Origin of the sequence: Nocardioides asiaticus (assembly GCF_040049175.1) — a bacterium.
GTDB classification, from domain to species: Bacteria; Actinomycetota; Actinomycetes; order Propionibacteriales; family Nocardioidaceae; genus Nocardioides; species Nocardioides cheoyonin.
The window spans coordinates 507,572-618,649 of sequence record NZ_JBDZDM010000003.1; the positions used below are offsets into that span (position 1 = coordinate 507,572).

General features: G+C 69.6%; 109 protein-coding genes (2 of these 109 only partly in view). 30 read left to right on the forward strand and 79 right to left on the reverse strand.

The annotated features are described in order from the left end of the window. Both ABLE53_RS13005 and ABLE53_RS13010 read left to right on the forward strand, forming a co-directional pair. On the forward strand, window positions 1-1,385 hold the 3' portion of the coding sequence (locus ABLE53_RS13005) for a hydantoinase B/oxoprolinase family protein (protein ID WP_348859372.1). It extends 814 nt beyond the left edge of the window; the window shows 1,385 of its 2,199 coding nt (coding positions 815-2,199); its start codon lies off the left edge, out of view; its stop codon occupies window positions 1,383-1,385. 148 nt (window positions 1,386-1,533) lie between these two features. Next, window positions 1,534-3,177: an MFS transporter gene (locus tag ABLE53_RS13010; protein WP_348859373.1), complete on the forward strand. Its 1,644-nt coding sequence runs from the start codon at window positions 1,534-1,536 to the stop codon at window positions 3,175-3,177. Between the two features lie 63 nt (window positions 3,178-3,240). On the opposite strand, the gene ABLE53_RS13015 is transcribed toward ABLE53_RS13010, so the two are convergent. The 6 genes from ABLE53_RS13015 to ABLE53_RS13040 all read right to left on the reverse strand — a co-directional run bounded on the left by ABLE53_RS13015 (window position 3,241) and on the right by ABLE53_RS13040 (window position 10,134). After that, window positions 3,241-3,840: a peroxidase-related enzyme gene (locus ABLE53_RS13015; protein ID WP_348859374.1), complete on the reverse strand. Its 600-nt coding sequence runs from the start codon at window positions 3,838-3,840 to the stop codon at window positions 3,241-3,243. Between the two features lie 24 nt (window positions 3,841-3,864). Continuing rightward, window positions 3,865-5,478, reverse strand: coding sequence for a DHA2 family efflux MFS transporter permease subunit (locus ABLE53_RS13020; protein ID WP_348859375.1), 1,614 nt, complete (start codon window positions 5,476-5,478; stop codon window positions 3,865-3,867). A gap of 107 nt (window positions 5,479-5,585) precedes the next feature. Beyond that, the gene (locus ABLE53_RS13025; protein ID WP_348859376.1) at window positions 5,586-7,016 is read right to left on the reverse strand and encodes an MFS transporter; all 1,431 of its coding nucleotides are present in this window, start codon (window positions 7,014-7,016) and stop codon (window positions 5,586-5,588) included. Between the two features lie 62 nt (window positions 7,017-7,078). After that, window positions 7,079-8,440, reverse strand: a complete 1,362-nt coding sequence (locus ABLE53_RS13030; RefSeq protein WP_348859377.1) for an MFS transporter — start codon at window positions 8,438-8,440, stop codon at window positions 7,079-7,081. A gap of 77 nt (window positions 8,441-8,517) precedes the next feature. Continuing rightward, complete coding sequence (locus tag ABLE53_RS13035; protein WP_348859378.1) at window positions 8,518-9,384, reverse strand: shikimate dehydrogenase; 867 nt, start codon at window positions 9,382-9,384, stop codon at window positions 8,518-8,520. A 108-nt stretch (window positions 9,385-9,492) separates the two neighbouring features. Beyond that, entirely contained in the window at window positions 9,493-10,134 is a 642-nt protein-coding gene (locus tag ABLE53_RS13040; protein WP_348859379.1) for a TetR/AcrR family transcriptional regulator, read from the reverse strand. 105 nt (window positions 10,135-10,239) lie between these two features. Here ABLE53_RS13040 and ABLE53_RS13045 point away from each other — a divergent pair, with 105 nt between their 5' ends. Then, window positions 10,240-12,036 (forward strand): bifunctional sugar phosphate isomerase/epimerase/4-hydroxyphenylpyruvate dioxygenase family protein, encoded by a 1,797-nt coding sequence (locus ABLE53_RS13045; protein ID WP_348859380.1) that lies wholly within the window; start codon window positions 10,240-10,242, stop codon window positions 12,034-12,036. 17 nt (window positions 12,037-12,053) lie between these two features. On the opposite strand, the gene ABLE53_RS13050 is transcribed toward ABLE53_RS13045, so the two are convergent. From ABLE53_RS13050 to ABLE53_RS13070, 5 genes are all read right to left on the reverse strand, one after another. Further along, window positions 12,054-12,815 (reverse strand): SDR family NAD(P)-dependent oxidoreductase, encoded by a 762-nt coding sequence (locus tag ABLE53_RS13050; protein ID WP_348859381.1) that lies wholly within the window; start codon window positions 12,813-12,815, stop codon window positions 12,054-12,056. Window positions 12,816-12,885: 70 nt separating this feature from the next. After that, window positions 12,886-13,536 carry an FMN-dependent NADH-azoreductase gene (locus ABLE53_RS13055; RefSeq protein WP_348859382.1) on the reverse strand — a complete coding sequence of 217 codons (651 nt, stop codon included), beginning with the start codon at window positions 13,534-13,536 and terminating at the stop codon, window positions 12,886-12,888. Next, window positions 13,536-14,354 carry an FAD binding domain-containing protein gene (locus ABLE53_RS13060; RefSeq protein WP_348859383.1) on the reverse strand — a complete coding sequence of 273 codons (819 nt, stop codon included), beginning with the start codon at window positions 14,352-14,354 and terminating at the stop codon, window positions 13,536-13,538. The genes ABLE53_RS13055 and ABLE53_RS13060 overlap by 1 nt, the downstream gene beginning before the upstream one ends. After that, window positions 14,351-14,854 carry a (2Fe-2S)-binding protein gene (locus tag ABLE53_RS13065; RefSeq protein WP_348859384.1) on the reverse strand — a complete coding sequence of 168 codons (504 nt, stop codon included), beginning with the start codon at window positions 14,852-14,854 and terminating at the stop codon, window positions 14,351-14,353. Before ABLE53_RS13065 ends, ABLE53_RS13060 begins: the two co-directional genes overlap by 4 nt. Next, complete coding sequence (locus tag ABLE53_RS13070; RefSeq protein ID WP_348859385.1) at window positions 14,854-17,157, reverse strand: xanthine dehydrogenase family protein molybdopterin-binding subunit; 2,304 nt, start codon at window positions 17,155-17,157, stop codon at window positions 14,854-14,856. Before ABLE53_RS13070 ends, ABLE53_RS13065 begins: the two co-directional genes overlap by 1 nt. Before the next feature lie 256 nt (window positions 17,158-17,413). Between ABLE53_RS13070 and ABLE53_RS13075 the strand changes: the two genes are divergently transcribed. Further along, window positions 17,414-17,884, forward strand: coding sequence for an HNH endonuclease (locus ABLE53_RS13075; RefSeq protein ID WP_348859386.1), 471 nt, complete (start codon window positions 17,414-17,416; stop codon window positions 17,882-17,884). Between the two features lie 11 nt (window positions 17,885-17,895). Here ABLE53_RS13075 and ABLE53_RS13080 read toward each other — a convergent pair whose 3' ends face one another. After that, complete coding sequence (locus ABLE53_RS13080) at window positions 17,896-18,582, reverse strand: VC0807 family protein (RefSeq protein WP_348859387.1); 687 nt, start codon at window positions 18,580-18,582, stop codon at window positions 17,896-17,898. A 187-nt stretch (window positions 18,583-18,769) separates the two neighbouring features. On the opposite strand from ABLE53_RS13080, the gene ABLE53_RS13085 reads away from it, so the two are divergent. Next, a complete protein-coding gene (locus ABLE53_RS13085; RefSeq protein WP_348859388.1) occupies window positions 18,770-20,110 on the forward strand; it encodes a M20/M25/M40 family metallo-hydrolase in 1,341 nt (446 codons plus the stop codon). A 7-nt stretch (window positions 20,111-20,117) separates the two neighbouring features. Here the strand turns inward: ABLE53_RS13085 and ABLE53_RS13090 are convergent, their stop codons facing one another. Together ABLE53_RS13090 and ABLE53_RS13095 are read right to left on the reverse strand one after the other, a co-directional pair. Next, window positions 20,118-20,336 carry a DUF5703 family protein gene (locus ABLE53_RS13090; RefSeq protein ID WP_348859389.1) on the reverse strand — a complete coding sequence of 73 codons (219 nt, stop codon included), beginning with the start codon at window positions 20,334-20,336 and terminating at the stop codon, window positions 20,118-20,120. Between the two features lie 54 nt (window positions 20,337-20,390). Beyond that, complete coding sequence (locus ABLE53_RS13095; RefSeq protein WP_348859390.1) at window positions 20,391-21,338, reverse strand: aldo/keto reductase; 948 nt, start codon at window positions 21,336-21,338, stop codon at window positions 20,391-20,393. 138 nt (window positions 21,339-21,476) lie between these two features. On the opposite strand from ABLE53_RS13095, the gene ABLE53_RS13100 reads away from it, so the two are divergent. Beyond that, a complete protein-coding gene (locus ABLE53_RS13100) occupies window positions 21,477-22,298 on the forward strand; it encodes an undecaprenyl-diphosphate phosphatase (protein WP_348859391.1) in 822 nt (273 codons plus the stop codon). A gap of 59 nt (window positions 22,299-22,357) precedes the next feature. Here the strand turns inward: ABLE53_RS13100 and ABLE53_RS13105 are convergent, their stop codons facing one another. Together ABLE53_RS13105 and corA are read right to left on the reverse strand one after the other, a co-directional pair. Further along, window positions 22,358-23,275, reverse strand: a complete 918-nt coding sequence (locus ABLE53_RS13105) for a type IV toxin-antitoxin system AbiEi family antitoxin domain-containing protein (protein WP_348859392.1) — start codon at window positions 23,273-23,275, stop codon at window positions 22,358-22,360. A gap of 105 nt (window positions 23,276-23,380) precedes the next feature. Then, a complete protein-coding gene (gene corA, locus ABLE53_RS13110; protein ID WP_348859393.1) occupies window positions 23,381-24,373 on the reverse strand; it encodes a magnesium/cobalt transporter CorA in 993 nt (330 codons plus the stop codon). A gap of 28 nt (window positions 24,374-24,401) precedes the next feature. Here corA and ABLE53_RS13115 point away from each other — a divergent pair, with 28 nt between their 5' ends. The 4 genes from ABLE53_RS13115 to mshC are packed head-to-tail and all read left to right on the forward strand — an operon-like array spanning window position 24,402 to window position 27,771. Then, a complete protein-coding gene (locus tag ABLE53_RS13115; protein WP_348859394.1) occupies window positions 24,402-25,109 on the forward strand; it encodes a histidine phosphatase family protein in 708 nt (235 codons plus the stop codon). Between the two features lie 20 nt (window positions 25,110-25,129). Further along, on the forward strand, window positions 25,130-25,720 hold the full coding sequence (locus tag ABLE53_RS13120) for a DUF3090 domain-containing protein (RefSeq protein WP_348859395.1): 591 nt from the start codon (window positions 25,130-25,132) through the stop codon (window positions 25,718-25,720). Between the two features lie 21 nt (window positions 25,721-25,741). Beyond that, window positions 25,742-26,512 (forward strand): SCO1664 family protein, encoded by a 771-nt coding sequence (locus ABLE53_RS13125; protein ID WP_348859396.1) that lies wholly within the window; start codon window positions 25,742-25,744, stop codon window positions 26,510-26,512. A 23-nt stretch (window positions 26,513-26,535) separates the two neighbouring features. After that, complete coding sequence (gene mshC / locus ABLE53_RS13130) at window positions 26,536-27,771, forward strand: cysteine--1-D-myo-inosityl 2-amino-2-deoxy-alpha-D-glucopyranoside ligase (RefSeq protein WP_348859397.1); 1,236 nt, start codon at window positions 26,536-26,538, stop codon at window positions 27,769-27,771. A gap of 15 nt (window positions 27,772-27,786) precedes the next feature. On the opposite strand, the gene ABLE53_RS13135 is transcribed toward mshC, so the two are convergent. Then, window positions 27,787-28,635 (reverse strand): PAC2 family protein, encoded by an 849-nt coding sequence (locus ABLE53_RS13135; protein WP_348859398.1) that lies wholly within the window; start codon window positions 28,633-28,635, stop codon window positions 27,787-27,789. Window positions 28,636-28,830: 195 nt separating this feature from the next. Between ABLE53_RS13135 and metH the strand changes: the two genes are divergently transcribed. Next, entirely contained in the window at window positions 28,831-32,583 is a 3,753-nt protein-coding gene (gene metH, locus ABLE53_RS13140) for a methionine synthase (protein WP_348859399.1), read from the forward strand. 171 nt (window positions 32,584-32,754) lie between these two features. On the opposite strand, the gene ABLE53_RS13145 is transcribed toward metH, so the two are convergent. Then, the gene (locus tag ABLE53_RS13145; protein WP_348859400.1) at window positions 32,755-33,453 is read right to left on the reverse strand and encodes a hypothetical protein; all 699 of its coding nucleotides are present in this window, start codon (window positions 33,451-33,453) and stop codon (window positions 32,755-32,757) included. Between the two features lie 158 nt (window positions 33,454-33,611). Between ABLE53_RS13145 and ABLE53_RS13150 the strand changes: the two genes are divergently transcribed. Together ABLE53_RS13150 and ABLE53_RS13155 are read left to right on the forward strand one after the other, a co-directional pair. Then, on the forward strand, window positions 33,612-34,808 hold the full coding sequence (locus tag ABLE53_RS13150) for a sensor histidine kinase (RefSeq protein ID WP_348859401.1): 1,197 nt from the start codon (window positions 33,612-33,614) through the stop codon (window positions 34,806-34,808). After that, on the forward strand, window positions 34,805-35,476 hold the full coding sequence (locus tag ABLE53_RS13155; RefSeq protein ID WP_348859402.1) for a response regulator: 672 nt from the start codon (window positions 34,805-34,807) through the stop codon (window positions 35,474-35,476). The genes ABLE53_RS13150 and ABLE53_RS13155 overlap by 4 nt, the downstream gene beginning before the upstream one ends. 12 nt (window positions 35,477-35,488) lie before the next feature. On the opposite strand, the gene ABLE53_RS13160 is transcribed toward ABLE53_RS13155, so the two are convergent. Genes ABLE53_RS13160 through ABLE53_RS13185 form a run of 6 tightly spaced genes read right to left on the reverse strand, consistent with a single transcriptional unit; the run spans window position 35,489 to window position 42,252 of the window. Continuing rightward, entirely contained in the window at window positions 35,489-36,460 is a 972-nt protein-coding gene (locus tag ABLE53_RS13160) for an acetylxylan esterase (RefSeq protein ID WP_348859403.1), read from the reverse strand. After that, on the reverse strand, window positions 36,445-38,073 hold the full coding sequence (locus tag ABLE53_RS13165; protein ID WP_348859404.1) for an FAD-dependent oxidoreductase: 1,629 nt from the start codon (window positions 38,071-38,073) through the stop codon (window positions 36,445-36,447). The genes ABLE53_RS13160 and ABLE53_RS13165 overlap by 16 nt, the downstream gene beginning before the upstream one ends. Further along, a complete protein-coding gene (locus tag ABLE53_RS13170) occupies window positions 38,070-38,906 on the reverse strand; it encodes a carbohydrate ABC transporter permease (RefSeq protein WP_348859405.1) in 837 nt (278 codons plus the stop codon). Before ABLE53_RS13170 ends, ABLE53_RS13165 begins: the two co-directional genes overlap by 4 nt. After that, window positions 38,896-39,837 (reverse strand): carbohydrate ABC transporter permease, encoded by a 942-nt coding sequence (locus tag ABLE53_RS13175; protein WP_348859406.1) that lies wholly within the window; start codon window positions 39,835-39,837, stop codon window positions 38,896-38,898. Before ABLE53_RS13175 ends, ABLE53_RS13170 begins: the two co-directional genes overlap by 11 nt. A gap of 4 nt (window positions 39,838-39,841) precedes the next feature. Beyond that, window positions 39,842-41,146 (reverse strand): ABC transporter substrate-binding protein, encoded by a 1,305-nt coding sequence (locus ABLE53_RS13180; RefSeq protein ID WP_348859407.1) that lies wholly within the window; start codon window positions 41,144-41,146, stop codon window positions 39,842-39,844. Then, a complete protein-coding gene (locus ABLE53_RS13185) occupies window positions 41,146-42,252 on the reverse strand; it encodes a LacI family DNA-binding transcriptional regulator (RefSeq protein ID WP_348859408.1) in 1,107 nt (368 codons plus the stop codon). Before ABLE53_RS13185 ends, ABLE53_RS13180 begins: the two co-directional genes overlap by 1 nt. 147 nt (window positions 42,253-42,399) lie before the next feature. Here ABLE53_RS13185 and ABLE53_RS13190 point away from each other — a divergent pair, with 147 nt between their 5' ends. Further along, window positions 42,400-44,019: an FAD-dependent oxidoreductase gene (locus ABLE53_RS13190; RefSeq protein WP_348859409.1), complete on the forward strand. Its 1,620-nt coding sequence runs from the start codon at window positions 42,400-42,402 to the stop codon at window positions 44,017-44,019. Further along, a complete protein-coding gene (locus tag ABLE53_RS13195) occupies window positions 44,016-46,004 on the forward strand; it encodes a hypothetical protein (RefSeq protein ID WP_348859410.1) in 1,989 nt (662 codons plus the stop codon). Before ABLE53_RS13190 ends, ABLE53_RS13195 begins: the two co-directional genes overlap by 4 nt. A gap of 226 nt (window positions 46,005-46,230) precedes the next feature. Here the strand turns inward: ABLE53_RS13195 and ABLE53_RS13200 are convergent, their stop codons facing one another. From ABLE53_RS13200 to ABLE53_RS13225, 6 genes are all read right to left on the reverse strand, one after another. After that, window positions 46,231-46,590, reverse strand: coding sequence for a type II toxin-antitoxin system RelE/ParE family toxin (locus ABLE53_RS13200; protein WP_348859411.1), 360 nt, complete (start codon window positions 46,588-46,590; stop codon window positions 46,231-46,233). Next, window positions 46,587-46,883 carry a ribbon-helix-helix domain-containing protein gene (locus ABLE53_RS13205; protein WP_348859412.1) on the reverse strand — a complete coding sequence of 99 codons (297 nt, stop codon included), beginning with the start codon at window positions 46,881-46,883 and terminating at the stop codon, window positions 46,587-46,589. The genes ABLE53_RS13200 and ABLE53_RS13205 overlap by 4 nt, the downstream gene beginning before the upstream one ends. 156 nt (window positions 46,884-47,039) lie before the next feature. Beyond that, window positions 47,040-48,335 carry a hypothetical protein gene (locus tag ABLE53_RS13210; protein WP_348859413.1) on the reverse strand — a complete coding sequence of 432 codons (1,296 nt, stop codon included), beginning with the start codon at window positions 48,333-48,335 and terminating at the stop codon, window positions 47,040-47,042. A 23-nt stretch (window positions 48,336-48,358) separates the two neighbouring features. Further along, window positions 48,359-48,658: a hypothetical protein gene (locus ABLE53_RS13215; RefSeq protein WP_348859414.1), complete on the reverse strand. Its 300-nt coding sequence runs from the start codon at window positions 48,656-48,658 to the stop codon at window positions 48,359-48,361. A 119-nt stretch (window positions 48,659-48,777) separates the two neighbouring features. Then, entirely contained in the window at window positions 48,778-49,305 is a 528-nt protein-coding gene (locus ABLE53_RS13220) for a hypothetical protein (protein ID WP_348859415.1), read from the reverse strand. Window positions 49,306-49,317: 12 nt separating this feature from the next. Next, complete coding sequence (locus tag ABLE53_RS13225) at window positions 49,318-49,737, reverse strand: single-stranded DNA-binding protein (RefSeq protein WP_348859416.1); 420 nt, start codon at window positions 49,735-49,737, stop codon at window positions 49,318-49,320. A 355-nt stretch (window positions 49,738-50,092) separates the two neighbouring features. Here ABLE53_RS13225 and ABLE53_RS13230 point away from each other — a divergent pair, with 355 nt between their 5' ends. Beyond that, entirely contained in the window at window positions 50,093-50,923 is an 831-nt protein-coding gene (locus ABLE53_RS13230; protein ID WP_348859417.1) for a hypothetical protein, read from the forward strand. Window positions 50,924-50,966: 43 nt separating this feature from the next. Here ABLE53_RS13230 and ABLE53_RS13235 read toward each other — a convergent pair whose 3' ends face one another. The 9 genes from ABLE53_RS13235 to ABLE53_RS13275 form a co-directional block, all read right to left on the reverse strand. Beyond that, a complete protein-coding gene (locus ABLE53_RS13235) occupies window positions 50,967-52,676 on the reverse strand; it encodes a type IV secretory system conjugative DNA transfer family protein (protein ID WP_348859418.1) in 1,710 nt (569 codons plus the stop codon). Further along, on the reverse strand, window positions 52,673-53,134 hold the full coding sequence (locus ABLE53_RS13240; RefSeq protein WP_348859419.1) for a hypothetical protein: 462 nt from the start codon (window positions 53,132-53,134) through the stop codon (window positions 52,673-52,675). Before ABLE53_RS13240 ends, ABLE53_RS13235 begins: the two co-directional genes overlap by 4 nt. Further along, window positions 53,131-54,210: an ArdC-like ssDNA-binding domain-containing protein gene (locus ABLE53_RS13245; RefSeq protein WP_348859420.1), complete on the reverse strand. Its 1,080-nt coding sequence runs from the start codon at window positions 54,208-54,210 to the stop codon at window positions 53,131-53,133. Before ABLE53_RS13245 ends, ABLE53_RS13240 begins: the two co-directional genes overlap by 4 nt. Further along, window positions 54,207-55,706 carry an ATP-binding protein gene (locus tag ABLE53_RS13250; protein WP_348859421.1) on the reverse strand — a complete coding sequence of 500 codons (1,500 nt, stop codon included), beginning with the start codon at window positions 55,704-55,706 and terminating at the stop codon, window positions 54,207-54,209. The genes ABLE53_RS13245 and ABLE53_RS13250 overlap by 4 nt, the downstream gene beginning before the upstream one ends. After that, the gene (locus ABLE53_RS13255; RefSeq protein ID WP_348859422.1) at window positions 55,703-56,113 is read right to left on the reverse strand and encodes a hypothetical protein; all 411 of its coding nucleotides are present in this window, start codon (window positions 56,111-56,113) and stop codon (window positions 55,703-55,705) included. Before ABLE53_RS13255 ends, ABLE53_RS13250 begins: the two co-directional genes overlap by 4 nt. 103 nt (window positions 56,114-56,216) lie before the next feature. Continuing rightward, window positions 56,217-57,533, reverse strand: coding sequence for a permease (locus ABLE53_RS13260; protein WP_348859423.1), 1,317 nt, complete (start codon window positions 57,531-57,533; stop codon window positions 56,217-56,219). Between the two features lie 15 nt (window positions 57,534-57,548). Further along, a complete protein-coding gene (locus ABLE53_RS13265; protein ID WP_348859424.1) occupies window positions 57,549-58,292 on the reverse strand; it encodes a hypothetical protein in 744 nt (247 codons plus the stop codon). 4 nt (window positions 58,293-58,296) lie between these two features. Next, window positions 58,297-59,019 carry a DUF4396 domain-containing protein gene (locus ABLE53_RS13270; RefSeq protein ID WP_348859425.1) on the reverse strand — a complete coding sequence of 241 codons (723 nt, stop codon included), beginning with the start codon at window positions 59,017-59,019 and terminating at the stop codon, window positions 58,297-58,299. Between the two features lie 53 nt (window positions 59,020-59,072). Beyond that, window positions 59,073-59,486 carry an ArsR/SmtB family transcription factor gene (locus ABLE53_RS13275; RefSeq protein WP_348859426.1) on the reverse strand — a complete coding sequence of 138 codons (414 nt, stop codon included), beginning with the start codon at window positions 59,484-59,486 and terminating at the stop codon, window positions 59,073-59,075. A gap of 152 nt (window positions 59,487-59,638) precedes the next feature. On the opposite strand from ABLE53_RS13275, the gene ABLE53_RS13280 reads away from it, so the two are divergent. Further along, window positions 59,639-60,043: a four-helix bundle copper-binding protein gene (locus ABLE53_RS13280; RefSeq protein WP_348859427.1), complete on the forward strand. Its 405-nt coding sequence runs from the start codon at window positions 59,639-59,641 to the stop codon at window positions 60,041-60,043. A gap of 95 nt (window positions 60,044-60,138) precedes the next feature. On the opposite strand, the gene ABLE53_RS13285 is transcribed toward ABLE53_RS13280, so the two are convergent. From ABLE53_RS13285 to ABLE53_RS13320, 8 genes are all read right to left on the reverse strand, one after another. Further along, window positions 60,139-60,837, reverse strand: coding sequence for a DUF305 domain-containing protein (locus tag ABLE53_RS13285; protein ID WP_348859428.1), 699 nt, complete (start codon window positions 60,835-60,837; stop codon window positions 60,139-60,141). 144 nt (window positions 60,838-60,981) lie between these two features. Further along, entirely contained in the window at window positions 60,982-61,458 is a 477-nt protein-coding gene (locus ABLE53_RS13290; RefSeq protein ID WP_348859429.1) for a hypothetical protein, read from the reverse strand. Between the two features lie 41 nt (window positions 61,459-61,499). Next, entirely contained in the window at window positions 61,500-63,767 is a 2,268-nt protein-coding gene (locus ABLE53_RS13295; protein ID WP_348859430.1) for a heavy metal translocating P-type ATPase, read from the reverse strand. Between the two features lie 93 nt (window positions 63,768-63,860). Further along, window positions 63,861-64,079 (reverse strand): heavy-metal-associated domain-containing protein, encoded by a 219-nt coding sequence (locus ABLE53_RS13300; protein ID WP_348859431.1) that lies wholly within the window; start codon window positions 64,077-64,079, stop codon window positions 63,861-63,863. 43 nt (window positions 64,080-64,122) lie between these two features. Beyond that, window positions 64,123-64,464 carry a metal-sensitive transcriptional regulator gene (locus ABLE53_RS13305; protein ID WP_348859432.1) on the reverse strand — a complete coding sequence of 114 codons (342 nt, stop codon included), beginning with the start codon at window positions 64,462-64,464 and terminating at the stop codon, window positions 64,123-64,125. A gap of 171 nt (window positions 64,465-64,635) precedes the next feature. After that, window positions 64,636-65,463, reverse strand: a complete 828-nt coding sequence (locus ABLE53_RS13310) for an undecaprenyl-diphosphate phosphatase (RefSeq protein ID WP_348859433.1) — start codon at window positions 65,461-65,463, stop codon at window positions 64,636-64,638. Between the two features lie 125 nt (window positions 65,464-65,588). Beyond that, window positions 65,589-66,296 (reverse strand): cation efflux transmembrane domain-containing protein, encoded by a 708-nt coding sequence (locus ABLE53_RS13315; RefSeq protein ID WP_348859434.1) that lies wholly within the window; start codon window positions 66,294-66,296, stop codon window positions 65,589-65,591. Continuing rightward, window positions 66,293-66,640 (reverse strand): ArsR/SmtB family transcription factor, encoded by a 348-nt coding sequence (locus tag ABLE53_RS13320; RefSeq protein WP_348859793.1) that lies wholly within the window; start codon window positions 66,638-66,640, stop codon window positions 66,293-66,295. Before ABLE53_RS13320 ends, ABLE53_RS13315 begins: the two co-directional genes overlap by 4 nt. Before the next feature lie 172 nt (window positions 66,641-66,812). On the opposite strand from ABLE53_RS13320, the gene ABLE53_RS13325 reads away from it, so the two are divergent. Next, window positions 66,813-67,763 carry a cation diffusion facilitator family transporter gene (locus ABLE53_RS13325; protein WP_348859435.1) on the forward strand — a complete coding sequence of 317 codons (951 nt, stop codon included), beginning with the start codon at window positions 66,813-66,815 and terminating at the stop codon, window positions 67,761-67,763. An 80-nt stretch (window positions 67,764-67,843) separates the two neighbouring features. Here ABLE53_RS13325 and ABLE53_RS13330 read toward each other — a convergent pair whose 3' ends face one another. Genes ABLE53_RS13330 through ABLE53_RS13345 form a run of 4 tightly spaced genes read right to left on the reverse strand, consistent with a single transcriptional unit; the run spans window position 67,844 to window position 70,789 of the window. Next, on the reverse strand, window positions 67,844-68,056 hold the full coding sequence (locus tag ABLE53_RS13330; protein WP_348859436.1) for a YgaP family membrane protein: 213 nt from the start codon (window positions 68,054-68,056) through the stop codon (window positions 67,844-67,846). Beyond that, complete coding sequence (locus ABLE53_RS13335; RefSeq protein ID WP_348859437.1) at window positions 68,053-68,232, reverse strand: hypothetical protein; 180 nt, start codon at window positions 68,230-68,232, stop codon at window positions 68,053-68,055. Before ABLE53_RS13335 ends, ABLE53_RS13330 begins: the two co-directional genes overlap by 4 nt. Window positions 68,233-68,262: 30 nt before the next feature. Then, window positions 68,263-68,637: a carboxymuconolactone decarboxylase family protein gene (locus ABLE53_RS13340; protein ID WP_348859438.1), complete on the reverse strand. Its 375-nt coding sequence runs from the start codon at window positions 68,635-68,637 to the stop codon at window positions 68,263-68,265. Between the two features lie 19 nt (window positions 68,638-68,656). Further along, window positions 68,657-70,789 carry an MMPL family transporter gene (locus tag ABLE53_RS13345; RefSeq protein ID WP_348859439.1) on the reverse strand — a complete coding sequence of 711 codons (2,133 nt, stop codon included), beginning with the start codon at window positions 70,787-70,789 and terminating at the stop codon, window positions 68,657-68,659. A gap of 96 nt (window positions 70,790-70,885) precedes the next feature. On the opposite strand from ABLE53_RS13345, the gene ABLE53_RS13350 reads away from it, so the two are divergent. Together ABLE53_RS13350 and ABLE53_RS13355 are read left to right on the forward strand one after the other, a co-directional pair. After that, window positions 70,886-71,311: a DUF302 domain-containing protein gene (locus ABLE53_RS13350; protein ID WP_348859440.1), complete on the forward strand. Its 426-nt coding sequence runs from the start codon at window positions 70,886-70,888 to the stop codon at window positions 71,309-71,311. Then, window positions 71,295-71,555 carry a metal-sensitive transcriptional regulator gene (locus ABLE53_RS13355; RefSeq protein ID WP_348859441.1) on the forward strand — a complete coding sequence of 87 codons (261 nt, stop codon included), beginning with the start codon at window positions 71,295-71,297 and terminating at the stop codon, window positions 71,553-71,555. The genes ABLE53_RS13350 and ABLE53_RS13355 overlap by 17 nt, the downstream gene beginning before the upstream one ends. A 27-nt stretch (window positions 71,556-71,582) precedes the next feature. On the opposite strand, the gene ABLE53_RS13360 is transcribed toward ABLE53_RS13355, so the two are convergent. Genes ABLE53_RS13360 through ABLE53_RS13370 form a run of 3 tightly spaced genes read right to left on the reverse strand, consistent with a single transcriptional unit; the run spans window position 71,583 to window position 74,131 of the window. Then, entirely contained in the window at window positions 71,583-71,981 is a 399-nt protein-coding gene (locus ABLE53_RS13360; RefSeq protein ID WP_348859442.1) for an arsenate-mycothiol transferase ArsC, read from the reverse strand. Further along, entirely contained in the window at window positions 71,981-73,387 is a 1,407-nt protein-coding gene (locus ABLE53_RS13365; RefSeq protein WP_348859443.1) for an FAD-dependent oxidoreductase, read from the reverse strand. The genes ABLE53_RS13360 and ABLE53_RS13365 overlap by 1 nt, the downstream gene beginning before the upstream one ends. Window positions 73,388-73,414: 27 nt before the next feature. Continuing rightward, window positions 73,415-74,131, reverse strand: coding sequence for an aquaporin (locus tag ABLE53_RS13370; RefSeq protein ID WP_348859444.1), 717 nt, complete (start codon window positions 74,129-74,131; stop codon window positions 73,415-73,417). Window positions 74,132-74,177: 46 nt separating this feature from the next. Between ABLE53_RS13370 and ABLE53_RS13375 the strand changes: the two genes are divergently transcribed. Continuing rightward, a complete protein-coding gene (locus ABLE53_RS13375) occupies window positions 74,178-74,855 on the forward strand; it encodes an arsenate reductase/protein-tyrosine-phosphatase family protein (RefSeq protein ID WP_348859445.1) in 678 nt (225 codons plus the stop codon). Between the two features lie 49 nt (window positions 74,856-74,904). Beyond that, on the forward strand, window positions 74,905-75,570 hold the full coding sequence (locus ABLE53_RS13380; protein WP_348859446.1) for an arsenate reductase ArsC: 666 nt from the start codon (window positions 74,905-74,907) through the stop codon (window positions 75,568-75,570). A gap of 72 nt (window positions 75,571-75,642) precedes the next feature. On the opposite strand, the gene ABLE53_RS13385 is transcribed toward ABLE53_RS13380, so the two are convergent. Next, entirely contained in the window at window positions 75,643-76,974 is a 1,332-nt protein-coding gene (locus ABLE53_RS13385; RefSeq protein ID WP_348859447.1) for an NAD(P)-binding domain-containing protein, read from the reverse strand. A gap of 86 nt (window positions 76,975-77,060) precedes the next feature. Here ABLE53_RS13385 and ABLE53_RS13390 point away from each other — a divergent pair, with 86 nt between their 5' ends. The 3 genes from ABLE53_RS13390 to ABLE53_RS13400 are packed head-to-tail and all read left to right on the forward strand — an operon-like array spanning window position 77,061 to window position 79,011. Beyond that, a complete protein-coding gene (locus ABLE53_RS13390) occupies window positions 77,061-77,417 on the forward strand; it encodes an ArsR/SmtB family transcription factor (RefSeq protein WP_348859448.1) in 357 nt (118 codons plus the stop codon). Further along, window positions 77,414-77,911: a GNAT family N-acetyltransferase gene (locus ABLE53_RS13395; protein WP_348859449.1), complete on the forward strand. Its 498-nt coding sequence runs from the start codon at window positions 77,414-77,416 to the stop codon at window positions 77,909-77,911. Before ABLE53_RS13390 ends, ABLE53_RS13395 begins: the two co-directional genes overlap by 4 nt. Continuing rightward, entirely contained in the window at window positions 77,908-79,011 is a 1,104-nt protein-coding gene (locus ABLE53_RS13400) for an ArsO family NAD(P)H-dependent flavin-containing monooxygenase (RefSeq protein WP_348859450.1), read from the forward strand. Before ABLE53_RS13395 ends, ABLE53_RS13400 begins: the two co-directional genes overlap by 4 nt. Before the next feature lie 69 nt (window positions 79,012-79,080). Here the strand turns inward: ABLE53_RS13400 and ABLE53_RS13405 are convergent, their stop codons facing one another. The 4 genes from ABLE53_RS13405 to ABLE53_RS13420 form a co-directional block, all read right to left on the reverse strand. After that, window positions 79,081-80,535 carry an SCO6880 family protein gene (locus tag ABLE53_RS13405; RefSeq protein WP_348859451.1) on the reverse strand — a complete coding sequence of 485 codons (1,455 nt, stop codon included), beginning with the start codon at window positions 80,533-80,535 and terminating at the stop codon, window positions 79,081-79,083. Beyond that, complete coding sequence (locus tag ABLE53_RS13410; RefSeq protein ID WP_348859452.1) at window positions 80,532-81,647, reverse strand: TrbL/VirB6 family protein; 1,116 nt, start codon at window positions 81,645-81,647, stop codon at window positions 80,532-80,534. Before ABLE53_RS13410 ends, ABLE53_RS13405 begins: the two co-directional genes overlap by 4 nt. 186 nt (window positions 81,648-81,833) lie before the next feature. Beyond that, entirely contained in the window at window positions 81,834-82,142 is a 309-nt protein-coding gene (locus tag ABLE53_RS13415) for a DUF6112 family protein (RefSeq protein ID WP_348859453.1), read from the reverse strand. Between the two features lie 31 nt (window positions 82,143-82,173). Then, entirely contained in the window at window positions 82,174-82,458 is a 285-nt protein-coding gene (locus ABLE53_RS13420; RefSeq protein WP_348859454.1) for a DUF6112 family protein, read from the reverse strand. 142 nt (window positions 82,459-82,600) lie between these two features. On the opposite strand from ABLE53_RS13420, the gene ABLE53_RS13425 reads away from it, so the two are divergent. Then, on the forward strand, window positions 82,601-83,851 hold the full coding sequence (locus ABLE53_RS13425; RefSeq protein WP_348859455.1) for a hypothetical protein: 1,251 nt from the start codon (window positions 82,601-82,603) through the stop codon (window positions 83,849-83,851). Between the two features lie 8 nt (window positions 83,852-83,859). Here ABLE53_RS13425 and ABLE53_RS13430 read toward each other — a convergent pair whose 3' ends face one another. The 7 genes from ABLE53_RS13430 to ABLE53_RS13460 all read right to left on the reverse strand — a co-directional run bounded on the left by ABLE53_RS13430 (window position 83,860) and on the right by ABLE53_RS13460 (window position 89,094). After that, window positions 83,860-84,978, reverse strand: coding sequence for a C40 family peptidase (locus tag ABLE53_RS13430; RefSeq protein ID WP_348859457.1), 1,119 nt, complete (start codon window positions 84,976-84,978; stop codon window positions 83,860-83,862). A 6-nt stretch (window positions 84,979-84,984) separates the two neighbouring features. Next, a complete protein-coding gene (locus ABLE53_RS13435; RefSeq protein WP_348859459.1) occupies window positions 84,985-85,653 on the reverse strand; it encodes a hypothetical protein in 669 nt (222 codons plus the stop codon). Window positions 85,654-85,700: 47 nt separating this feature from the next. Then, window positions 85,701-86,687 carry a ParB N-terminal domain-containing protein gene (locus tag ABLE53_RS13440; protein WP_348859460.1) on the reverse strand — a complete coding sequence of 329 codons (987 nt, stop codon included), beginning with the start codon at window positions 86,685-86,687 and terminating at the stop codon, window positions 85,701-85,703. Continuing rightward, entirely contained in the window at window positions 86,680-87,507 is an 828-nt protein-coding gene (locus tag ABLE53_RS13445; protein ID WP_348859461.1) for a serine/arginine repetitive matrix protein 2, read from the reverse strand. The genes ABLE53_RS13440 and ABLE53_RS13445 overlap by 8 nt, the downstream gene beginning before the upstream one ends. Further along, entirely contained in the window at window positions 87,504-87,860 is a 357-nt protein-coding gene (locus tag ABLE53_RS13450; RefSeq protein ID WP_348859462.1) for a hypothetical protein, read from the reverse strand. The genes ABLE53_RS13445 and ABLE53_RS13450 overlap by 4 nt, the downstream gene beginning before the upstream one ends. Continuing rightward, complete coding sequence (locus ABLE53_RS13455) at window positions 87,857-88,762, reverse strand: bifunctional DNA primase/polymerase (protein WP_348859464.1); 906 nt, start codon at window positions 88,760-88,762, stop codon at window positions 87,857-87,859. The genes ABLE53_RS13450 and ABLE53_RS13455 overlap by 4 nt, the downstream gene beginning before the upstream one ends. A 119-nt stretch (window positions 88,763-88,881) precedes the next feature. Continuing rightward, window positions 88,882-89,094, reverse strand: a complete 213-nt coding sequence (locus tag ABLE53_RS13460) for a hypothetical protein (protein WP_348859465.1) — start codon at window positions 89,092-89,094, stop codon at window positions 88,882-88,884. Window positions 89,095-89,353: 259 nt separating this feature from the next. Here ABLE53_RS13460 and ABLE53_RS13465 point away from each other — a divergent pair, with 259 nt between their 5' ends. Continuing rightward, entirely contained in the window at window positions 89,354-89,815 is a 462-nt protein-coding gene (locus ABLE53_RS13465; RefSeq protein WP_348859466.1) for a GNAT family N-acetyltransferase, read from the forward strand. 128 nt (window positions 89,816-89,943) lie between these two features. Here ABLE53_RS13465 and ABLE53_RS13470 read toward each other — a convergent pair whose 3' ends face one another. The 12 genes from ABLE53_RS13470 to ABLE53_RS13525 all read right to left on the reverse strand — a co-directional run bounded on the left by ABLE53_RS13470 (window position 89,944) and on the right by ABLE53_RS13525 (window position 100,759). Then, window positions 89,944-93,006, reverse strand: a complete 3,063-nt coding sequence (locus ABLE53_RS13470) for a LysM peptidoglycan-binding domain-containing protein (protein WP_348859467.1) — start codon at window positions 93,004-93,006, stop codon at window positions 89,944-89,946. Next, the gene (locus tag ABLE53_RS13475; protein ID WP_348859468.1) at window positions 93,003-93,437 is read right to left on the reverse strand and encodes a TadE/TadG family type IV pilus assembly protein; all 435 of its coding nucleotides are present in this window, start codon (window positions 93,435-93,437) and stop codon (window positions 93,003-93,005) included. Before ABLE53_RS13475 ends, ABLE53_RS13470 begins: the two co-directional genes overlap by 4 nt. Continuing rightward, window positions 93,434-93,856, reverse strand: coding sequence for a TadE/TadG family type IV pilus assembly protein (locus ABLE53_RS13480; RefSeq protein ID WP_348859469.1), 423 nt, complete (start codon window positions 93,854-93,856; stop codon window positions 93,434-93,436). The genes ABLE53_RS13475 and ABLE53_RS13480 overlap by 4 nt, the downstream gene beginning before the upstream one ends. Continuing rightward, window positions 93,853-94,293 carry a TadE family protein gene (locus ABLE53_RS13485; protein WP_348859470.1) on the reverse strand — a complete coding sequence of 147 codons (441 nt, stop codon included), beginning with the start codon at window positions 94,291-94,293 and terminating at the stop codon, window positions 93,853-93,855. Before ABLE53_RS13485 ends, ABLE53_RS13480 begins: the two co-directional genes overlap by 4 nt. Further along, window positions 94,262-94,468, reverse strand: coding sequence for a hypothetical protein (locus ABLE53_RS13490; protein ID WP_348859471.1), 207 nt, complete (start codon window positions 94,466-94,468; stop codon window positions 94,262-94,264). The genes ABLE53_RS13485 and ABLE53_RS13490 overlap by 32 nt, the downstream gene beginning before the upstream one ends. A gap of 32 nt (window positions 94,469-94,500) precedes the next feature. Then, on the reverse strand, window positions 94,501-95,403 hold the full coding sequence (locus tag ABLE53_RS13495; RefSeq protein WP_348859472.1) for a type II secretion system F family protein: 903 nt from the start codon (window positions 95,401-95,403) through the stop codon (window positions 94,501-94,503). Continuing rightward, window positions 95,400-96,113 carry a type II secretion system F family protein gene (locus ABLE53_RS13500; RefSeq protein ID WP_348859473.1) on the reverse strand — a complete coding sequence of 238 codons (714 nt, stop codon included), beginning with the start codon at window positions 96,111-96,113 and terminating at the stop codon, window positions 95,400-95,402. The genes ABLE53_RS13495 and ABLE53_RS13500 overlap by 4 nt, the downstream gene beginning before the upstream one ends. Before the next feature lie 134 nt (window positions 96,114-96,247). Continuing rightward, on the reverse strand, window positions 96,248-97,720 hold the full coding sequence (locus ABLE53_RS13505) for a TadA family conjugal transfer-associated ATPase (RefSeq protein ID WP_348859474.1): 1,473 nt from the start codon (window positions 97,718-97,720) through the stop codon (window positions 96,248-96,250). Beyond that, window positions 97,717-98,481: a MinD/ParA family ATP-binding protein gene (locus ABLE53_RS13510; RefSeq protein ID WP_348859475.1), complete on the reverse strand. Its 765-nt coding sequence runs from the start codon at window positions 98,479-98,481 to the stop codon at window positions 97,717-97,719. Before ABLE53_RS13510 ends, ABLE53_RS13505 begins: the two co-directional genes overlap by 4 nt. Further along, window positions 98,481-99,158 carry an SAF domain-containing protein gene (locus tag ABLE53_RS13515; RefSeq protein ID WP_348859476.1) on the reverse strand — a complete coding sequence of 226 codons (678 nt, stop codon included), beginning with the start codon at window positions 99,156-99,158 and terminating at the stop codon, window positions 98,481-98,483. Before ABLE53_RS13515 ends, ABLE53_RS13510 begins: the two co-directional genes overlap by 1 nt. Window positions 99,159-99,182: 24 nt before the next feature. Next, on the reverse strand, window positions 99,183-100,148 hold the full coding sequence (locus tag ABLE53_RS13520) for a hypothetical protein (protein ID WP_348859477.1): 966 nt from the start codon (window positions 100,146-100,148) through the stop codon (window positions 99,183-99,185). Next, window positions 100,133-100,759, reverse strand: a complete 627-nt coding sequence (locus tag ABLE53_RS13525) for a hypothetical protein (RefSeq protein WP_348859478.1) — start codon at window positions 100,757-100,759, stop codon at window positions 100,133-100,135. The genes ABLE53_RS13520 and ABLE53_RS13525 overlap by 16 nt, the downstream gene beginning before the upstream one ends. A 355-nt stretch (window positions 100,760-101,114) precedes the next feature. On the opposite strand from ABLE53_RS13525, the gene mobF reads away from it, so the two are divergent. Together mobF and ABLE53_RS13535 are read left to right on the forward strand one after the other, a co-directional pair. Further along, entirely contained in the window at window positions 101,115-104,624 is a 3,510-nt protein-coding gene (gene mobF, locus ABLE53_RS13530; RefSeq protein ID WP_425474873.1) for a MobF family relaxase, read from the forward strand. 457 nt (window positions 104,625-105,081) lie between these two features. Further along, window positions 105,082-105,399, forward strand: a complete 318-nt coding sequence (locus ABLE53_RS13535) for a hypothetical protein (RefSeq protein ID WP_348859479.1) — start codon at window positions 105,082-105,084, stop codon at window positions 105,397-105,399. 8 nt (window positions 105,400-105,407) lie between these two features. Here the strand turns inward: ABLE53_RS13535 and ABLE53_RS13540 are convergent, their stop codons facing one another. Then, window positions 105,408-108,113, reverse strand: a complete 2,706-nt coding sequence (locus ABLE53_RS13540; protein ID WP_348859480.1) for a DEAD/DEAH box helicase — start codon at window positions 108,111-108,113, stop codon at window positions 105,408-105,410. Between the two features lie 38 nt (window positions 108,114-108,151). Between ABLE53_RS13540 and ABLE53_RS13545 the strand changes: the two genes are divergently transcribed. Then, window positions 108,152-111,078: the 5' portion of a helicase-related protein gene (locus ABLE53_RS13545; protein ID WP_348859481.1), read on the forward strand. It continues 484 nt past the right edge of the window; 2,927 of the gene's 3,411 nt are visible here — the first part of the coding sequence; its start codon is at window positions 108,152-108,154; the stop codon falls past the right edge of the window.

A 111,078-nucleotide genomic window follows, 5' to 3' on the forward strand; every position in this document is an offset into this window, starting at 1 on the left:
AGGTCGAGCTGACCAAGCGCGGCGACCGGCTGACCTTCGACTACAGCCGCTCGAGCGAGCAGGTCGACGGCATCTACAACTGCACCGAGTCCGGGCTCAATGGCGGTGTCTTCGCCTCCGTCCTCCCCGTGCTCGCGCCCGACATCCCGTGGAACTCCGGTGTCATGCGAGCCATCGAGGTCACCGCGCCCGAGGGGCTCGTCGTCAACGCGAGGCGCCCGGCGCCCTGCGGTGCCGCCACCGTCGGCGGGTCCTACATGGTGAAGAACACCGCCCACGCCGCGGTCTCCACCCTCGCCGGCGTCGGCGCGTCTACCCGTGCCGAGGCGATGGCCGAGTCGTGCGGCGCCATCCAGGTGATGCACCTGGGCGGCCTCAACCAGTACGGCGAGGGCTTCGGCGGCGCCGTGACCGAGGCGCTGGCCGGAGGCGGCGGCGCGACACCGGACGCCGACGGCGTCGACCACGTCGGACCGCACGAGATCCTCTCCTACCAGGTGACCAACGTCGAGGGCGACGAGTCGACCTTCCCGCTGCTCTGGCTGCGGCGCGAGGTCAACGCCGACAGCGGCGGCGCCGGACGGCACCACGGCGGCGCCTCGCTCAGTGCCGCCTTCACCGTCCACGACGCGCACTTCGTCCACTCGGTGCTCATGACCCACAGCCTGTCGATGCCGTCATCGATCGGACTGCACGGCGGCCTGCCCGGCTCGACCCACCGCGCCGCGGTCGGCCGCGGCACCGACGTCCAGGAAGCGCTGGCGACCGGTCGCGGCCCCCGTGCCCTCGGCGACCTGAACGGTGAGGTGACCGACTACGACGCCAACCCGGGCGAGGTGATGCTCTTCCCCGGCGACGTGGTCGACTGGTCCTTCCACGGCGGTGGCGGCTGGGGCGACGCCCTCGACGCCGACCCCGCCGGCATCGCGGCCGATGTGGCCGCGGGTCGGATCACGGCGGACGGTGCCCGCGACACGTACGGCGTCGTGCTCGTCGACGGAGTCCCCGACGAGGCGGCGACCGAGACCGTGCGTGCCGAGCGGCGCGACGTACGCCGGTCGTGGCCGCGGGCGATCCAGGACGAGTACGCGCCCGCCGCGGATCCCGGGCAGGTGATCGGGGATCGCCTCACGCTCCTCGCCGACGCCGACGGCCGTTCGTGGTTCGGCTGCGTCTGCGGACGCGTTCTGTGCCCCGCTGGGGCTGACTGGCACGACCACGCCGGCCACGCGGTCCTCGGAGCCCGCGACCTCGGCAAGCAGGTCCGGCTCCATCCCGAGCTCGTCGCCGACGCCTACGCCTGCCCCGGTTGCGGCGGGCTCCTCGACCTCGAGATCCGCTGGTCGGCCGACCAGCCAATCCAGGGGATCGCTCTGGACTCATAGACCTCGTCCCGTGCCGACCCGGTGAGGTCGGCACGGGACGACGACCCGGCTCGGGCCCGGTCAAGGCGCACCACATCCACCACGTGACGCTGTAGCCGGGGCGCTGGCCCACGCGTGCAGGCGGCACGTTCCGTACCTAGGAGAACAGATGAGCAGTACCGCGGCCGCGCCAACGTCACCGCGCTACACGACCACCCTGATCGCGGGCTCGCTCGCGGTCATGGCCGCCCAGATCGCCTACTCGCTCTCGGGCGTCCTCAACGGCACCTACCAAACCGAGTTCAACACCTCCGGCGCACAGCTCGTCTGGATCAGCGCCGCCTTCGCCACCGCGATGGTCGTCTTCGAGCTCACGTTCGGCGTCATCGGCGACCTCTTCGGACGCAAGCGGTTCGTCCTCGGCGGCCTCGCAGTCCTGGCGGTGGGCGAGGTGGTGTCGTACTTCGCCCACAGCGTCCACGTCATGTGGCTCGGGCAGGGCATCGCCGGCTTCGGAGCCGGCGCTCTCTACCCGCTGTCGCTGACCATGATCGCCGCAGCCGCTCCGGACCACCACGCCCGGACCCGGGGCATCGCCATCTGGGCGGGCTTCCTCTCGATCGGCGCAGCCGTCTCGCCGGTCATGGCCGGCGCGCTCGCCTCCGGCGGGCACTGGCGGATCTCCTACCTGATCATCATCGGGGTGGCGCTGGTCGTCCTGGGAACCACCCTGAGGGCCCAGGACTCCTCGTCGCCGGAGGGCCGGAAGCTCGACCTCCCGGGCCAGATCACGCTGATCCTCGGCCTCGTCGCCCTGATCTGGGCCGTCACCCAGGGATCCGAGCTCGGGTTCGGCAAGAGCGAGATCGTCGCCGGCTTCGTCATCGGTTCCGCGCTGATCGTGGCCTTCGTCGTGATCGAGTCCAGGTCCGCCTCCCCGCTGCTCCACCTCAGCCTGTTCAAGAACAGGGCATTCGCCCTGACCAGCGTGGTCGCCGTGCTGGGGATGTTCGCCTTCCTCGGTACGGCGTACTCCACCAGCATCTGGCTCGGCGCCATCCAGCACACCGACGCGATGAAGATCGGCATCGTCTACCTGTTCATCCAGGGCCCGGCGTTCGTGCTCGTTCCCCTCGTGGCCAGGCTCATCCACGGCGTCAGTCCGCGCTGGTCGCTCACGGCAGGCTTCGTGCTCATCGCCGTCGGCGGGTTCATCCCCTCGACCTTCGACGTGCACGACGTGACGTGGACGAGCTTCATCCTGCCGCTCACGATCCTCGGGATCGGCTTCGCCCTCACCGTCGCCTCGATCTCGGCCGTGGCGATCAACGCGGTGCCTCTGCAGCTGGCGGGCATGGCCTCGGCCACCAACAACCTGCTCCGGGACCTCGGCTTCGCCCTCGGCCCGATCGTCATCAGCGCCATCGCCACCCCGATCGCCAACTCCAGGCTGCTCGACGGCATCGGCGGCGCGATTGGGCAGTCCGGACTGCAGGACCCGGCCCAGATCGGCACCATCCAGGGGATCAGTCACGAGGCCGGTGCGCTCGCCGTCAACTCCCTGCCGGTCATCCCGGGACAGGACGGCGCGCCGCCGCTCGGCCCCATGCCGTCGTCGGTCAGCGATCTCGCCTTCAGCTCGCTGGGGCACGCCTACAACGTCGGCTACCTGGTGGCGGCCGTCTCGGCCCTCGCCTGCGCTGGCATCGTCCTCGTCGGCCTTCGCGGCACCAAGGGCTCCAAGTACGCCGCCGACCTGGGCACCGACGTCGTCCACGAGGTCGCGTCGGTCGCCGAGGACCTGCCCGCCTGAGCGGCCCAGGTCGTGCCCCGGAGCCTGCGGCGCTCCGGGGCACGACGCGGCGCCGCTGCGTCGCTAGCCGTCCTTGGGGACCCGGCCCATCAGGTGGAACTCGGGGTTGGGCATGAGGCCGCCCCAGTGGACCAGGCGATTGCTCATCGCGAAGAACGCGGTGATCGCGCCGACGTCGTACACGTCGTCCTCGGTCAGCCCCTGCGCACGCAGCTCATCGAGGTCCGCGTCGACGATCTCCCACGGCCGCGTCGCCAGCTTCACCGCCACGGAGACGATGGCGTACTGCCGGTCGTTCAGGTCGGCCTTCCTCCAGTCGGTCGCGAGCTGGTCGGAGATGTAGGGGTTCTTGGCGCGGATCCGAGCGATCGCCCCGTGTGCCACGACGCAGTACAAGCACGCGTTCTCGGCGCTGGTCGCCACCACGATCATCTCGCGGTCCGCCTTCGACAGAGCCGGCGTCTCCCGGTCCATGAGGGAGTCGTGGAAGTCGAAGAACGCCCGCATCTCCTCCGGTCGCTGGGCGATGCCGCGGAACACGTTCGGGATGAACCCGGACTTCTCACCGACCGCTATCACGCGCTCGCGCAGATCCGGAGGGAGGTCTTCCACGTCGACGACGGGGAAGCGCCTCAGCACCGAGGGGTCCATCCGGTCAGCCATGCGGTTCTCCTCTTCGTGGTGGGGTCAGTGCGTCGTGACGGGTGGCTGGTCCGCGGTATCGGGCGAGGGTGTCTCCTCGTGCCTGCGCGGCAGAAGGAGCGCGGGTACGAGGGCGACCAGGATGACCGCCCAGGCCACCCAGTAGGTCTCGGCGAAGGCGGATGCCGCGCGCGTCATGCCCGCCGCGACGGCAGCCGGGTCGAGGTGGAGGCGGGCGAAGATCTCGGGCTGGGTGTTCTTGAGGATCGCGGCGGTGGTCTCGTTGAGGCCGCCGGGGAAGCCGGGCAGCCGGGTGGTCCCCGGTATCACCGGTGAGTCCTTGAGGTGGTTGGTCAGGAGTACCGACATCGTCGCGACCCCCACCGAGCTCGCGATCTGCTGGTTGATGTTGAGCAGGGTGGATCCGCGGGCGACCTCGTGGGCTCTCAGGGTCCGCAGGGCGGTCGTCATGATCGGCATCATGGTGCCGCCCATGCCCCAGCCCATGACCAGGAGCATGGCGATGATCGCCGGGTACGCCGTGGTGTCGCTGATCTGGGTGAGGCCGAACATTCCGATGAGGATCAGCAAGATCCCGACGGGGACGATCCGACCGATGGGCACCCGGTCCGAGAGCCGGCCGGCGATCGGCATGGTCATCATCGCTCCGAGCCCCTGCGGTGCGACCAGCAGCCCGGCGTGGAGGGTGGACTCGCCGCGCACCTGCTGGAAGTACGTCGGCACGAGCAGCAGCCCCCCGAAGAAGGCGCCGGCGAAGAGGAACATCGTGCCCAGGGAGATCGCGAGGTTGCGGTTGGCGAGGAGGCGCAGGTCCAGCAGCGGGTGCCTGGGCCGGAAGGACCACCAGACGAAGGACCCCATCAGGAGCAGGCCGGCTGCCCCGGGGAGCCACACGTGCGGGTTGCCGACGTCCCCACCATGACCGGGCAGCGACGACACGCCGTACAGGAACAGCGCCAGACCGGGCGACATCAGGACCATCCCGACGACGTCGAAGGACTCGGAGGGCTCGGGTGCGTCCTTGTCCAGGGCGAGCCAGGCGTAGGTGATCGCGACGACGCCCAAGGGCACGTTGATCAGGAAGATCCAGTGCCAGCTCGCGATCTGGATCAGCCACCCTCCCAGGATCGGTCCCATGATCGGGCCGAGCAGCATGGGTACCCCCAGGATCGCCATCAGCCGGCCCATCCGCGCGGGACCCGCCGCCCGGGTCAGGATCGTCATGCCGAGGGGCATGAGCATTCCGCCGCCGAGGCCTTGCAGCACACGGAACCCGATCAGCGCGTTGATGTCCCAGGCGGTCGCGCAGAGTCCGGAGCCGACGGTGAAGAGGAAGATCGCGGTGATGTAGAGCCGCTTCGTGCCGAAGCGGTCGGCCGCCCACCCGGTCAGCGGGATCACCGTCGCCAGGGCGAGTGTGTAGGCGGTCACCGTCCATGCCACCCGGGAGTACTCCAGCTCGTGGCCGCCCTCGCCGAACACGCGCTGGAAGGTGGGCAGGGCGACGTTGACGACGGTGATGTCGAGGATCGACATGATCGCGCCGAGCACGACGACGCCGGCGATCTTGAGGACGGCCGCATCGATGTGGTCGGGATACTCGACCGGTGCCGCCGACTGTGACGCTGAGGAGCCCATGCGGAGGTCCTTCCTAGTGGATCGTCGTGGTGCAACCGGAGCCGAGCGGATGCCGGCGGGTGTGCATCACCTGCGAGCCTAGAGCGCGCCGTCCGGGGTGCGGGACGCTATCGCCGCGTCGCGAGGTGAGCGACACCGGCGGCGAGCAGGCCGACGGCGGCCAGCAGACCGGCGGTGAGGCTCAGTCCCCGCGTGACGTCGGCGGCCGGGGCGGTGAGCGCGAAGTAGATGCTGCCGAACGCCGCGACGCCGAGGGCTCCGCCGATCTGCAGCGTCGTGGTGGACACCCCGCTGATGTCGGGAGCCCGTGAGGCATCGACGGCGTTGGTGAGATGGCTGAGGAGGGTCGTGAAGCCGATCCCGAGGCCGAGACCACCCAGCCCGAGCGCGACCATCAGGGCGACGCTGAGGCCACCGATGCCCTCGGTGACGGCGGCGATCGCCGCGTAGGCGGCGGCCAGCAGGAGGTAGCCGCCCGCGGGCAACCTGGTCTGCCAGCGGTCCGGGAGTCGGCGGGTGAGCGGACCGGCGGCTCCGAACGCGGCCACCCACGGGATCAGGACCAGGCCGGAGGCGAGGGCGCTACGGTGTAGGCCCTGCTGGACGTACTGCGCGAAGACGAACAGCAGCGCGTAGTAGGTGGCGGTGGCCAGCAGCAGGGCGAGCAGGCCGAGCGACACCGGCCGGCGCCGGATGACGGCGACGTCCACCACAGGTGGGAGCCCGAGCTCGACGCGCCGGTTCTGGGTGTGCACGAAGTACCAGCAGGCGGGGACGCCCAGAGCCAGGCACACCCAGGTCCACACCGGCCAGCCCAGATCCGGGCCGACGACCAGCGGCACCACGATCGTCAACACAGCCAGCGACAGTGCCGCGACCCCCAACAGGTCGACCTGCCGCGGCGCCCTCGCCCCGTCGTCCCCGGCTCGAGGGGCGGGGTGACGGGCGTGTCGATCACTCGGCAGGTAGCGGCGGGCTGCCACGAGTACGACCAGGCAGACCGGCACGTTGACCAGGAAGATCGGCCGCCAGCCCGCCCCGGCGATGTCGGCGGACACCAGGATGCCGCCCAGGAGCTGTCCGACGACCGCGCCCGCGGCCAGCGCCATCGCGAACAGCCCCACCGCGCGGGTGCGAGCCCGACCACTGAAGTTGATCTGGATCCCGGTCAGCGTCTGCGGATACATCATGGCCGCGCTGCCGCCCTGGAGTACGCGAGCCGCGACGAGGACGAGAGCGGACGGTGCCAGCCCGCCGGCGAGCGAGGCGGTGCCGAAGACCGCGACGCCGAGCATGAAGAGCCGCTTGTAGCCGTGGGTCTGCCCCAGCCTGGCGCCGGTGATCAGCAGGACTGCATAGGCGATCAGGTAGCCGCCGATCACCATCTGTGCGGATGCCCCGGAGGCGTGCAGATGCTCACGGATCGAGGGGATCGCGACGTTCGCGATCGTCGCGTCGGCCTGGGCGAGGAAGGGCGCGACCAGCAGGACGGCGAGCATGACGGCCGGCCCCGCGCGGGCTCGGTCTGGCGGCTCCATGCCGCCCAGTGAACGCAGCCGCGGCTCTCCGGGCTGGCGGCTATCGGTCGCGGCTTCCTTGGCTAGCTGGTGACGGCGGGGTCGACTGGGGCGGGGGAGTGGCCGCGCTGCTTCCTCCCGCGCCGGCTCCCGAGGTCGGAGGTCGGGACGTCCTTGGTCTCCCGCGCGGTCGCCGCCGCCAGCGCGGCGACCAGGGCGATCACCGCAGTGAAGCCCGCAGTGACGGTCCAGCCGCCCTGCTCGACGCCCCCGAGACCGGTGACGATGGTGGGCGCGAAGCCGGCCATGAGGAAGCCGATCTGGGTGCCGATCGCCATCCCGGAGAACCGCACGCGGGTGCTGAACATCTCGCCGTAGAACGACGGCCAGACGGCGTTCGCGGCGGCGTAGCCGCAGGAGAAGGTCAGCACGGCGAGGGCGAAGACGAGGAGCTCGCTGTCCTGCCCCATCGACAGGAGGTAGAACGGCATGAACACCGCGCTGGAGAGCGCGCCGTACACGAAGACGGGCTTGCGGCCGATGCGGTCGGCCAGGCGGCCGAAGAGCGGCTGGGTGCCCAGCGCGACGGCATTGGCGACGACGACGAGCCACAAGGTGATCGACTCGTCGAGGCCGACCTCGGAGCCGTACGCGATCGCCAGGTTCCCGAAGACGGTCGACACCGCGGCGATCGTGGCGCACAGGATGACCCGGAGAACATCGGCCCAGTGGTTGCGCAGCAGGTCGGCGATCGGGAGGCGGGCGATCTCGCGGCGCGCCTTGGCCTCCTCGAACTCCGGCGTCTCGTGGAGGCCGCGCCGGATGAAGAAGGCGACGACCACGACCACCGCGCTGCACCAGAACGGGATCCGCCAGCCGACGGCGTACTTCACGTGGTCGGGGAGGTTGACGACCGGGATGAACACCAGTGCCGCCAGGATCTGGCCGCCCTGGGTTCCGGTGAGCGTCCAGGAGGTGAAGAACGACCGGTCGCCGTCCGGCGCGTGCTCGAGGGTGAGCGAGCTTGCTCCGGCCTGCTCGCCAGCTGCCGAGAGACCCTGCAGCAGCCGGCACAGGACGAGCAGCACCGGCGCGGCCCAGCCGACGGCGTCGTACGACGGCAGGCAGCCGATCAGGAACGTCGAACCGCCCATCAGGGCCAGGGTGAAGAGGAGCACCCGCTGCCGGCCGAGACGGTCGCCGAAGTGGCCGACGAAGACGGCGCCGACCGGCCGGGCGACATAGGCGAAGGCGAAGGTCGCGAACGACATGACCAGGGCGGACGCGTCGTCGTCGGGGAAGAAGACGTGCGGGAAGATCAGGGCCGCGGCAGAGCCGAAGACGAAGAAGTCGTAGTACTCCACCGCGCTGCCCATGAAGCTGGCGAGCGCGGCGCGCACGGGCGTGCGGCGCGGGGTGCTGTCGGTCGTGCTGGGTCCCGCCATCGGGTCCTCCTGTGTGAATCCTGCCGCGGGCGTGCGCCAGCGGTCGAGCGGCCTGGTGCCGCCCGTTTGTCGGGAGATCAGTTGTCGCTTGCGACCAGCTCGCGGAGATGGGCGAGCATCCGGCGGGCGTCGGGGTCGACGCCGGTGATCAGACGGAAGGCGTCGACTGCCTGGTAGACCGCCATGTGGCCGCCGTGCAGGGTGCGGCAGCCGCGCGATCGCGCGGCGGCGAGGAGGGGGGTCTCGAGGGGGCGGTAGACGATGTCTGCCACCCAGTGGCGCGGATGGAGTAGATCGGCGTCTATGGGCAGCCCGGGGTGGTCCGCCATTCCGACAGGGGTGCAGTTGACGAGGCCGGTGGCCTCGGCGAGCAGAACCGGCAGCTTGTCGGGATGGGCCGCCTCGACACTCGCGCGGGTGTGGCGGACGCCGAGGTCGCGTGCGAGCTCCTGGGCGCGCGGTTCGTCGAGGTCCACGACGACGAGCCTCTCAGCGCCGAGCCCGAGGAGCGCGTCGGCCACGGCCGTGCCGGCGCCACCGGCGCCGAGCTGCACGACCTCGCCGAGGTCGGCCGCCGGCAGGCCCGCCCGCATCGCCGAGGCGAAGCCGGTGGTGTCGGTGTTGTGGCCGACCGCGACCTCGCCGTCGAAGACCACGGTGTTCACGGCTCCGAGGCGGGCCGCGGTCCGGTCGAGCCGAGAGAGGTGTCCGATGACCAGCTGCTTGCACGGATGGGTGATGTTGAGGGCGTCGTACCCCAGCGTCCGGGCCACGTCGACGAGCTCGCCGACCCGGATCGGGTCGATGCGAAGCGTCGTGAGGTCGATCGTGCGGTACACGTACGGGATGCCGTGCGCGCCGGCCTCGCGCATGTGCAGCGCGGGGGTGAGCGACGGGGTGACTCCCGCGCCGATCAGGCCCACGAGGTAGGGCCGCTGGTCCATGGACACTCCTAATGAACTATCTAGTACGTTCGTTGTGAACGACATCACAGAGCGTCGCATGACGTCAAGAGGGTGGCCGGATTTTGCCCCGAGGTCGGGCGGCTGCGGTCAGCCTTGGGTGAGCCAGGCGACGACGACGTCGCCGAGGATTCGCCGGTGCCGCTCGCGTACGGCGGGGGCGAGCATGTCGCGTCCGAAGAGGAAGCCGAACGTGGCGGCGTTGGCGACCTGGAAGACGCAGTAGGCGCTGATGAGCATGTGGACGTCCACGGCGTCGACGTCGTCGCGGAAGACGCCGGCGCCCCGGCCGCGTCCGAGCACCTCGTCGAGCAGGGATGCGGCCGGCGCACCCAGGTCGCGGAGCGACTCGACGCGCCGCAGATGCTCCGCCTGGTGGATGTTCTCGACCGAGACCAGGCGGATGAACTCCGGATGCGCGTGGTGGTGGTCGAAGGTCAGCTCAGCGATCCGGCGTACGGCGTCGGCCGGGGGGAGGTCGCCGGCATGGATGCCCTGCTCGGCCGCCCGGATGTCGCGGTAGGCCCCCTCGAGGACCGCCTGGTAGAGCTGCTCCTTGCCGCCGAAGTAGTAGTAGATCATCCGCTTCGTGGTGCGGGTGCGCTCCGCGATCTCGTCGACCCGGGCGCCCGCGTAGCCCTGCTCGGCGAACACCTCGGTGGCCACGGCCAGGAGTTCGGCTCGGGTCCGCGCGGCGTCGCGGATCCGCTCGGACGGATCGAGGCGGGCCATGCCTCGAGCGTAGGGCAAGGGTCGCCGTCAGTGGGCCACGACACTTCCCAGAGTCATTCAATGTATGTACCGTTTAGTTCATTAACGACCGCGAGGAGCCCGGATATGCGTACGTCGATCGCCACCGTCTGCCTGAGCGGAGGGCTCGTCGAGAAGCTGCACGCCTGCGCCGACGCGGGCTTCGACGGAGTCGAGGTCTTCGAGCCCGACCTCGTCGCCGCGCCGCAGAGCCCGGAGGAGATCCGCGCCCTCGCCGACCGGCTCGGGATCACGCTCGACCTCTACCAGCCGTTCCGCGACGCGGAGGGGGTGAGCGAGGCCGAGTTCGCCGACGTCCTGCGCCGGGCGGAGGCGAAGTTCGCGCTGATGCGCCGGCTCGGCATGGACACCATGCTGGTGTGCAGCAACGTCGCGACGGCCACGGTCGACGACGACCGGGTCTCGGCGTCCCAGCTGCGCCGGCTCGGGGACCTCGCGGCGGCGTACGACGTCAGGCTGGCGTACGAGGCCCTCGCATGGGGCCGTTTCGTCGACGACTATCGCCGGGCCTGGCGGATCGTCGAGCTCGCCGACCACCCCAACGTCGGGGTCTGCCTCGACAGCTTCCACATCCTGTCCCGCGGCCACGACCCGAAGGGGATCGAGGAGATCCCGGGCGAGCGGATCTTCTTCCTCCAGCTCGCTGACGCCCCCGCACTCACGATGGACGTGCTGTCGTGGAGCCGGCACCACCGGCTCTTCCCGGGCGAGGGCAGCTTCGACCTCTCGACGTTCATCGGCCACGTGCTGCGCGCCGGGTACGGCGGCCCCCTATCGCTGGAGGTCTTCAACGACACCTTCAGGCAGACCGATCCCGGCCGCACCGCGCGCCAGGCGCTGCGCTCGCTGCGGTGGCTGGAGGATCGGGCCGCGGAGCGGCTCGGCGCCGAGGTGCCGGCGGGCCTCGCACGGCTCCCGGCCGTCCGGCCGCCCGCCGGCATCGACTTCGTCGAGGTCAGGGGACAGGACACGACGCCGGTCGAGGTCGTGCTCGAGCAGCTTGGGTTCGACTTCCGCGGCCGACACCGCAGCAAGCAGGTCCGGCTGTGGTCCCAGGGCGCCGCCCGCATCGTGTGCAACGAGCAGCAGGCGATCGGACAGGCCCCCGCGGTCTCGGCCGTCGGGTTCGACGTCGCTGATCCCGGCACCGCGGCCAGGCGGGCCGGGCTGCTGCTCGCGCCGCCCGTGCCCCGTCGTACCTACGCGGGGGAAGAGGAGCTGCGCGCCGTCGCCGCCCCGGACGGGACTGAGATCTTCCTTGAGCGTGGTGGCGTCTGGGTCGACGAGTTCGAGGGCGGCGCCGCGCAGTCGTACGACCCGATCGTATCGCGGGTCGACCACGTCAACCTGGTGCAGTCGTGGGAGTCGTTCGACGAGGCCGTGCTCTTCTACGGCAGTGTGCTGTCGCTCGAGCCGCGGCCCGTGGCGGAGGTCGCCGGCCCCGCCGGCCTCGTGCGCAGCCAGGTGATGCAGTCGGCGGACGACGGGGTCAGGCTCCCGCTCAACCTGCTGCCCGCCGGCCAGCGCGGGCACGCCCAGCACGTCGCCCTGGCGTGCCGCGACATCGTCGGGCTCGCCGCCGATGCCCGCGCCCGCGGGCTCCGTCCGCTGCCGGTCCCGGGCAACTACTACGACGACCTGGTCGCGCGGTTCGACCTCGACGACGGCATCGTGGCCACCCTGCGTGAGTACGACCTGCTCTACGACAGAGACACCGCGGGGGAGTATCTCCACTTCTACACGCCGACCGTCGGTGGGGTGTTCTTCGAGATCGTCGAGCGCCGCGGCGGCTACGACGGCTATGGCGCGGGCAACGCGCCCGTACGGCTGGCCTCCCAGTTGGCGGCGGACAGGCCCCGGTGACCGCCGGGAGGGCCTCCTCAACTCAACATGCCGCCGTCGATGCGGTGCTGGGAGCCGGTGATGAAGGAGGACTGCTCCGAGGCGAGGAAGAGGACGAGGTTCGCGACGTCCGCCGGCTCGGCGTACCGGCCGAGCGGGATGGAGTGCGCGATGTCCTCCTGCGCCGCGCCGGAGCCCTCCTCGAGCGACCGCATCATCCGGGTGTTCGCCGGCGAGGGGTGGATGGAGTTGACGCGCACCTGGTACGGGGCGGACTCGACCGCCGCGATCCGGGTCAGCCCGGTGATCGCGAACTTCGAGGTGACGTACGGCGAGACGGGGAGCGGCCCGGCCGCCAGGCCGCCGATCGACGAGGTGTTGATGACGCTCCCCGACCGCTGGGCATACATGACCGGGAGCACGTAGTGGAGGCCGAGCCAGGTGCCGCGGATGTTGATCGAGATGAGGCGGTCGAAGTCCGCGACGGCCTGGTCCACCAGCGGTGCGACCTTGCCCTCGATGCCCGCGTTGTTGAAGAAGACGTCGATGCGATCCCACGCCGCGACGGTGGCGTCGACGTAGCGCTTGACGTCCTCGTCCTTGCTGATGTCGGCGGCGACGGTGAGCAGGTGGTCGGCGTCGGCGCCGAGCTCGGTGGCGGTGGCGTCGAGGGCGTCCTGCGAGATGTCGACGATCGCCACCTTGGCCCCCTCGGCGAGGAACGCCTTCGCCGCGGCCGCACCGAGGCCGCCCGCGCCGCCGGTGATGAGGACGACCTTGCCTTCGAGGTCTGCGTACATCGCTGCTCCTTCGGTCGGTGTCTCGGAGCCTAGTGGGACCTGGGGGGCACACGCCCGCAAGCAAGCGGCCTCAGCCGGTCGTGCCGAGCCGGCGTGCGGCCTCGCGCGCGGCGCCGTGGGCGGCATCCAGCTCCTGCCGGGCGCGGTCGCGCTGGTCGGCCAGGGCCGGCACGGTCTCGGCGAGGGTGAGGCTGGTGGTGATGACCTCGACGGCCATGCCGAGCGCCTGCCCGAGGACGAGGTCGAGGACAGGTACGCCGTGGTCCCACCCCTCGGTGGGGCTCCCGGCGTCGTACGACGCCCCTCGGCTGCTCACGACGACGGCCGGCCGCCCGGCCATCGGCTGGGCCGGCTGGTCGAACGGTGCCGTGAGGCCGGGCACGTGCACATGGTCGAGCCAGGCCTTGAGGGTGGAGGGCACCGTGTAGTTGTAGAGCGGCGCGCCGACGAGGAGGACGTCAGCACCGAGCAGCTCCTCGATCAGCTGCCGCTGGAGCGCCTCCGCGTCCGCCGGAGGCGCCGCCTCGGGCGGACGGAGCCGCGGCGGCCAGTGCAGGGCCGCGTCGGCGAGGTGGGGGAGCGGGTCACGATGCAGGTCCCGGCGTACGACGGCGTGGTCGGTGCCGCAGGCCAGCCACTCCTCCGCGAACGCCGCGGTCACGGCCCGCGAGCGCGAGGTCGCGAGGTCCGCGGAGGAGTCCAGGTGCAGGAGCGTCGGCACTACGAGCGGCCCGCCGCCGCCTCCAGCGCGCGCCGGGTGAGTACCCGGGCGAGGTGGCGGCGGTAGTCGGCGTTGGCGTGCATGTCCTCCACCGGCGAGGTGCCCTCGGCGGCGAGCGCGGCGGCGTCGGCGATCGAGGCCCCCGATGCGAGCGCCTCCTCGGTGGCCGTCGCGCGGACCGGCTTGCTGGCCATGTTGGTGAGGGCGACCCGGCCCGCGACCGTGGCGACGCCGACGATGGCCCAGTCGTTGGCGCGGCGTACGAACTTCTCGTAGCCCCAGGCCCCGGTGCCGGTCCGCGGCAGCCGCAGCTCCACGATCAGTTCGTCCGGGCTGAGGACCGACTCGAAGTAGCCGAGGAAGAACTCCGTCGCCGGCACCTCGCGCCGTCCGCCCGGGCCCTGGAGGACCAGGGTGGCGTCGGAGGCGAGGATCGCGGTCGGCAGGTCGGCGGCCGGGTCCGCGTGCGCGACGGAGCCCCCGATGGTGCCGCGGTGCCGCACCTGCGGGTCGCCGACGTGCGAGGCCACCGCCGCGATGAGCGGCGCCTCCGCTGCGAGCACGTCGGAGGAGACCAGATCGGCGTGCCGGGTCAGTGCCCCGATCGCGACCTCGTCGCCCTCGACCCGGACGTACGACGCGTCAGCCACCCGGCGGATGTCGATCAGCACGGTGGGGAAGGCGAGCCGCAGCTTCATCATCGGCAGCAGCGAGTGGCCCCCGGCGATGAGCTTGGCGTCCTCGCCGTGCTCGGCGAGCAGGCTGACCGCCTCGTCGAGCGAGCCGGCCCGGACGTAGTCGAACTCCGCCGGGATCATGCCGACACCGCCTCTCCGGCCGACGCCGACGACGCGGAGTCGGGCAGCTCGCCCGCCGCGGCGAGCACGGCCCGGACGATGTTGTGGTAGCCGGTGCAGCGGCAGATGTTGCCCTCCAGCCCCTCGCGGACCTCCGCCTCGGTGGGCTTGGGGTTCTCCTCCAGCAGCGAGGCCGCGGCCATGACCATGCCCGGGGTGCAGAAGCCGCACTGGAGGCCGTGCTCGGAGCGGAACGCGGCCTGGACCGGGTGCAGCGTGTCGCCGTCGGCGAGCCCCTCGAGGGTGGTGACGGAGCTGCCGTCGGTCTGCGCGGCGAGCACGGTGCAGGACTTCACCGACTCGCCGTCGATGTGGACGGTGCACGCCCCGCAGGAGGTCGTGTCGCAGCCGATGTTGGTCGCCTTCAGCCCGCACACGTCGCGCAGGTAGTGGGCGAGCAGCAGCCGCGGCTGCACCTCGTCGGTGCGCGTCTCCCCGTTGACCGTGATCGTGACCTGCATCAGTCCGCCTTCCCTGAAGCCTCGTTGATGGCCGCCCAGATCCTCATCGGGGTGGTCGGCATGTCGATGTGGCGTACGCCGAGGTGGGCGACCGCGTCGACGACGGCGTTCTGCACCGCCGGGGTGGCGCCGATCGTGCCCGCCTCGCCGATGCCCTTGGCCCCGAGCGCGTTGTAGGTCGTCGGCGTCTCGGTCGTGACGAGCTCGAAGCTCGGCAGCTCGGTGGCCGTCACGATCGGGTAGTCGGCGAACGTCGTCGTGGTGGGGTTGCCGTCGGCGTCGTACAGGACCTCCTCGAGCAGCGCCTGCGCGGCGCCCTGGGCGAGCCCGCCGTGGCGCTGCCCCTCGGCGATGAGGGGGTTCATGATCACGCCCGCGTCGTCGAGCGCGATCAGCCGCTGGAGGGTCGCCTTGCCGGTCTCGACGTCGACCTCGACGACCGCGACGTGCGCGCCGAAGGGGTACGTCGCGCCCGGCGCCGTGAAGACCGTGTGGACGCGCAGCGGCTCCTGATCGGCCAGCTCCGCGAACGAGATCCCGGTCTCCGGCACGCCCTTGACCGCGAGGCCGGCGATCGCCCGGTCGACGACGAGGTCCTCGGGGGCCACCTCGAGCCGGTCGGCCGCACGGCCGCGGGCCACGTCGATCAGCTCGACGGCGGCCTGCTTCACCGCGGCGCCGCCCTGCTGGAGGCTGCGCGAGCCGCCGGTCCCGCCGCCGGTCGGGACCAGGTCCGTGTCACCCCACTTGACGGTGATCTTGTCGATCGGGATGCCGAGCTCCTCGCTCGCGAGCATCGCCCAGACCGTGGAGTGGCCCTGGCCGTGGGGCGAGGTGCCGGTGAGGATCGTGGCCGTACCGTCCGGGTGGATCTCGACGGTGGCGTTCTCCTTCGGCTGGCCGGCCTCCATGCCGGCGCCGGTGATCTCGACGTAGGTCGACAGCCCGATGCCGAGCAGCTTGGTGTCACCGCGCTCGCGGCGGGCCGCCTGCTCGGCCCGCAGGGCTGGGTAGTCGGCGGCCTCGAGGACCTTCTCCAGCGCCATCGGGTAGTCGCCGGAGTCGTAGAGCGCACCGCCCTTGCTCTGGTACGGCTCGGTGAACTTCGGCAGCAGGTTGCGGCGACGTACGTCCGCGGGGTCCAGGCCGACCTCGGCGGCGAAGAGGTCCATCGCCCGCTCGATCACCGCGGTGGCCTCCGGCCGGCCGGCACCGCGGTAGGCGCCGACCGGGGTGGTGTTGGTGACCACGCTGGCGAAGGAGGTCTCGATCCGGTCGAAGTCGTAGACGGCCGGTGCCATCAGCAGCGTGAGCGTCGGGAGGACGGCGCCGATCTTCGGGTAGGCGCCGACGTCCTGGAGCACGTCGAGGCGGTACGCCTTGACCTTGCCGTCGCGGTCCCCGCCGATCGCGATCGTCTGGACCTGCGCGCGACCGTGGGTCATCCCGACCATGTTCTCCGAGCGGGTCTCGACCCAGGTGGCCGGCCGGCCGAGCTTCCGGGCCACCCAGCCGACCATGATGTGCTCGGTGTCGGCGCCGAACTTCGCGCCGAACGCGCCGCCGACGGCCGGCGTGATGACGCGGACCTTCTCGGTCGGCAGGCCCAGCGCGCCGGAGACGGCGGCCTGGGTGCCCTGGGCGCCCTGGTTCGGGATCCAGGTGGTGAGCCGGTCACCGTCCCAGACGGCGGCCGCGGCGCGCACCTCGAGCGGCGCGACGGCGACCCGCTGGTTGATGATCTCGTGGGTGACGACGACCTCGCAGTCGGCGAAGAAGTCGTCGGCGTGCTCCGGCGGCTGCGCGAACGCGACGTTGCTGCCGGCCTCGGGGAAGAGCAGCGTCTCGCCCGTGACCGAGGCGCGCGGGTCGACGACGGCGTCGAGCGGGTCGTAGTCGACCTCGACGAGCTCGGCGAGGTCCTCGCCGGCGTACCTGTCGTCGTGGACGACCACGGCGACCGGCTCACCGACGTACCTGACGACGCCGGAGGCGAGCAGCGTCTGCCCCATCTGCGGGGGGAACATCGGCATCGCGGCTCGCGCCTCGGGGACGTCGGTCAGGTCGGCGGCGGTGTAGACCGCGACGCAGCCCGGGGCGCTCTCGGCGGCGGAGGTGTCGATCGAGGCGATCCTGGCGTGCGGGATCGGCGCGCGGACATAGGTGATGCGGACGGCGCCGGTGAGGCGCTCGTCGGTGAGGTCCTCGGTGTAGACGGCGCCGGTGGTGAGGAACTCGGGGTCCTCGACCCGCTGGACGCGCGTTCCGAGGATGCTTCCGCGGGGAAGGTCGACCGCCGTCATGCGATGCCTCGCTCGGTCATAGGGACTCCTCTCGGGGCTGGCCACGGCGGGGGCCGGGCAGGGGCATGGGGGAGCGGGCCGCTTGTGATCCGATGCACGACCTCGGCCTTACCTTAGAAGCGCGCGGGTTGGAATTTCGATGGTGACTTCCGTGCTGCGGCAGCCCGCGCGTGTCGCAGTCCACGCGGGTGGTGCTGCCCACATCGGCCGTTATAGGCGAACATAGAGTCGACTCCAGGCGAGAGGAGGTGGCGCGGTGACCACGACCATCGGTGCCGTCACGCTCTACAACGCCTCCTACGAGCCTCTCGGCCGAGTCTCCTTCAAGCACGCCGTGCGCATGCTCTTCCGCGAGGTCGCGGTCGTCCACGAGGCCGCCAAGACCGACGACGGCACCGACCGGATGATCGGCCCGCACCCGTGGCCGAAGGCCGTCCGGCTCGTCAGGTACGTCGCGATGCACTGGATGTACCGCCCGGCCGGCTACTCCCGCGACGGCGTGCTCACCCGCGACCGGCGCCGGTGCGCGTACTGCGGCGGCCAGGCGCGCACGATCGACCACCTGCTGCCGCAGTCCCGCGGCGGGGGATGGACCTGGCAGAACACCGTCGCCGCCTGCCACGTGTGCAACGGCCGCAAGGGCAACCGGACGCCGGAGGAGGCAGGGATGCGGCTGCGGATCGCGCCGTACGTCCCGACCCGGGCGCAACTCGCGGCGCTGAGCTGACGCCGACTGGCTCAGGCAGCGGGAGTGGTGGTCACCGGGACGCCGAACCGGAACCGCACGCCCGGGATCCGGTGGATGCGCCGCCAGCCCCAGTAGGCGCAGCCCGCGACCGACAGGGCGGTCAGGCCGACGGAGAGGATGCCGCGGACAAGGACGCCGGCGTCGGCGCCCCAGCTGAGCAGCGAGTTGAGGCTGATACCGGCGTCGAGAACGCGGGTGAAGCCCCAGATCAGCGCCACCTCGATGAAGATCCGCTGCATGCGCCGGTCGGCGAGCAGGCGCTCCGGCAGGTGGATGAAGTCCTGGGCGAGCTTCTGGGTGATCGGGCGGCCCAGCAGTGCCGAGCCGACGAACACCACGGCCATGAGCACCGAGGCGGCGATCGGCTGCAGCAGGAACAGCCACACGCTCGAGGCCGCCAGCGCGATCCCGGTGCGGACCACGAGGATGCCGACGACGAGCAGCAGCGTCGACGGCACCCGCGACCCGCGGACCCAACGGACCGCCATGGTGAAGGCGCACCAGGCGATGACGCCGATGAGCCCTGGCACGGTGCCGACGGTCTGCATGCAGCCGTACAGGATGACGGTCGGGACCACGACGGTCTCCCCGAGGAGCAGGAGGGCGTTGCGGATCACCTTGCCGACGTGGCCGAGCTCGATGAGGTGCTCGGTCGGCAGCGACGCGTGATGTGTCATGAAGGCTCCGGGCGCCATCGGGGTCAGTAATTGGCTTGACGGTAACCCGTCCGGGCCCCGCAGATCACGTCCTCGGCGACATTCATCGCGAATCTGTGGAATCTCACAGGTTCGGCCGTTGTTGAACGTCTTTCAAACAGGCCCCACCGGCCACTTCATCCTCGTCCGGGTTGGCTACCGTGGGGCCATGGAGCCGCACGGAGACCCCGCCCAGCCCGCCGCCTCGTCCTCCGCCGGCCCGTCGGGGGAGGTCGTCGACATCTGCCGCGACCTGATCCGGATGGACACCAGCAACTTCGGCGACGACTCGGGCCCCGGGGAGCGCAAGGCCGCCGAGTACGTCGCCGGGCTCCTCGACGAGGTCGGGATCCCCTCCACGATCTACGAGCCCACGCCCGGCCGGGCGTCGCTGGTCGCCCACTGGGGCGGCTCGGCCGGCGACCGGGGTGCCCTTCTCCTGCACGGTCACCTCGACGTCGTACCCGCCGCCGCTGCCGACTGGCAGGTCGACCCCTTCTCCGGCGAGCTCAAGGACGGCTACCTGTGGGGCCGCGGCGCGGTCGACATGAAGGACTTCGACGCGATGCTGCTCAGCGTCGTACGCCACCGGCAGCGCACCGGGCGCGTGCCCGAGCGGCCGATCGTGCTCTGCTTCACCGCCGATGAGGAGGCCGGCGGGGCACACGGCGCGAAGGTCCTGGTCGACGAGCACGCCGACGAGCTCGCCCATTGCACCGAGGCGGTCGGCGAGGTGGGCGGCTTCTCGACGACGGTCCGAGGCCGCCGGATGTATCTCATCGAGGCCGCCGAGAAGGGGATGTCGTGGCTGCGGCTCACCGCCCGCGGGCGCGCCGGCCACGGCTCGATGATCAACCACGACAACGCCGTCACCCGGCTCGCCGGCGCGGTCGCGCGGATCGGCGCGCACGAGTGGCCAGTCCAGCTCACCCCGACCATGCAGACGCTGCTCGCCTCGGTCGGCGAGCTCGCCGGCGTCGAGGTCACGCCCGACAACGCCGAGTCCCTGGTCGAGGAGTTCGGCCCTGCCACGCGGATGCTCGGCGCCACGCTCCGCAACGTCACGAACCCGACGATGCTCTCTGCCGGCTACAAGGTGAACGTCATCCCGACCGAGGCGAGCGCGAGCGTGGACGGCCGCTTCCTGCCCGGGTTCGAGGACGACTTCTTCGAGACCCTCCGCGCCCTGTGCGGCGAGGGGATCGACATCGACTTCATCACCCACCAGCAGCCCTGGGAGACGTCGTACGACGGCGCGCTGGTCGACATCATGACGCGGTCGCTCCTCGCGGAGGACCCCGACGCCCTCGTCGCGCCGTACCTCCTCTCCGCCGGCACCGACGCCAAGCACTTCCGCCGCCTGGGGATGCGCTCCTTCGGCTTCGCGCCGCTGCGGCTGCCCGAGGACCTCGACTTCACCGGGCTGTTCCACGGCATCGACGAGCGGGTGCCGCTCGACGCGCTCGAGTTCGGCGCGCGGGTCGTGGACCGCTTCCTCGACGAGGCCTGACGCGCGATCAGGCGGTGCGCACGGCGCGGATGATCTTGCGTCGCAGGATGACCCGGCGGGTGCCGTCGGGGGTGATCCGGACACGGTCGAGCTCCCAGCCGCCGTACTCCGCCCGCTCGACGAGGAGCTTGGTCACGACGTTGCGGGAGAAGTCCCGGGAGAACGTCACCTTGTCGAACTCCCACTCCACGCCGGGACGGGGTGCGCGGCGGTCGGCTCGGGCCATGCGTTCCTCCTCGCGATCCGAAGGGTTCGGGAACCGACAGGTTCCGGCATCGTGTCAGTCCGCCGAAACGTCGTCCAGCGCCGCGGCGATCTCGGGCGGCAGCGTGAGGTCGGTCACGGCGAGCGCCTCCTCGAGCTGCTGCGCCGTCCGGGCGCCGACGATCGGCGCCGTCACGCCCGGCCGGTCGCGGACCCAGGAGAGCGCAACCTGGAGGGGCGTCCAGCCGAGCCCGTCGGCGGCGCGGCACACCGCCTCGACGATGCCGCGGCCGCGCTCGTCGAGGTACGCGTCGACGTGGCCGGCGAAGAGGTTGTCGGCAGCACGTGAGTCCGACGGCGTCCCGGTGCGGTACTTCCCGGTGAGGACGCCGCCGGCCAAGGGGGACCAGGCGAGGATGCCGAGGCCCAGGGCGTCCGTGGCGGGCGCGACGTCGTACTCGATGTCGCGGGAGAGCAGGGAGTACTCCACCTGGGTCGAGGCCAGCGGCACCCGGCCCGGGACCGCGCGCTGCCACGTCGCGGCCTGGGCGGTCTGCCAGCCGGCGTAGTTCGAGACGCCGACGTACGCCGCCCGTCCGCTGCTCACCGCCAGATCGAGCGCGCTGAGCGTCTCCTCGATCGGTGTGTCGTCGGACCAGACGTGGACCTGCCACAGGTCGACGTGGTCGGCTCCCAGCCGCCGCAGCGACCTGTCGAGCGTCGAGAGCAGGTGTCCGCGCGAGGTGTCGAAGGCGACGCGGCCGTCGCGGTAGGTGGCGCCGGCCTTGGTGGCGAGCACGATCTCGTCGCGGGCGACGACGTCGCCGAGGAGGGAGCCGACCACCTCCTCGGAACGGCCCCCGGCGTAGTTCGCCGCCGTGTCGACCAGCGTCCCGCCCGCCTCGGCGAAGGAGATGAGCTGGTCGCGCGCCTCGTGCTCGTCGGTGCCGCGGCCCCAGGTCATCGTGCCGAGCCCGAGGGTCGAGACCCGAAGGCCGGTGGCTCCGACGAGGCGCGTCTGCATGCGTCAGAACTTAGCCCGCAGGCGGAGCAGCCGGTTCCGCGGCTCGCCGTGGCGCGTCTCACCCGGGGTGCGTCAGCAATCCTTCAGCCCGGGGCCCTAGGCTGCCGGGCAGTCATCCGCCGCCGTCGAAAGCAGCTCATGAACTATCTGGACTCCGTGGTCCTCGGCGTCGTCGAGGGCCTCACCGAGTTCCTCCCCGTGTCGAGCACCGGCCACCTCACGATCGCCGAGAAGGCGCTGGGCCTCGAGATCGACAGCGCCTCGGTCACGGCGTACACCGCCGTGATCCAGATGGGCGCCATCGCCGCGGTCTTCGTCTACTTCTTCCGGGACATCGTCGCGATCGTCGCCGGGTGGGCGAAGGGGCTGGTGAAGCCGGAGTACCGCGGCACCATCGAGCACCGGATGGGCTGGTACGCCATCGTCGGCACCATCCCGATCGGCATCGTGGGGCTGCTCGCGAAGGACCTCGTCTCCGGTCCGCTGCGGTCGCTCTGGGTGGTCGGCGCGGCCCTGATCCTCTGGAGCGCGGTCATGATCTGGGCCGAGCGCGCGGGCCGGCAGACCCGCGGCGAGAAGCAGCTCACGATGAGGGACGCGATCGTCATCGGCCTCGTGCAGTGCATCGCGCTCGTCCCCGGCGTTTCCCGCTCGGGGGCGACGATCTCCGCCGGGCTCCTGCGCGGGCTCGACCGCGTCACGGCCACCCGGCTGAGCTTCTTCCTCTCGATCCCGGCCCTCACCGCGGCCGGGCTGTACGAGCTCAAGGACGTGCACGGCATCAGCGCGGGACCGGTCGTCGTCGGGACGGCCGTCAGCTTCGTCGTGGCGTACGCCAGCGTGGCCTGGCTGCTCCGGTTCGTCTCGCACCACTCGATCGGGAAGTTCGTGCCCTACCGGGTCGTCGTCGGCCTGGTCCTGGTCGTCCTGCTCGCCGCCAACGTGGTCCAGCCGACCTGATCGACGCCTTGTGATGCCACGAGTGAGCAGTGGCTCACGGATGGCATCACACCGCGAGGTCACGCAGCGCGGGGGACGCCGAGCCGCTTCAGATCGGCGGCCACGGTGGCTGGCTCGTCACGCACCTCACGGCTTGTGCAGCGGACGATCACCCGGTCGGGCGCCGACAGGGCGCGCTGTCTCGCCAGGTCGTCCTCCCAGTGCTCGACCTCCATGTGGAAGCCGCCGTCGACCTCGAGACACAGAGTTCTGCCGTCAGCGAGCCGCCATTCACAGTCGGTGAAGCGTAGTCGTCCCGACCCATCCCGCCTCCGGACCTGGCGCTGTGGTTGCGCGATGCCGTAAGCGCGACACATGCGCTTGATCTCCATCTCCGCCAGTGACTGCGCACCGCCGCGCATGTCGTCGATCGTGCGGCGGAAGAGCGGCGCCTTGCGGAGCGGCCGAAGACGCGCGAGCCAGTCGGTGAGCAGGTCGGGAGTAGTCAGCTGCTGCTGGACGACCGCGGCCAGAGCGCCCTGCGCGCTGCGTGGGTTGCGCTCGGCAGCGGCCCAGAGGAGCACGGCAGGCTCGAGCAGACAGAGTGGCAGAGTGCCCGTCTTTCGTCGGAAGGTGGAAAGCGGGCGCCTTGTACGGACGAACTCGACTCCGGGGACGGTCTCCTGCACGTCGTTGTCGTATGGCACGAGCACCGTGATGTTGTCGCGGTGCCAGTTCTTGAGACCGTGAACCTCGGCCGCGGTCATCCCTCCGACCAGCGCGTGAGTCCCGCCCTGGAGCACGCCGAGCCACATCGTCTCCTCACGGGTCAGGGTCCCGGTCGTCGTCCCGATCACCGTGGAGGTGCGCACTACCCAGCGGCCCGCGGCGACGTGGTCTCGGACGGCCCAGCGGCTGACGCCCAGTTCGCGGAGCTGCGCGCGCGTGACGAGCCCGCCCTGCGCGCGGGCGAGATCGCTCCAGTTGCTCTCGGCCACGCATCGAGGGTGCGGGATCGCAAGGTGCCGCGCATCCGAGGATCCACAGGTCCGCCTTGTGATGCCAGGAGTGAGCAATGGCTCACGGATGGCATCACAAGGCGGTCAGAACCAGCCGGACCTGCGGAACAGGATCCACAGCCCGGTCACGGCGGCCAGCATGAGGAGCAGCGCGAACGGGTAGCCGAACGTCCAGCTCAGCTCGGGCATGTGGGTGAAGTTCATGCCGTAGATCCCGGCGATGAGGGTGGGCACGACGACCAGCGCCGCGCCCGCGGAGATCTTGCGCATGTCGTCGTTCTGCTGCAGCTGGATCTGGGCCAGGTGGGCCTCGAACGCCGAGGAGAGCAGCGACTCGAGGTTGTCGACGCCCTCGGCGGCGACGTTGAGGTGGTCGAGCACGTCACGGAAGAACGGCTGCAGGTCCGGGTCGATGCCGGCGACGGCGATCGCCGGGTCGGCGGAGGCGAAGCGGCGGATCGGGTCGCGCAGCGGCATCACCGCCCGGCGTACCTCCGCCAGCTCCCGCTTCAGCCGGTAGATGCGGGCGGAGTCGCGCGTCCGCTGGTCGGAGAAGACCGAGGTCTCGACCTCGTCGACGTCGGTGGTCAGCTCGGAGACGACCGAGAGGTAGCCGTCGACGATGAAGTCGGCGACGGCGTACAGCGCCGAGAACGGGCCCTGGGTCAGGATGCCGCGCTCGGACTCGAGCAGGTGGCGCGCGGGCGCGAGCTTGGAGCCGCGACCGTGGCGGACGGTGACGACGTAGTCGGGGCCCAGGAAGACGTTGACCTCGCCGGTCTCGACGGCGTCGTCCACGTCGACGTACCAGAGCGTCTTGATGACCAGGAAGAGGACGTCGTCGTACCGCTCCAGCTTGGGCCGCTGGTGGGCGGTGAAGGCGTCCTCGACGGCGAGCGGGTGGAGACCGAAGGCGTCGGCGACCTCGGCGAGCTCCCGCTCGCTGGGCTGGTAGAGGCCGAGCCACACGAAGTCGCCCTCCTCCTGGACGCCTGAGCGGAGCGTCGCGTAGTCGTGCGGCGGGCAGTGCAGGTCGACCCGCTCGCCCTTCCGGTAGAGGGCACTGTCGACGATCACCCTGCTAACGCTAGCTACGCTCGGGGCCATGGCGACGCTCATCCTCGTGCGACACGGCCGGACCACCGCCAACGCGAGCGGGACGCTGGCCGGCCGGCTGCCGGGGGTGAAGCTGGACGAGACGGGCGTCGCCCAGGCGGGGCGTACGGCGGAGCGGCTCGCGCCGGTGCCGCTCTCGCTGGTGGTCTCCAGCCCGCTCGAGCGCTGCCGGCAGACCGCCAGGGCGATCGTCGCGAGCCGGGACGGCGCCGTGCTCCCGGTGCGGACCGACAAGGGGCTCTCGGAGTGCGACTACGGCGAGTGGCAGGGCCGCACGATCCGCGACCTCGCCAAGGAGAAGCTGTGGAGGACCGTCCAGACCCAGCCGTCAGCGGTCACCTTCCCCGGCGGCGAGTCGATGCAGGAGATGCAGGCCCGCGCCGTCGCCGCCGTACGCCGCCACGACGCCGCCGTCCAGAAGGAGCACGGCGACGCGGCGGTGTGGGTGGCCGTCAGCCACGGCGACATCATCAAGTCGATCCTTGCCGACGCGCTGGGCATGCACCTCGACCTCTTCCAGCGGATCAACGTCGACCCGGCCTCGGTCTCGATCATCCGCTACACCGACGCCCGGCCCTTCGTGCTCGCCACCAACACCCACGCCGGCGACCTGTCGTGGCTGGCCCCGAAGAAGGGCCGGCGGCGTACGTCGCGGAAGTCGGACGCCGTCGTCGGGGGCGGCGCGGGGCCCGAGTGATTCGCGCCTAGTCTTGTCGCATGCCTGTCGTCCACGCCTTCGATCCGCCCGAGCGATTCGTCGCCGGGACGGTCGGTGAGCCCGGCTCCCGGACCTTCTTCCTGCAGGCCAGGGCCGGTACGCGGCTGGTGAGCGTCGCGCTCGAGAAGCAGCAGGTCGCCGCGCTCGCGGAGCGGCTCGACGAGCTGCTCGACGAGGTGATGAGCAGCTCCTCGACGGTCGTGCCGGCGGTGGCGCCGTACGACCTCGACGACACCAACCCCCTCGAGCAGCCGATCCAGGAGGAGTTCAGGGTCGGCACGATGACCCTGTCGTGGGACCCGGCCGAGGAACGGGTCGTCATCGAGGTGTTCCCGTTCGTCGAGGGCGAGGCGATCGTGGAGGCCGAGGACGACGCCGAGTCCGGCCTGGGGATCGAGGAGGACGAGCCGGAGCCCGAGGAGGTGCTCCTGGTCAGGATCGACCCGGCCCATGCGCGCGCGTTCGTCAAGCGCGCCGAGCTGGTCATCGAGGCGGGCCGGCCGAGCTGCCCCTTCTGCGGCAGTCCGATCGACCCCGAGGGCCACCTGTGCGTCCGTGCCAACGGCTTCAAGCGCCGCGACCCCGTGTGACCGGGATGGACCACAGTCGCCATGAGTGAGCCCGCCCTCGACCTGTACGACGACGAGCTGGTCATCAGCGGCCGCATCCGCTCCGCGTCGAACGCGACCTTCGTGGGCACGATCGGCGACGTCGAGGTCGTCTACAAGCCGGTGGCGGGGGAGCGGCCGCTGTGGGACTTCCCGGACGGCAACCTCGCCCACCGCGAGCTGGCGTCGTACCTCGTCTCGGAGGCGCTCGGCTGGGGGATCGTGCCGGAGACCTGGCTGCGGGAGGGCCCGCACGGCGTCGGGATGGTGCAGCGCTGGTGCGTGACCGATCCGGAGCAGGAGGCGGTGACGATCGTGCCGGAGGGGCGGGTGCCGCCGGGCTACCTGCACGTGTTCGACGGCTACGGGAACCGGGACGAGCTGGTCTCGCTGGTCCACGAGGACACCCCGGAGCTGCGCCGGATGGCGGTCTTCGACGCCATGGTCAACAACGCCGACCGCAAGGGCGGTCACGTGCTCGAGATGGCCGACGGCCACCGCTACGGCTGCGACCACGGCCTCACCTTCCACACCGAGCCGAAGCTCCGCACCGTGCTGTGGGGCTGGACCGGCCAGCCGCTCACCGACGAGGAGTGCACCGCGATCCGAAGCATCCGCGAGGGGCTCGACGGCGCGCTGGAGGAGACGCTGTCGCCGTACCTCGCCTACTGGGACATCGAGGCGCTCGCCGCTCGCTGCGACCGGCTGCTCGCGGACGGCGTGATGCCCGAGCCGCGCGGTGACTGGCACGTGATCCCCTGGCCTCCTTTCTGAACCCCGCCAGTAGAGTTCGGTCCATGCGTGCCTGGTCTGCTCCCGAGGTCCCCGCCCTCCCCGCGACGGGTCCGGAGGTCTCGCTCTTCGACCATGCGACCGGCGACGTGGTCAGCACGGGCAGCGAGGGGCAGCGGCGCTCGCTGTACGTCTGCGGGATCACGCCGTACGACGCCACGCACATGGGCCACGCCAACACCTTCCTCGCCTTCGACCTGCTCAACCGCGCCTGGCGCAACGCCGGCCACGAGGTCGACTACGTCCAGAACGTCACCGACGTCGACGACCCGCTGCTCGAGCGGGCCGAGAAGGTCGGCGTCGACTGGCGCGAGCTCGCCGAGCGGGAGACCGAGCTCTACCGGACCGACATGGAGGCGCTCCGCGTGATTTCGCCGCTGGTCTACGCCGGCGCGGTCGAGTCGGTGCCGCTGATCCTCGAGATGATCGGCGAGCTGGAGCGGGCCGGCGCGGTCTACCGCGTCGACGACGACCTCTACTTCTCCGTCTCGGCCGACCCGCGGTTCGGGGAGGAGTCGCGGATGAGCCGCGAGGAGATGCTCGCGATCTTCCCCGAGCGCGGCGGCGACCCCGACCGGCCGGGCAAGAAGGACCCGCTCGACCCGCTCATCTGGCTCGCCGAGCGGCCGGGTGAGCCGTCGTGGCCCTCGCCGTACGGTCCGGGCCGACCGGGCTGGCACATCGAGTGCTCGGCGATCGCGCTCGAGTACCTCGGCGCCGGATTCACCGTCCAGGGCGGCGGCTCGGACCTGGTCTTCCCGCACCACGAGATGTCGGCCAGCCACGCCCACGCGGCCGGCAAGGAGTTCGCCCGGATCTACACCCACGGCGGGATGGTCGGGTACGACGGCGAGAAGATGTCGAAGTCGCGCGGCAACCTCGTCTTCGTCTCCGCGCTGCGCAACAGCGAGGTCGACCCGATGGCGATCCGGCTCGTGCTGCTGCGCCACCACTACCGGACCGACTGGGAGTGGACGGACGAGCAGCTCTTCGACGCCGTCGACACCCTCGCCGACTGGCGCCGGGCGGTCGCGCTCGGCCGCGGCGCCCAGGCGGCCCCCGTCGTCGAGACGGTCCTCGGGGCGCTCGCGGACGACCTGGACGCGCCGCGGGCGGTGGCCGCGGTCCAGGCGTGGGTCGACGCCACCCTCGGCACCGACGGCCTCGCCGAGACGTCCGACCCGACGGCAGGGGAGCAGATCGCGGCCCTCGTGGACGCCGCGCTCGGCATCAGGCTCTGACGCCGGGCGCGGGAGTCACGCCTCGTCGGACCGGCGGCGCAGGTACCGCTCGAACTCACGCGCGATCGCCTCGCCGGAGGCCTCGGGCAGCTCGGTGGTGTCGCGGGTCTCCTCGAGGTTGCGGACGTACTCCGCGATGTCCTCGTCGTCGCTGGCGAGCTCGTCGACGCCGCGCTCCCACGCGCGGGCGTCCTCGGGCAGGTCGCCGAGCGGGATCGAGCACTGCAGCAGCTCCTCGAGCTGCCCGATGAGCGCGAGGGTGGCCTTGGGGCACGGCGGCTGCGCGACGTAGTGAGGCACGGCCGCCCAGTACGACACCGCCGGGACGTCGAGCTTGACGCAGGCGTCCTGGAGCACGCCGACGACACCGGTCGGCCCTTCGTACGACGGCGCGTCGAGCTGCAGCCGGTCGACGAGCTCCGGCTCGGTCGAGGTGCCGTTGACCGGGATCGGCCGGGTGTGAGGCGTGTCGGCGAGCAGGGCGCCCAGGGTGACGACGAGCTGCCCGCCGAGCTCGTCGACCCCGGCGAGGATCTCGGCGCAGAACTGCCGCCAGCGCATGTTGGGCTCGATGCCGCGGACCAGGATGAGGTCGCGGTCGAGGTCGGGCGGGGAGCAGACCGCGATCTGGGTGCTCGGCCAGGTCAGCCTCCGGTGGCCGTCGAGGTCGGTGCTGACGGTGGGCCGGTTGACCTGGAAGTCGTAGAAGTCCTCGGGATCGATCGCTGCCACCACCCGCGCGCCCCAGACGGACATCAGGTGGTCGACGGCACCGGAGGCCGCGTCGGCGGCGTCGTTCCAGCCCTCGAAGGCGGCGATGACGACGGGGTCGACCAGCTCGGGCGTCTCCTCGATCTCGATCACGACTCCACCCTAGACGGCGGGCCCCCGATCCGTGGCCGCTCGGTGGGAGCCCGGTCGTGAGCGGCGGTGTCGCAGGGATTTCAGCCCCCAAGATCGGCGATGTCAGGATGCGGGAATGTCGTCCGTCCCGTGGACGTCGACGATTAGCCTTGAACGGTCCGGTCGCGTCCCGCGGCCAGGGAGGAGCCCGACACCGTGAGCCTGCGTCCCGATGCGACCGAGGCCCTGACCGCCGCGCTGAGCGAGCGGATCCTGGTGCTCGACGGTGCCATGGGCACAGCGATCCAGCGCGATCGCCCCGACGAGGCCGGCTACCGCGGCGAGCGGTTCGGCGACTGGCCCTCCGACGTCGCCGGCAACAACGACCTCCTCTCGCTGACGCAGCCGGAGCTGATCGCGGGCATCCACCGCGAGTACCTCGCCGCCGGCGCCGACGTCATCGAGACCAACACCTTCAACGCCACCGCGATCTCGCAGGCCGACTACGGCATGCAGGACCTGGCCTACGAGCTCAACCTCGAGGCCGCCCGGCTCGCCCGTCGGGTCGCCGACGAGTTCAGCACCCCCGAGCGGCCGAGGTACGTCGCCGGCGCGCTCGGCCCCACCAGCCGCACCGCGAGCATCAGCCCCGACGTCAACGACCCGGGCGCCCGCAACATCAGCTACGACGAGCTCGTCTCGGCGTACGCCACGGCGACGCGGGGACTCGTCGAGGGCGGTGCCGACCTGATCTTCATCGAGACCATCTTCGACACGCTCAATGCCAAGGCGGCGATCTTCGCGGTCCAGAGCGTCTTCGAGGACTACGGCCGACGCTGGCCGATCGTCATCTCCGGGACCATCACCGACGCGTCCGGACGGACCCTGTCGGGGCAGGTGACGGAGGCGTTCTGGGACTCGATCCGCCACGCCGAGCCGCTGCTCGTCGGCCTCAACTGCGCGCTGGGCGCCGCCGAGATGCGGCCCTACATCGCCGAGCTCTCCCGGGTCTCCGACACGTTCGTCTCCTGCTACCCCAACGCCGGCCTCCCCAACGCCTTCGGGGAGTACGACGAGGGCCCCGAGGAGACCGCCGGCCACCTCCACGAGTTCGCGAGCGCCGGGTTCGTCAACCTCGTCGGCGGCTGCTGCGGCACCACCCCAGAGCACATCGCCGCGATCGCGCAGGCGGTCGACGGGCTCGCCCCGCGCACCCCGAGCGAGATCGAGCCGGCGCTGCGGCTCTCCGGCCTCGAGCCGTTCGCGGTCAAGGCCGACACTCTCTTCGTCAACATCGGCGAGCGGACCAACATCACCGGCTCCGCGAAGTTCCGCAACCTGATCAAGTCCGGCGACTACGACAGCGCCCTCGCCGTGGCGGCCCAGCAGGTCGAGAACGGCGCGCAGCTCATCGACGTCAACATGGACGAGGGCATGATCGACGGCGTCGCCGCGATGGACCGCTTCCTCAAGCTCATCGCGTCCGAGCCCGACATCAGCCGCGTCCCGGTCATGATCGACTCCTCGAAGTGGGAGGTCATCGAGGCCGGCCTCCGCAACGTGCAGGGCCGCCCGATCGTCAACTCCATCTCGCTCAAGGAGGGCGAGGAGAAGTTCGTCGAGCACGCCCGGCTCTGCAAGAAGTACGGCGCCGCCGCGGTCGTCATGGCGTTCGACGAGAACGGCCAGGCCGACAGCTACGAGCGCCGGATCGCCGTCTGCGAGCGCGCCTACCGGATCCTGGTCGACCAGGTCGGCTTCGACCCGCAGGACATCATCCTCGACCCCAACGTCTTCGCCATCGCGACCGGCATCGAGGAGCACGCGGCCTACGGCCTCGACTTCATCGAGGCGACCCGCTGGATCAAGCACAACCTCCCCGGCGCCAAGGTCTCGGGCGGCATCTCCAACGTGAGCTTCAGCTTCCGCGGCAACAACCCGGTCCGCGAGGCGATCCACGCGGTGTTCCTCTACCACGCGATCGAGGCCGGCCTCGACATGGGCATCGTCAACGCCGGCCAGCTGGTGCCCTACAGCGAGGTCGACGAGGAGCTGCGGATGAGGATCGAGGACGTCGTCCTCAACCGCCGGCCCAAGAACGGCCAGAGCGCCACCGAGCGGCTGCTCGAGATCGCCGGCCGCTACAACAGGTCCGGCGAGGAGGCGGAGGAGCAGGCCCAGGAGTGGCGCGGCCTCCCCGTCTCCGAGCGGATCACCCACGCGCTGGTCAAGGGCATCGACGCGTACGTCGAGGAGGACACCGAGGAGCTGCGCCGTGAGATCGCCGACCGCGGCGGCCGCCCGATCGAGGTCATCGAGGGCCCGCTGATGGACGGCATGAACGTCGTCGGCGACCTGTTCGGCTCGGGGAAGATGTTCCTCCCGCAGGTGGTCAAGAGCGCCCGCGTGATGAAGAAGGCGGTCGCCTACCTGATCCCCTTCATCGAGGAGGAGAAGGCCAACGACCCGGTGCTCGCCGCCCAGAAGGAGGCCAAGGGCACCATCGTCATGGCGACCGTGAAGGGCGACGTCCACGACATCGGCAAGAACATCGTCGGCGTGGTCCTGCAGTGCAACAACTACGAGGTCATCGACCTCGGCGTGATGGTCCCGGCACAGAAGATCCTCGACACCGCCGAGGAGGTCGGCGCCGACATCATCGGGCTCTCCGGCCTGATCACGCCGAGCCTCGACGAGATGGTCAACTTCGCCAGCGAGATGCAGCGCCTCGGGCTCGACCTGCCCCTGCTGATCGGCGGTGCCACCACCAGCCGCGCGCACACGGCGGTCAAGGTCGACCCCAAGTACGACGGCCCGGTCGTCTGGGTCAAGGACGCCTCCCGCTCGGTGCCGACGGCCGCCGCGCTGCTCAGCCCGGAGCGGCGTACGGCGCTGATGGCCGAGGTCAAGGCCGACTACGACGGCCTCCGGGCCCGGCACGCCGAGAAGCAGGACCGACCGCAGGTGACCTACGCCCAGGCGAGGGCCCGCGCCACCCCGGTCGACTGGGAGGGCTACGAGCCGCCGCAGCCGAAGACCCCCGGCGTCCACGTCCTCGACGACTACGACCTCGCCGAGCTCCGCGAGTTCATCGACTGGCAGCCGTTCTTCAACGCCTGGGAGATGAAGGGCCGCTTCCCCGACATCCTGAACAACCCGCAGACCGGCGAGGCCGCCCGCAAGCTGTACGACGACGCCCAGGCGATGCTCGACACCATGATCGCCGAGAAGTGGGTCACCGCGCGCGGCGTCTACGGCCTCTTCCCGGCCAACTCCGGTGACACGGGCGGCAGCCGCGGCTACGACGACGTGACTGTCTGGGCCGACGACGACCGCACCGAGGTCCGCGCCGTGCTGCACCAGCTGCGCCAGCAGGGGCAGCACCGCGAGGGCGTACCCAACCGGTCGCTCGCCGACTTCGTCGCCCCCGCCTCCACCGGCCTGCCCGACCACGTCGGCGCCTTCGCCGTCACCGCCGGGATCGGGCTGCCGGCGAAGGTCAAGGAGTTCAAGGACGCTCTCGACGACTACTCCGCGATCCTCCTCGAGGCGCTCGCCGACCGGCTCGCGGAGGCGTTCGCGGAGCGCCTCCACCAGCGGGTGCGCACGGAGTTCTGGGCGTACGCCGCCGACGAGCAGGTCAGCAACGACGACCTGATCGCCGAGCGCTACACCGGCATCCGGCCGGCTCCGGGCTACCCCGCCTGCCCGGACCACACCGAGAAGGCGACGATCTGGGAGCTGCTCGACGTGGAGGCCAACACCGGGATCGAGCTGACCGAGTCGATGGCCATGTGGCCGGGCGCCTCGGTGTCGGGCATCTACTACAGCCACCCGCAGTCGCAGTACTTCGTGGTCGGCCGGCTCGGCCAGGACCAGGTCGCCGACTACGCCCGGCGCAAGGGCTGGACGATGACCGAGGCCGAGCGCTGGCTCGCGCCCAACCTCGGCTACGACCCGGAGGACTGAGCCAGCCGGCGCAGAGCCTCCTCGCGGTAGGCGCCGGGCGGTGCGCCGTGCGCGCGGTGGAACGCCCGGGTGAAGGTGGCGTGGTCGGCTCTCGGCGCACTTCACCGGTGCTGAGGGCTCCATGTCCTCGCCAGCCCCGGAAGCGAGCAGCGGGTCCGCGGCGCCGGCCGCCTAGTGGCCTCCGGCTCCGCTCGCGACCGGCAGTGGCGCTGCGGCGACGTCGGCCGTGGAGCTGGACGGCGACCACACGAGCGCGGCGAACCGGGTGAATCCGGCGAGCAGGATGACAGCACTCGCGATCAGGAGGGCCTGGCTCGCTGCGGCGAACCCGACGATGTTGGTCACGATGCCAGCCGGAAGCGTGACCGCTGCCCACGTGGGAGCCGCCTTGGTGCGCGAGAGTCCGACGGTGAGCGCGACCGAGCCGGCCAGCATCGCGACCGCCGCGATCGCGTACGGCGCCGAGGCGCCGGCGGCGGTCTGGGTGCGGTCGATGAGGGCCGCCATCTGATCGGCATCGGCGCCCGGGGCAGCCGTCTGCCACCAGACCAGCCCGACGGCCGAGTCTCCGATCGCGACGAGCAGCCCCAGCAGCAGGACGCCGCCCGCGACGTCGGCGAGGACCGGACGGCGCGGCCGCAGCAGGTTCCGGATGCCGCTGACGGCTGGGATCAGCAGCCATGAGCCGACGAGCTGGGCGAGGGTGAACAGGTAGTAGCGGTCAGGATGGGCCGCGATGGCGGCCACCTCGGCGTGGGTGTCGGACTGGACGCCGCCGGCGCCGGCGAGCAGCGCCGCGACGAGGTTGAGAAGCGGGACGGCGAGCAGGGACGCCGCGACGGCGGCGCGGGCGACTGATGTGGTGCGCATGGGTCTCTCCTGACAGTGGGGATCGGCTGCGCCGACCGTATGAACGCGCCGTTCCGCCCGTCTGCGTCCGCGCGGGCGCAGTGCATCCGCCTCAGGGATGAATCTCCTCCACCATCGGGTGGATGTGCGACCGCCCCTCACGGCGTACGGTCGGCGCCATGCACGCTGGGTGGCCTGCCGGCGTCCGCGCAGCCGTGGCCGGGCTGTCCGTGACCGACGTGTGGCCGGCCGTCGTCGTGCTGGTGTGGACGGGGCTCGCGGTCTGGCTGCCGGACCCCGACTACGTCGCCTCGACGAGCATCGCAGGGCCGTGGTGGCTGCGCCTGGTCTATCCGGTGCTGGTCGCGGCACCGCTGGTGTGGCGACGGCGCCACCCGTTGCCCGTCGTCGCCGTGCAACTGGTCGGCATCCTGCTCCAGGTCGCCGTGACCGCCGACTCGCCGGAGGGCTTCTGGCTCCTCGCGGGGTGGGGGACGGCCGTCTACGCGCTCTCCGCGCACGGCCGGCCGGCCCGCGCGGTTGTTGGACTTGCCGTCACCGCCGCGGGGTACGCGCTCTACACCTGGGGCGATGCCGATCTGCGCGCCGGGGACCCGTCCGAGCCGTGGGGCACGCTGTTCTTCGGCGCGGTGCTCCTGGTCCTGTGGCTGGTCGGCGCCTACGTCCGCCACCGCCGCGAGCAGCGGGCAGCCCGGTTCCGGGAGCGGGAGCTCGAGCGGCGTGCGCGCGACGCTGTCGTCGCGGAGCGGGCGCGGCTCGCCCGCGAGCTGCACGACCTGATCTCGCACAACCTCAGCGTGCTGGTCGTCCAGGCGGCGGGCGCACGCGCTGCCGGCGCCGGCGATGCGGCGACCCTGGAGAAGATCGAGCGCAGCGGCCGGGAGTCACTGGTCGAGATGCGCCGCATGCTGGGGGTCCTGCGGCAGCCCGACGACGATCCGCCCTGGGCTCCGCAGCCCGGCATCGGTCACCTGGACACCCTGTTCGCCGCCGTCCGCGCCGCCGGCGTCGAGGTCGGGCTCGACCTCGACGGCGATCCCGCCGGACTCTCCGCCGCCCTGGAGCTGTCCGTCTACCGGATCGTGCAGGAGGCGCTGACCAACGTCATCAGGCACGCCGGCGCGCACAGGGCCGTCGTACACCTCCGCTTCGACCCGCAGTCGGTGACCGTCGACGTGTGCGACGACGGGGACGCGTCGTCCACGAGCCAGCCCGAGCACACCAGCGGCTACGGGCTGATCGGCATGCGCGAGCGGGTCGCGCTCTTCGGTGGCGAGTTCTCGGCCGGGCCGCGCGCGGAGGGCGGCTTCGCCGTGCATGCCCGGTTGCCGCGCGAGGATCCGGCGCCGCCGTGACCGGGACGAGCATCAGCGTCCTGATCGCCGACGACCAGGACCTCGTGCGGGAGGGGCTGCGCATGATGCTCGACGCCGAGCCGGACATCGACGTCGTCGCGGAGGCGCGCACCGGCACCGAGGCGATCCACCGGGCCCGAAGCACCGACCCGGACGTCATCCTGATGGACATCCGCATGCCCGACGTGAACGGCATCGAGGCGACCGCCCGTCTCGCCGGCGCCGGAGCCCGCGCTCGCGTGCTCATCCTCACCACGTTCGACCTCGACGAGTACGTCTACCGGGCCATGCGCGCCGGCGCGAGCGGCTTCCTGCTCAAGGACGGCACCCGCGACCAGCTCACCGCGGCGGTGCGCACCGCCGCCGCGGGGAACGCGCTGCTTGCTCCGGCGATCACGCGACGGCTGATCCAGGAGTTCTGCCGGCTCCCGCCGGCCGACACCGCCGTGGCCTCGCTCGCCGCCCGCCTCACGGCTCGAGAGCTGGAGATCCTGCGTCAGGTCGCGAGGGGACAGTCCAATGCGGAGGTCGCCGCCGAGCTGTTCCTGGCCGAGGCGACCGTCAAGAGCCACGTCGCGCGCATCCTCGCCAAGCTCGACCTGCGCGACCGGGTGCAGCTGGTCGTGTTCGCGTACGAGACCGGCATCGTGCGCGCGGGCGCCGGCTGAGAGCGACCCCGCTCAGCGGCCCGCTGCCCGCTCGGCGACGAAGCGGAGCGCCCGCTCGTCGTCGTCGGGTCCCCCGCCCTCGTGGGAGTTGTAGGTCCACACCGAGATCTCCTTCGGCCCGGCCAGCTCGTGGTAGGCGCCGAAGACGGTCGACGGGGGACAGGTGGCGTCCATCAGCGCCGCGGAGATGAGCGTGGGACACGTGATCCGCCTGGCCAGGCCCACGCCGTCGAAGTAGCCGAGCGTGCCGAAGACCTCCTCGACCCGGTCGCGCATGGTCACCAGGTAGCGGCCGATCTCCTTGTAGGGCTCGCGGTCGGTGATCGTGCTGGCACGGCGGATGTCGCACATGAACGGCACCAGCGCGACCGCGGCTGCGACGTCGTCGCGCAGCGCCGCTGCGGCCAGCGACAGGGCGCCGCCCTGGCTCGCGCCGACGGTGACGACCCGGCCCAGGACGACGGGCGACAGTTCCCGCAGGGCGTCGACGGCGCGGACCGCGTCGACGTACAGACGCCGGTAGTAGTAGCTGTCGGGCGACTCGATCCCGCGCGTCATGACGCCGGGGATCGCGGGGCCGTCGGTGCCGACCGGGTCGGCGGTGGCACCACGGCGGTACGCCGCCCCCTGACCGCGGCTGTCCATCATCAGGTGGACGTGGCCGGCGGCCGACCAGAGCAGGTGCTCGAGGTGGTGGCCGCGCCCGCCGCCGTACCCCTGGTACTGCACGACGCCGACGCCGCTGGGCTCGATCCCGACCGGTACGTAGAGCCAGCCGCGCACCGGGTGTCCGCCGAAGCCGGCGAAGGTGATGTCGTGGACCTCGACGGTGGCCAGCGGAGACTTCACCGGGGTCGCGGTGACGGCAATCGGATGCCGGGCGGCGTCATCGAGGGTCCGGGACCAGAAGGCGTCGAAGTCCTCCGGCTCGGCGTAGCTGCTGCGGTAGCGCCACAGCTCCGGCTCGGTCAGGTCGACGTACACGATGCTCCTCGGATGGTGGGGCTCGAGATCTCCTCCGGCCAGGCGAGCGGGACACCGAGGGTGCCGGCGAGGACCCGCTGGTAGTCCTCGAAACCATGCTCCCGTACGCGGTGCGGCTCGGTGCCGGTCCGGGCGCATACCGCCCCGAGCGCCCCGGCGGCCTCCCCGACCGACCACTCGACCGGGTGCAGCCGGTAGGCGCCGTTGCTGATGTGGGTGGTGCCGATGTTCTTGGCACCCGCGACCAGGTTGCGCACCCGCACCGGAAGCAGCGCGCCGAGCGGGATCTGGAACGGGTGGCAGTCGATGTCGACGTACGATCGGCCGCCGGTGCTGGGGTGCAGATCGATGCGGTACCAGCCGATGCCGACGCTGTCGGCGAACTTCCGGGCCCCGGCCGGGCCGCGCATCTCGCAGCCGATGTCGCCCTCGGTCACGGTGGTCACGGCGCGGATCCGCAGCGACTCGCGGACGTAGGCCTCGCGGGCGAGGCCGTCGTCGGTGCCGAGGACGTCACCGCGAGGGCGGAGCTCCGGATAGCCGGTGTCGCCGTCGTGGCGGGGTGCCTCGGTCTGCAGCCAGTAGAGGAAGGACCGGGCTAGCTCTCTCGCCTCCTGCTCGGCGCGGGCGCGCTCGTCGGGGGGGACCCCGAGCACGGGCCGGTCCCAGTAGTCGGTCATCGGCCAGTTGACCAGGGTGATGTCGCGGGCGGCGGGCACGCCGGGCTCGGCGCGCAGCTGGGAGGCGGCCAGGATCCGCCGATAGTGCCACCAGTCCTTGGCGCCAGGGTGGTCCTCGCCGGCCGGGTCGTGCAGGAACATCGGCCGGTGGCGTGGCCGCAGCGTCACCGGGTCGACGTCCTTCCAGCCGAGCCGCGGACCTGGCCACCGCGGGTCGGTGGCCGCCCGCCACCGGTCGTACGCCGGCGGCCGCTCGATCGTGTGGGCCTCACCCGGGTGGTAGCTGACGGCGAAGCACCAGCTCAGCGCCTGCTGGTCGCGGGGGTCGGCCGTGGCGGGCGCGTGGAGCTCGCCGGTCTGGTCGCGGGACTCCGCGCCCACGACATGCTCGACGCCGAGCAGGGGGAGGAGGTCGCCGGTCTCGGTGGCGTCGACGTAGGTCGTCGCGGTGACCTCGTGGCGTCGGCCGGCCCTGCTGGTCGCCGTGAGGCCGACGCAGCGGTCGCCGTCGACCGCCGCGTCGGTGACCTCGTGACCGCGCAGGATGCTCAGCCGTCCGGCGGCGAGGAACGGCCCGAGGAGCTCCTCGACCACCAGCGCCGCGACCCGGGGCTCGTGGCACAGGGCGGAGACCAGGCCGAGGCCGGGATTCAGGTGCGGGTCGCGGCGGGCCCGCGCGGTGAGCGGGTACGCACGGCGATAGTGCTCGCGGATCGCCGTACGCAGGCCGGCGTACGAGCGCGCGACGTGGGGGCCCTCGATCCAGGGATGCTCGTCCGGGGGGACGCCCTGCGACGTGAGCTGGCCGCCCAGCCACTCGCCCCGCTCGACCAGCACGACGCTCGCCCCGAGGCGGCTCGCGGCGAGCGCGGCGGCCACGCCACCGAGCCCGCCGCCCACGACGGCGACGTCGTACCGCGGTCGCTCACTCATCCCTTGAGGCCCGTCTGCGCCAGGCCCTGGACGAACTGCTTCTGGGCGAAGAGGAAGACGATGAGGACCGGGATCACTGTCAGCGTGGTCGCGGCGAGCTGGGTGTTCCAGACGAGCTGGCCGTAGTTGTCGCGGTACTGCGTGAGCGCCAGCGGGAGGGTGAACTTCTCCTTGGAGGTGAGGTAGACCAGCGGCTCGAGGTAGGAGTTCCAGGAGCGCAGGAAGACGATGATCGCCACCGCGCCGACGGCCGGTCTCGCCAACGGGAACGCGATCCGCCAGAAGATCCCCCAGGGACCGAGGCCGTCGAGCCGGGCGGCCTCCTCCAGCTCCACCGGGAGGCTCAGGAAGAACTGCCGCATGATGAAGGTTCCGATCACGCTCGGTGCCCCGATCATCGGGATGACGATCAGCGGTACGTGCGTGTCGATCAGACCGGCCGCCCGAACCATCCGGAACAGCGGCACGATCGTGACCTCGGGGGGAACCATCACGCCGGTGAGCAGGACGAGGAACACCACGTTGGCGAAGCGGAACCGGATCCGCGCCAGGGCGTAGCCGGCCATGGAGCAGATCACGATGGTGCCGGCGGTGACCACCACGCCGATGTAGACGCTGTTCCAGTACTGCCTCGCCAGCGGCTGGGTCCGGAATGCGTCCAGGTACGGCTGCACCGTGAACGTGTGCGGCCACATCGTGGGCGGGGTCCCGACGATCTCGCTCATCGGCTTGAAGCTGGAGGTGATCATCCACCACGTCGGGAAGACGAACGGCACCGCCATCAGTGCCAGGAGACCGACGAGGACGCCGCGTCGAAGGACGTCAGGTCTCATCGAGCACCCACTTCCGCCGGGCCTGCCACTGGAGCAGCGTCAGGACCAGTACGACGACGAACATCAGCACCGAGACCGCGCTGCCGTAGCCGAAGTCGTGGTAGATGAACGCCTGCTGATAGAGGTAGTACACGAGCACTGTCGTGTCGTTGCCGGGTCCGCCGGCGGTGAGGATCGCGATCTGCGCGAAGACCTCGAGAGACCCGATGACCGTGAGGATCGAGACCATCAGGATGGTCGGCGAGATCAGCGGGATCGTGATCGATCGGAAGACCCGCCAGGCGCCGGCGCCGTCCAGCCGGGCGGCCTCGCGGAGCTCCTCGGGCACCACCTGGAGCGCGGCGAGGAAGAGGATCATGTTGAGCCCGACGCCCTTGAGCACCTGCACCACGATCACGGAGAGCATCGCGGTGGCCCCGCCGCGGAGCCAGTTCGGGCCGTCGATCCCCACCAGCTCGAGGAAGCCGTTGATCCCGCCGTGGTTCTGGAGCAGGAAGCCCCACACGATGCTCCACGCGGCGAGGGAGGCGACGACAGGAGAGAAGAAGATCGCGCGGAAGACGGTGCTCCCCGGGAGCCGCTGGTTGAGCATCAGCGCCAGGAAGAGCGCCAGCGTGACGTTGAGGACCACGAGGCCGAGCGAGAAGATCCCGCTCGCGACCAGGGCGTCGTGCATGCTCGGGTCGCGGAACATCCGCCGGTAGTTGTCCATCCCGCTGAAGGTGAACGAGTTGGTGAGCACCTGCCAGTCGTGCAGGCTGTACCAGACGACCATCACGAGGGGGACCGCCACGAAGGCGGCCCAACCCACGAGCTGCGGGGCGACGAACGCCACCCCCACCCAGCGGTCGCGCCGCTGCAGGCTGCTCAGGGACGTTCTCCCCGAGACGCTCGCAGCCGGCGAGACCGTACGGGCGGTGAGCAGGGCCACGGTCTCAGTCCTTCAGCAGCGGGGCGATCTGGTCGCACACGTTGCCGAGGACGCTCTTCACATCGGCATCCGGCTTCCAGAGATCGTCCAGGGCGATCCGGGTCGTCTCCTTGATCTGGGCGAAGTTCGGGTGCGACGGCTTCGTCACGGCGTCCTTGACGCCGTCGACTACGACCTCCTGGAGCTGCTTCTCACTGAGCAGGGGGTTCGACTTCTTCAGCGTCGAGGCCTTGATCAGGGACTGGCGCGGCGGCGGGAAGAAGCCGGCGAGCTTCTTGGCGCTGGCCGCGTCGGTGAAGTAGGCGAGGAAGTTCGCGGCGATGTCGGGGTGCGCCCCCTGGGCGAGTACGCCGATGCCGGCCTGGCCGATCACGTTCACATGGCCCTCAGGACCCGAGGGGAGCGGCACCAGGTCCCAGTGGAAGCTGCCGTCCAGGCCGGAGGCCCGGCTGACCTGGGTGACGGTCATCGCGGTCTTCCCGCCGAAGAAGTCCACGTCGGTGCCGGGACCCGGGATCGCGCCGTCCTTGAAGATCGCGTCGTGGATCCACGTCATCGCCTCGACCATCTGGGGGCTGTCCATGGTGCAGGTGGTCCCGTCATCGGACCACGGCGCCGCACCCCAGCTGTCCCAGACCTCCGCGAGGTTCTCCCAGTTGGTGTAGTCGAAGTCGCGGATGACCAGTCCGTTGTTGCCCGAGGTCTTCGCGACCGCGGCCGAGATGTCGCGGGCCTTGTCCCAGGTCCACTGACCTTTCGCCACCAGATCCGCGGGGTTCGGCTGGCCGGCCGCCTTGATGAGGTCGGTGTTGACGAAGACGCCGAAGGGGCTGTTGGAGAACGGGTAGGCGTAGATCGCGTCGCCGTCCCTCCACAGATCCAGAGCGTTGGGCAGCAGGTCGTCGAGGTCGTACCCCTTCGCCTTCTCGAGGTACGGGGTGAGGTTCGTCAGAGCGCCGCTCTTCACGAACTCGGGACCGTTGCTCTCGAGGATCCAGGCGAGGTCGGGCACGTTGCCGCCGGCGATCTGGGTGGTGAGGCCGACCATGTAGTCGTCACCCGAGACGGTCTCGAACTTCACGTCCTTGACCAGGTCCGGGTGCTCCTTGATGTAGCCGTCTGCGATGGACTCGAAGGTCTTGATCTGGGTCTCATCCGAGGTCCAGGTGGTCATCCGGAGGGTGACCGGGCTGTCGGGCTTCTCGGGCTGCCCCGAGGCGCTGGACCCGCCGCCGCACGCGGCGAGCGAGCTGGTGGTGAGGGCCGCTGCCAGGGCTAGGCCCCAGATGCGGAGGGAGCGTCGGGCCATCATGACTCCTTTGTGATGATGCGATGGTCGCTGGGTGATGCGGCGGACAGAGCGGTGCTTCCGGCCCCGGGGGCGGCCGTGGACCTGCCCACGACCAGCTCGACGGAGACGACCCGAGAAGACGGAGGCTCGGAGCTGCGGCCGAGGTCGGCAAGCGCGTCGACGGCCAGGGCGCCGAGGGCGGCGCGGTTGACTCGTACGGTGGTGAGCCGCGGGTCGACGTGGTCGCCGAACTGGTCATCGAAACCGGCGACCGAGACGTCGTCGGGGACGCGCAGTCCGCGCTCCCGCAGGCCGCGCACGGCACCCGTCGCGGCCGGGTCGTTGGCGCAGAAGACGGCGGTGAAGGCCCGTCCGTCGTCGACGAGGGCCTGCACAGCGGCCGAGGCGCCGTCCGGGGTGAGGTCGCAGTGGGTGACCAGTGCCGGGTCAGCGGCGATGCGGCGCCGCTCGAGCGCGTAGTGGTAGGCGGCGGTGCGCAGTCCGACGGAGTGGATCGCGTCGGCGTCGGGCAGGTCCTCGGCGAGCGGGCCGCCGACGTAGGCGATACGGGTGTGGCCGAGGCCGATCAGATGCTCCATCACCGCGAGCGAGCCGCCGAAGTTGTCGGAGTTGACCGTCGGAAGCGCCTGTCCCTCCACGGCGTTGTCGACCAGCACGAGCGACACCCCGAGCGCTCGGAGCTCGGTGACGGCGCTCGCCGGTGCCGGGCCGACCAGGAGTGCGCGCTCCGGGATGTCGCCGCCGAGCTGCTCGCTGACCGTGGTGCCGTGATCGAGGCCGTGAAGAGCGCGATAGGAGACACGGGCGCCGGACCGGCGGGCACGTTGCTCGGCGCCGTGCAGGATGCCGGCCCAGAAGTAGTCGAGCGAGGGCCGGTCCTCGTCGACCTCGCGAAGGGCCACGAAGAAGGTGATCTCCTCGCGGGCGGCACGAGGGCGGGCGGCACGGGCACGCAGTCGCTCGTAGCCGGTCTCCTTGACCGCGAGGAGGACTCGTGCTCGCAGCTCGGCGGCGACGTTGTCTTGGTCGTTGAGGACACGCGAGACGGTTCCGACGGAGACGCCGGCGTGCTCGGCGAGGTCACGGATGGTGATCTTGTTCATGAACCAGACCTTCGTTGCGTCAACTGTTCACGAATGGTTACATGACCTACGTCACACTGCAACCGGAACGCCCCACAAACTTCGGCGCGGTTTCGCTCCGAGTCAGCGCCGAGACAGGACGATCAAGTTCATGAACAGGAACCCTCGATGACCGGCCGCGCCGCGTCCGCGCTTCGCGCCGCCGTGTACGTCGCCGGCGGCGGTCTCGGCGGTGTGTCCGCCGCCGGCGCCCTGGCCGAGCGGGGCTGGTCGGTGATCATGACCGAGCCGACCGACTGGATCGGCGGCCAGCTGACGAGCCAGCTGGTCCCGCTGGACGAGCACCGCCATATCGAGCGGACCGGCGCCAACGCCAGCTACCGGCGGCTGCGCGACGGCATTCGCGACTACTACCGGCGTCACTTCCCGCTCACCGAGGCCGCACGCCACGACCCGTACCTCAACCCGGGCCACGCCTGGGTCAGCCCGGTCTCGGCGGACCCGCGCGTCGGCGTCGCCGTGCTCGAGGCGATGCTCGCGCCCCACCTCGCCAGTGGGAGGATCACGTTGCTGCGACGGCACGAGCCGGTTGCCGTGCACGTCGCGGGCGACCGGGTCGCCGGAGTCCAGGTCCGGGACCGGGAGTCCGGTGACCTGCGGGAGATCGAGGCGGCGTTCGTCCTCGACGCCACTGAGCTAGGCGACCTGCTGCCCCTGGCGGGGGTCGAGCACGTCAGCGGCCGCGAGGCGCGTGCGCAGACGGGCGAGCCCAGCGCGCCCGAGACCGCCGACCCCACCGACATGCAAGCGGTCACGTGGTGCTTCGCCGTGGAGCACCTCGAGGGTGAGGACCACACCATCGACCGGCCGGCGACCTACGACTTCTACCGGACCTGGGAACCCGAGCCGTGGCACGGTGGCCGCATCCTCGACTTCGGCGGGCCTGCGGAGCACCGCGGACCCCGACGCCGCTACACGCTCACCATCAACCCGAAGGACGCCGAGATCGACCTCGACCATCGGAACATGGGACCGACCCCGGAGCTGTGGACCTACCGACGCATCGCGGCGCGCGAGATGTTCCGGGACGGCGCCTTCCGCAGCGACATCACGGTCGTCAACTGGCCGATGAACGACTACGTCGGTGGCCCGCTCTTCGGGGTGCCGGACGCGCAGAGTCGTTGGGAGGGCGCCCGGCAGCTGAGCCTCTCACTGCTCTACTGGCTGCAGACCGAGGCGCCTCGCCCCGACGGCGGCGTCGGCTGGCCCGGGCTGCGCCTGCGCGCCGACGTCGCCGGCACCTCGGACGGACTGGCGAAGATGCCCTACGTCCGCGAGTCCCGCCGGATCGCAGCCCGGCGAACCATCGTGGAGCAGGACGTCGACCGCGCCTTCCGTGACGGGCGCGGGGCCGAGCGCTACCCCGACTCGGTCGGCGTGGGCCACTACTTCTGGATCGACCGGCACGCCAGCACGGGCGGTCGCACCGGGTCGGGCGGGTTGCCCGAGCCGTTCGAGATCCCGCTCGCCGCGCTGGTGCCCGTGCGGGTGCGCAACCTGCTGCCGGCGGCGAAGAACATCGGGACCACCCAGATCACGAATGGCTGCTATCGGCTGCACCCGGTCGAATGGTCGATCGGCGAGGCGGCCGGCACGCTGGCGGCGTACTGTCTCGGCACCGACACCGAGCCGCACCAGGTGAGCGAGACGCCGTCACACATCGCCGCCCTGCAGAGGGACCTCGTCTCGGCCGGCGCGCAGCTCCACTGGGCCGGGGAGACCTGGTGAGCACCTCGGAAGGCCGGGATCCCGCCGGCGATCTCGCCCGGGGTCTCATCGGCCGGCCCTCGCCGGCCCTCGCCGGCGGGCCCCAGCAGTGGCTCGGCGTGAACTACCTGTCGCGGCGTGGTGGGCCCTTCATGTGGCGCGAGTACGACGACGCCGTCGTGAGGGAGGAACTCGCCCGGCTGCGGGAGGACGGCGTGCGCACGGTCAGGTCGTTCATGTTCTGGCCCGACTTCCAGCCCGCACCGGACACGGTCGACGACGATTCGGTCGCGGCCCTGGCCGCGTTCCTGCGGGCCTGCGACGACACCGCTCTCGGCACCGTGCCGACGTTCCTGGTCGGCCACATGTCGGGCCAGGACTGGGACGTCGCGTGGCGTCAGGGACGAGACCTGTACACCGACGCCTTCATGCTCGGCCAGCAGGCCTTCTTCATCCGCGAGCTGGTGCGTCGGCTCGGCCCCGCACCGGCGTTGCAGGGGTGGCTGATCAGCAACGAGTTCACCAACTACGCGGGCAGCGCGACGCCCGACGCGGTGCGGGCGTGGGCGATCATCTGCACCTCGGCGGTGCGCGCGGGCGGGTCGACGCTCCCGGTCTCCCTCGGCGATGGGGCCTGGACAGTGGAGACGACGGGGCGTGAGACCGGCTTCCGGCTGCGGCGCCAGCTCGACCTCGTCGACTTCGCCGGGCCGCACTCCTACCCGGCCGACGACGACCGCACCCGGCTGCACCTGGCGGGAGCGCTTGCCTGCGAGCTCGCGAGCTTCGGCCTTCCCGTGGTGCTCGAGGAGTTCGGGGTCAGCTCCAGCCTCGCATCGGACGACAACGCCGCGCACTACTACCGCCAGACCCTGCACACGAGCCTGCTCGCCGGCGCCACCGGCTGGCTGGCGTGGAACAACACCGACTACGACCTCGGCTCGATCGACCCGTACCGGCACCACCCCTTCGAACTCCGCTTCGGGCTCTACCGCACCGACGGCACCGCCAAGCCGCAGCTGGGCGAGATGACGGCCTTCGCACGCCTGCTCGAGCGGATCGACGCCGACCGGTGCACTCGGTCGCCCACGGCGACCGCGGTCGTCATGCCGTCGTACGTCGAGCCGTACCCGCATGTCCCGGCGTCCGAGCAGGAGGCCGTACCGCGGATCGTCGGGCACGCCTACGTCGCCGCGAAGCGTGCGTCGCTGGCCCCGGCCCTCGTCCGCGAGCTCGACGGCGACCTCGCCGCAAGGCTGGTCATCGTCCCGTCGGGCAAGGCGCTCACCGCGCCGACCGTGACGCGGTTGCTGGACCACGCGCGGTCGGGGGCAATCGTCTACCTGTCGTGGTTCGCGGGTGTCAGCGGCGAGCATCCGGGTTCCTGGTGGTCGGATCCCCGGGAGCTGGCGGGGATGGCGAACCGGATGACCTTCGGACTCAAGGAGCCGGTGCCCGATGTCGTGACCTTCCGCTTCGAGGAGGAACTCGGCGACCTCGGCCCCGGCGACGTGTTGACGTTCCCCGTCGCCGGCGTCGACGAGGCCCGATCGATGCTCGCCCTGGACGAGAAGGATGCCGAGCCCGATGCAACCGTGGTCGCCCGCGACGACCTCGGCCGTCCCGCGCTCGTACGCCGCCGGCTCGGCGCCGGTTCGGTGCTGGTGAGCACCTACCCGGTCGAGTACTTCGGCTCGGTCCGTCCTGCGGCGCACGAGGACGACGCCGTCCGGGTCCTCTACCGCGCCCTCGGCGTGGAGGCGGGCGCCGGGCACGAGCCGCGGCCGGAGGACGAGCGCGCGTTCAGCGACTCGCTGGTCCGGGACGACGGACGGCGCTTCGTCTGGTTCGTCAACTCCTCGGCCGACACGTTCAGGCTGCCGCTTCCCGCCGGGCACGACCTCCTCTTCCCCGCAGGCGCGCTCGAGGAGGACGGCGCGCTGCTGCTGAGGGCATACGGCGTGGCGGTGCTGGCCGGGCACGTGGGGGCTCCGGAGTCACCCTAGGGTGATGCCGTGTCCGCTTCGCCCGATAGCTCGCCCCAGACCCTGCCCGTGGCCGTCCTGTGGGACATGGACGACACGTGGGGTGCTCTGAGGCACTTCCAGGGACGTTGAACTACACGTTACCGCAGGTCAGCGGCATGGTCGCTGGGTTCGACCTGCATTGAGCGACATAGCGAACCATCCCGGTTCCGGGCGGATAGTCGCATGGATAGTCGCATGAGGACGACTACTCCCAGTCGGTCTGCGGGTCGACGTGCAGCGTCGGATCCATCCGCTCGTGCAGGACGCGGCCGACGGCGAGCAAGTCATCCTCATCGCGGCAGAACAGGAGATGGCGGGGCGTCTTGACGCGTTCGCCCCTGCTTTGGGTCGCACTGTTGGCCAGATGCCAGCTCTTGACGCCGTCGCCGATCTCGGGGCGCGACTTGAACCGGCCGTCGGTGCGATCGCTCGAAGCATGCCTGAGTGCCGCACGGATGAGTGCGTCGTAACGGACGCGGGCCGCGGCGCCGAAATGCTCCTCGGACCACTCCAGAATCTCGCCGATGTCGTCAGCCGCAGCGCGGCTAACGCGGAATCCGCTCATTGCCGGCGCGCAGCTACCCGCTCTGCAGCACGCGCGCTGAGACCGTCCATGAACGCGTCGAGCTCCTCGTCGCTGTTGATCTCGGTGTAGTGACCCTCGTCGAGGTCGTCGAAGCCCTTCTGCACCTCCGAACGGAGCGTCTCGAGCTTCTCTGCTTGCGTGCGACGTTCCCTCTCGAGGAGACGGAGGCCCTCGTGGACCGCTTCGGTGGCGTCGGCGTACACGCCATCCCGGACCAGCTTGTCGATGAGCTCGATCTCGTGCTGGGAGAACTCGATGCGCTGCGCGGCCATGTCTGTCACCTCCGTCGGCGTGGTGATGCTTCCGAGGTCGATTCTAGACACTCCTGATGCTGCGCTCCGGGATACCGATCGCAACGCCCCGCGGACAACTGTCCTCTGTCTGGTTCGCCAGTTAGGACCGCGGGGCTTTGTCATGCCAGCAGCTGGCTATAGCTGAGGCGCCTCGGAAGGGGTCCCGCGGGACGCCGGGCGGTGCAGAATCGCCGTGTGAAGGTCGGCTCGGCTTTGCCCGGGCGAAGCGGGGCCGGAGTCCGGGGGCGGCCGAAGTCGCTCTCGGAGGGTCCGGACGACGTCGAGGTCGGATGCGCGGGTGACGGGGATGAACTTCTCCGCGGCCGGGATGATCAGGTGCTTGGCGCCGGTTCCGAGCTTCGGGATCGTGATCCGTTCAACGAAGGCGCCGCGGTCGATCCCGTCATCGACGATGTCGGCGATCCGGTGGTCGATCCGGTCGAACAGGGTCTGGAAGCCCGCGAGGACGCGCGGCTCGATGATCGTGTCCGGTGGCAGCGCGCGAACCCTTGCGCTGGCGTTCGCTGCCTCGCCAACGGCCGGGGCGCCGTGACCGAGCCGACCGCCGATGTTGCGGAGCTGCTGCTGGATGACGGCGTACGTCGTCCCTCGAGCGCTCCAGCGTGCGGCGTAGTCGCCATTGATCCGTTCGGCCATAGGCGTGAGTGAGTTGGAGACCTGACGTTGGGAGTCGACGATCAAGCGCAGGTTCATGGCGTTGGGGAAGGACCGCAGGTGCACGAGCAGGTTGTGCTCGGCCTGAAGCACGCCGAGTACGCCGGGCCGGACCGGGCCGCGGAGGACCTTGGTGCGCGGCCGCCACCCTGTCTGGTCGACGCTGTAGTCGGGTTGCCCGAGGCTGACGTCAAGCGCGGTGGCGAGAGCGGCCCAACCGAGGCGGCCGCGATCGGCGAGCTTCTCCCAACCCGGTGTGTTCGAGTAGCGGTGGTCGAGCACTACCAACGCCTGGGTGATGGCGGCGACGTCGCCGACCAGTGCTTCGGCTTGCGCGGCGGTCAGCGCCACCGCGGCGCTGCCGTTCGTGTCGTGCTCGGCCAACGCTGCGGCGCTCGCGACGCTCCTCCAGTGCTCGACGACAGCGTTATCGCTCGGGGCACTCAGCATCTCCAGGGTGGCGTTGCCTGCTGTGGAGGATTCTTGAGCGGCGTGAAGGGCGCGGGCGAGTTCGGAGGCTACGGCGCCGGATTCGTTCGACGCCCGGAACGGGTTCGCAGGTGCGGGCAGTGCCGTGCTGAACACGAGCGGCTTCGCGGCGAGCACAGCTTGGGTGCACCAGGAGAGGACGGTGTGTCGGTAGCGGAGGATGAGCAGACCAGCTGACTCGCGGTCACCTGACGGCTGGCTTCCGCTCGGGTCCAGCCGGTGCTGGACTCGATGCTGGCGAAGGAGTGCGGCGAGTTCTGTCCGCATCCGGTCACCGTTCTCCCCGTACATCACAGACGGTCCAGACTGTGCGCCTCGTCGAGCCGGGCGAGCAGCAGCTCGATGTCGAGCGCATCGAGCCCGTGGCCCAGCAGTTCCTCGACGGCGGAGTTGGCGACGGCGAACAGGACATCGCGACTCGTGGTGAGTCCGTCGGTGGACAGGGCGGGCGACTCGTCCCCGTGGAGACGGTCGAGCTCGATGAGCACGTACCCGTACGCCGACGATGCCTCGACCGAGCGGGCGTTGTCGGCCAGGGCGGCGATGTAGGAGCGTGCTTCGACGAGAGTCTGTGCGTGGGCGAGGTCCATGGCTCGCCTCCTTCGAAGTTGGTTGTCTCGACGGTGAATCGGAAACGCCTCGGTGTTCGCTGTCGGAACCGGATGCTGTGGATCGGAACAGCGCCTCAACGTCTGTGGCGACGAAGCGGTCAGCCGACGAGCTGCTGCCGCGCGATCGCTTCGATGCGGGATCGGCGCAGGAGGTCGGCGCGGACGAACTCGTCGAAGTCGGCGGCCCGGTCGCGGATCTCGACCTCAGCGCCCGGAGCCGCTGCGGGTTCGCCGGGCCAGGTGGTCTGTCGCGTCGGTCGGTCTCGGTCGAGTCGGGTGCCGCATTGAGCGACCCAATCGCGGAGCCGGTGTCGCGTGTCGGCGAAGTCGCGCATCCAGGAGATCGGTGCCGACGGCGACGCCGTCTCGTCGTAGCAAGCCAGGAAGTGCGTGTGGAGGGCCGAGAGCTCCCAGATCAGCTCGTCGTGGCGGTGCCAGTTCGGCGGGACGATCGAGGGCGGCAGGCCGAAGGTCGTCTTGAGCCAACGGACCCAGGCATCGAGATCGCGCCATTCCGCCTCGGCCTCATCGGCGTCGAGCAGGTTCCAGTTGACCGCGCTCGGCACGACGGCGCGTGAGGCCGGACGGTCGTCGGGCTCGTACGGCTCGTCGTCGAAATCGCTCATCGGAACCGTCCCTCAGAAGCCGACCGCTGGAGTCGGCGCAGTGGGGGAGGGTGTAGCCGGCTGATCTGCTGCAGGAGCGAGTCGGCGTCGCTTCACCTCGTAGTCGGTGCGGTTCGCGTTGTGCCCGATCTTGCGGGCCACAAACTCTTCGCGGATCTCGCCGGTGCGCTCGTGCGCGTACTCGTGGACGTAGCCGCTGGCGATGAACGAGTCGCCCTTGCGGAAGCGGGCGTACGCCTCGCGTGCGGTGCTCTCGAAGGCGACCATGTCGTGGAAGGTCGGATCGAGCTTCGTGAACGAGCCGTCGACCTCCTTGCGCCACTGCTCGACGCCGACGCGCACCCGGAGGTATTCGGCGCCGGCGCTCGTGAAGCGCAGGTCAGGATCGCTGGCGATGAAGCCGGCCAGACTCATCTGGGTGGGGATGGACATCGTGACTCCCGAACTCGCGCGGCACACCGGGTTGAGGCCGCTCTTGTGAGTCAGGTGCGCGCAGTACTCCATGCGCTCAAGGGGTGACACGGCGCGGGTCACAGGGCTTGCGCTACCCGACCGGCGTGAGGCGCCGGAAATTGTCAGTGACTCATGCGAATGTGTCCGCGTGACCGAGCGACCAATCAGCTTCGAGCGCTCCCGCTGGATGCGCTGCGGATCCTGCCGTCACCAATGGTCTGTATCGGCGGAGTGGCTCGTTCGGTTCGAACGGGCTGAGGCGGCGTGCCCGGTCTGTAGTACCGACTGCACTTCAGAAGACCGCCCTGACTTCTGGGTGGATCCGGCGGATCCGGTGGACGACGACTCCTTGATGCGAGGGTTCTACTGGTACCACTCTTCGACGCACGAGGTCTGGCCGGACAGGAACTTCGATCCCGCTGCGGAGTTGACCGCGGAGACGAGGCGCCGCATGACGGCGATGTGTGGCGTCGGCGCTGTCGAGCGATGGGCGGAACGGCAGAAGGCCAAGGCGCTCCACCTTGGCACGTATGAAGCTGCGGTCGAGAACATGTTCCGCCGTATGCGGGACCAGCCTGGTGGTTCCGATCAGTTCTACCTCTACCGAGTTCAGCTCGACCCCGATTGCGTCATCGAGCCAGGCATCCACCGGGAGCCCACCGACTGGCTCGGCGACGCGCAGTTGACCGACGTCTGCTCTCCAGGATCCAACGTTCTCCGCTATGTGAACGTCCACGAGGACCGGTCGAGTGTCTCCCTTGCAATGGAGCCGAGCGCGGTTCGCGCTGTGCAGAGGATCCCCATCCCGCGGCCGTGCGACGCCTCCGATCCTTGGATCGCCACTGCGGCTCAACGCCTACTCGTCGCGGCCTCCCAGCCTCGGACCGAGCCACGTGACGGACACCCCAGGTGGCGGAGGCGGGCGGAGTCGCCGCTTCGGTCCGAGATCCGCGTGCTCGAGTTGGAGGTCGCCGAGAAATTGCCGTCGACGCTGAATGAGAGGTTCAGCCTTGACTTGAGCGAAGAGTCCCTGGCGGACGCGCCGAGAACCGTGCCCATGAGACTTGTAGGCATGACCCGCCTCGTGACGAACCCGGAGGCCACCCTCGCCGCGCTCGACGCCCAACCGTGGCAAGCCCTTATCTCACCCGAGGGCGTGTCATGAAGGACTCGGGGCGGCACTGCGCCGGCCACGGTGCCAACGCCTGTCATCGCTGAGTCCATGCACGCAGCGTCGTGACGATCGGTGGGGCGCTGCGCAGCAGGACGAGCCCGGTGCCGAAGGGCAAAGTCCGAAGCCGCTCGGGAGGCATGACTGCGACCCGCCGCGTTGAGCGTTGTAGTGACCGCGAGCCGTAGTCGCCGACGCTGATCGTGTCGGTCAGATCGTCGCGCTCACCGATCAGAGTCGACAGCTCTTGGAGGTCCTTGGAGGCGGAGGAACCGCCGAGGATGACCTTGACGATCGCCGCGTCCCAGATCGCACTGGCCGCGTGATCGCCCCACCTGTCGCGCGCCTGCGACAGCGACTGCAGGACAGGCACCGTCGTGATTCCCGTGCCCCCGCCTTCGGCCATCAGCACGGGCAGGGACGGCAGGGGAGAGAGGTTGCCGATCTCGTCGAGCGCCAGCAGAAACGGTGGGTCGAGACGGGCGCCTGGTGATGCGGCGGCGAGGTGCCGGGCGGTCTCGGCGATGTCTTCGATGAACGCGGCGACCAGTGCCCACGACGCGCCGGCGCCCGCCCCGGTTGCCAGCAGGTAGAGGGTGCCGTTGGAGGTAAGGAACCGGCACGGGTCGAACTCCTCGCCGGGAGCGGGGCTGACGGAGTCGAGCACGCGCGGATCGGCGAGACAGCCGAGGGCCTGCGAGACGCCCATCCAGATGGAGTCGCGGGTCCGAGGATCGGCGTTGATCATCGAGTCGAGCGACTCGGCCCAGCCGGTCGCTGCTTCCGGTCGGCTGGCCAGGATGCCGACGGCATCAGCGGCCGCAGCGGGGGAGAGCGACCATTCGAAGAGTGCCCGGGTCGGAAGTCCTTCCAGCGCGGCGGCGTGCAGCAGTGCTTGAAGCGCCGCCCGCGTCTTGCCTTCCCAGAAGCCGCCGGCCTCGACCCCGCCGGACGACAGCCCGGTCGACGACGCCAGCCCCGTCGCCCGGATCATCGCGGTCAGGGGGTCCTGGCATCCCCGGACCGGTGACCACCGCAGGCGTCCCGGCAGCCCGAGCTCGGCGGTCAGCCGTTGCGGGTCGAAGACGGCGACAGGCCCTCGTTTGCGGCGTACGTCGATGGTCGCAGCGATGTTGTCCGGGCGGGTCGACGTGGTGACCACGGCTCCGGGTGCGTCCAGGATGGCGTTGATGACGAGGTGCAGGCCCTTGCCGGAGCGTGGTGGCCCGACGACGAGCATCGAGTCCTCGACGGAGGCCCAGATCTCCCTGCCGCGGGCGGAGCCGAGCAGATACCCGACATCGTTCGCCCGAGGCTTCGTGAGCGATGGCCGCAGTGTCCGGCCACGGCGTACGAGCGCGGCCTTGGACGCCACCGGAGCGATGTCTCGAGCGGTTGCAGTCCCGACGATCCGGCGGGGGTCGTGCTGGGAGCGGTGCCGAACCCCGGCCGCCATCCGCCACCCGGCGACCACCACTCCGCAGGCGGATGCGAGCAGCACGGCGACGACGCTCCAGTAGAGGACAGCTGAGAGCCGGGGCGCGTCCATGGCGGTTGCCGGGTCGAGCGGGTCAGCGAGCACCCTCAAGCCGGCGGCCAGGCCGCCGCGCGGTGCTGACGATCCGACGATCGCAGCCGCGAGGGAGCCAGCCGCACGAAGCAGTGCTGCGATCACGAAGATGGCGCCGACCGCGGCGAGGGCGAGGTTGACGAGTTCGTCGTCGATACGCCGGCTGCCCGCGTTCACGACGGTGCCTCGATGAGCGTGCCGACGTGAGAGTCGAGTCCGAACAGCAGCATCGCCCCATCCCGCTGGGCCAATGCTGCAGCCGGGAGATGCAGAACCGCGGCTCCTTCGGCGTCCGCGGTCTGTTGGAGCAGTACATACGCCACCGCAACGCGCTCGCCTGGATGAAAGCCGACACCGCGCACGCCCACGCCGGAGTGCGCCGCGGTGGCGGCCACGTCGTCTGGTGGCTGCTCGGTGGGTGTCGCGATGTCGCAGTACGTCGTGCCATCGGCTTCGGTGACCTCTACCCGGACCGGTGTGCCGACTTCACGGGTGAGGTCGGTGAGGACGCGGTGCAGGTCTCCGCGTCGTGGGCATTCGACCGAGTCGTGCGGAACGCCGTCGAGGGTGACGTGTAGTTCCCCGGTGTCATCGATCCGTACGCGTGCGACGGGCAGTACGACAGGGATGTTCATAGTCCGAGCACCGCCCCATCGCGACCTACGCCGGTCTCGACCGGTGCGAGGTGGCGATGCTGGGCCAGGGCCTCGCGGTCGAGCCCGGGCGGATTGCCGTCCCCCACCTGGGCAGTCTCGAGCTTGTCGAGAATCCCAACAGCCGCGGCGCGGACGCGCTCGGCAGTCGACTGCACGACTTCGGCTGGCGACCTGCCCGGCACGGACGACGCCCAGGTCGAGACGTAGGGGACCGTGTAGGAACTGGTGTCGAAGCCATGGGCCGCCCCGATCATCAGCGCGACGGACTCTGCTTCCACCTCGGCGATGCCGCGGTGGAGTACGGCGTCCGCAGCGAGGGCGCCGGAGATGTTGCTGCTCTTCGGCTCGTGCAGGAGGACGTGGCCGAGCTCGTGGGCGAGGGTCTTGGTCTGGGCGGCGTCGTCCATGTCCATGCGCACGGAGACCTCGCGGCTGAGGAAGTCGGTCAGCCCGTTGGCTCCGCCGATCGGTGCCGCGGTCGACACGAGCCGCAGCTCGTACCCGGCGCCGGTGATCTGGTCGGCGAGCCCGTCCCACAGTCCGTCGGGAGCCTGACCGGTCAGCAGGGCTGGTCGGGGTAGCTCCGGGATCGGGTCGCCGTCGGTCTGCGAGACGTCCCAGACATGGGTGGGCCGTAGGCCGATCATCTTCGAGCGGACCGTCTCACCGGGCCGGGGTCGTTCGGCTCGAGCGAGGCGGCGCCAGGAGTCCGGGTCAATAGGCGCCGGGGAGGCGAAACGGGCGGTGACGGGTGCGAGGATCCCGTAGCCGGACTGGCCCTTCATGACGTGGCGACCCAGGCTGAGCCACTGCTTGAACCCGGCGACGTACGTCGGTGTCGGCTCGGGCACGCGGCCCTCGCCGTACGCCGCGTAGTGCTGTGAGTAGATCAGCACGGTGTTCGAGAATGACCGTCCTCGGAACCGCGCGGCGAAGGTCATCGCGCGCCTCCAGTCCTCACCGGTGACGAGCGCGGCGACGGCGTTACCGAGCTCGTGTTGGAGGCGCTCGAGCTTCGCGTCGCGGGCGGCTCGGTCGCGACCCTGAGTGTTCATGACGCCTGGCTCCCGATCATCCGCCCGGTCGTGTCGAAGAGCGCGAGCTCGGCGGGATGCATCTGGTGCTGGACGACGAAGGACCGGTGCTTGATCCGCCACAGCCCCTGGCCGGTGCCGAGTGTGGGGATCAGCGCCTGCTCGGTCCCGGTGAGTCCCAGCGCGGCTGAGGTCGGGCCGAGCTGGTCGGACTCCTGGCGGTACACGATGCGGGTCTCGGCGTTCGCGAGCAGCGAGGAGGCCAGGGCGCGCATGGCGGAGCCCTGGTCGCCGACGTTGTCGAGGTCGGAGAGCTTGTGGAAGATCAGCATGTTGGCGATCCCGTAGTGCCGCGCGAGGCGCCAGTGGGCGTCCATCCGCCGCAGGAGCGCCGGGTGGGACATGAGGCGCCAGGCCTCGTCGTACACGACCCAACGCTGGCCGCCGGAAGGGTCCATGAGCGCGGACTCCATCCAGGCCGACGCACACGTCATCAAGACCGAGATCAGGGTGGCGTTCTCGGCCACGCGGGACAGGTCGAGGGAGATCATCGGCAGCGACGGGTCGAAGGACACCGTCGAGGGTCCGTCGAAGAGGCCGGCGAGGTCGCCTGCGACCAGGCGGCGCATGGCGTGGCCGACGAGCCGTCCGTCCTCGGTGAGGCGTCCGTCGTGGTCGTCGCTCCGGTCGGGTGCCAACAGGTGGTCGACGACCATCGGGAGGACGGGGACGTCTGTTGAGTGGACGGTCCGGTCCAGCGCGAGGTCGACGGCGGTGTGCTCCAGCGGCGTCAGGCGGCGGTCGAGAACGGTCTCGGCCAGGGCGCCGATGAGGTCCCGGCGTCGGCTGGTCACCTGACTGGCCCATTGGACGTCGTCCAGCCCCGAGGGGCGGTGACCCTCGTCGAGCGGGTTGAGCCGGTTCGGCATCCCGTGGCCGAGCGCGATGGCCTTGCCTCCAACGGCTTCGGCGACGGGCGTGTGTTCGCCCTTCGGGTCGCCGGGGACGTAGACGCGGCGGCCGAACGGGATGGATCGGGTGTAGAGGCTCTTCGCCAGGCTCGACTTGCCGGAGCCGACGATGCCCGCGAGCACGAGGTTTGGGGCGGTGATGAGGCCGCGGGCGTAGAGGACCCAGGGGTCGTAGACGAAGGACGAGCCCGAGTAGAGGTCCTGGCCGACGAAGACCCCCTCGCTGCCGAGCCCGCCTTCCGCCAGGAACGGATACGCGCCGGCGAGGGTGGCTGAGGTGTCCTGGTGGCGGCGGAGTCGCAGCCGTCCCGGGGTGCGGAGTGCTGCCGGTCCAGGCTCGCCGGCTCGGGGGAGTACGACGGTTTCGCTTCGCTCGGCCGCGAGGTCGTCAGCCTTCTGCTTGGCGATCGCCCGCCTGACCGCGCGGTCCTCGGCCAGGAGCGCCCGGGCTGAGGCATTGCGGAGCTTCCTGTTCCGCCGCTTCTCGCGGCCCGGTGAGACCAACACGCTGGTGTGGAGACGGTGCTCGTCCTGCCAGGTGTTCACAGCGACAGCCCAGGCTCACGCGTGGATCGCGACGGCGGCGCCACGAGGCTGGGATAGTCACGGACGTCGTACGCGATCGTCGCCTCGACCTCGTGCGCACGGTCGATCCCGGCGGCGACCTGGTGGACCATCTCCGCGGCCCGGTGAAGTTCCCAAGCGACTTGGTACGACGCCGCGCGGCCCGTCCGGGCGTCGCCCGTGACCCAAGCTCGCTTGCGTGCGGGTCCCTCGTGGAACTCGCCGATCTGATGCAGCGACTGCGCCAGCGAGGCGAGAGCATTGCTGAGGTCACCTAGGACCGGATAGATGTCAGTGGGGTCTTCGAGGGTGCGGGTCTCATGCGCTAGTCGACGCAGTGCTTCACGGGCATCCTGAGCATGGCTGCGTGGTCCGTTGTACGACGGCATTGGGTCCTCCCAGTCGAGTGAGCTTCAACAGGGAGGTGCGCACTGCGCTCCTGAGCTGCCTACCGACCGGCGCCTGTCGACGAGGTGGAACCTCAAACGGTGCTCAGCTGTCGTCGACACGTGGGCTGCGTGGCACCTGGCGAGCGTCGGTTGAGGTCGCATCGGTGCCATCGCCGTGGCGGTGGGTATTCGCATCGTGATCGTGGTGGTCGTGGTTCGCGGCCCGGTGATCATGACCGCCATGGCCTGAGCGCTCGCTTTGGTCGTGATCGCTCATGTCATCCGGGCCGCCGCCCATCATGGACAGCATCTCCCGCCCACCGGTCGCGAAGAACCGGATCAGCAGGGCCGCGGTCAGCAGGATGAAGACGATGTTGAGGATCGTCGTGTAGTTCCACCGGATCGACTGCTCGGCAACCTGGGCTGTGCCGTGATCGGGCTGCAGCCCGAGGCCGCCGAAGATGCCCTCGACGAGGTAGCCGGCGATCACCATGGTCACGTAGAAGGCGCCGAGGAGGACGAGCATCATCTTGGTGCCGTAGTACTTCCGGTAGATGACCAGAATCGGCAGGATGATCAGGTCGGCGAACATGAACGAGATGACCCCGCCGAAGCTGATCCCGCCGTTGTAGAGCACCGCGGCGAGGGGGACGTTGCCGATCGAGCAGACGAAGCTCAGGATCGCGATGATCGGGCCGAGGATCGGACCCCAGATCGCGGACAGCACCCGATGGTCACTCAGGAACAGCGTCTGCCAGAACGAGTCCGGCACCCAGGCTGCGACGGCGCCGGCGATGAGCAGGCCGATGATGATGTCGCGAACGACAGCCGCCCATTCCATGACATAGATGTGGGCCACCGAGGTGAAGCCGGCCGGGCTGAGCAGTCGGTGCATGAACGATCCGTCCTCCTGGACCGACATGTCCATCGCGGCGTGGCCCTCCATCGACCCGGCCAGTCCCCTCTCGGCCTGCTCGCGGGCGGCGTCGACGAGCCCACGGCTGACGAAGATTCGGAAGGCGACGGCGATCAGGATGATCAGGATGGGGCCACCGACGAACTCGGCGAGGGTGAACTGCCAGCCGAGTAGGAGCGCCATGATGATGCCCAGCTCGATGACGAGGTTGGTGCTGGCGATCTGGAAGACGATGGCGGCCGTGAAGCTGGCGCCCTTGCGGAACAGCGAGCGGGCCAGGGCCACCGCGGCGTAGGAGCACGACGAACTGGCCACCCCGAGGCCGGACGCCTTTGCGAGCGTGGCTGGCCGGTCGTCGCCGAGCGCTTGGACGATCGTCTGGCGGCGTACGACGGCCTGCACGACCGCGGAGAGGGCGAAGCCGAGGATGAGCGACCAGATGATCTGCCAGGTCATCGATCCAGCCATCTTCAGCGCATCCACGACGTGATCGAGTAAGCCCATGTCGTTCCCCTCTCTCTATCCGTCGGTTCGGGTGGTGAGTACGGCGTAGACGTTGCCGAGGATCTGGCGGCGCCCCCAGAGGATCTGGTCCAGGGGGACGGTGGTGTTGCGGCCGCCGAGGGTGATGAACCCGAACACGCCGGTGCCCTTGCCGAGGTGCAAATGCACGGTGGGGTCGGCGGGGTTCTCGATGGCTTCGACGGCCCCGATGACCTGTCCATCGGGGCCCAGGAGTTGCGCGCCCTGATATTGACCCCACACTTGCTGGGGAGGAGCCTCGGGGGAGGTGGCGGTCTGCGTGGCGCTGCTCGCCTGGTCGAGTGCCTGGCCCGCGGTGGTCAACTGGGTCCCGGCCGCATCAGGGTTGCCGTTCCACAAATTCTCGCGGGCGGTCTCGATCGCGTTCACCGTGGCGACGTAGGCGGTCTTGAGCGGACCGGAGGTGTTCTCCTGACCCACCTGCGCGAGCCGGTAGGCGGCGTCGAGGGCGTGGCTGGCGTCGCTGCGGTGCCCGGATCGCAGGTTCGCCAGCGCGGAGGCCGCGGTCTGCTGGAGCCCGGTGGTCAGCGCGGCAAGGCCGGGCGCCGCGGTGCTGGCGGGTGCGGTCGAGCCCGCGCTCTGAACTGTGGGGACGCTGGCGGTGGTACGCCACTGGGTCGCCCACGCGAAGAGGGCGAGCAGGACGAGGCCCAGGACCCACATGGTGATGACGACGCCGATCTTGGCGGGCGTGGCGGTGACGGTCTTGATGCCGCTCATGTCCTCAGTGCTCCATCTCCATGCCGTGGCCGTGCTTGTAGCCGACCTTGATGAGCAGGTAGTTCATCGGATAGGTGATGACGAAACCGACGAAGAGGCCCAGTGCTGCGAAGCCCCAGAAGCCGTAGGTCCACGGGTAGGGCTGGGCGGTGATGGTCAGCGGGGTGACCACGCCCATGACCAGGCCCATCCCGGCCATCACGGCGAGCATGGAGAACCACTCGCCTCGGAACGCCATCCACATGATCCGGGGCCAGGAGTCGGACATCATCGTCATCGACTTGTACTGGAAGATCAGCGTGCCCATCAGATAGCCGACGAGATACTCGAACCACCACTCCTGCCAGAACGAGACCTGGGCGATGCGGGCCAGGATCATCGCGGTGATGATGCCGATGCCGTCCCCACCGACGCAGTGGATGACGGCGCCGGTGGTCTGGCGGAACCAGTTGGCGCGCACGTAGGCGTTGTGCTTCTCCATCTTGGCGTCCTCATCCCCGGCCGCGCCGATGCCCGGGGCGCGGGCGGTGAGGAAGTACAGCGCGAGACCGACGGGCCCGAAGAACAGCACGATGATGGGCCAGGCCCAGCGCATCGCGGTCTTGAGCGGGGTGTTGACGTGGTACGCGTCCGAGACCACCCAGACCGCGCCGGCGACGCCGATGACGTAATACGGGATGACGAACCACGCCTCGGCGAGGAACGCCAGCCATCCGAGTCCGACCATGATCTTGTTCTTCCTGTCTCCGGGCTGGGCGCTGAGCCAACCGACCGGGTGCGTCAGATGTCGGCCGACTCGTCCTCGGCGGATCTGTGCGACATCGCGATGAGTCGGTGCAGGCAGTGCTGTCGCAATGGCTCGGGGAACCCCTCGGCCAGCCGGTAGAACGCCATCCGGCCCTCCTTGCGTCGGGTGACGAGACCGGCGGTACGCAGCACCCGAAGGCCGTAGGAGGCGGCGTCCTCGCTCACCCCGAGGGCTAGGGCGAGGTCGCCGACGCAAAGCTCGTCGACCTCGTCGAGTGCATACAACAGGCGCGCCCGTGTCGGGTCGGCCATCAGGGTGAGCACGCTCGCCAGCCGGTCACCCTCCTCGGCCGAAGGCAGGCGGGCCCGGGCACGTTCGACCCGTTCGGGGTCGACCGGGTGCGCGCCGTCCGGGAGCCCCGGCGTCGATTTGCCGGTCGCCGTCATAGTCGTCCGTTCCTCCACGGCCTCCTAGTACCCGCACACCCGTGCCATCACACGGATAACTCGCACGGGCCCGGGTACCCAACTAAGAGGCGACAGCGGGACCGACGGGTGCACCAGCGAGGGTCACCGACGCTGTCCAATCGGGAGGAAGCATGACTCACACCAAGATGCTCGAGGCGTACCCCAAGGACCTCGGCGGTGTCGACAAGAACAAACTGGCCGAGTGCATCGAGGCCTGCTACGAGTGCGCCCAGACCTGCACTGCCTGCGCGGACGCCTGCCTGAGCGAGGACATGGTCGCGGAGCTGACCAAGTGCATCCGCACCAACCTCGACTGCGCCGACATCTGCCTGACCACCGGCAACGCCCTCTCGCGTCACACCGGGTACGACGCCAACCTGACCCGCGCGTTCCTCGAAGCCTGTACCACCGCCTGCAATGCCTGCGGCGACGAGTGCGGCAGCCACGCCGACCAGCACGAGCACTGCAGGATCTGCGCCGAGGCCTGCCGCCGCTGCGAGCAGGCCTGCCGCGACCTCCTCACCAGCCTGGGCTGAGACGGCAATGGCTCCGGCGGCCGGCAGGAGGGCGGACCACCCGGATGCGGGTAGTCCGCCCTCCCTCTCTATGCCGGGACGCCCGGCCGGCGGCTTTAGGCGGAGCGGAGAAGCTGCCTCATGGTGTCGATCTGCTTCGACTGGGAAGCGATGATCTGACCGGCCAGATCGATCGCGGGCTGGTACTGCCCGTCGCTCTGCTCAGTGCGCGCCATATCGACGGCGCCCTGGTGGTGCTTGATCATCATCTCCAGCCACATCTTCTGGAAGTCGGCGTCCGAGGCGTTCTTCAGCTTCGTCATCTCCTCGTCGGTCATCATCCCGGCCATAGGCGAGGAGCCCATGCTGCCCATGGGGTCCGTCGAGCCCGACATGCTCGGCATGCCGCTCATGTCCCCCATGCCGGAGCTCGCGCTCGCTGAGGGGCTGGCAGACGGACTCGGCATGCCCCAGGAGGACAGCCACCCGGTCATCGTCTGGATCTCCGGGGTCTGGGCCGCTCGGATGTCGTCGGCCAGGGTCTGGACCGCCGGGTTGAGCGTGCGGCCCTCGGTCAGGTCGACCATGGCGAGCGCCTGCTTGTGGTGGGCGATCATCTCGGTCGCGAAGGTGACGTCGGCGTCGTTGTGCGCGGTGGCGGCCATGGTGGTCGAGTCGCTCATGCTGCTCGACGCAGTGGTGTTGTCAGCGCTGTTGTTGCCGCCGCACGCCGAGAGCGTGACGGTCAGGCCGAGGCCCACGGCGCCGACCATGACGGCGGTACGGCGACGGGCAGGGGTACGCAGGTTGTGCATGAAAGTTCTCCTTGCAAGAGAGGAAGTGTCATCGAGTTCGTTCGCACCCGTGCGAGCCGGGGCGCGCGCAAAGCGCGGTCGTGACCGGCACGGCGAAGACGCAGCGTCCTCGTCTGTCGACGACGGGTCACGACCTGGTGCCTGTCAGCACCTGATGACGGAGAACTCCCACACTGGTGGCGGCCCGGTCCTGGCGTAGTCCAGGAGCCGGCGCACAATGGTGCCGTCCCGGCGTGGCGCTCCAAGCCATGCGCACTTCAGACGGCGGTGCGCCAGGAGGGCGAGGAGCGCACCGGCAGCCGCGGTCAGCACCGCGATGCACAGCATCAGCATTCCGCCCATATCAGGGCAGCCGGCGTGGACGGGTGAGGCAGTCCGGGACGGCGCAGCCTTCATCGGCCCGGTCCCGGCGCTGGCGTGCCCCATCGCGGCCATGCCGGGCGAGGCGCCCGTCGCCCCGTCGCCGGCCGGTAAGGAGCTCTCGGTTGCGCCGCACCCGATGCCGGCCACGAGGGCGTGCATGCCGAAGATCCCGGCCACCAAGGCGGCGATGAGCAGCGTGAGAAGCGTCGGGCGCCTGCCCGGCAGTCCCTGCATCGCCATGCCGTGCACAGTCCTCATCGTACGGAGGTGCAATGTGCTTCTGCCTTCAGCCGACATGATCACCTGAAGCGGCGTAGCCGCAGGCTGTTCGTCACGACGAACACCGACGAGAACGCCATCGCTGCTCCGGCCAGCATGGGGTTCAACAGTCCGGCAGCGGCCAGGGGGAGTGCGGCGACGTTGTAGGCGAAGGCCCAGAACAGGTTCCCCTTGATGACCGCGAGGGTCCTACGGGCGAGCCGGATCGCGTCGGCCGCGACCCGCAGATCACCGCGGACCAGGGTGAGGTCGCTCGCCTCGATGGCGACATCGGTGCCGGTGCCCATCGCGAGCCCGAGGTCCGCCTGGGCGAGTGCCGCGGCGTCGTTGACGCCGTCACCGACCATGGCCACCACGTGCCCTTGGTCCTGCAGGCGCTTGACCACATCCACCTTGCCGGCGGGCAGTACGTCGGCCACGACCGCCTCCGGCTCGATGCCGACATCGCTCGCGACCGCACGGGCCACCACAGCATTGTCCCCGGTGAGCAGCACCGGCCGCAGTCCGAGGGCGCGCAATGCTGCGATGGCCTCCCGGGAGGAAGGCTTGACGACGTCTGAGACCGCGAGGATACCTCGAGCAAGTCCGTCCCAGCCCACGGCTACGGCCGTGGCGCCGCGCTGGCGAGCGCCGTCCAGCGCCTCGCTGAGCTCGGGTGGCACCCGATGTCCCTCCTGGGCCAAGAACTCCGGCCGTCCGACCAGCACCGCAACCGTGTGCTCGCCGTCGGCGACGATGCCGCGTACGCCCAAGCCCTCGACGTTGGAGAACTCCTCGACCGACGACAGCGGCCCCACGCTCTCTGCGGCACGACCGGCGATGGCTCGTGCGATCGGGTGCTCGGATGCGGCCTCGACGGCGCCGGCGTACCTCAGCACCCGGTCGGCGTCCTCGCCAGCGGCGGCGACGACGTCCGTCAGCGTCATCGTGCCTGTGGTCACGGTGCCGGTCTTGTCGAGCACCACGGTGTCGATCTGGCGGGTGGACTCGAGCACCTCAGGGCCCTTGATCAGGATCCCGAGCTGGGCACCGCGTCCGGTGCCGACCATGAGGGCGGTGGGCGTCGCGAGCCCGAGCGCGCAGGGGCAGGCGATGATCAGGACCGCCACGGCGGCGGTGAAGGCGGCGGTGGCTCCCTCGCCTACGGCGAGCCAGATTCCGAGGGTTGCCAGCGCGATGATGATGACCGCTGGGACGAACACGCCCGAGATGCGGTCGGCGAGCCGCTGCACCTGGGCCTTGCCGGTCTGCGCCGCTTCTACCAGTCGCGCCATCTGCGCCAATTGGGTGTCCGAGCCGATCCGGGTGGCGCGGACGAGGAGCCGCCCGCCGACATTGACGGTCGCCCCGACCACGGCATCGCCGACATGCACTTCGAGCGGCAGGGACTCCCCGGTGAGCATGGAGGCGTCGACCGCGGAACTGCCCTGCTCGACGAGGCCGTCGGTCGCCACCTTCTCGCCGGGGCGGACGACGAACAGGTCGTCCACGGCCAGCTGGTCGGCGCTGATCCGCGTCTCCTTGCCGTCTCGCACCACCGCGACGTCCTTGGCGCCGAGTTCGAGCAGCGCCTGGAGTGCGGCTCCGGCTCGCCGCTTGGAGCGGGTCTCGAGGTAGCGTCCAGCCAGGATGAAGGTCGTGACGCCGGCAGCGGCCTCGAGATAGATGTTGTCGCCGCCGTCGCTGCGGGAGATCGTCAGGTCGAACGAGTGCCGCATGCCCGGCTCGCCTGCGGTGCCCCAGAACAGGGCGTAGAGCGACCAGCCGAACGCCGCCATGGTGCCCAGCGAGATCAGGGTGTCCATCGTCGTCGCACCGTGGCGCAGGTTGGTCCACGCCGCCCGGTGGAACGGCCAGGCGCCCCAGACCACGACCGGGGCGGCGAGCGTCAGGGAGAGCCACTGCCAGTTCGTGAACTGCAACGGCGACACCATCGCCATCAACACGACTGGGACGCTCAACAGTGCCGAGACCAGCAGCCGCTCACGCAGCGCCGCGGTGGGGTCCGTTGCCGAGGGCTCGTCGTCGCTCTCCGCCACCGGCCGTGGCAGGTCGGCACCGTATCCGGCGTCCTTCACGACCCTGACGAGGTCGTCGGGACTCAGCGTCGCCGGGAAACTGACCCGCGCCTTCTCCGTGGCGTAGTTGACCGTGGCGATGACGCCATCGAGCTTGTTGAGCTTGCGCTCGATCCGGTTCGCGCACGAAGCACAGGTCATGCCAGAGATCTGCAGCTCGACAGCCGCAGCGTTTGCTGGCTCAAGCGCATTCTCGGTCTTCTGACTCATCGACGGCTCCTTCGCTCCGGAGGGGTACTTCGTTCAGGTTCAGCGATTAGGCTTCGGTGCCGTGTGGTGGCCGGATCGCCTGGACGCCCGTTGTTACGCGAGTTGGTACCCGGCCTCTTCGACGGCGGCCCGGACGGCGGCAGCATCGAGGGGGTGCTCGCTGGTGATCGTCACCGCTCCACTCTCGAGGGTCACGTCGACGGCGTCGACGCCAGGGATCTCCCGGATCTCCTCGGTCACCGAGGCGACGCAGTGCCCGCAGGTCATCCCGCTGACGGTATAGGTGGATGTGTGGGTGGACGTGGTGCTCATCGTTGTCTTCTCCTGTGATGTGGGTGGGTTCAGCCAGGGACAGTCAGGAGCGGACCAGCCGCGCGATGGCCTCCGAGGCCTCCTGCAGCTTCTCGCTCGCGTCCGCTCCACCGGTACGGATAGCGCCGCCGACGCAGTGCGCGAGGTGGTCGTCGAGCAGGCTCAGGGCTACCGCCTGCAGCGCCTTGGTCATCGCGGAGACCTGGGTCAGGATGTCGACGCAGTAGGCATCGCTCTCGACCATCCGCTGAAGTCCGCGAGCCTGGCCTTCGATCCGACGCAGACGCTTGAGATAGGCGTCCTTGTTGTTGCTGGCGATGTAGCCGTGCTCATGGGGAACGTTCTCCGGTCCAGCGGCATCCAAGTCATCGGCGTTGGCGCACATGTCTTTGCCTCCTTCTCGGCTCCAGCATACCCCCATGGGGTATTGTTTCAAGCCGTCGCCCGCCTATGTGGATTGGACGTGATCGCCAAACCTCGTCGGCTCGGATATCCAGGACACGGATCTCGCTCGCGTCGGGAATCGTTGGTTTCTCTAACCGCAAGGATGGCGGGTTCACGCCCCTGGTTGGAGTGCCCCGGCGCCCACCGAGGCGAGCACTACCACTCCCAGCAGGATGCGGTAGATCACGAAGGCGGTGAACCGGTGTGCGGAGATATAGCGCAGGAACCAGGCGATCACGACGTACCCGACGATGAAGGCGATGAGGGTTGCGACGGCGGTGGGACCCCACGGGGTGCTGCTCGCTGAAGCTCCGACCTTCGTCAGTTCGAGGAGGCCGGAGGCGAGGACGGCTGGGACGGCGAGCAGGAAGGAGATGCGCGCGGCGGCTTCGCGGGTGTAGCCCAGCAGCAGACCGGCGGTGATGGTGCCTCCGGAGCGGGAGACTCCGGGAATCAACGCGAGGGCTTGGGCGAATCCAAGCGTCACCGCGTGCCGGGCGGTGAGGTTCTCCAGCGGCATCCTGTCGGCGGCGATGCGGTCTGCGACACCGAGGATGACACCGAACCCGATCAGGGCGGCGGCGAGCAGTCTCAGGTCGCGAAACGCGTGTTCGACCGGATCCTGCAGTGCGAGGCCGAGTACGGCGATGGGGATGGTGCCGATCACGATGTACCAGCCGAGCCGCGCGTCAGGGTCCCGCCGCAGATGCGGCGTCCACAGGGCACGGGTCCAGGTGGAGATGATGGCTGCGATCTCGCGGCGGAAGTAGAGCAGGACGGCGCTCTCGGTGCCGAGCTGTGTCACGGCGGTGAAAGCTGCTCCAGGATCTGGCCATCCGGCGAAGGAGGCCACCAGGCGCAGGTGCGCCGAGGATGAGATCGGCAAGAACTCGGTGAGTCCTTGGACGAGGCCCAAGACGGCGGCGGTCGACCACGACATGGGCGTTGGTTCCTTTCGGGGTCCGCTGGCGGGCCGCGATTGTTCGGGGCGGATCGGCCGAGAATCGGGGTGTGGCTGGCCTTGATGGCCGCGATCGCAAGGCCGGTTGCGCGTCGCCTATCCGGCTAGCAGCCGCACTCCTCGCCGCGCCAGGCCTCGATGCCTTCGTTGACGGCGAGTCCGGCCACGAGCAGCCCGACCACGGGATCGAGCCACCACAGCCCGAACAGGGTGTTGGCCAGCAGCCCGACCAGGACCGCGGCCGCGAGGTAGGCGCACAACAGGTTCTGTGTTCCCTCACCGGAAGTGGCCGCGGACCCGAGCCGTTCGCCGAGCCGACGCTTCGCCCGGCCCAGCAGCGGCATCACGATCAGTGAGGTGACGGACAGGCCGATCCCCAGCCAGCTGGTGGAGGGCCGGTCGCCAGCCGCGAGGGTAGTGATGGCGTCGTAGGCGATATAGGGCGCGAGCAGGAAGAAGGTGACCGCGACTGCTTTCTGGGCGCGTTCCTCGGCATGCTCTGACAGGGTGCGGCTGCCGGAGAACCGCCACACGATGATCGCCGACGCCAGACCCTCGATGACCGAGTCCAGCCCGAAGCCGAGAAGAGCGACGGATCCGGCCAACGCTGCTGCCACCATGGCAACCAGCCCCTCGGCAGCCATGTAGGCCAGTGATACCCAGGAGAGCAGCTTGGCCTTGCGGGCGGCCGCGTGCCATCCGGCGTCCCGAGCCGCCGACGGTTGGCAGCAGGGATCGGTGCAGCCCGGCTGGCATGCGCAGTGGTCGGTGGTGGGCTCGGTCATCGAGGCGGCCTTGTGCTCGCCGCTCACAGGCAGTCCTCGCCGTAGTTCGGGCACAGCGCCACTGCGCTGCCGGTTGCATCGAGCAGCGTCTCGGCCGCGCTGAGGAGGTCGAGCAGCGCAGGCTGGCTGAGTGTGAAGACCGAGGCCCGGCCGACCGGACGGGACTCCACCAGCCCGCAGTCGCGCAGGCACGCCAGGTGCTTGGAGACCGTGGACTGCGCCAGTCCCAGTTGATCGACTAGGTCCACCACACGCGCTTCGTCGTGCGCCAGCCGGCGCACGATCGCCAAGCGGACCGGATCCCCGAGCGAGCGGAACAGTGCCGCTGCGGGCGTCAACTCAGCCCTGTCGGCCCTGTCGAGTGTTGTCATCGGCACGCGGCGATGATAGCGCCCGGGAGGAGGTTGGCGCTACCGTGAGGGTGCGTCGGCGGCGCGGCGATCGGTCCGGCTGCAGGGTGAATCCTGCTCCCGTGGTTGCGCGACCACACCGCATCGCTAGGGCGCCGAAACCATGGCCGCTGCAATCGAAGGAGAACTGCTGATGACGTCCGACGGAGACCTGACGCGCGAAGGCGGTGGTGAGGGCGACGGGCATGGTCACGCCATCTCCACGGACGCCGACCGCCGGTACCTGTTCGCCGCGCTCGCGCTGCTGCTGGCCTACATGGTCGGGGAGGTCATCGTCGCACTGGTGAGCGGCTCGCTTGCGCTGCTGTCCGATGCCGGTCACATGCTCACCGATGCGGCGTCCATCGCCGTGGCGCTGTGGGCGATGGGGCTTGCGGCACGGCCGGCGGTCGGTGCATGGACCTACGGGCTCAAACGCGCCGAGATCCTCTCAGCACTCGGCAACGGCGTCACGATGCTGGTCATCGCTGCGGTCGTGGCCGTGGAAGCGATCCGTCGACTCGTCGATAGCCACCCCGAGGTGCAGGGCGGGCCGGTCCTCGTGGTGGCGCTGGTCGGCATCGTTGTGAACATCGCCGCCACCTGGCTCCTGGCCAAGGCCAACCGCAGCAGCCTGAACGTCGAGGGTGCCTATCAGCACATTCTCACCGACCTCTACGGCTTCATCGGCACCGCCATCGCAGCGACCATCATCCTCACCACCGGCTGGATGAAGGCCGACGCGATCGCCTCCCTGATCGTGGTCGCTCTCATGATCCATGCCGGATGGGGCCTGCTCCGCGAGTCGGGCCGGATCCTGCTCGAGGCGGCCCCGATCGGCACCGACCTTGCAGGGATCCGCCAGCATCTCCTCGAGGTCGACCACGTCGTCGACGTCCACGATCTCCACGTGTGGACGGTGACCTCCGACCTGCCCAGCCTCTCGGCCCACCTCGTGGTCGAGGACTCCTGCTTCAACGACGGCCACGCCCCGCAGATCCTCGATCAGGTCCAGGACTGTCTCGGCGGGCACTTCGACGTCGAGCACTCCACCTTCCAGTTCGAGCCGAACACGCACGCCGCACACGAACACGCCGTGCACTGAGCGACGCACCCGCACCCAGCGGTGCCCCTGACCCGGCGCCTGCCCGGACGAATGCTGCCGACCGGTCGCGGCGCGACGGCTCAGCGGAACGCGCAGCCGGATCTCACGCCGAACCGCTTGAGGATCAGTGCCGCGGGGCACCAGCCGGTGAGGCTGGCCTGCAGCATGTTGAGGCCGACGAAGGTCGTGATCAGCAGCCACCAGTCCGACATCAGACAGGCAAGGACCACGCTGACGAGGGTGACGATGGCGGCGACGAGCAGTACGCCGCGGTCGAGGTTGAAGCCCGTCATCGTCCGCCGCCCTTCCCCTGCAGGCGGTTGAGGAGGCCGCCGGTGCGCTCGGCCCTGGGGTGCCCGGGGCACCACTGGTCGGCGGGGACGGAGGTCTTGACGGCGGCGACGTGCTGGCCGCAGCCGGCCCAGGTGACCTTGTCGCCGCAGGTCTTGCAGCGGACGGGACGACACATGGTGGTTCCTTTCGTTCCTGCGTCGGTGGTTCAGGCGGGGGCTTCGCCGGCGTCGCGGGCGTCGGCGAACTCGCAGAAGGCGTCGTAGGCGCGGGCGCCGTGGATGGTGGCGGGGCCGCCGTGCATGAGGAAGGTGACGCCGATGGCCTCGGCGGCCTCCTGACGGGTGGCGCCGGCGCGGGCGGCGGCCTGGCCGTGGGAGGCGATGCAGCCGTCGCAGCCCTCGACCACGCCGATCGCCAGGGCGATAAGCTCCTTGGTCTTGTGGTCGAGCTCGCCCTCGGCGAAGGCCGCCTTGGAGAGCTCGCCGAAGCCCTTGTAGACCTCGGGGATGGCGTGGCGCATGTTGCGGTGCAGGGGTGCGATCTCGCGCAGGACAGTCTTGCCGTGGGGGTGGTCGGTCATTGGGGCGATCCTTTGGTGGTCAGTGGGAGAAGCGGATGCTGGGCAGGTTGCGGCGCAGCCAGGCGGGGGCGGCCCAGGCGGCGCGACCTGTCAGGCGCAGCAGCACCGGCAGCAGGACGAGCCGGACGAGGAAGGCGTCGAGGAGGACGGCGATGCCGAGGATGACGCCCATCTCCTTGGGCGGCAGCGGACCGGACAGCGAGAAGGTGAAGAAGACCGCGACCATCACCGCGCCGGCGGCGAAGATCACCCGCCCGGAGTGGGCGACCGCGCCGACCATGGCCTCGCGCGGGTCGCTGGTCTTCTCCCAGTGTTCCTTGGCCGAGGCCAGCAGGAAGACGGTGTAGTCCATCGCGATGGCGAAGATCATCGCGAAGAAGAACACCGGCGCCCAGGCATCGAGGAAGCCTTGGGGCTCGAAGCCGAACAGCCCCGAGAGATGCCCGTCCTGGAAGATCAGCCGAGCGACGCCGAAGGCGGCGCCGGTCGAGAGCAGGCTGGCCAGGGTGCCGAGCAGGGCGATCAGCGGCGCCTGGAGCGCGATGAGCAGCAGCAGGAAGCCCAGGGCGAGGATGATGCCGATCACCCACGGGGTGGAGTGGTCGAGCTGCGTCTTGAGGTCGAGGTTCTCCACCGCGGCGCCGCCGACGAGCGCACCGTCGGGGAGCTCGGCGCGGAGCCGCTCGACGGTCGACCCGAGTGTCGGGTCCGATGGGTCGACCTTGGGCATGGCCTGGATCAAGACGTACGGCGCACCGTCGGCGGCTCGTGCCGGCGGCATAGCGGCGGCGATGCCGGGGTCGCCCCAGACCGCTCGATCGGCCTGGTCGGCGCCCGAGACTGGTGCGACGATCTGCAGCATCCCGGGCGCGCCGGGACCGAAGTCGGCCTGGACCCGGTCGTAGCCGACCCGGGCCGGTGCGTCGGAGGGCAGCACCTTGATCGAGGGCATCGCGGTGTGCAGCCCCAGGATGGGCGCGGCGAGCGCGACCAGGACAACGAGAGCCGCGCTGCCGAAGGCGACGGGTCGGCGCCACAGGAGCTGGCCCCACTTCTCGAAGCGTGGCGAGCGGTGTTGGCTGGTGCGCGACCAGGGCAGGGCGAGCCTGTTGATCCGGGTGTCCAGTTTGCCCAGGACCAGCGGCAGCAGGGTCAGTGTGGCGGCCAGGACGAAGACGACGGCGAGCATGATGCCGCCGGCCATCGACCGGAACGAGGGGGAGGGCACGATCTCGACCGCAGAGAGCGAGACCAGCACCGTCAGGCCGGAGAGCAGTACGGCCTTGCCGGCTGTGTCCATGGTCTCGGCGACGGCCTGCTCGCGGGTGGTTCCGGCCACGGCGCGCGCGGCTCGGAAGCGGACCACGAGGAAGAGTGCGTAGTCGATGCCCAGGGCGAGGGCGAACATCATCGCGAAGTTCATCGCCCAGATCGAGACCGGCACGAAGTGGTTGATCAACACCAGTGACCCGGCAGAGGCGATCAGGCCCGCGAGGGTCAGCAGCAGCGGGAGGCCGGCGGCGACCAGGGCGCCGAAGGCGAGCACGAGGATGGCCAGCGTCACGGGCCAGGAGATCATCTCCGACGTCAGCATCGCGGTGAGGTTGGCGGCGTTGAAGTCGGCCCACAGCTGGGAGGCGCCGGTCGGGGTCACCTGGATACCGTCGCTGGAGAGAGCGGTCAGCGGCGCCTTGAGGTCGACGGCCGCCCGGACCATCTCGTTGGTGTCGGCACCGGCACCGCCCAGCACGATCGCCGTACGCCCGTCCCTGCTCAGCATCGCACCCGGTTGTGGCCCGATCACCGAGGCGATCCGGTCATCGGACCTCAGCGTGTTCTCGACCTGGGCGATGACCCGCTGACCGGCAGCGGAGCTGAGCGGCGCGCCGGCGCTGTGCACGACGACCTCGATGGCCGAGCTGGCGTTGCCGCCGAAGTGCGCCTGCGCAAGCTCGCGGGCCTGGACCGACTCCGAGCCGTTCGCCTGCCAGCCGGCTCCGGACAGGGAGGCCTCGACCCTGGGTGCGAACGCGCCCAGCCCGATCACGACGAGCAGCCAGATCACCATCGTGGCGCGGCCGTGCCGCAGCACCGCGAGGCCAAGGCGGCCAAGCAATCCCGGTGCCGCCGTGGGGGTGGTCGCGTTGGTCATCCAAGATCCTTCCATTAACCCCCCGGGGGGATCGGAGGGCCGACGATAGCAGAACCCCCAGGGGGGATATAAAATCGCCGTGACGGAAGGATCCGGATGACTGACTTCACGATGAGCGCGACCATCACCGCGCCGTACGAAACGACGCTCGCGCGGGTGCGCACGCTGCTGGCAGACGCCGGCTTCGGCGTGCTGACCGAGATCGACCTACAGGCCACCCTGCGCGCGAAGCTGGACCTCGAGATCGCACCGCAGGTGATCCTCGGCGCCTGCCGCCCCCAGCTGGCGCACCGTGCCATCGAGGTCGACCCACGCGTGGCGACGATGTTGCCGTGCAACGTCGTGGTCGCCAGCGCGGGCGAGGACCGCACCCGGGTGGAGGTCTTCGACCCCGCGGTCATGACCTCGTTCAGCGACGCCGATGGGCTCGCCGAGGTAGCCGCCGAGGCCCGTGAGCGACTCTGCGGGATGATGAGGGCCCTGACCGGCGATCTGGAGGACCGCGATGCGACTCGAGCCTGACGAGACCAAGGCGATCATCACCCGGCTCAAGCGAGCCAACGGTCATCTCGCCGCGGTCATCCGCATGCTCGAAGAGGGCTCGGAGTGCGAGGACGCGCTCACCCAGCTCGCGGCCGTCAACAAGGCCATTGCGCGTGGGGGCTACGCCCTGGTCGCCACCGGACTCGAGAAGTGCCTCGCCGAGGGCGGCCCCGAGAGCGTGGACACCAAGAAGATGGAGAAGCTCTTCCTCGCGCTCGCGTGACCGCCGTCGAACCGGGGTCTGCGGGCCTCAGTTGGTGATGCGCACGAGGAGATCGGCGACCCGGTCGTCGATGTGGTCGCGCAACGGACGGATCGCGGGGGCCTCCCAGCCCTGCGGGTTGGGCAGGTCCCAGGTCTCGTAGGCGACGCCGTCCAGCTGCGGGATCGGCAGGCCGGGCTTCATTGCCACGACCACGGTGGCCGAGCGCACGAGCTCCTCGGTGAGCTGGGTCGGCACGTGACCGGAGTCGTCGATGCCGATCTCGGCGAGGCTGGCGATGGTGCCGGCCGAAGCGGTTTCTGCGGGGGCGACACCTGCGGACAGCACGGTGGCGCGGTCGCCCGCCTGCTCGCGGGCCAGTGCGGCGCCGAGCGCGGAGCGGCCTGCGTTGTGGGTGCACACGAACAGGATGGTGGGCTTGGTCATCAGTGGTCCTTGGTGAGGTTGGTGCGTTCGGCGTCGAGCTGGTGGTTCTTGACCCATGCCTGGGTGGCCATCTGGACGGCGTCCCATGGCGAGCCGAGGGGCGGGGTGTAGGCGAGATCGAGCTCGGTGATGCCGGTGACGGTCATCTGGTGGAAGAGCGCGGTGGCGTAGGTGTCGACGCGCTTGGCGACCTCGGCGCCTTTGTGGCCAATGAGCTGGGCACCGAGGAGCCGTCCGGTGGTGGCGTCGCCGGTGATGCGGATGGTGATCGCGGTGGCGCCGGGGTAGTAGGCCTTGTGGTCGTCGGGAGTCGCGGTGGTGGAGACGGGGTGGAAGCCGGCGCCGACGGCTTCGTGCTCGCGCAGGCCGGTGCGGGCGGCGACGAGGTCGAAGACCTTGACGACCTGGGTGCCCAGCGATCCGGCGTACCTCGCCGATCCGCCGAGTGCGTTCTCGCCGGCGATGCGGCCCTGCTTGTGGGCGGTGGTGCCCAGCGGGAGGTAGGTCTCGCCGAGTAGGCGGTGGTGGGTGATGACGCAGTCACCGGCGGCCCACACGTGAGGGAGACCGGTAGCCATGGTCTCGTCGACGACCACCGCGCCTCGCGGGCCGATCTTGGCGCCGGCGCGGACCAGCAGGTCGGTGTCGGGCTTGACGCCGACCACGACCAGGACGAGGTCGACGTCCCAGGTCAGGGTCTCGCCTTCGGTGGTCGTGCCGTCGACGTGCAGGCCGGTGTCGGTCTTGCTGATCGTGGTGACGGTGGAGTTGGTGTGGACGTTGACGCCGTGCTTGACCAGTTCGTCGTGGACCAGGGCGCCGAGCTCGACCTCGACGGTGGGGAGGACCTCGGGGAGCATCTCGACCTGGGTGACGGCGATGCCGCGCATGGTGAGGCCCTCGGCCATCTCGAGGCCGACGTAGCCGGCGCCGACGATGAGGGCGGTCTTGGGCTGGATCCGGTCCAGTGACTCGGTCAGGGCGAAGGTGTCGCCCATGGAGTGAAGCAGGTGGACGCCGTCGGCGACCCCGAGGTCGGCCAGACCCTCAATCGGCGGTGCGACGGGTACGGCGCCGGTGCCGACGACGAGCTCGTCGTACTCGATGAAGTCACTGGACCCGTCGGGGTTGCGGACGATGAGTCGCTGGCCCGTCACGTCGATGTCGGTGGCGAAGGTGTCCAGGCGCAGCTTCATGCCGGTGGCTTCGAGGTCGGCGTGGGTGCGGTGGGCGAGGTTGCGCCAGTGGGTGACCTCTCCGGAGATGTAGTAGGGGATGCCGCAGATGGAGAAGTTCGGGTAGGCGTCGGCCACGACCACGGTGACGTCGGCAGTGGGGTCGAGCTCGCGGGCACGCAGCGCGGCGGAGATGCCGGCGTCGCTGCCGCCGATGGCAACCAGCTTCATGATCGGTGTCCTTGGTTCTGTGGTGGGTCAGTGGGTGTGTGGGATGACGACGTCGTCGGCCTTGGCGCCGGCGTCGGGATAGAGCGCGAGGGTCAGGGCGATGCCCACGATGAGGCCGATCAGTTGCATGGCGATGAACGGCAGCACCGAGGCGGGCGCGATCCCGGCGAACGTGTCGGAGAAGACGCGGCCGATCGTCACGGCCGGATTGGCGAACGACGTGCTGGAGGTAAACCAGTAGGCGGCGCCGATGTAGGCACCGACGGTGGGGGCGGCGATGGCGCCGCGGTCGCTGCGGACCAGGGCAAAGATCAGCGCGACCAGCCCGGCGGTGGCGACGACCTCACCGACGAGGTGCCCACCGGAGGCACGGTGGTGGGTCGATACGTGGGTGCCGACCTCGAACATCACGTTGGCGAGCAGCGCGCCGCCGATGCCGCCGGCGACCTGGGCGACGGCGTACGCCGCGACGTCCGTCAGCGGCAGGCCGGTGCTCCTACGTCGGCCGAGGAACCACTCCGCGAGGGAGACGACCGGATTGAAGTGCGCTCCCGAGACCGGCCCGAACCACAGGATCAGCACGGCTAGCCCGAACACGGTGGCCGTGGAGTTCTCAAGCAACTGGAGCCCGACGTCGTTCGGGGAGAGCTGCTGGGCGGCGATGCCGGACCCGACCACGACAGTGACGAGCAGGGCGGTGCCGAGGAACTCGGCCAACAGGCGGCGCGCGAGTGAGGAGGTCACGGGAGGATCTTGACGTGCGCGCACTTACTCAGTCAAACTTGAGGCAATGAACACTGAGCGAACTCGCGAGTTGGAGCGACGTGCCGCCGTGCACGCCGCGCTCGGCGACGCGGTGCGGCTGCAGATCGTCGACACCCTGCAGCTCGGGGATGTCTCGCCCTCGGAGCTCTCCACCGCCCTCGGGGTGACCTCCAACCTGCTCGCCTTCCACCTCAAGGCACTCGAGTCCGCCGGATTGATCACCCGGCACCGCTCCGAGGGCGACGGACGCCGCACCTACCTGCGTCTGGCCAAGGACGTGCTCGACGATCTGGGCGCACAGCGGCTGCAGGTGCCGGAGCGGCTGGTGTTCGTCTGCACCGCCAACTCCGCCCGATCCCACCTCGCCGCAGCGCTGTGGCGGCAGGCGAGCTCCATCCCGGTTGCCTCCGCCGGCACCCACCCGGCCGAGCGCATCGACCCGGGCGCGATCGAGGCCGCCGGGCGCCACGAGCTGCCACTGCCGCGGGTCCGTCCGCGTCACCTCGACGAGGTCCTGGCCGAGGGCGACGTCGTCGTCACGGTCTGCGACGTCGCCCATGAGGAGCTCGGCTCGACCACCCGGCTGCACTGGTCCATCCCCGACCCGACCCGGATCGGTACGACGGCGGCGTACGACGCCGCCTATGACGAGCTCGCGTCCCGCGTGGTCGACCTCGCCCAGCGTTACCCCCACGCCTCCTGAGGCGCCACCTGAGCCGCCACCGATGCGGCACCCGCGAGAGGACTCGACGATGAGTACCGACGCCGACCCCACCGAGCACCTTGGCATCACCCTGGCCCAGCAGATCGCCCTGAAGCGGTCTGCGACCCGCTTGGCCGACGAGTTCGCCGGCACCTTCAACACCGCAACGATCGAGCGGTTCCTGATGTCGTCCTACGACCAGTTCGCCGGCCGCGCCACCATGCTCAACTTCATCCCGCTGCTGGCCGAGCGGTTCGCCCGCCAGCGGCTCCAAGCGGCGGCCAAGGTCGAGGGGCATGGGGACGGCGGCAAGCCGATCGTGCTGTTCCTGTGCGTCCACAACGCCGGGCGCTCCCAGATGGCGCTCGGGTTCTTCAACCACCACGCCGGCGACGCTGCGATTGCCTGGTCGGGTGGCTCCGAGCCGGGGGATGCGGTGAACAGCGCCGCGGTCGCGGCCATGGCCGAGCGCGGCATCGACATCGCCCAGGAGTTCCCCAAGCCGTGGACCGACGAGATCGTCCAGGCCGCCGACGTGGTCGTCACCATGGGCTGCGGTGACGCCTGCCCGTACTTCCCGGGCAAACGTTACGAGGACTGGGAACTCGAGGATCCGGCTGGCCTCGATGTCGCCTCCGTCCGGCCCATCCGCGACGAGATCGAGCGCCGGGTTCTCGCGCTTCTCGTCGAGCTTCAGGTGCCTGTAGCCACCTGAAGCGCGTCGGGTGCGCGGCCGGCACTGGTCACCGTAAACGCGACGAGGGCAGGCTGTTCGCGTCGGGCCGGGTTAGAGGGTGATCGGTGCCCGACCGATCGTGAGCACGTCCGGGGCCGCCGGAGCGCAGCACCCGCCACCGCCGGCCGAGCCGGTCGGGTCGTCGTACAGGCCCGAACCGCCGCACACGCCGGTGTCGGGCAGCACCAACTCGACCCGCTCGGCGGCCTCGACATCACCGGCCAGCATCGCCACCACCGAACGGACCTGCTCGTAGCCGGTCATGGCCAGGAACGTCGGGGCGCGGCCGTAGGACTTCATTCCGACCAGGTAGAGGTTCGGCTCCTGTGCGTGGGTCAGGTCGCGGGCGCCGGTGGCCTGGACCGAGCCGCAGGAGTGGATGTTGGGGTCAATCTCCGCGGCGATCGCGCGCGGGGCCTCGAGCGTCGGGTCGAGGTCGAGCCTCAGCTCGGACAGGAAGGACAGGTCCGGGCGGAACCCGGTCAGCACTACCAGGGTGTCGGCCGCCTCCAGCTTGCGTCCGTCCTCGGCCACCACGACGACCTGGTCGCCGGCACGGTCGATCTCCGCGGCCCGGAAGCCGGTCACCACCTCGACCCGGCCCGCGTCGACGGCCTCGTGGGCGCGGATGCCGAGCGCTCCGCGCTGGGGGAGCTGGTCGGCCGCGCCGCCGCCGAAGGTGTTGGCCGTGTTGCCGCGTCGCAGTGCCCACGTGATCCGGGTGCCGGGGTTGGCCTGGGCGATCCGGTCGAGCTCGATGATGGCATTGAGCGAGGAGTCGCCGGCACCGAGGACGACGGTGTGCCTGCCCGCGTAGCGCTCGGGCGCCGCGCTGTCGGGGACGCCGTAGGAGATGAGTTCGCCGCTGGCGTGCTCGCCCAGCGCCGGGAGACCGTCGGCGCCCGCAGGGTTGGGCCTGCGCCAGGTGCCGGAGGCGTCGATCACCGCACGGGCCTCGAAGCGTGCCTCCCCGCCCGAGGCGTCGGTGACGTGGACGGTGAAGGGCTGCTCACCCCGGCTCGCGTCGACCAGTCGGTCGCGGCCCTTGCGCGAGACGCCGACCACGCGGGCGTCGTACCGGACCCGGTCACCGAGCGCCTCGGCGAGGGGAGCGAGGTAGCCCTTGATCCACTGCGCACCCGTCGGGTAGCCCGACACCGGGGCGACCCAGCCGCTGGCTTCGAGCAGCCGCCTGCCGGCGGGATCGATGAGCTCGGGCCACGCCGAGAAGAGCCGGACGTGGCCCCACCCGGCGACTGCGGCCGCCGGGCCGTCGCCGGCCTCGAGAACCAGCGGCTCCAGTCCGCGCCCGAGCAGGTGGGCCGCGGCTGCCAGACCCTGCGGTCCGGCACCGATCACAACGACAGGCAGGTCATCAGTCATGGTTGCATCCTCACATTCACGAACGTCGATGCGTCCACCCTGCGGATCGTATCGACAAATGTCAATGCGTACCGCAAACTTGGTGCATGCCGACCGCCCTGCCCGTCCTCCAGCCGGAGGACCTCAGTGCCTGCTGCTCGCCGATGACCGGCGGTGTCGTGAGTGACGATGCCGCCCAGGCGCTGGCGCGCATGTTCAAGGCGCTGGGCGACCCGACCAGGGTCAAGCTGCTGTCCTTGATCGCCGCGGCGCCGGCGGGGGAGGCCTGCATCTGCGATCTCACCGAGCCGGTCGGACTCGCGCAGCCGACGGTGTCCCACCACATGAAACAGCTCGTCGAAGCGGGCCTGGTCACCCGCGAACAGCGCGGGAAGTGGGCCTACTTCACCGTGGTTCCCGAGGTGCTGCGCTCGCTGGCGACCGCGATCGCCCCGACTGCATGACGGCGGCCACCCACCCGGTCGTCCGGGCGCTGGCGCACACCGACTGGGACGACGTACGACGCATCTACGCCCTCGGCATCGCCACGCGGGACGCCACCTTCGAGACCGACGTGCCCACCGCTGAGGCGCTCGACGCCAAGTGGATCCCCGGCCAGCGCTGGGTCATCACCGATGGTGGAGCGGTCGCCGGGTGGGCCGCCATGACCATGGTGTCCGCACGCGAGTGCTACCGCGGCGTGGCGGAGACCTCCATCTACATCGACACGTCCCTGGGCGGACGCGGACTGGGCACACAACTGCTCTCCCACCAGATCGACTCCGCGCTCGCAGCCGCGTTCTGGACCCTGCAGACCTCGATCTTCCCCGAGAACGAGGCCAGCCTCGCCATCCACCGCAAGGCCGGCTTCCGCGACGTCGGCCGTCGCGACCGCATCGCCCAGCTCGACGGAGTCTGGCGCGACACGATCCTGCTCGAGCTGAGGGCACAGACGTGACCGCGCCCGCGGAGCAGGCGCAGGAGGTGAAGGTCGTCGTCATCGGCGCTGGCCAGGCCGGCCTGGCCACCGGCTTCTACCTACGCCGCGCCGGGCTGGCCCCCGGCGAGGACTTCGTCATCCTCGACGCCAGCGAGGTCCCCGGCGGCGCATGGCCCCACATGTGGGAAGGACTGCGACTGTTCTCGCCGTCCTCCTTTTCCTCCCTGCCCGGCTGGATGATGCCGCCCTGGAACGACGCCGAGCACGGATACCCGCCCCGCTCGCACGTCGTGGACTACCTGACCCGCTACGAGGAGCGCTACGACCTCCACGTGCGCCGGCCCCGCAAGGTCAATGACGTCGTCCGAGCCGATGACGACCCACACGGCGAGCTCCACGTCAGGACGGACCACGGCACCATCGCCGCGCATGCGGTCGTCTCCGCCACCGGCATCTGGAGCCAGCCGTTCTGGCCCTCCTACCCGGGCGCACGCGCCTTCACCGGCCGGCAACTGCACGCCGCCGACTACCGCGCCCCCGACGAGTTCAGCGGTCAGCGGGTGGTCATCGTCGGAGGCGGCAACTCCGCCGCCCAGATCCTCGCCGAGGTCTCCACCGTCGCCGACACCACCTGGGTAACCACACGGCCACCACGGTTCCTGCCCGACGATCTCGATGGCCGAGCCCTCTTCGCCACGGCGCGAGCCCGCATCCATGCTCTCCAAGAAGGACGCGACCACTCGGGCGTCGCCGGACTCGGCGACATCGTGATGGTCGCCTCCGTGCGCGAGGCGCGCGAGCGCGGCGTACTCAAAGCCCAGCCGATGTTCCAGCGCCTCAGCCCGACAGGAGTGTCCTGGGCCGACGGAACCACACAGCAAGCTCAGGCGATCATCTGGTGCACCGGCTTTCGCCCCGCACTGCACCACCTACGCTCACTGCGCCTACGAACCGACAGCGGCCACATCGCCGTCGGCGGCCCCTCCGGCACACAGGCACTCGATGAACCACGGCTCTACCTCGTCGGATACGGCGACTGGACCGGCCCAGCCTCTGCGACCCTCGCCGGCGTTGGACCCTCAGTGCGTGCGACCGCGGCCGCCGTCCTCACCCGATAGGGATCGATTCCGACCAGGAGTGCGCCGGCTTCGATCGGCCTGGTCACCCACATGGGACACCCAAGGTCGTCAGACCCTGCGACACAGGGGCAGGCTAGCGACGGTGAACGCCTGAGCCTGTTGTCCCCAGAGGCGCCGTGTCTCGCACGACGCCTGAATCGCCGCTTGCTCGATGGCCGCGACGGCTCGCTCAAGCTCGTCCGGATCGCTGGCGCTCACGGCGACGAGCCCGGTGCAGCGCAGGACCCCGTGGCCCGCGGTGATATCGGCCTCCTGTTGGAGCACGTCTTGGTACTCGGCCGTCTGTTGGGCGTCCTCGATCTGGCCGATCCGCTGTCGCTGGGCGGCGTCGGAGATGTATTCAGTCTTCTTCTTGCGGATGTCCCGCGCGGCGCGGTCGGTGCGCATCGGCGTGTAGAGAAGTGTGAAGGTTCTTCGGATGCCGGAGGAGAGCAGCAGCGGCGCGAGGAATCCGGGGAAGACGAGGGATCGCGGCCACTCGCTGATCCACAGCACGCAGTGGTGCGCGGAATCGCTGCGCATGCTGCCCCAGGACTCGGCCACGGACACCGGACCGGCGGTGGCGAGATCGCGGCCAAGTTCGCCGTGGCGCTCAAGAGCACCGGCGACCGCAGGGTCATAGGCGGATCGCAGCACCATCGCGAGATCTCCGGGTGTGAGCCATTCGCTGGGGGAGAGGTCGGCCGATCGAAGGGCCGCGAGGAGAGTTGCCATCTCCTGCCGCAGTACGGCGGCAGCACCCTTGATCCCGCCACCTGCGGCGCGCGCTGCTCGCCCGGCGACCTTCATGTCCAGCGAGATGGAGATCGTCGACGCGTGGCGTTCGCCCGCCGGGCCGGCACGGTCGATGAGTTCGCCGTACGTCGTCGAGGTCCACGTGGCGTCGTGGGCGCCATGCGTGTCCCACCACTGCGCGAGACCCTTGCCTGAGTCGGGAAGCGTCCGCTCCATGACCTGGACCGAGGCGATCCGTCCGGACCGGCACGCAGTGGCCAGGACACGTCCCCAGGACACGACTCGACGCTCCTGCTCCGCTGGGTCGAGGAGCACGAACGCCGGGTGCGTGATGCCGACGACCGCGGTCAACGTTGCGGCGTGAGGGTCGTGGACCATGACGGCTCCCGTCTCGGGGTCGAGCCATTGACGGAGCCGGGCTGCGTCTCCGGGCAGGGAGAGCGTGCCTGCAGGGCGCGGCCTGACGATGCGCCGGCGGTAGGTGAGTTGGCCGCCGGCCGAGCGCCACAACCATCGGATTCCGACGGGGCCCCATTCGATGAGTTTGCGCCCGCCCACAGTGACGAACGCGAGCGCCGCGCACACGCCGACCAGTGGGAACGTGATAATGACGGCGCCGACGTACAGGCCCAGGACGAGGCTCCCCGCAGCGATGCCGCTCATCACGAGTTGGAGACCGGAGAGACCCAGGAGGACACCCCTTCGGCTCAGCCGGGAGAACTTGACCGGAGTGAGGTCGCTGGCGTCGGTCGATGCGTTGGCGCTCATCGCCTACTTCCTTCCGCAGGTTCGCGCAGCGTCGGATCGGCGACGTGGGGTGGTGCGGCTGTCGTCGAAGCCGATGCGGCCTCACTTTGACCGCTTGCATTGGCCGCGACGAAGTTCCCGAGCCTCGGCCCGGCGGCAGCCGCTTCCTTCGCGACGATCGCACCTGCAGCGACTCCGCCGGCCGCCGCACCAGCTCCACCGCCTGCACCGCCACGCGCCGCAGCAGCGCCCGCCGGCCCACTGCCACCGCCGCCAGACCCTGGGCTGGTCGGCATCGCGCGCGAAGACGCGCTGCCGCCTTCGCCGCCGCCGGAGAGGACCTTCGGGGGCTCCGCCGCGCCACCGCGCCGTGACAAGGGGATCGGCATGGGCCGGTTGAGCGCACCCTTGCTCTCCTGCTCGGCCGACATCGCGTGGTACATGTCGAAGCCCATGAACGCGATCGCCTTGTAGGTCAGGTACGGCGCGAATCCGGCCATCAGCATCAACACCACGCCGGCGATCGGCTGACTCACCGACTGCAGATCCGCGTCGATCGGTGCTGAGACCTGGGCAGTGGCCAGTAGGAAGATCACGACGAGGACGAGTTTCGAGAGGATCATCGCGAGAACGAAGGTCGCCCAACGGGACACCCACGACTTCGTGTGGTCCCACGATGAGCCGGCCAACGCCACCGGTGCGAAGACGATGGCGATGAGGAGCAGAGCCTTCCGCACCAGCAGGCTGACCCAGACGATCATGGCCCCGACGATCGCGAGCCCCGCGAGGAAGATCGTGAGGATCGCCCCAGCACCGGGTGCCGCGAGGTTGATCCCGCCGAGCCCAGCTGCGAGGAGAGCAACCTTGTCGCCCATCTCGTTCATGTTGGTGCCGGCGGCGTTGACGATCCCGATGCAGAGCTGGTCGGTGATCTCGAGCGCGGTGGCGAGCAGCGTGAGCGCGACGAACGAGCCGAGGATCGACTTCGCCAGGCCGAGAGTTGCCCGCGAGAGCGCCGCCGGTTCGCGTCGGATCATCCCGCCGATGACCTGCAGCATGAAGAAGCCGAGCATCACGAAGACAGCGATGCCGAAGATGATGTTGTAGACGCCGGTGTACTCGCCGCTCGTCACGTCGACGTACGTCGTGGTGTCGATGACGGTCCAGACCGACTCGAACATCCATTTCGCCACGCCCGCCATGCCTTGCGCGAGCCAGTCGAACGGTGCCGTGACGACCGCTCCTGCCGCGTCGCCGGCAACGTTGCAGACGGAGTGGATCACCGGGACATCGCAGACACCCATGACTGTTCTCCGACCTCAGCTGACCTGCTGGCCGACGTTCCAGAAGAAGTTCACAAGGGTCACGGACGCTCCGCACACGACGGCGGCGCCGAGCGCGACCAGGACGCCGAGCTTCCCCCGACCTGCGAGGTGGGGATTGGAGGAGTTCGCACCCAGCGCCCACACGATCGCCGAGATGATCAGCGCGAGTACGGCGAGAACGAGCCCGACAGTCATCGAGGCGCCGACGATGGTGCGCAGCTGGGAGATGCCGGGCAAGCCGTTCGAGTTGGGGTCGATGCTGATGTCGAGCGGCACCAGGACCGGGTTGCGGAGGTGGAACATCGAGGTTCTCCTGTCGACGTGGGCGGACGTCTTACAGGTGGGCGCCGAGGTCCAACAGCCAGTTGGCCCACGTCAGCGCGGCGCCGGTCAGCGCGGCCCCGCAGAGCGCTACGAAGAGACCAGTCTTCGCCTTCTGGGCGGTATGCCAACTGCCCGAGTGAGTGGCGAGTGCCCAGGTCGCTGAGCAGACGACGAGCATCAGCACCGCGATGATCAGCCCGTAGGTGAGCAGGGCGCCGACGATGGCTCGGAGGTCCCCGGAACCGTTGACGGCGCCGAAGTTGGGACCGACGGCGGCGAGACGCGACTGTTCCATGACTGATAGGTGCGCAGGGAAGCGCGGAGTCGACTCCTTCTCACCTGCTGGATCGAACCGAGCCTGCTTGGAACGGCGGTGAACTGTCGGCCGCCTCCCGTAACCTTCAATCGTTGAGTCGCCGCGGTTAAAGGAGCTATGCGTGAACACCGGGATTGAGCTGGTCAGTGATGGTGATGGGCTCGCCGTCATCGGCGACCCGGGCGCAGTCGAGCGATTCCTCGCAGAAGAGGAGATGGAGTCAAAGGAGCTTGCGCTCCCGCGTCTGAGCAAGGTCGTCGGTGGTGGCGCTGCCGGGCTGCAGGCGGGCTCCGAGATCGCCGCGAACTCCGGTCGTTGGGTCAAGCTGACCGCGGAGTCGGCTGCGAAGGTCAAGAAGTACGGCTTGACGCCGACCAAGACGCCCGGCGTCAGTCATGCGATGGTCGGTCCGCGGGGTGACATCAAGGGATGGATCCAGATCGCCAAGGGTCCCGGTGCGATGGCGGCGAATCCCGCACTCCTGGCCGGGGGCGCCGGGATCATGGCGCAGTTTGCGATGCAGCAGACCATGGCGGAGATCACCGATTACCTCGCTCGGATCGACGAGAAGCTCGACGACGTGCTCCGGGCCCAGAAGGACGCCGTCGTCGCTCAGATGATCGGGGTGGGTCTCCAGGTCGAGGAGGCTATGACGCTCCGAAGCCACGTCGGCCGAGTCAACGAGGTCACCTGGTCGAAGATCCAAGCCGCGTCCGGGACCATCGCCGACACCCAGGCGTATGCGCTGCTCCAGCTCGACGCGCTCGCCAAGAAGCTCGAGGGCAAGTCGAAGATCGGGGACCTCGCCAAGGCTTCGAAAGAAGTGGCGCCGAAGGTGCGGGAGTGGCTGGCAGTCCTTGCGCGCTGCTTCCAACTTCTGGACGGGATCGCTGTGCTGGAGCTTGACCGCGTACTCGAGACCGCACCTGAAGATCTGGATGGCTACCGGGGCGGACTGAGGGCAGCCAGAGCGGAGCGGCGCGCTGCGATCTCACGTAGCACCGACCGGCTCCTCGAGCGCCTCGGTGAGGCTGCAGGCCTGGCCAACTCGAAGGTGCTGCTTCACCCTTCTACGTCCCCCGAGATCGTCGAGGCTGCCGATCGAACAGCAGGGGCCCTCGACGATTTCCATGGATTGCTCGGCATCGAAGCGCGGCGCGCGACCGTCGAGGCCCGCCGTTGGGGCACCGCTGCGACGGAGGTCCGCGAGAAGGCCATCGCCTCCGGCGCTGAGCGTGTGGACGCGGCAAAGCGTTTCGGTAGCGAGACCAAGGCGAAGGCCAGGACAACAACCGGCAAGGTCTCACATCGCATCGCGGAGCGCACCGAGCGTTGGCGCTCACGTGGGGAAGACGGCGAGGCGGACGACTGAGCTGGCTCTCAGCTGAGCCGCCGTACCGTCATGACCTGGCCGCTGAACTCGCTGATCGTGCCGTAGCGGACGTGGTCGCCGGTGTGGGGCGCCTGCAGGATCTTGTCGGCGCCGACGTAGATGGCGACGTGGTGGGGGCCGCCGGCGCCGGGGTAGCTGAAGAAGATCAGGTCGCCGGGCTGCTTGTCCGCCCACGTGATGCGTTGGCCCATCGTGATCTGTGAGCCGGTGTAGTGCGGGAGGCGGAGGCGTCCGCCGGAGGCTTGGTAGGCGGCGTAGAGGACCAGGCCGGAGCAGTCGAAGCCTCCGCCGGTGGGGCCGGTGAAGGTCCCGCCGCCCCAGACGTACGGCGTGCCGATCTCCTTGGCCGCGGCGGCGATCAAGGCGCCCGCGAATCCTGGTGGCAGGTTCGCGGGAACGTTGCCGTCCTGGGTGCAGGCACCGGAGTCCAGCGCTACTCCAGTCAGTGTCGCGAGCACCTTCTCTGCGACGGGCTGATTGACGGCGTACCTATCGGGATAGGCCGAGACCTCGACCGCTTGGGCTGCGGCGCCCGGATCCATCGTCAGCCAGTCGTTGATGTCGAGGAGGCCGCGTGGCGAGCCGTGGTTCGGTCCCTGTGGTCCGCCGTAGAAGGCGCGAGAGGACCAGGCCGGATCCATCAGGTTCGCGAGTGCGCCCCAGCCCGTTGAGGGGCGCATCTGGAACAGGCCGACGGAGTCGTGGTCGCCGCCATCGCCGTCGTTGGGTATCGAGCCGGAGCCGGGGTACGCATTCGTGTTCGACAGCACTCGCAGCGAGGACTCCGTGAGCGCAGCCATGAGCGCGATGAGCTGGCCGCGAGCGGGAACGTTCTCGCTCTTGCCGACCGCGACGATCGCACCGGCGCGTTCAAGTTGGCGCTGGTTCAATGTGACGGTCTCACCGGCGGCGTTCTGCGTGACGAGGCTGGTCGGCACGTCGCCGGTGACGCCGAGCGAACCGATCGGCGCTGCGTCCTGTCCGAATAGGCATCCGGCCGAGCCGGCGGCGGATGGGGCCAGGAGCGTGGCGATGCCGAGCAGGGACAGGAACGGCATCAGCAGCACGAGTGCACCTGTGCCGATGCCGACGCTCTTGGCACCCACCGTGTCTCACCGCAGCGGATTGTCGAGCTGGGAGAGCCGCAGCACCCGGCACCGATCGAACGCCGGGGCACAGGCGACGAAGACGGTGAACGACACCGGTGACGAGGTCGACGATGTTTCGCCGTTCCAGATCCCGGTGCGCTGACGGGTGCCCTCGATGGTGACGGCGGTGGTGCCGGGACGCAGTTCGCCGTGAGCCTGCGCCACGGCCGTAGCCCAGCTGGCGGGTACTGCTGCGGAGCCAACGCTGAGGGTCTGGGTGACGTTCATCGCGCCGAGGTCGAGCCATTGATCGACCGTGGGCATGTAGGTCGCGATGTCGGAGATGAGCCCGGGCGTCTCCTCGCCTGAGGGATCGGCGTCGGCGAGGACGGGTGCCTGGTAGTCGGCCGGGAGGAAGCCCGCAGCGGTGTCCCAGTCGAAGAGCGCGGCGGCGACGGCGCGCGCGTAGGCGATCGGATCATTGGTGCGCGGCATCGCTGCGGACGTCGGATCGCTGACCACGGGTTCGGAGGCCATCCGGGGTCCTGCGGTGACCACGGCAGCCGGGCCCCCTGGTTCGGCGCCGCTGGGCGACGGCCCGGTCACCAGGCCGTAGACCCCGACGATCAGTGCGGCAGTGAGGAGAACCGCCGTGGCGATGAGGGCGACCTGGCGGCGGGTGAGTTCACGCATCACAGCTCCGATGAACACGGTGAGGGGACATCAAGGAGGTGGACGACCTACGCCGACGTCGTCATTTCCTCGCGCACGGCCCGGAGTTGCTTGGCGAATTCCACGCTCTCGTCTACGACTCGCTCGAACCGCTCCCATTCAGAGGCGCTGAGCGATGACGCGAGCGCCTCGACGTCGTACAACTTCGACCACCCCTCCAGCTCGGTCCAGGTGAGGATGAAGGATCGGAGCGTGCGGTAGTGCGGCAAGCCGGTCGGCTTGTTCTGCAGGGCCCGCAGGCCCTTGCGTGCCTTCGCCTGTTGGACCCGGGCCAGTGCCTCCGCGGCGAGCTGCGCGAGCTCGTCGTCCGGATCGGTGATCGTCGCGGTGGGGTGACGAGCGAGTTCGACCGCGGCGCGGATCTTCTTGTACGCCGGTTCGACGGGATCTCCTCGTTCGATGGCGGCGAGCGCTCGGCCGGCGAGCTCGCGTACCTGGGGGTGTTGGCGTTCGTCGTGGGCGATGCTGCGGACCCAGCCGATCTGTTCGAACCGGTGGTAGGACTGCGTGCCGGTGATGAGTCGAGCAGTCTGAGCCCTCGTGTCGCCTTCGCCTCGCGGTGCCGGAGGGCCTCCGGCACCGGGTGCATCCTCGGCTTCGGGTGCGCCGAAGCGGGTCGCCTCCTGGCGCAGGCGTGCTTCCTCTCGTTGTAGGTTCTGGATCTCGCGGAAGAGCGACTCCGCCTCCAGGGGCGAGAGTGGCTTGCGCATGGAGTTCTCGTGCTGCTGCGCCAGGAGGTAGGTCAGCTCGCCGGAGATTCCGCTGCGGACCCAGACCTTGATCGTCGGCCAGCCGAGATGGCGAGCGGCTTCCAGTCGACGCCTCCCGCAGACGAGGAGCCCATCGGGGGTGATGGTGATGGGCTGGAGCATCCCGAGGGTGTCCATCGACGCCGCCAAGGCCGCCAGATCTCCGAGGTCCTGGCGGTGCCTGACGCCGATGGTGATCGAGTCGATCTTCCGCTCGAGGTCGATGTGGCCGTTCTGTTCAGGCATGGCTGACCTCGAGCGGCGCAGGAACGGCTCCACTGATCTCCGCGATCAGACGCTCATCACTCAGGCAGGCCACCAGGGGCTCGCCGATGAGGAATCGGAGCAGCAGCCCGCGGCCCGCTGTCGTGTAGCGCAGGTCGTCGCTCGGGTTGCCCAGCAGCAACCGCAGCAGGATCACCCAGCACTTGCGATCGATGTCGAGTACGGCGAGGGCGCTGAGGTCGCGACGAAGATAGGCGTGGGCCGTGGGGCGGGATCCGCAGGCGATGAGCCGGTCTGCGATGTACTCGACGGCGGTGCGGATGACGCCGTGCGGCCAGCCGAGGGCGACGAACAGGGCGACCGCCATGTCGCAGGCCTCCAGGGCCTCGGTGGGTGCGTCCGCATCCTCGCGTCTCGGCGCGGCCCTGAGCTGCTCGTGGAGGCTCGACCCGGGCGGGACTTCGATGCCATCGATGACGGTGTCGCAGAACCGGGCGACTCGCGGCCGCCCGCGTACCGAGCTGCGCCACGTCCGGGACGGTGAGCAGAGCAGGTCGCCGCTCATCTCCTCGGCCATGAGGGACAGCTGGACTGCGCGCGTCACCACGGCCCAGGGATCCTTCGCTCGGCGGACCGCGTCGGTTCGCATGGCTTCGAAGGCCGGCAGGGCTGCGTCCTCCGGTGAGCAGTGGTGGCTGGCGGCGAGAGGGCGGTACCTCTCGATCACGAACCGCATCAGCTCGTCGGCCTCGGGGTCCGTGCGCCAGGCGTCGGGCCCGGCGCTGTGCAGACGCTGGAGCAGGGTCCGCAGACCGTCGGAGGTTGCGAATGGTTGCTTCATAGCGAGATTCCTTCCTGAGATGCGTTGTCGAGAGCGGGGGAGCGGCGTGCTGGGGCGAGGCGCTGCGCGGCCCGGCTGGCCTGGCGCGGGCCCTGTCTGGCTCGCCGCATGAGTTCGGCGTGTAGATCGATGCCGCGCCCGATGATCGGGCTGGCGAAGGTGTGCAGCTCGGTCGGACGGACCCAGGCGATGTGCTTGCCGGTCGCGGTGGTCAACGCATGCGTGGGCGTCGAGGCCACCGAAGGGTCCCGTCCGACGGCGAGGTGGTTCGCGATGGAGTCGGCCGCCGCGGTCGTCGGCGGCTCCGGTGCGGCCTGGTGCGCGTGGCGGCGGTACTCGGCGTGCGTGTTCATAGCCCGATCGCCTCAATCCGCTGGGTAGGGCCCGGGCGGCTCGCGGGCGCGCCCAGCCGGGATGCCAGTCGGTGTGCGGAGCGGAGCGTCGTGTCGATCTCCGCGTCGGGCAGGCCTGCCCGTTGCGCGGCCGGGGCCAAGACTGCGGCCGTGTCGTTGAAGGAGTGGCCGGTCTTCACCATCAGGCAGGCGGCTCGGAACAGGTTGTAGTTGCGGCCGCCCTCGGGGGTGCGCGCGACCCACGCGGCCAGCGCGTCGGGGTTGCAGCCGATGCTCGTGAGTGCTCGGGGTGGTGGGAACCGCCGAGGCGGCTCGAGGAAGTGCCGCAGTCCCGTGGCGTCGAGCGGGCGGCTGCGGACGTGGGTGACCGCAATGACGTCGTACGTCGCCGCGCGGCCCCCGACGTCGATCCGCGACGGCGGCGCGATGACGTATCCACCGTCGCCCCGGAAGTCGATGTGCGCAGATGGTGCCTGCCAGCACCGCTGCTCGACGCCCGGCGTGGCGGGGTAGTAGGCGTGCAGGCCACCGGACGGCGTGCGCACCAACCAGCCCCAACCCTCCGCTCGCCCGGCTGAGCGCGCTCGTTCGAACGCCTCGAATCCGCTCGCCTCGCCGTGGACGTCGATATCGACGACCACCACTCCGGTCACCGCGCCTGTAGGCAGGCCGATGTTCGCGTCGGGGGTGCGCTGCCACCACGCATGCACCACGCGCGCTGACGACGTCGCGTCGTGGAATCCGTTCGGCGTCAGGGGTTGCTTGCCACCCGGGACGCAGGGAAATACCGGTACGCCGAGGTTCGCGTACCGCAGCGCCGCGTCCGCAAGAGTCGGCTCCAACGCGACTTGGCGCATCGTGCTGGTCGTCCAGTGAGGGACTGGGTCGTTCGGATCGAACATGCATCCGAGGCTGGCCTCGGAGCGTTACCGAGTTTGTACGTCCAAGGAGGAGGTATCCGAGGAGGAACGTTGCGTTTCCGCAGGTCAGGTGGGTTCCCTAAGTCGTCGGAACGACACGATCATCCGATGTTGCGCTGGGCTGCGGGCCGGATGCCGTTCGCATCGTCGTAGTCCCAGAGCGCCCACTCGAAACCCGCGATGTATGCCGAGTCCTTGGCGCGCGCCTCGATCTCGAGCCACCTCCGGCCGGCCTCCGAGGAGCCGGTTCGCAGGCATGTCGTGCGGCCAGCGTTGTAGCCCGCCATGTACTGCTGCTCCCCGGATGTCGCCATGCGACCAAGTCGAACATTTGTTCGTACGTGGGTCAAGATGTGCCGGTTGGGGATGTGTCATGTCTCAGGACATCGGTGACGAATCTGCATCAGGACATTGGTGACGCTTCGGTGGGTCTTGGTGGTGACACTCCAGCAGCGAGTGTGCGGCGGTGGCTGCCCAAGAACCCATCGATCCCCGTGTCCGTCTCGCGATCTCGCAGTGGCCCGACGACGCCCCTCGTGGGTGCACTCCGGTTTCCGGGGGACGTCTGGAAGCATGCCGATCGTGACCGCTATAGGAATCCGTCGCGCCGAACAGGACGACATTGCAGCCATCGTTGCCCTGCTCGCGGACGACGCGCTAGGTGCCATCCGCGAGTCGCCTGATGATCTGGCGCCGTACAGATCGGCCTACGAGAGGCTGCAAAACGATCCGAACCAACTACTTGTCGTCGCCGATCGTGGCGGCGAAATTATCGGCACCCTGCAACTCACGATCGTTCCAGGACTGTCCCGCAGAGGATCGACCCGGTCCATCATCGAGGGCGTGCGGATCCACAACTCCGAGCGCGGGCATGGCCTTGGAGCCCAGCTCATTGCGTGGGCTGTCGACGAGTCCCGGCGCCAGGGCTGCCAACTTGTGCAACTCACCTCGGATTCGGCCCGCACCGATGCCCACCGCTTCTACGAGCGATTGGGTTTCATGGGCTCGCACATTGGTTTCAAGTTGCAGCTATGACGGACGCAAGGCCGCCAGGTTTGTCGGGGCGCGAAGCCCGTGCGCCTCCTCGGAGAGAAATGCATCAGTGCAGGTCAGAGCTTGTTTGTGTCAACAAAACGACCCATTCGACGTGGTGCGTCTACGGTCTAGGCCCGACGCTCGCGATGAGTCTCGGTTGCGGGCCATCCACGCTGGCGAATGACCTCGGCAGTGCGATCGGGAATCTCGATCGGTCCGAGGCCGTCGTCGGATCGGTTGAGCACATCGTCGACCAGTTGCTTCTGGGCGGCGCCAGAGTGGCCCGTGGCAGCAGCCACGTCGATGAGGTCGAGCCTGCTGGTCTCGTCGTACGGTGCCGCACGGTAGGCGGTCTCGGCCGAGAACCGGGCCAGGTCGAGTTGGTTCGTCGCGAGGGCGTGGGTCGTCACGATGTGGGCGACGTCGACGATTGCGCACGTCATGATGTGGTCGGTCCGTTCGCCGTCGAGGAGCCACCCCCATCCGGTTCCACGATGCTCCGAGAACGGCTCGCCGGTCACGAGGCTCAGCGCTGTGACGAGATCGTCCAGCCCCTTCTCTCCCTCGGCCTGGCCGCGGCTCCTGAGCCGTCGGAACAGATCGAGGTCGTTGAGCACCCCATTGGTCGCGTAGACGGCACCGCGGTCGGCCCGGTCGCGCTGTGCCCGGGCGTCGGGCAGATGGGGCTCGCCGGTGCGCGGATCCTCGCCGAGCCAGTGGCGGAGGATGCTGAGGTCGGTCCGTGCGCGTTCCTTGGTGATCCCGAAGGCATCCGCGACCTCGGACGCGGTCACTCCGTTCGGGTGGAGTGTCAGGTAGGCGAGCAGTTCGACGTAGAAGGGTCGGCGCTTGGCGACCTGCTTGGCGTCGCCGGTGGTCCTGGCGGTGACGGGCCCGAGCAACGTCAACTTCGGGGCGACGAGCACGGACGATTCCCAGCGCGCGAGGTCTTCGTCGAGCCGAGGGTCGTCGTCGCGGACGGCCGTGCGGGCGGCAGCGGTGGCAAGCGGCGCGAGGATCTCCACGTCGTCGGTCGTGGTCGCGCTCGTCTCCGCGTAGGTCGCGGTCTGGTCGGGGAGGAGTGATCGGTTGCCGGCGCGCTCTTCTTTGGGCCGTGCTTCGACGTACGCCGCTGTCAGCGCGCCCCCGGCGTCGCTCGGCGTTGTCGGGTCGTCGAGCTGGGGCACGTTGCTCTCGACCGCATCGCGGGTGAGGTCGACGAGGGTGGCGCAGGCCTGCGCCTCCTCGGCCGTGAGCCCGGCGGCGGTGAGGTCGAGCCCGAGGTCGGCGACCTTCAGCCGTCCATCGGAGGTGAGCTCGAAGACGGTGGTGGCAGCGTCTGGTTCACCATCCACTGTGATGACGGCTGCGCCCGCTCGACCGGCGTAGCTGGTGACGACCTTCGCGACTCGGCGTACGGGTTCTGGGTCGCTCGTGCGTGACGCGGCAATGAGAGCGCGGTACCGGTCAGGTTCGACTGTCGCGTCGCTCGCCTCGAGGTCAGCTGCGAGTCGGTCGAGGAACGCGGTGTCGCTGTCGGCGTGGAGGTGAAGGCGGAGTGGATCGATGTCGGCAAGCTCTCGCCCGATGCCGACGGTGTCGATCTCGACGAGCTGAGACCACGGGTTGAGTGAGAGCTCTGCCGCGATGTGGCGCCCGAGCGCTTCTGCACGGTTGGTGTCACCGACCAGCACGACCGAGCGCAGTTCCTCGAGGTTCACGAAGATCAAGCCGCCCTGCTGGGCCATTCCGACGCTGACGAGCAAGGGGTACGGCGCCACGGTGCCGGGCCGTTCGGCCGGCACGCTCTCCAGTCCGAGGGTCCAGTCGGCCCCTGACCCCGTCCATGGCCGCGAGAGTTCAGCGGGAGCTGCCAAGCGCAGATTGATCTCGGACGAAGCGAGCGTGACTGAAGCGACGCGGGGACAGCTGGTGCTCGGATCACCCAGGCCGCGGAGCGCTCGATCGAGGTGTTCGATCTGCGGCGCGGTGATGGATCCCGAGGCTTGTGCACTCTTCTCGGAGGGGCGGAGCTCACGAGGCGGGGGAGCGATGATGCGACCAGGCCGGCGATACCGCAGTTGCGTGCGTCGATGCTGACGAAGAACAAGCAGCAACGCACCGGCGAAGGCCGCACCACCGCCGGCGAGACCTGGCAGCACCCAGCTCGGGAGGTCGGACGCCGACTGGGTCGCGGCGACCTCCGTGGTCTGATCTGCAGGCGCCTGCGGCAGCCTGATTGACGGTCCTGGATCGGCCGCCGACGGGCGCTGTTGCGGCGTACGCGGCGGTACCGGGTCACGGTGCTTCGGCGGCGTGGCCTGGGGCGGAGAAGCTGCCTCCGGGATCGTGAGCTGCCAGCCGGGGCGGATCAGATCGGGATCCGTCAGGTGTTCGCCATCCGGCTGGATCGTTGCCCGAGAGGCATCGAAGATCTCGGGATACGCGTTGGCATCGCCGAGCTCCTCTTCCGAGATCTCCGAGAGCGTGTCACCGGGCTGGACGACGTACTCGCTCTCGGGTGTGACCTCCGGAACGGGAACCTTCAGGATGGTGCCGGGGATGAGGAAGTCGGGCCGGCCGCCGAGGACGGGTTCGTTGAGGTTGAGGAGCTCGACATAACGAGTGCCGTCGCCGAGGTGTTCTTCCGCGATCTTCCAGAGGCTGTCGCCGCGCTTGACGGTGTAGCGCTCGGTCGCCGGTTCCTGCTTCGTCGGCGCAGCATGATGCGTGACCACCTCTGCGGCTGCCTGCGCCGCCCCAGGCGCGGTAGCCACTGGGGCAGCGGGTAGGGGAGTCGCGGTGACCGCCGCCTCGGCCCTGGGTTGCGGCAGAAGTGCGGTCACGGTCGGGACGGCGACGAACAAGAGGGCTGCGGCTGCGACGAGACGGTCGGCGGCGAGTTGCGGTACAACCAGTCCGGGTAGGCGCGGAGCCCGCATGCCGCGGATCCGGGAGATGATCGAGGCGATGAGCTGGCAGGTGAAGATCGCCCAGGCGATCCAGCAGACGATCGCGATCACCTGCAGGGCCAGCGTCCCGTCGTCCGGTGAGGTGACCCGCGACCAGGAGAACTCGGCTGGGTCGGGGATCGCGTGGATGGCGAGGAGAACCGCGGGCACGCCGAGCACGAAGGCGACGAGCGCGAGGGTCGCTGCCAGGCCCCGGAGCCGAGTGGTGAGTGTGCTCATTGCTGGCTACCTCCGAGGGTGCGGATGAGGTGTGCTGAGGCGGTGCCGGTCACGTCGAGACGGTGGATGCCGATCAGTCCGAGGAAGCGCGGGTCGTAGCTGTCGTGGACGGTCACGGTGATGGTGTTGCCGCCTGTGACCGTGACCGTCCCGCTGACCCCCGCTTGGTCGAGGTAGCTCTGGGCCGCGGCGCGTGCGGCGGCCGGGTTGATGGTGAGGCCGCTGCCCTGAATGGCGGGGCCCCCGTTTACCTCCTCGCCGCCGGCGCGGGCGGCTTGGGCTGCCAGGTCGTGGGCGCGCTCGTGGGCGTGGACCTGTCCGCCGAGGTCGACCGCAAGACCAACGAGGAAGATCATCGCGACGCTGCTCAAGGCGAGCCAGACGGTGATCGATCCGCGTTCGCTCCGCTCACGCAGTTGTGTCGGGCTCATCGCTCGCGCCAGGTGTCAATGGGGCTGGACATCGTGCTCGTCAGCACCCGGGATCCTGGGACTCCCGGCACCGCCAGATCCGACAGGTCGAGGTGGCAGGAGATGGTGACCGCGACGGTTCCTGGCTCCCCGGGGGCCTTGGCGAAGTCGGAGGTATCGACGGTGACGTCGACCTGTGCGCAGTGGAGGTGCTGGTTGGTAATGCTCGCGGCAGCCGCGTTCTGTGCCTCCGCCTGCGCGGTCCGACCGTCGCGCGCGAGGGAGGCTGACCGGGCGGCTGCCGAGGCTGCCGTCTGGAGTGCTTCGTGGGCGGTTGCGGTGCGTCCGCCGAAGATGATGAGTCCGACGAACAGCGCGAAGGCCGGTACGCCGATCGCTGCCTCGATCGCCGCCGACCCTCGCTCGTCGCGGCGCCTCACGGCGCACCGGCTGCGGTGGGATCTGAGAGGCGCTCGACCGGCTCGGTGGCGGTCTGGGTGATGCGGACGTGCCAGCCGGGGATGACGCTGAGGCTGAACCCGGTGACCGTCACCGTTGCCGTTGTGGCCGTCCGGGAGACGGTGGTCCCGGTGTTGGTCAGTACGTCGTCCCCGCCCGCTTCGTGGATGAAGGCGTTGGCCGCGGCGGCGCCGTCCGAGGAGCGCCCGTGCTCGGCGCCAGCCGCGCGGGCGCCTTCCTCCGCGGCCGCGATGGCAGTCGTGCGGGCGTGGTAGAACAGCGCGGCCTGCATCCCCAGGAACATGACCGCGAAGAGCGCAGGCAGCAGGATCACGAGCTCGATCGAGACCGAGCCCCGCTCACCGCGCCGCCCAAGCTTCCTGCGGCTACTTGATGTTGCCGGACTGCTTCGTGACATAGCTGGTGATGGCTGCGACGACGATGCCGACGATCGCTATGACCGCCACGGCCCACAGCACGTGCTCGGTGGTGACCGAGCCACGCTCGCTGCGCGACGCCGCCCGCAGGCGGTCGCGCAGGTCGTCGGAGAGGTGGAGTACTGCGATCTGCAGCAGGACGAGTGCTTTCAACATCTGGGTTCCTCCTGGGTGGGTGTCCTTCCGTGTCACGAGGCCGTGAACATGCGAAGCAGTGAGGGGGCGACGAGCAGAGCCATGAAGATGACGCCGAGCAAGGAGCCGGGGATGGTCATGCGTTCGCCGACGGCGTTGGCTTGGGCGATCTCGTCGTTGAGCATCGCCGTGCGCATGGCGGCGGAGCGGGCGCGCAGGGTGGCGTATACGCCGGCTCCTTCCTCGCCCGAAAGGCGCATGATGTCGGCGAAGTCGTCGAGCTCGGGGAGTCCGAGCTCCGTTGCCAAGGTGTGCAGGGCGTCCCAGGGCGGCAGGCCGGACCAGCGCGATCTGATGAGTTCTTCGGAGAGTCGAGTGAAGACCCAGGAGTCGCCGACCTCGGCCGCGGTCTCCATGGCTTGGCGTACGCCGACGCCGTTGTTGCGCTCCAGGGCGACCATGTCGATGTAGGCGCCGAGCGCACGGGCGAACTCCAGCCGCGCCTTCTTCGCGTCGTCGAGAGCGTTGTAGTTCGGGATGAAGAACATGACGATGGCCATCACGGGCGAGGCGAGCGCGGGAATCTGAAGCGGGACGCTGAGGCCCACGATGTTGAACAGCGTGGTGAGGCCGGGCGGGATCACCAGCCCGAGCCCGGCGAAGGTGAGCTTCTCGCCATAGAAATGCACGGTCGAGATCCTCAGCAGGGCGAGTTCCCGCGTCGGCGTGCGAGCCCACAGGCCGGACGGAAGGACCCGAAGTCCCCAGAGTCCGAGCCGTTCCTTGCCGGTGTGGGCTGCCGGGACGTTGATCGCCGAGCGATGGCGTGTGGCGGCCACCCGGTCGAGGGCATCAGCCAGGTCAGGCTCGACCGGCAACAGGCGCGCGATCAGGAGTGTCAGGCCGAGCCCGATGAGTCCGCCGGACGCGATCGCCAATTGCAGTCCGGTGATCATGGCAGGAGCCTCGCTTCGGGGCGTCGGTCGAGGAATCGCGGTAGCGGCTTGCCGCTCGCCATGCGGCGCATCCAGACGAGCGTCGCGACGTACGCCGCCAACAGCACGACGAGGATCACCTGGCCGATGGGACTGCCATAGGGCTTCACGTAGCTCCCGGATAGGGCGAGTACGACGAGAACGCTGGCACTGATCACGGTGACCCACCGAGCGGTCGATCGGGGCTTGGCGCGGTCCGCCTCGACCTGGCGGCGTGCGCGTACGTCGGCCGCGACCGATTCAGCGAGACCTTCGAGCACGCTCGAGAGGCCTGCGCCGCGGCGGCGGGCTGCGAGGATGAGGTTGGCCGCGATGAGGTCGCCGGTGGCGTCGTCGAGCTCGTCGGCGAATGCTCGCAGCGCGGTCTCGGTGTCCCAGCGAGCACGGAGCCTGATCACGAGCCGGGTCACCTCGCTGTTGATCGGTGCCGGGGTCGAGCGCAGCGTGGCCACCAGCGCCTGCTCCAGCCCGATGCCGACGGTGAGCACGCCCGCCAGGGATCGGGTCCATTCCTCCATGGCTTCAAGGCGGTTGATCCGGGTCGCAGCCGGGGGAGCGGCCAGGAGGATCGGCAGCCCGAGCGTGGCGGCCGGGGCGATCACGAGAGCGAGCACCCAGCCGGTGACGACCCAGCCGAGAACCCCGAGGCCGAGCCCGGCGAGGAGAAGCATGCGGGTACGCGAGGTGACGGCGAATCGCGGACGGCTCGGCCGTGTTGTTGCGACCGGGGCCGGTCGGAGTCCCACGACGATGCCGAGGACTCCGATGGCGATCAGGCCACCCGCGAGAGCGGGAAGAAGCGGCGTCACGACGTACCTCCCATCGGTTGGCTCGCCAGGTAGCCGGCCAGGTCGAACCCGTACCGCGTCAGGACTCGGTATTCATCGGGCAGGACGTCGGGGACAGCGACACCGGTGGGGACGGAGCTGAAGACGTGCGTGGTGGCGTACCCGGGATCCTTCTCACCGGGCGCCAGGGCGATGACCTCCGCGACCCGACGAGTCCGGCGCGCACCACCGGGGACGGGCGTGGTCTCCATGCTGAGCTGGACGATCAGGTCGACGGTGGCGGCGAGCTTGCTGGTCGCCAGCCCCTGGGTGACATGGGGGCCGGCTTCCATGGCGCAGGTCACCAGCTTGCGGACCGCGGCGACGGCATCGGCTGCGTGGGTGGTGGAGATGGATCCGGTGCCGGATTCCATCGCCTTGATCATCGCCCAGATCTCCTTGCCGCGGACCTCGCCGACGATCTGACGCGAGAGGTTGAATCGGAAGGAGTCGACCAGCGCCTCGTCCAGGGTGAACTCGCCTGCCTGGCGCCCATCCGGGCCGCGCTCGCCGGAGCCTGGGCGGGCCTCCCAGGCATGGACGATCTGGTCCGGCCTGACCTCGTGCAGGTGGAGCTCGTACTCGGTCTCAAAGGTGCCGATCGCCTCTGTCTCGTCGATCTCGGCGCAGAGAGCGCGGACCAGGGTCGTCTTGCCGGCGCCCTGGGCGCCGGCGACGACGATCGACTTCCTGGCGCGCACGGCAGCCCGCAGGAAGGAGGCGGCGACCGGCGTCATCATCTCGCGCTTCACGAGGTCGTCGAGGGTGACGTGCATCAGCCGGTGCCGCCGGATCACGACCGAGGGCCGCGGGGTCACCCATGCAGCTGCCGCCAGGCGTGCGCCGCCGTCCAGGCGGAGATGAAGCCGGGGTTGGGCTTCGGAGAACGAACGGGCGTTGACCTCGCTGCGGGAGGCGAGGAAGACGAGGAAGTCGATGAGCTCCTGGTCGGAGTCGGCGACGGGCGGTCCCTCGATCAGTGTCCCGTCGATCAGTTCGAGCCGGACCCGGTCGTAGCCGACGATGATGATGTTCTCGATCCGGTCGTCGTCGACCAGCGGCTGCAGCCGGCCGAGCCGGAACAGGGAGTCGAAGACCGCCTGCGCCGTCGCCTGCTGCCGGGCGGGGCTCCACGCGCCCTGCCCGGCATTCGCGGCGTCCGCCATCGCGGACTCGATCAGGTCCAGGACGATGGAGCGTCCGAGCTCCTGCTGCGCGTCCTTGTCGAGCCGGCCGCGACCGGAGGCGATGGTCTGGCTCAGCTGCTCGGAGGCTTGTGCGCGGAGGGCGGCGACGAGCGACCAGTCGACGTCGTTGCCGATGGCCGGCGCCGCCACGACCGGCGTGCCGAGCACGTCTGGCGTTGCAGGCCTGTCGTCGGTTGGTTGGTTGAAGAGCGGCAGGGTGGAGAGTTCGCCGTACTCGGTCATGTGGCGGGACGCCTCGGTCATCGTGTTGCCTCCTCGACGAGGGCGAACCGGCTCCGGGCCACCTGCGCCTGGATGGACTCGACTGCCGCATGGAGGCTGCGTACGTAGGGACCGGTCTCGAAGTGCCGCGGTGGCGTCGCGCCGCGGTGATAGACCGCTGCGGCGTCGGAATCATCGGGGAGATCGGCGACGACGGGCATGCCGAGCACCTTGGCGACCTCCGTGTCACGGTAGGGCCGACCCTCGGCGAGGAGGATCAACCCCGGGTGCCGCCAGCCCGTCGCGGGTTGTCGCACGGCTTCGGCCCACGACCGCGCCGCCGAGATCGACGGGAGGGTCGCTCGCGTCATCAGCACCGTGAGGTCGGCGGACTCGAGCAGTGGGTGCGGAGAGCCCGCCAAGCCGAGGCGACCGGCGTCGACGATCACGTCCTGTCCGCTGTCTTCGAGTTCGGCGAGCGCACCAGCCAAGGGGTCCCACACGTCCCGCAACGCGGGCGCCTGTGCATGGGTCCTCGTCCCCGCGACCAGGGAGACGGTGGGACTGAGCGGTCGTACGACGTCGCGCAGCGCGTCGGCGACACCGAGCGGGGAGAGGGCCAGTTCGAGCAGCCCGGCGTCGTACGGCGTAGTGCCCTTCAAGAACCCCGCCAGGATCCCCGACCCGCCCGTCGGGTCGGCCTCGACGATGAGGACCGGCCGCGGCCAGCAGAACGCCAACCCGACCGCTGTTGTGGTGACACCGGGAGATCCGGAGGCGGAGCACAGGCAGATGACCGCCATCACTGGTCCTCCGAGTCGAGGACCAGGGCCACGTGGCCGGTCGCGGCACGGGCGGCGAGGACGCCCGCGTCGGCGTACGGCACCAGGACGTTGACGACCGTGTTGCCGGTGGTGTCGTCGAAGGCGGTGTCGACGACCTCCGCCGAGGTGAACTGCGGCGTCCCCGCTGCTGCATCGCCGTTGTCGCCGGGTGTGACGATGATGCGGACCTGGTCGCCGCCGTGCATCGGCAGTGCGGGCACCTGGGCCGGCGTGAGGGAGATGCCGACGATCGACTCGCCCTTCGGCGGCAGCGGCGCGTCGCTGGTTGAGTCCGTTGTGAGCAGTCCGCCCGCGGCGATGTCGAGCGCGGCACGGTGACCGACGACGTCGTCGTATGAGGAGGCGGGGAGCGGTGTGAGCGCGGCGTCGCCGCTGATCCGGATCCGCTGGACGTCGCCACCTTGGATGACTTCACCCCGGTGGATGGTGTGCGTGGCGGCGAGGACCTCCTCGGTGTTGGTCGTCGCACTCCACGCCCACGCGCCGATCAGGCACCCGAGCGCTGTGACAGCGACCGCGATGACAACCAGCGCTGGGCGCTTGCGGAGTTTGACCGGGGGAGTGACATCGGCGCTCGGCGCCGGCGTAGGGATGCGGGGGCCGGGCTTCCGGTCCTCTCGGGCAGTTGTGGTCACGTCGTACCTCCCGCGCAGCGCTCGTCAGTCCACGAGGACCTGCGCTTCACCAATCCTGATCTGGGTCGAGCGGTTGAGCCCGTCGAGGCGGATGGTGCCGGTCTGACCGGCGCCCGCCCAGGTGATGACCCAACTCGACGTGGCGGTGACGGTGTAGGCCTCACCGGGTTCGCGCACGCTCGACAACTTGTAGGTGTAGCCGCAGTCGGGGGAGTCCTTCCGCCCGTACTCCGGCTTGTACGGCGTCCCCGCCGTCTTGCAGACGACCTGTTCGCCGTCGCCCATGTCCCACGTGACGTGGAGCAGCTTCGCTGTCGCCGTGACGGTGATCCCTCCCGCCGATGCACTGGCGGTGATCGGTCCGACGCTGTTCTCGTCGGGCTTCGCGGCCCACATCCATACGGGCATTCCGACCAAGCCGATGCTGTTCGGCCCCGGCTTCGGCGCGATCCCGATCTCGACCGCGGTCAGGCCCATCTGCTTGATCGCGATCTGCGCGACCTGCCGCGGCGTCGGCCCCGTGCCGGAGTTCGGCGGAGGGTCCTGAGCCCAGATCGTGATGAGCATCCCCGTCTGGGGCTGCGAGCAGTTGTAGACGCCGCCGTCTCCCGGTTGGTGGCCCTGCCACGCCGGGTCACCCGCTGGCGGAGGTGGGCTTACCGCGCTGATGTAGCAGTGATACGTGTTCGACCAGTAGCCATCGACCGATTGACAGGGGACCGGCCCCGGTGGCGGACTCGAGATCCCCTGGGCCGTGCCGTCCCAGTAGCAGGCCGCACCCGATCCAGTGTCCGGTGGACCGTCGTCACCGGGGGTCCCAGGCGTGCCCGGCGAGCCGGGCACCTCCACCGTTGTTACGCAGAGGCCGGTGTAGGGGTTGGTTTGGGTGCAGGTAGTGCCGCCGCCGGCGAACGAAGAGGTGGACGTGATCGCAGCGAGACCGAGGCTCAGCAGTGCCGCCGCGACGAGGCGGATCAGGAGGCTGCGCATGGCGCCTGCTTGAGGTCCTGGCCCGACGCTACCCGCCAACCGTGGTCCGGATTGCTCGTGTACCTGTAGTTCGCGACGGTGAGCCGCGTCCACCCATGGTCCGGCCGGTCAGGGGAGATGACTGACTTCCCGGCCGCGTTGACTATGTCGACCTTGCTGACGTCCCAGCAGACGTCGACGACCACGACGGGGACCTTGCCGGCATAGGGGTTCGAGTTGTCCAGGTTCACCGACTGGATCTTCAGATCGGCGACAACGAGGGATCCGACCTGCCGCTCTTCGTGTTGGTGCTGCTGCCGCAGCACGTTGCGCATCGCAGTGAGCTGAGTGCTAGTCGCGACACCATTCAGCTTCGACAGGCTGCTCTTCGGATCGCTGCCGAGCGCATCGAGGACGGCGTAGTACTTCCTGGCGGCCGCCTCAGCCTCGGTGCTGGCACGTACCGAGGGGTCGCTCGGCGGCGCGCTCGACGAGGTCTGCACGGGGCTACTGATGACGGCGGTCGGAGACGCTGACGGCTCGGGATCCGATCCGTTGTTGGCACAGCCCGCTACCGCGGCCAACACCAGCGCGCCGGTCGCCCAGGCTCTCGTTCGCGGGGGAATCGTCATGCCCGAGTCTCGCTTCCCCGACCCGGTCGGATCGAGAACGCAGACGCCGCTCCGTGAGCGGACCATGGGGCGCCGTCTGATCGTCATCGTAAGCCCGATTCCTCGATTCGTACCTGCGTCTTGACCTGCTTCTTCTCTTGCCAGGTGCTCCGCTCTCACCAGCCCATGGGCCACCATCTCGTCCTCCCTCGCCTCACGCCCGCCATGCCCTCCTCCGTTCACGGCCTACCTCCGTCAGCGGCCAGCCCACCTCTCCTCGTCTTCACACGCATGGCAGATCGAGGCCGGCTGTGGAGAAGGAGGCGCACCTGAGCGCTATGGAGGAGAAACGGTCGTGACGGTCTCGATGCGTCGCATGTCCGCAGGCACCGGCTACAAGTACCTCCTGCGCTCTGTCGCGGCCGGCGACGGGAACCGCGCGCTCTCCACTCCGCTGACGCGCTACTACTCCGAGGCCGGTACGCCGCCGGGCCGGTGGATGGGCACCGGCATCCGTGCCTTCGGCGATGGCCAACTGCTGGCCGGCAGCGCCGTCACCGAAGAACAGCTCGCCCTGCTCGTCGGGATGGGGCGTGACCCGATCACCGGCGAGCAACTCGGCCGCGCCTATCCGTCGTACAAGCGGCTCGCCGACCGGATCCAGGACCGAGTCGAGGCGCTCGACCCCGAGATGACACTCGAGGACTGCGCTGCCGAGACCACGCGGATCAAGGCGGAGGAGACCGCCGCCGGTACGCGCCAGGCGGTGGCCGGCTTCGACCTCACGTTCAGCGTCCCCAAGTCCGTCTCGGTCCTCTGGGGCGTCGCCGATGCCGCCACTCAGGAGCGGATCGTCCAAGCCCACCACGACGCCGTCGCCGACGTCCTGGACTACTTCGAGAAGGAGATCGCAGCTACTCGCACCGGCGTCAGCGACCGCGACGGTGCCGTTGCCCAGGTCGACGTGGCCGGCGTTGCTGCGGTGGCCTACGACCACTACGACTCACGCGCCGGCGACCCGCAGCTTCACACCCACCTGGTCGTGTCGAACAAGGTGCTCGCCGTCTGGGATCAGCGGTGGCGCAGCCTCGACAGTCGGCCCGTGCACGCCTCTGTGACTGCGCTGTCGGCCCACTACAACGCGGTGCTCGCCGACCGGCTGGGCCGAGATCTGGGGGTTGAATGGGAGGTCCGCGAGCGTGGGGTGGACCGCAATCCGCAATGGGAGATCAGCGGCGTCGGCGAGGGGCTGATCCGGGAGTTCTCCTCCCGCACTCGGGAGATCGAGCTCGAGAAGGACCGGCTCATCACGGCGTACCGCGCCGCCCATGGCCGGATGCCTTCGGCGAAGAAGGTCGTGGAACTGCGCGCGCAGGCGACGCTCGCGACTCGACCGCCAAAGGAGATCCGGTCCCTCGAGGATCTCACCGCGGAGTGGCGCACTCGTGCCGAGCGACAAGTGGGCGGCAGCGCCCCGCGTTGGGCGGCGGCGCTCATCGGCCGGTCCAGCGCCCCGCCGCTGACAGCCGCCGACGTACCGCTCGCCGCCGTCCGCGCGATCGGAGCGAATGTCGTCGGCCAGGTCAGCGCCAACCGGTCGACCTGGAGCCACTGGAACCTCTTGGCCGAAGCGTCGAATCAGACGATGGACCTCCGGTTCGCGAGCACACGCGACCGCGAGGCCGTGGTCGGCATGATCGTCGACGCCGCCGAGCGGTTGTCGGTGTCCCTCACACCGCCCGAGCTCGCGGTCAGTCCGGCCGCCTTCCGGCGAGGCGACGGCACGAGCGTCTTCCGCCCGCGTCACTCGGTGAAGTATTCCTCCCAGACCGTGCTCGACGCTGAAGCACGGCTGCTCGACCGCGCGTCGACCTTGGGCGGCCCGACGACAAGCCCGCTCATCGTCGAACGCGTGACGCGCCACGCCACGAAGCTCAGTCGGGTACAGCGTGCCGCTGTCGCGAGTATCGCCGCATCGGGGCGGCAACTCGACCTGCTCGTCGGGCCGGCCGGCGCCGGCAAGACGACCACCATGCGCGCACTTCGCCATGCCTGGATTGCCGAGCATGGCCAGGGGAGCGTCGTCGGCCTCGCGCCGTCGGCCAACGCCGCCCAGACGCTCGCCGAGGACCTGGGCATCGCCTGCGACAACACCACCAAGTGGCTGTTCGAGCACGACCGCGGCGACCCGGCGTACCAACTGCGGTCCGGCCAGCTCGTCATCGTCGACGAAGCCACACTCGCTGGCACGACGACTCTTGACCGGTTGGCCCGCTTGATCACAGCGGCAGGGGCGAAGCTGCTGCTGGTCGGCGACGCTTACCAACTGCCGTCCGTTGACGCCGGCGGCGCCTTCGCGCTGCTGGTCGACCGGCGAACCGACGCCCCGGAGCTGACCGAGATCCATCGCTTCAAGCACGCCTGGGAGAAGCCCGCTTCGCTCGCACTGCGACGCGGCGACGTCGAGGTCATCTCGACCTACGCACGCGAGCACCGGATCGAGGAGGGCGACACGGACCAGATGCTCGACGCGGCCTACGAGGCGTGGCGGTCCGACCGGCAGTCGGGACGCGCCAGCATCCTCGTGACCGAATCAGCTCATGCGGTGCGGGCATTGAACGAGCGGGCACGTGCCGAGCGCGTCGTGCTCGACGGCGCCGACGACGGTCGAGAGGTGAACCTCGGCGATAGCTCACGCGCGTCGGTGGGCGACCTCGTCATCACTCGTCGCAACGATCGAACCCTCCGCACGATGCGTGGCGGCTGGGTGAAGAACGGGGACCGCTGGCGCATCACCGACATCCGCAAGGACGGATCCGTCGTCGTACGCAGTCTCGACCGGAGACGGCGGGGGAGCGCGGTCCTTCCAGCTGAGTACGTCGCCGAGTACGTTGACCTCGGCTACGCGATCACCGCCCACCGGGCGCAGGGCATCACTGTCGACACCGCACACGTCGTCGTCACGTCCTCGACGACCCGCGAAAACCTATATGTCTCCATGACCCGCGGGTGCGACGCCAACATCGCGTACGTCGCGCTGGACCAGCCCGACGAGAGCCACTCGACACCGGAGCCCGAGGACGTCTCCGCCCGCACCGTTCTCTTCGGGGTGCTCCAGCACAGTGGCGCGAGCAAGTCGGCTCACCAGACGATCGAGGACGAGTACGCGACGTACGCCGGGATCGACCGCCTCGCCGCCGAACTCGAGACCATCGCAGCCGATGCACAGCACGACCGCTTCGTCGATCTGCTCCGCCGCTCGGGACTCAGCGAAGCGGAGCACCAGGCCGTCACCAACTCGACAGCATTCGGCCCGCTGGCCGCCGCCCTCCGCCGAGCGGAGGCGAACCACCACGATCTCGAGCGGCTCGTGCCGCGGGTCGTCGCCCAACATGGGCTCGCCGACGCGGCCGACGTGGCAGCAGTCCTGACCTACCGCATCGAGAAGGTGGCCTCCTCGGTGCCGCGAGGAAAGCGTGGCGTGAAGCCCCGACTGATCGCCGGCCTGATCCCCGAGCCGCTCGGACCGCTGGACGAGGAGGACCGGCAGGCCATCGACGAGCGAAAGCACCTGATCGAGCACCGCTCTCGTGCCCTCGCAGAAGAGGCGGTCGAGAAGCGCCCGGCGTGGCTACGCCGTCTGGGGCCACCGCCGACCGAGCCCAGCGCCCGGGAGTCGTGGCTCGGCGACGTGAGCGCGGTTGCCGCCTACCGGGACCGCTACGGCATCGTGTCCGATCTTCCAGTGGGTGGTCGGTCCACGAACGTGGCCCAGGAGAGCGAGCGCCAGCGGGCGCTTCAGTCAGTTCGCGCTGCGGCCAGCGCGCACGCCGGCGCCAGCCGGCCGCGCCCCGCGCTCGAGTCGTCGTCCATATCTGGTCCTTAGGACGCTGCGCGGCGCCGTCGTCCACAGCCCCGACCGTGCCGAGGGCGCTCAGGACGCATGCGCCCTACGCAGTGAAGATCCGACGAAAGGGGATCCTGATGATCTTCCTGCTTGCTCTTCCGGTCTTCGCTGCGGTGGCGCTCGCGCACCGGTGGCTCCAGATGTACGCGCCCACGAACCGCCTGGTCCGTCGCGTTCGGATAGCGGCGCCACGTTTTCGAACCGCTGTTGGGCTGCTCGCCGCGGCAGCCGTACTCCTCATCGCCATGCACATGGTGGCGACGGCCGTTGCTGCCGGCGCCCCCGGCTGGCTCAACCTCGTCGTCCTGGTGCTCGGGTGGGACGCCATCAAGGTCTCATGGCTGGCTGTCGGGGTGGTATTGCGCCTCGTTGCGCTCGGGGTGCGGCGGCTGACGGGCAGATCTGCGCGGCTGCGGTCGACTCCTACAGTTGAGTCGTGTGTGACGATCTCTCCCTCTTCGGTGACGAGCCGAGCGCGCCGCCTGCTGAGGTGCCCACCGCGCCCACTCCGATCGCAGACTGGCAGGTGGACCTTCTCCGCAAGGCGCTCGACGCCCGTGGACTGACGTCCATGTCTGATCGGCAGCAGGCCATCGAGTCGGCCGCGGGGCGCACCGTCGAGTCGTTGCGTTCCCTGACCCACGATGAGGGCCTGCGGGTGTTGTCACGCCTCGGTCAGCAGCCTTCGGCCGGTCGAAGCGCCACTTCGCAGTGGGATGACCGTGAGGAAGACACCTGGATCGACCGGCTCTGACTCACGGGTCAGGCAAGCAGCCGCTCACGCTCAGCGGCGACGATCTCCCGTGCGACCTCCGCGTCGCTGATGTCGAACGCCTCGGGCGCGCTCTCTGCGGTCTCGGAGACGCGGGCGAACTCGGCGAACAGCTCACTCTTCCGGGCAAGGATCTCCGTGATTCGTTGATCAACGCCTTCCTCGGACAAGAGTCGGTGCACCTGGACCGATTCGAGCTGTCCCATCCGCCGAGAGCGGGCGATCGCCTGCCACTCAGTCGTCGGCTTGAGCTGCGGCTCGCAGATCACGACGACGGACGCGGCTTGGATGTTGAGCCCGACTCCGCCGGCGACGATCTGGGCTACCAGCACAGCGCCGTGACCGGCCTGTGAGAACTCGTCGACCATCTGCTGTCGTTTCACCGCGGCGACCGATCCGGTCAGGGGTCCGAAGACCTTGCCCGGGAGCAAGGACGCGATGTCATCGAGGACGCCGCGGAAGTGCGAGAAGACGAGTACGCGGCGCTCGTTGTCCTCGGCCTCCTCGACGATGTTTAGGAGGCGCTGCATCTTCTGAGAGCTTGAGCCGGCGCGCAGAGCCGCCTGGCGCATGGCCATGAAGTTCCCGTCCATGACAGCGGCGCGATAGTGCTGCTCGTCGGCCGCGGATAGGGGCATCCATTCGTCGACCTCGACCAGATCGGGGAGCTCGGTCAGGACGTCTTCTTGGTTGCGGCGGAGGTACGCGGGAGCGACCTCTTTGCGGAACTGGCGTGGAGCGAACTCAGTGGCGCGCACCATCAGATCCGGGCGGAGGTAGCCGACAAGGTTGCGGAACTCCTCGATTCGGTTCTCCAAGGGCGTGCCAGTGAGAAGGATCGTTCGATCGCAGCCTCGAATGAGTGCGAGCGATCGTCGCGTGCGCTGGGCATCCGGGTTCTTGATGTAGTGCGCCTCGTCGAATACGAGGCATGCGGGCGTCGCGCGCTCGGGGATCTGGCCTTCCAACCAACCGAGGCTGTCGTAGGTCGTGACGGCAACGCCGCCGTTGCGGATCCACGAGGTGAGGGAGCCGTCACGCCCCGCCCCATGTAGCCGGTGTGCGCGCAGGTCCGACTTGGTGCTGACTTCCCGGACCCAGTTGGTGACGACGGCGGCCGGACAGACGACGAGGAAGTGGTGGGAGCCCTTGGCGCGGAGGTGGGTGAGTACGGCGAGCGACTCGACCGTCTTTCCCAGTCCCATCTCGTCGCCGATGATCACCTTGCGCTGCACGATCGCGAACCGAGCGCCGAACGACTGGTAGCCGCGCAATGACGCTTTGAGATGAGTTGTCTCCAACTTGAGGTCGCGGATCGCTTCCAGGATCTCTGCGGGGAGGTCGCCCTGGCTCTTCTCCTCGTCGTCGGACAGGAAGCCGAGTTCAGACAGCATCGCGAAGTAGTCGGCAGGCCGCGCAATGAAGTCTTCCCACGGATCGCCGGCTGCCGCGCGGCCGCCGCTGGTGAGGAGCGAGGCGCGACGGTCGACGGCCGCGATCGCGGATCGCAGGTCGGCCACCGAGCGGGTTTCGGGCACGACAACGATGTGCGAGACAGAGGAGTCCAGCGAGGACGTGATCGGTCGGAGCAGTGCCGCGGCTTCGAGATCGGTCGTCGCGTTCTTGATGGATCGTGCCGCGTCCCAGGCGCGCATCGCCTTCAGCAGATCGGTTGTCGCGGCCGAGCGGTTCTTGATGTCGATCCGGACAGGCATCTCGTCAACGGTGGTCTGCCAGATGGTTCGTGCCGCGCCCACCATTCGATTGCCGGTGGTCTCGCCGACGCCGGGCAGGGAGAGGATTCGGCCACTCTGGTCGAGCACTTGTTGCACTGTCTTGACGCCGGCCGCGGCGAGCGCGCTGATGCGCAGCTGCCCGCTGGTGGCGTCCTTGAGCCGCTCGACGGGCATCTCGGCGACGAGCTTGCGTGCCTCGGCCTGACGCACCGTGTTTCCGGCGGACGTGACCGCCGCTCGGAAGTCACCCTCCCGCTGGAGGGCACGGTCGATGGCGTCGATTGACGTGGCGGCCAAATCGAGCTCGTGTCGAGCGAGGAGTTCGGCGCCCTGCCCCAGCGACCCGGCGAAGCCGACCTGCTCACTCAAGATCGCGGACGTGCCGAGGGCGGACACCGACTTCTTGTCCCATGCCTCCAGGCGGTCCAGCTCAGAGGTGAAGTTCGAGTTCCGGATCCACGTATGGAAGCCGGCGAGCCACTCAGCAGCCTTCGCGCCGCCATCCTTCTTGTCCTTGCCGGCGAACATGCGCCGCGCGCCGAGCACCGACTTCGCATCCTGCATCGCCCGAGCCAGGCCCTCGCTCGTCAGCTCTTCGATCGCGCGATTGCCGTCCGACGAGTAGGCCGGCATCTGGTGGCCGCGCGCCATAGCGGTGACCAGCTCGCCGTCGCCCGGAGTGAGGTTCAACGTTCGCCACGACGCCGTTCGCGCGTCACTCCTGGCGACGACGCGAGCCGCAAGGGCCTGCGCCGCCGTCGTCCGTTCGTCGGTGAGGAGCTGGCGCTCCTTGACCAGCTTCGCTGCGCGATTCGCCCAACCGCTCACGTCGTTTGATACACCCTTGAGGTGCTGGCGTTCTTTTCGCTCCATGGCTCCTGCTGACTCGACCTGCTCGCTGCGAAGATTAGTGACCAGGGCCGACGAATTCGGCGGGATGGCAAAACTGTCGGCGGCCACGGGTAGCGTTCGTCGACTGTCAACCAGGAGGTTTGTTCGTGCAGCTTGAAGAGCTGAAGCCCGGTCTGCGGATCGACGGCCTCATTCCCGCCGAGGTCATTACGGTCCTCGCGGCCCAGTGGCACGGGGCCGACGCGCTCGAGCTCACGTACAAGAACGCCGGCGGCGGTCTGGGCCAGCAAGTGGTCTTCCGCAAGGACCAGGACACCCTCAGCATTGCGCAGAGCGGCAGCCGAGCGTTCGATGCAAGCGCGAGCGACTTCAAGCTGGTTGCGGAGGCCCAGCGGATCTCTCTCGCCGGCCTGTTCGACCCGATGCTCGCTGTCGCGACGAGCGACGTGCAGCCGCTCCCGCATCAGATCCGCGCCGTGTACGGCGAACTGTTGCCGCGCACCCCGCTCCGGTTCCTCCTGGCCGATGACCCCGGTGCCGGCAAGACGATCATGGCCGGCCTCTACATCAAGGAGCTGCTGCTTCGCGACGACGTGAAGCAGTGCCTGATCATCGCCCCCGGCGGACTGGTCGAACAGTGGCAGGACGAGCTCTTCTTCAAGTTCGGCCTCCGGTTCGACCTGCTCACGAACCAGTTGATCGATGCCCAGGTCAACTTCAACGTCTTCGAGACCAACCCGCTCCTGATCGCGCGGATGGATCAGCTCTCCCGCAACGAGCAGCTCCAGGCGCAACTCAAGGAGACCGAGTGGGACCTGATCATCGTCGATGAGGCCCACCGCATGGGCGCTCACTACTTCGGTGGCGAGCTCCGCAAGACCAAGCGCTTCCAGCTCGGCGAGATGCTCGGCCAAATCACCCGCCACCTGCTCTTGATGACCGCCACGCCGCACTCGGGCAAGGAGGAGGACTTCCAGCTCTTCCTCACCCTGCTTGACCGCGACCGCTTCGAGGGCAAGCAGAAGAAAAGCGCCGACGTCAGCGGCATCATGCGCCGGATGGTCAAGGAAGACCTCCTGACCTTCGAGGGCAAGAAGCTCTTCCCCGAGCGCATCGCCGAAACCGTGCCCTACGAACTCACCGCGCTGGAGTACGACCTCTACGAGGACGTCACCCACTACGTCCGCGAGGGGATGAACCGCGCCGAGCGGATCGGTGGCAAGCGCAAGAACACAGTCGGGTTCGCGCTCACGGTGCTCCAGCGGCGCCTCGCATCGAGCCCGGAAGCGATCTACAAGAGCCTCGTTCGACGCTCAGAGCGGCTGGAGCGCAAGAAGCTTGAGATCCAGAATGGCACGTATCGCGAGCTCGAAACCTCCATCGATCTGGGTGAGATCGACGAGGACGAGTTCAGTGCCGAGGAGCTGGAGCAGCTCGAGGAAGACGTGATGGACGCGGCCACCGCCGCGGAGACTGTGGAAGAGCTCAACGCCGAGATACTCGAGCTTGCAGACCTCATCAAGACCGCGCGGCTCGTCCGTGAAGCCGGCACCGACCGCAAGTGGACCGAGCTATCCAACATCCTCCAGGACAACGCCCTCGTCACGGACAAGAACGGCTGGCCACGGAAGTTCATCATCTTCACCGAGCACCGCGACACCCTCGATTACCTCCAGGGCAGGATCGGGTCCCTTCTCGGCAGGCCTGACGCCGTCCGAGCGATCCACGGTGGTGTACGTCGCGCCGAGCGGCGCCAGATCACCGAGGAGTTCACCAAGAACCGCGACTGCCAGATTCTGCTCGCCACCGACGCCGCGGGAGAAGGTCTGAACCTCCAGGCGGCGCACCTGATGGTCAATTACGACCTGCCTTGGAACCCCAACCGGATTGAGCAGAGATTCGGCCGCGTTCACCGCATCGGTCAGGAGGAGGTCTGCCGACTCTGGAACCTCGTCGCCTCGAACACTCGCGAAGGTGAGGTCTTCACCCGCCTCCTGGAAAAGCTCGACCAGATGCGCGAGACGTACGGCGGCAAGGTCTTCGACGTCCTCGGCGAAGCGTTCACCGACACCCCCTTGCGCAACCTCCTCCTGGAAGCGATCCAGTACGGCGAGCGCGACGACGTGAAGGCGAAAATGCACGAGGTCATCGACGCCTCGGTCGGCGACGGGCTCAAAGACCTGCTCGACGAGCGAGCACTCGCCTCCGAGCACCTTGCGGAGGCGGACCTGCACGCCCTTCGTGCCGCCATGGATGAGGCACGCGCACGTCGGCTTCAGCCGCACTACATCGAGCTCGCGTTCAAGGCCGCGTTCACCAAGCTGGGCGGCCGCATCGTCAAGCGTGAGCAGGGACGCTACGAGATCGCCAACGTGCCCCAGCACATCCGCTCTGCCGGCACAGGGCCAATCGCTACCAAGTACGACCGGGTCACCTTCGACCTGAGTCACGTCCAGCCCGGCGACTTGCCACGCGCCGACCTGCTCGCCCCCGGGCACCCGCTGCACGACGCGGTCGTGGGGGAGGCGATCCGTAACTTCGGTGGTGCGCTCAATCAGGGCACGGTGCTGGTGTCCTCGACCCTTGATGAGCCGCAGCTTCTGGTCGGGGTCGTCGAAGAGGTTGCCGACGCGACGGGGGAGTCCGTCGCCCGACGCTTCGGCTACGCCTACGTCGACTCCTTCGGGACGGTCAGCCCGGCGGGCCCGGCGCCGTACTTGGACTGCGTCGCCGCGCCGGCGGGCCCGGTGACAGACGCCGCGCGCGCGATGCCGTGGCTGGGTGACGCTGAGGACAAGGCCATGAGCTGGATCATCGCCAACCAGCTTCCGGAGTACTTGGCCGAGGTCCAGCCGCGCCGGCTCGCCGAGCTCACCAAAGCACGCGACCTGGTCACGAAGCGGCTCAGCGCCGAAAGCGAACGACTGCTGCTCGACGCTGCCGTTGCCTCGGAGAAGGAGCAGATGGGAGAGAAGCCGAAGGAGTCCTCCGACAGCCTGAATCGCAAGGCCGTGGAACTCGACTCGCGCCTCCGCAAGCGACTCGCTCTGCTCGACCAGCAGCAGCTCATGTC

Bases quoted from the DNA above. Each gene is read 5' to 3' on its own strand.
- ABLE53_RS13010 (WP_348859373.1), top strand. From the start codon at position 1,534: ATGAGCAGTACCGCGGCCGCGCCAACGTCACCGCGCTACACGACCACC.
- ABLE53_RS13015 (WP_348859374.1), bottom strand. From the start codon at position 3,840: ATGGCTGACCGGATGGACCCCTCGGTGCTGAGGCGCTTCCCCGTCGTC.
- ABLE53_RS13020 (WP_348859375.1), bottom strand. From the start codon at position 5,478: ATGGGCTCCTCAGCGTCACAGTCGGCGGCACCGGTCGAGTATCCCGAC.
- ABLE53_RS13025 (WP_348859376.1), bottom strand. From the start codon at position 7,016: ATGGAGCCGCCAGACCGAGCCCGCGCGGGGCCGGCCGTCATGCTCGCC.
- ABLE53_RS13030 (WP_348859377.1), bottom strand. From the start codon at position 8,440: ATGGCGGGACCCAGCACGACCGACAGCACCCCGCGCCGCACGCCCGTG.
- ABLE53_RS13035 (WP_348859378.1), bottom strand. From the start codon at position 9,384: ATGGACCAGCGGCCCTACCTCGTGGGCCTGATCGGCGCGGGAGTCACC.
- ABLE53_RS13040 (WP_348859379.1), bottom strand. From the start codon at position 10,134: ATGGCCCGCCTCGATCCGTCCGAGCGGATCCGCGACGCCGCGCGGACC.
- ABLE53_RS13045 (WP_348859380.1), top strand. From the start codon at position 10,240: ATGCGTACGTCGATCGCCACCGTCTGCCTGAGCGGAGGGCTCGTCGAG.
- ABLE53_RS13050 (WP_348859381.1), bottom strand. From the start codon at position 12,815: ATGTACGCAGACCTCGAAGGCAAGGTCGTCCTCATCACCGGCGGCGCG.
- ABLE53_RS13060 (WP_348859383.1), bottom strand. From the start codon at position 14,354: ATGATCCCGGCGGAGTTCGACTACGTCCGGGCCGGCTCGCTCGACGAG.
- ABLE53_RS13065 (WP_348859384.1), bottom strand. From the start codon at position 14,854: ATGCAGGTCACGATCACGGTCAACGGGGAGACGCGCACCGACGAGGTG.
- ABLE53_RS13070 (WP_348859385.1), bottom strand. From the start codon at position 17,157: ATGACGGCGGTCGACCTTCCCCGCGGAAGCATCCTCGGAACGCGCGTC.
- ABLE53_RS13080 (WP_348859387.1), bottom strand. From the start codon at position 18,582: ATGACACATCACGCGTCGCTGCCGACCGAGCACCTCATCGAGCTCGGC.
- ABLE53_RS13085 (WP_348859388.1), top strand. From the start codon at position 18,770: ATGGAGCCGCACGGAGACCCCGCCCAGCCCGCCGCCTCGTCCTCCGCC.
- ABLE53_RS13090 (WP_348859389.1), bottom strand. From the start codon at position 20,336: ATGGCCCGAGCCGACCGCCGCGCACCCCGTCCCGGCGTGGAGTGGGAG.
- ABLE53_RS13095 (WP_348859390.1), bottom strand. From the start codon at position 21,338: ATGCAGACGCGCCTCGTCGGAGCCACCGGCCTTCGGGTCTCGACCCTC.
- ABLE53_RS13100 (WP_348859391.1), top strand. From the start codon at position 21,477: ATGAACTATCTGGACTCCGTGGTCCTCGGCGTCGTCGAGGGCCTCACC.
- ABLE53_RS13115 (WP_348859394.1), top strand. From the start codon at position 24,402: ATGGCGACGCTCATCCTCGTGCGACACGGCCGGACCACCGCCAACGCG.
- ABLE53_RS13120 (WP_348859395.1), top strand. From the start codon at position 25,130: ATGCCTGTCGTCCACGCCTTCGATCCGCCCGAGCGATTCGTCGCCGGG.
- ABLE53_RS13125 (WP_348859396.1), top strand. From the start codon at position 25,742: ATGAGTGAGCCCGCCCTCGACCTGTACGACGACGAGCTGGTCATCAGC.
- mshC (WP_348859397.1), top strand. From the start codon at position 26,536: ATGCGTGCCTGGTCTGCTCCCGAGGTCCCCGCCCTCCCCGCGACGGGT.
- ABLE53_RS13145 (WP_348859400.1), bottom strand. From the start codon at position 33,453: ATGCGCACCACATCAGTCGCCCGCGCCGCCGTCGCGGCGTCCCTGCTC.
- ABLE53_RS13150 (WP_348859401.1), top strand. From the start codon at position 33,612: ATGCACGCTGGGTGGCCTGCCGGCGTCCGCGCAGCCGTGGCCGGGCTG.
- ABLE53_RS13165 (WP_348859404.1), bottom strand. From the start codon at position 38,073: ATGAGTGAGCGACCGCGGTACGACGTCGCCGTCGTGGGCGGCGGGCTC.
- ABLE53_RS13170 (WP_348859405.1), bottom strand. From the start codon at position 38,906: ATGAGACCTGACGTCCTTCGACGCGGCGTCCTCGTCGGTCTCCTGGCA.
- ABLE53_RS13180 (WP_348859407.1), bottom strand. From the start codon at position 41,146: ATGGCCCGACGCTCCCTCCGCATCTGGGGCCTAGCCCTGGCAGCGGCC.
- ABLE53_RS13185 (WP_348859408.1), bottom strand. From the start codon at position 42,252: ATGAACAAGATCACCATCCGTGACCTCGCCGAGCACGCCGGCGTCTCC.
- ABLE53_RS13190 (WP_348859409.1), top strand. From the start codon at position 42,400: ATGACCGGCCGCGCCGCGTCCGCGCTTCGCGCCGCCGTGTACGTCGCC.
- ABLE53_RS13200 (WP_348859411.1), bottom strand. From the start codon at position 46,590: ATGAGCGGATTCCGCGTTAGCCGCGCTGCGGCTGACGACATCGGCGAG.
- ABLE53_RS13205 (WP_348859412.1), bottom strand. From the start codon at position 46,883: ATGGCCGCGCAGCGCATCGAGTTCTCCCAGCACGAGATCGAGCTCATC.
- ABLE53_RS13210 (WP_348859413.1), bottom strand. From the start codon at position 48,335: ATGCGGACAGAACTCGCCGCACTCCTTCGCCAGCATCGAGTCCAGCAC.
- ABLE53_RS13215 (WP_348859414.1), bottom strand. From the start codon at position 48,658: ATGGACCTCGCCCACGCACAGACTCTCGTCGAAGCACGCTCCTACATC.
- ABLE53_RS13220 (WP_348859415.1), bottom strand. From the start codon at position 49,305: ATGAGCGATTTCGACGACGAGCCGTACGAGCCCGACGACCGTCCGGCC.
- ABLE53_RS13225 (WP_348859416.1), bottom strand. From the start codon at position 49,737: ATGTCCATCCCCACCCAGATGAGTCTGGCCGGCTTCATCGCCAGCGAT.
- ABLE53_RS13240 (WP_348859419.1), bottom strand. From the start codon at position 53,134: ATGAACATCCCTGTCGTACTGCCCGTCGCACGCGTACGGATCGATGAC.
- ABLE53_RS13245 (WP_348859420.1), bottom strand. From the start codon at position 54,210: ATGAACACTCAGGGTCGCGACCGAGCCGCCCGCGACGCGAAGCTCGAG.
- ABLE53_RS13255 (WP_348859422.1), bottom strand. From the start codon at position 56,113: ATGCCGTCGTACAACGGACCACGCAGCCATGCTCAGGATGCCCGTGAA.
- ABLE53_RS13260 (WP_348859423.1), bottom strand. From the start codon at position 57,533: ATGGGCTTACTCGATCACGTCGTGGATGCGCTGAAGATGGCTGGATCG.
- ABLE53_RS13265 (WP_348859424.1), bottom strand. From the start codon at position 58,292: ATGAGCGGCATCAAGACCGTCACCGCCACGCCCGCCAAGATCGGCGTC.
- ABLE53_RS13270 (WP_348859425.1), bottom strand. From the start codon at position 59,019: ATGGTCGGACTCGGATGGCTGGCGTTCCTCGCCGAGGCGTGGTTCGTC.
- ABLE53_RS13275 (WP_348859426.1), bottom strand. From the start codon at position 59,486: ATGACGGCGACCGGCAAATCGACGCCGGGGCTCCCGGACGGCGCGCAC.
- ABLE53_RS13280 (WP_348859427.1), top strand. From the start codon at position 59,639: ATGACTCACACCAAGATGCTCGAGGCGTACCCCAAGGACCTCGGCGGT.
- ABLE53_RS13285 (WP_348859428.1), bottom strand. From the start codon at position 60,837: ATGCACAACCTGCGTACCCCTGCCCGTCGCCGTACCGCCGTCATGGTC.
- ABLE53_RS13290 (WP_348859429.1), bottom strand. From the start codon at position 61,458: ATGAGGACTGTGCACGGCATGGCGATGCAGGGACTGCCGGGCAGGCGC.
- ABLE53_RS13295 (WP_348859430.1), bottom strand. From the start codon at position 63,767: ATGAGTCAGAAGACCGAGAATGCGCTTGAGCCAGCAAACGCTGCGGCT.
- ABLE53_RS13300 (WP_348859431.1), bottom strand. From the start codon at position 64,079: ATGAGCACCACGTCCACCCACACATCCACCTATACCGTCAGCGGGATG.
- ABLE53_RS13305 (WP_348859432.1), bottom strand. From the start codon at position 64,464: ATGTGCGCCAACGCCGATGACTTGGATGCCGCTGGACCGGAGAACGTT.
- ABLE53_RS13310 (WP_348859433.1), bottom strand. From the start codon at position 65,463: ATGTCGTGGTCGACCGCCGCCGTCTTGGGCCTCGTCCAAGGACTCACC.
- ABLE53_RS13320 (WP_348859793.1), bottom strand. From the start codon at position 66,640: ATGACAACACTCGACAGGGCCGACAGGGCTGAGTTGACGCCCGCAGCG.
- ABLE53_RS13325 (WP_348859435.1), top strand. From the start codon at position 66,813: ATGACGTCCGACGGAGACCTGACGCGCGAAGGCGGTGGTGAGGGCGAC.
- ABLE53_RS13330 (WP_348859436.1), bottom strand. From the start codon at position 68,056: ATGACGGGCTTCAACCTCGACCGCGGCGTACTGCTCGTCGCCGCCATC.
- ABLE53_RS13335 (WP_348859437.1), bottom strand. From the start codon at position 68,232: ATGTGTCGTCCCGTCCGCTGCAAGACCTGCGGCGACAAGGTCACCTGG.
- ABLE53_RS13340 (WP_348859438.1), bottom strand. From the start codon at position 68,637: ATGACCGACCACCCCCACGGCAAGACTGTCCTGCGCGAGATCGCACCC.
- ABLE53_RS13345 (WP_348859439.1), bottom strand. From the start codon at position 70,789: ATGACCAACGCGACCACCCCCACGGCGGCACCGGGATTGCTTGGCCGC.
- ABLE53_RS13350 (WP_348859440.1), top strand. From the start codon at position 70,886: ATGACTGACTTCACGATGAGCGCGACCATCACCGCGCCGTACGAAACG.
- ABLE53_RS13355 (WP_348859441.1), top strand. From the start codon at position 71,295: ATGCGACTCGAGCCTGACGAGACCAAGGCGATCATCACCCGGCTCAAG.
- ABLE53_RS13360 (WP_348859442.1), bottom strand. From the start codon at position 71,981: ATGACCAAGCCCACCATCCTGTTCGTGTGCACCCACAACGCAGGCCGC.
- ABLE53_RS13365 (WP_348859443.1), bottom strand. From the start codon at position 73,387: ATGAAGCTGGTTGCCATCGGCGGCAGCGACGCCGGCATCTCCGCCGCG.
- ABLE53_RS13375 (WP_348859445.1), top strand. From the start codon at position 74,178: ATGAACACTGAGCGAACTCGCGAGTTGGAGCGACGTGCCGCCGTGCAC.
- ABLE53_RS13380 (WP_348859446.1), top strand. From the start codon at position 74,905: ATGAGTACCGACGCCGACCCCACCGAGCACCTTGGCATCACCCTGGCC.
- ABLE53_RS13385 (WP_348859447.1), bottom strand. From the start codon at position 76,974: ATGACTGATGACCTGCCTGTCGTTGTGATCGGTGCCGGACCGCAGGGT.
- ABLE53_RS13390 (WP_348859448.1), top strand. From the start codon at position 77,061: ATGCCGACCGCCCTGCCCGTCCTCCAGCCGGAGGACCTCAGTGCCTGC.
- ABLE53_RS13395 (WP_348859449.1), top strand. From the start codon at position 77,414: ATGACGGCGGCCACCCACCCGGTCGTCCGGGCGCTGGCGCACACCGAC.
- ABLE53_RS13405 (WP_348859451.1), bottom strand. From the start codon at position 80,535: ATGAGCGCCAACGCATCGACCGACGCCAGCGACCTCACTCCGGTCAAG.
- ABLE53_RS13415 (WP_348859453.1), bottom strand. From the start codon at position 82,142: ATGTTCCACCTCCGCAACCCGGTCCTGGTGCCGCTCGACATCAGCATC.
- ABLE53_RS13420 (WP_348859454.1), bottom strand. From the start codon at position 82,458: ATGGAACAGTCGCGTCTCGCCGCCGTCGGTCCCAACTTCGGCGCCGTC.
- ABLE53_RS13435 (WP_348859459.1), bottom strand. From the start codon at position 85,653: ATGCGTGAACTCACCCGCCGCCAGGTCGCCCTCATCGCCACGGCGGTT.
- ABLE53_RS13440 (WP_348859460.1), bottom strand. From the start codon at position 86,687: ATGCCTGAACAGAACGGCCACATCGACCTCGAGCGGAAGATCGACTCG.
- ABLE53_RS13445 (WP_348859461.1), bottom strand. From the start codon at position 87,507: ATGAAGCAACCATTCGCAACCTCCGACGGTCTGCGGACCCTGCTCCAG.
- ABLE53_RS13450 (WP_348859462.1), bottom strand. From the start codon at position 87,860: ATGAACACGCACGCCGAGTACCGCCGCCACGCGCACCAGGCCGCACCG.
- ABLE53_RS13455 (WP_348859464.1), bottom strand. From the start codon at position 88,762: ATGTTCGATCCGAACGACCCAGTCCCTCACTGGACGACCAGCACGATG.
- ABLE53_RS13460 (WP_348859465.1), bottom strand. From the start codon at position 89,094: ATGGCGACATCCGGGGAGCAGCAGTACATGGCGGGCTACAACGCTGGC.
- ABLE53_RS13465 (WP_348859466.1), top strand. From the start codon at position 89,354: ATGCCGATCGTGACCGCTATAGGAATCCGTCGCGCCGAACAGGACGAC.
- ABLE53_RS13470 (WP_348859467.1), bottom strand. From the start codon at position 93,006: ATGAGCACACTCACCACTCGGCTCCGGGGCCTGGCAGCGACCCTCGCG.
- ABLE53_RS13475 (WP_348859468.1), bottom strand. From the start codon at position 93,437: ATGAGCCCGACACAACTGCGTGAGCGGAGCGAACGCGGATCGATCACC.
- ABLE53_RS13485 (WP_348859470.1), bottom strand. From the start codon at position 94,293: ATGTCACGAAGCAGTCCGGCAACATCAAGTAGCCGCAGGAAGCTTGGG.
- ABLE53_RS13490 (WP_348859471.1), bottom strand. From the start codon at position 94,468: ATGTTGAAAGCACTCGTCCTGCTGCAGATCGCAGTACTCCACCTCTCC.
- ABLE53_RS13495 (WP_348859472.1), bottom strand. From the start codon at position 95,403: ATGATCACCGGACTGCAATTGGCGATCGCGTCCGGCGGACTCATCGGG.
- ABLE53_RS13500 (WP_348859473.1), bottom strand. From the start codon at position 96,113: ATGCTTCTCCTCGCCGGGCTCGGCCTCGGGGTTCTCGGCTGGGTCGTC.
- ABLE53_RS13505 (WP_348859474.1), bottom strand. From the start codon at position 97,720: ATGACCGAGGCGTCCCGCCACATGACCGAGTACGGCGAACTCTCCACC.
- ABLE53_RS13510 (WP_348859475.1), bottom strand. From the start codon at position 98,481: ATGGCGGTCATCTGCCTGTGCTCCGCCTCCGGATCTCCCGGTGTCACC.
- ABLE53_RS13520 (WP_348859477.1), bottom strand. From the start codon at position 100,148: ATGCGCAGCCTCCTGATCCGCCTCGTCGCGGCGGCACTGCTGAGCCTC.
- ABLE53_RS13525 (WP_348859478.1), bottom strand. From the start codon at position 100,759: ATGACGATTCCCCCGCGAACGAGAGCCTGGGCGACCGGCGCGCTGGTG.
- mobF (WP_425474873.1), top strand. From the start codon at position 101,115: ATGTCCGCAGGCACCGGCTACAAGTACCTCCTGCGCTCTGTCGCGGCC.